Genomic DNA, 115,343 nt, shown 5'->3' on the forward strand with positions numbered 1-115,343 from the left:
AACACCCATGTCAATATTATCCATTGAACAATGTTGTTAGATTGGCTTTTAAAGATAGGCATTATGATTTATCGTCCTTTAAAATGGGCTTGATCTTTCATTAAAAAAGCACGGACTCCTTCTAAAAAATCTTCCGACTGACCCGCCCTTCTTTGTAAATCCTGTTCAACTTTAATTTGAGTATAAAAATCATTGTGCATGGTGACCCGCATCGCTTGTTTGATCAATGCAAAACTCAAACTGGCTTGCGTAGCAAAATACTCAGCTAAACGTACAACTTCTAAAGCCAACTGATCATCTGCCACGACTTTATAAATCATTCCGATTCGTTCAGCTTCTTCTGCACTGATCTTTTCTGCTGTCAACATCAATGCTTTGGCTTTAGCAAAGCCAATCAAGCGTGGAAGTAACCATGTTGCACCGCAATCAGGAATAAGACCAATTTTACTAAAGATTTGCGAGAAACTTGCTGATTTTGCTGCAAGTGTAATATCACATAACAATGGCAAACTCGCCCCCGCCCCAACAGCGATACCATTCACCGCGCAGATGATGACTTTAGGCATATCATTGATAATGTCTAAGAGTGGATTAAAGTATTTTTCCAACACCTCATCTAAGTCAATGACTCCACTATTGAGAACTTCTGGACTTATTGCTTGCCCTGCACAAAATGCTTTGCCAACTGCTGCAATGACAATCACACGAACTTCAACATCCTCTTTCCATTGCCTGAGTATCTCTATAATTTCTAGACTCATCTCAGGCGTTAAGCTATTCGATTGTTCTGGACGGTTAAGCTTTAAATAACCTACCCCATTTTTCTTTTCTATAATAACTGTTTGATATTCCATGATCATTTCCTCAATGTTTTTGTATAAATGATGTGGAGCAGTCTTATTCCCTTTGAGTTTGTTTCAAGTTCATTCTAAAGCATGTTTTTGATTTACAATTTACCAATTGTCTCAATTGATTTTTTATCCGTACTTTATTCTCTATATGTTTTATAAATCAAAGTAATTTAATCTTTAAAAACAATAAAATACATATTAATTATAGCGTGAATTAAATTCATTTTTGGCGGATTCCTGTCTCAGCACAGTATCACCAGGAGCCCTCGCATAACTAATGGGAGTTTATGCTAATGCATTGATTTAAATTTATGATATTTATATTAATTATCCCTATGCTTTTACTGGGTTTTATTCATTTCATATTCGCGTTATGATCATGTTGTAGACTGGTGATGCGTATAAATATTCAATTCAGCTTTTTGTTAAAATAAGGAAAATAGTCATGGCTTATCAAAACATTCTCGTGCCTGTAGATGGCTCAGAAACATCTTTATCTGTTGTTAAACATGCTGTGGAATTTGCAAAAGCATTTAAGAGTAAAATTACAGTTGTACAAGTCATGACATTGGATCCATATGTTGCATCAGAATATTTGGCAAACGGTCAAAGTAATATGCTCATTGAACGTGCCCGTGAATTTATTCAAGCCAATATCAACGAAGCCAAAGCACAATTCGCTGCAGAAGGCGTCCAAGTAGAAACTCGCTTACTTGAAGGTGAAAATATTGCGCATACATTAAATCAAGCCGTACAAGATTTAAAAACTGATTTAGTCATCCTTAGCTCACATGGGCGTACAGGATTGAAAAAAATTATCATGGGAAGTGTTGCACAAAATTTGTTAACTGAATTACAAATTCCTGTTTTAGTCATTAAATAAATTGACTCAATGTCTAAAAACCTCACGCTAGAATTATCGTGAGGTTTTTTAATTTTAAGGTGCCCATTGGTATTTTTTTAAATTAATTTTGCCATCAACAACGACCACATCTTCCTCGCGTAATTTTGCCGTCTGTATACACATACCATGTTCATCCAATTTATTCAGACTGATACGACCTTGTGAGTTGACGACCCGATACCACGGAATATCATGATCTTCTGGAAGTTGTCCCAGTACACGCCCGACAAGCCGTGCATGTTTTGGTAAGCCAGCATACTTTGCGACTTGACCATAACTTGCCACTTTGCCTTTTGGAATCTGCACGATGACATTTAAAATCATCTGCGCCAGTTCATGATTCTGCATTGGACCTTTACATTTAAATAATTAAAAAATGTTGAAAATAACTCAACAAAATTGACTTAGAAAATAAGCTTCCGACATTTTAGGCAAATGTAATTTAATAGTACATATTCTAATCTTAAACCCTACCTCAAATACAACAACAAGAGTATGCAAAAATGAAAGGAATCTTCAATAAACTGCTTTTATCTACCGCATTGGTCATGGGCACTGTGACATCACTCGGTTTGTCCAATACCTATGCTGCTCCAAGTATTGATATTCAAAGTGTTCTTCAACAAGAACGCGCTTGGGCGGGAATGGAAACCAAACGTGTCAAAGTTGGTGATATTGACTGGGCATACAGTGAAGGTGGACCCGCAGGAAAACCGACGCTTATGCTTGTACATGGGCTTGCAGGTAGCCGAGACAACTGGAACCGTGTGGCACGTTATTTAACACCATATTATCATGTCATTATTCCTGATTTACCGGGTCAAGGTGATAGTAAAGTTCCAAATGATTTTGATTACTCACTCCCGAATTTGACTGAAAAGTTACGTCGTTTTGCAGAAGCCATCAAAGTTGAGAATGGTCTAAATGTTGCAGGACATTCAATGGGCGGTTCGATTTCGTTACTATATGCTGCTCAGTATCCTGTCGATACCAAGTCACTGTTCTTAATCGACAGTGCAGGCGTATTTAAATCTGCCAATACGCCATATCTTAAAGATCCAACCACTTTACGCAATATGATCGTCAGTAAACCTGGCGACTTTGATCGCTTAATGAAGATAGCGACTAGCCTTCCACCATTTATTCCAAAAGAATTAAAAGACTCTCAAGAAAAACTGATGATCAGTCAATCTGCAAATACCACAAAATTGGTTGAACAATTGATTGTAATGTCTAAATTGTTTACCCCTGACTCATTTGCGATTGCAGCACGCTCTATTGATCAGCCTGTATTAATTGCATGGGGTGATAAGGATCAAATTATCAATGTTGAAGCTGCTGCTGAATTGAAGGGTTTATTAAAAAATGCTCAAGAACCTGTAATCTTAAAAGGTGTAGGACATTTACCACTTCTTGAACAAGAGCAATTGTTGATTAAGCCGTATTTGGATTTCTTGGCAAAAAATGCGAAATAATGATTCGCTAATCTATGAGACCTTAAAAAATACCCTTCATGTTGAAGGGTATTTTTTAAGCTGGTATGACATTAAAGTTCAACATTTGAATGTGACTTTTTGAATCAGAAATTTGCCGGATTTTCCAAGCGCTTCACTTCCTGTGCTTTTTCTGGATGATGAACGGTTGCAACGCCATCATCAGATTTTTTATCAACCAATGCTTCCGGATTATAAATCGTAATAGTTTCGTGACCTTCAGCATCCTCACCCACAATATATTTAAATCCTTTGCGATTCATTTTATTGCACATGCGTTGATACCAACCTTTGAAACCTTGAGTTTCTTCGTTGGGATTGTAATAAAAAGCATTCATTACCGCAGGTAAGCCTAGACCACAGACTACACCTGAAAGTAATACACTGATAAAAGTATAACCAATCAAAATACTGCTGTAATCACGTAACTCTGGTACGTTTGCCACAGCAAGAATCAATGCAAGTGAAATACCTCCTCGAACCCCTCCCCATGACAAAATGGCAAGACTACCGTTATAGCTCTTTTTTCGAAATGATGGGAAGAATGCAAAAGCAAGGAAATTTGCCGCAAAACGTGATAAATGCAGGGCAAAGAATGCAAAAATACCACCCAGAATAAGACTGGTACTAAGATCCAAAATAAAGATTTCCAGACCAATCAGAGTGAATAAGAATGAATTAATAATCCCTTCTACCGTGTGCCAGAAATGATTGACCTCACGAATTTCACGGTCTTGTAGAATTTCTTTCCATTTATTTCCGACGATCAAACCACCGATGACACAAGCAATTGGTGCAGATGCGTGCGCAAACAATGCCACAAGATACGAACCACACGCCAACAATGCCGTGGTTAAGATGAGAGATTCCATCTCATGTTTACCACGTAATAAACGTAAAATCCCTAAACCGAATGCCCAACCAATGATCACAGCCACTACAATTTCATATAATAGGGTTTGTAGGGTTGCAATCAGACTGAAATGTTCACCTTCAAGGACATTTAATAAGGTCATAAAGACGGCAATACACATTGCGTCATTAAATAAGGATTCACCTTCTAATTTGACCATCAAATGATGTGGTGCACGTACTGAACTCAGTACGCCTTTAATCCCAATTGGATCCGTTGCTCCAAGTGCTGAACCAAGTAATAACAACACTAAAATAGGCACAGGATTTCCAATCAAGAACTGGAAGCCAAATACCAATCCTGCAAAAAATACTGCACACAACAATAGTGCAATTGTGGCTAAGATACTGATCGGCTTCCAATAGACTTTTAAATCAGAAACTTTAAATTTCAATGCGGATGATGTAAGAATGAAACAAATCACACCATTGACTAAAAAATCATAAAAATCGACATGGCGCACTGCCTCTTCAATATTATGAATATTAATCGAGATAAATTGATTACCATTCAGTAAACTGGCGCCCCATTGCAAGATAAAGACAAAAATTGCAGAAACGATAGGTACACCAATCGCTTGAGGAAAACCGAGTATGCGTTTATTAAATATGGTCGTCGCAATAGAAAGCGCAAAAACTACTGTAAAAACTTGGAGAAAGAAATAATTACCCATTCGAACCCTATTTTCGATTTTTAATTTAAATGCACATCAAACACTCAATCATTTCTTTATTAAATATAGAATAAAAGACCATTTAACAATCAATATAATTTTACAAAAAAAAGTACAGTCTGACTTTTTTCGTTATATTTTTTAACATAAAAAATTGGCTTGGAAAATCTATTTAGAAAAAAAGAGCATATCTTGTGCTCTTTTTTAAACCATTGAACTTAAACAACTTATTTAAACGTATCACAACTATTGATATCGCCTGATTTCATACCAGTATTGAACCACTGCATACGTTGTTGACTGGTACCATGGGTAAAGCTATCTGGAACAGCATAACCACGTGCCTTTTTCTGCAAATAGTCATCACCAATTTTCTCTGCGGCATCCATTGCCTCTTCGATATCGCCTTGTTCAAGAAATTGTGTACGCTGTTGTGTACGATTCGCCCAAACACCTGCTAAACAGTCTGCCTGTAATTCCAAACGCACTGAGAGTTGGTTACCCTGAGCTTGATTGGCACGTTGACGAGCCTGTTGAACTTGCGAGGAAATACCCAATAAATTTTGAATATGATGACCAACTTCATGTGCAATTACATAAGCTTGTGCGAAATCACCTGCTTCATCTTGTGCAGATAACTCAGATTGGTTTTTTTCACCTGAAATACCCATTTGTTGGCGCATATCTTTGAAGAATTGAGTATCAATATAAACTTTTTGGTCTGCTGGACAATAAAACGGTCCCATCGCAGACTCAGCTGTTCCACAACCTGATTGCACAGCGCCACTGAACATCACCAGTTTTGGTGGTGTATATTGGGCACCTTGTTGAATAAACACTTGTTTCCAAGTATCTTCCGTATCTGCTAAGACTGTTTTAACAAAAGAAGCTGTTTCTTGCTGTTCAGGCGTCGCATTGGCAGGTGCAGTGTTCTGGCTCACATTACCTGAGGTGACTTGCTTGGTTGCTTGATATGCCTGCTGCGGATCAACACCAAAAAATTTCCAAGCAATAAAAGCAACAACCAATCCTAAAATGCTAATACCACCCGCTTTTACACCACCACCACGGCGATCTTCGACATTATCGCTTTCTCTACGTCCTTTCCAACGCATAGATTTGTCCTTTTATTTTTAAATTGGAAACAGTTTTACAATGATTGTTTTATAAAGCAGTTTTAGATTGACCACGTAATTTTTGAATCAGTCCAACCACCAATACCACAGCCAAACCAGCAACAATACCAATGACCAGATTGATCAGTGTCGGTGTGAGTGCACCAATGATATTTCCCACTGTTGGAATGTGTTCAATATGATCGACAGCTTCTTCAGTCAAGTGGTGCAAAGTAGATACCGCATGACTGATAATCCCTCCTCCCACAAGGAACATCGCAACTGTTCCAACAATAGTTAATGTTTTCATGAGTTTCGGTGCAAATGCCAATAAGCCGCGACCAATACTTTGTTTTACATTCGATGCTTGTTGCGTCAAGTACAAACCTAAATCATCAATTTTGACAATCATCGCAACAAAGCCATAGACCCCTACAGTCATAATCACAGCAATCACGGACAGCACCATGACTTTTGTACCAAAAGCAGCGGTTGCAACCGTACCTAAAGAAATCACCACAATTTCAGCAGAAAGAATAAAGTCAGTGCGTATCGCACCTTTAATTTTCTCTTTTTCAAAAGTTGCTAAATCAGTTTCAATCTGCTCAAGCTCTTCTTGAGCACCCTCTTCAGTTGTGGCTTTTTTATGCTTCAAACTGTGCAGTACTTTTTCTACACCTTCATAACATAGAAACAAACCACCAATCATTAATAAGGGATTAATCAGCCAAGGGGCAACCACACTAATCAATAGAGCTAATGGTACTAAAATGAGTTTATTGATAAATGAACCTTTCGCAACACCCCAAACGACGGGAAGTTCACGTTCAGCTCGAACACCACTGACTTGTTGTGCATTGAGTGCTAAGTCATCACCTAAAACGCCTGCTGTTTTTTTTGCTGCCATTTTACTCATGACCGCAACATCATCAAGCACTGCTGCAATATCATCTAATAATATTAATAAACTACTTGCCATTTTTTATCCAAAATTTTAGTTATCACACTATTTTAAAGTGAAATTTCATTTTTCTATATAAAATTTTGTAGATTTTCACATTTATCCATAAAAATTGGTTCTGGGCTATTTTTCGCTGACATTAAAATAAATTATCTCGTACAATAGTGCCCATTCACAAAACACGACTGTCTCTATAAAGACTTTGGAAGCGATAATGACGAATCAAGATAATCGTCCTGTGATTTTGACAGGCGACCGTCCTACTGGACAACTACATTTGGGACATTTTGTAGGTTCTTTGCGCTCACGAGTAGGCTTACAGGATTCTCATCATCAGCATCTACTTCTCGCTGATGCTCAGGCTTTAACTGATAATGCTGATAACTTTGAAAAAGTTCGCCGCAATATTATTGAAGTCGCGACAGACTATTTAGCTGTTGGTATTGACCCAACCAAAACCACGATCTGTGTTCAATCATGCTTGCCAGCATTAAATGAACTGACCATGTTATATTTAAACTTCGTCACTGTGTCACGTTTAGAGCGTAATCCAACAATTAAAGCTGAAATTCAATTGCGTGGCTTCGAACGAGATATTCCAGCAGGTTTCTTGTGCTACCCCGTTGCTCAAGCTGCTGACATTACTGCATTTAAAGCAACAGTCGTTCCTGTAGGTGAAGACCAGATTCCAATGATCGAACAAACCAACGAAATTGTTCGTCGTTTAAATCGTCAAATTGGTCAAGAGGTTTTACCTGAGTGTAAAGCACTTTTATCCAATATGAGTCGTTTACCTGGCTTTGATGGCAAAGCTAAAATGTCAAAATCTTTGGGCAATACCATTGTCTTAGATGCGACAGATAAAGACATCAAAAAAGCGGTCAATGCAATGTATACCGATCCAAATCACTTGCGTATCGAAGATCCAGGTCAAGTAGAAGGTAATATTGTATTTACCTACTTAGATGCTTTCGATCCAAATAAAGAAGAAGTTGAAGAACTGAAAGCACATTATCGTCGCGGTGGTTTAGGCGATGGCACAGTGAAAAAGCGCCTTGAAGGTGTTTTAAAAGAGTTGATCACACCAATTCGTGAACGTCGTATGGAACTTGCAAAAGACCCTGATTACATCATGGACATCTTAAAAACAGGCACTGAAAAATGCCGTGTTATTACCCAAGATACCTTAGATGAAATCAAAAATGGTTTAGGTGTATTCCATTTCTAATCTGCTTAAATCTATTTAAAAATAAAAAAAGCCACTGAATTCAGTGGCTTTTTTAATCGCATCAATTAATTTTTATGGCGCATATGTGGGAATAAAATCACATCACGAATACTTGGTGCATTAGCAAACAACATCACCAAACGGTCAATACCGATGCCTTCACCTGCTGTTGGAGGTAAGCCGTATTCTAATGCTTCAATAAAGTCTGCATCGAAGTGCATTGCTTCATCATCACCCGCATCTTTTTCAGCAACTTGTGCTTGAAAACGCTCAGCCTGATCAATTGGATCGTTTAACTCTGAGAAACCATTTGCAAGCTCACGACCACCAATAAAGAACTCGAAACGATCCGTAATATGTGGGTTGTCATCATTACGACGTGCCAAAGGTGAAGTTTCAGCAGGATATTCAGTAATGAATGTCGGCTGACGTAATTGAGTTTCAACAGTTTCTTCAAATACGATTGTTTGTAGTCGACCCAAACCAAAACCAGGCTTCACTTGCTCTTTAAGCTCTTCGCGTACAAATGTCGCCAAGAACTCACGATCAGATACATTTTCTGCAGTCAAACTTGGGTTATGCTCTAAAATTGCATCGAACATTGAGATTTTCTTAAATGGACCTTTGAAGCTATATACTTCATCCCCATAAGGCACATCCGTTGACCCTAAAATATCAATCGCCAGTTTTTCCAACATACCTTCAGTCAAAGCCATAAGATCTTTGTAGTCAGCATAAGCTTGGTAGAACTCAATCATGGTGAATTCTGGGTTATGACGTGTTGATACCCCTTCATTACGGAAGTTACGGTTAATCTCAAATACACGTTCAAAACCACCAACAACTAAACGTTTTAAATATAGTTCAGGTGCGATACGCAAGAATAATGGCATGTCCAATGCATTATGATGTGTTTCAAATGGACGCGCTGACGCCCCCCCTGGAATCACATGCATCATCGGAGTTTCAACTTCCATAAAACGTTCATTGGTTAAGTAATTACGAATACCAGAGACTACTTTTGCACGAATTTCAAAAGTTTTACGTGTTTCTTCATTCACAATTAAATCTAAATAACGTTTACGATACTTCACTTCAGTATCAGTTAAACCATGAAACTTATCAGGAAGTGGACGCAAAGATTTGGTCAATAATTCAAAATGTTCGATATGCACATATAAATCGCCCTTACCAGAACGACCAATATAGCCTTGAACAGCGATAATATCGCCTAGATCTAAACTTTTTACAGTTTCCAATACTTCAGGAGCAAGTTCTTTACGAGGAACATAGAGCTGAATACGACCTGTCATGTCTTGGATCACAATAAATGATCCACGGTTTAACATCACACGACCTGCGACAGAAACGTGGACTTGTTCACCAGCTTCAATTTGTTCTTTCGTTTGATCTGCAAATTGATCTTGTAAATCCTGTGCGTAATGCTCACGCTTAAAAGTATTTGGCCACGGGCTAACACCAGTTTCCTTGGCATGATCTTGAATTTGCTTTAACTTGGCATGACGCTGTGCGATTAAATCGTTTTCGGAAATGGGTTGTTCAGAAGTCGATTGAGCGTTTTGTTGCGTCATCTCTGCCTCGATTATATTAAAAAACGGAAGTTGCATAGCATAGCAGATTTACAACATAATGCGTATGAATATAACTCAATGAACCCTGTAAAAATTAAAAATCATGAATAAATACTGGCAAGGATTCGCCCAAAGTATCATTCTTTTCAATGTTTTGTTGTTTTCAGGCGAAATTGCCGCAGAGCAAATCATTGTCATGAGTAATACTCGCAAAGATCTCCCAATAAAAATTGAAACGACAAATATTGCAAATCAAGATTATATTTGGCAATTGGAAATCAGCCCAAATCAGCAGACTCAAAAGATTCAAATTAAATTGATGAATCCACACCCCACACAAAAAACACTCAACAAAAGAGCTTTAGAAATCGCCAACACAATAACATTGGCACAACTTCCTCAGGTCAGTAATGATTTTAAAAATAAACCCCTCAATCTTGATGAAGAAAATATTGCAAGAACAACATATTATTATGGAAAATACAGCTTATTTATCAAATTTCCCAAGACAATTGGCTATGCAATCAAGCCTCATTTTTCCCAATTACAAAGTGTGTTAGAACCGTTTTGCCAACCTGTAGATGCAAACTCGAACCCTAAAATACAATTTGATTCACAGGGAAATATCGCATTGAATGTCAAATTTCTCGTTGGCACAGAAGGACAAATTCGAAAAATGGAATATGTCCCTAAAATAAATTACGACATTAAAATGATATTAGAGCCCTTACTTAAAAAAATTCGCTTTTACCCACACAATATTTCAGGTGTATTAACATCCTTTTCTATCGAACAACCGATCATTATTCAATGTCATGCACCCAAAAACGAACCAACATCAATTCATCTTAAACCTACTAAATGAATAAAAAGGTCTGATTTAACTAAGGTTGTTCTGCCAATGATTTGACAACAGCAAAGCCTTGTTGAAACCCACGATCCATCATTTCTTGATATTCTTCCGCAGTTTCAACCTCAGCGTGTAAAGTGGTTATACCGTCTTGTTCATCTAGATGGTATTGCTCAAATGTGCCATTCCATTCTTGGGTTTCGGCACTTGTGGTATCCGCTATACCATTTCTTAATATGCCTAAATGTTTGAAAACCACTTTTTTAAATTGCTCTAACTCGACAATGGTAGCAACCATTCCATCACCATTGGCATCTTGAAATAATGTCTCACCACCAATTTTCCAATCCGATTGCATTTGTGACGTTTCACAAAAGGATTGTGTCCATTGAGAATAAGTGTGCGTATCCCAAAGAATATTCCATACTTTCTGTGCAGTTGCATGGATTTTGATATCGTATTTTAATGTGATCATCCCAATCTCTTTTTTAATTGTGTTGCATATAGCTTAGTATAATCACTGATAGAAATGATTAATTTTTGTTAACAAGGCATTTAAATAGAAATAATTTTAATATTTATTTTTCAATATATTACAAAAGAATCTAATTTATTTGATGGAAAAAATAAAAGTTCTTAGACCAAAAGCTAAGTTATAAAAAATATCTTGCTCAGTACACTAGCTTCATACCAAAAATAGTTGAAATGGAAAGTTTTTAAATCCATGAATTATTGTTTCTGTCTATAGATATAAAGACAATATGCAAGTGATAACAATGAGCAATACTAAAATTTTATTTTTACATGGCTTGGATTCATCTAAAGAATCAACCAAGTTCCATGCCATCAATGCAATTAAAAAATATTGCATTAATGTGGATTATCGCAATTTAAACTATCAAACTGTTGAACGTTTTTATCACGATATCATTGAAAAAATTAAGCCAGATTTATTGGTAGGACATAGTTTAGGTGGCTATTGGTCATTAAAAATGTCTCAGAAACATCGTATCCCGACTGTGATTGCCAATCCAAGTTTAAAACCTGACTTTCGCGACGATTATCCTGAGATCAATGAAGCTGATCTTGAGCATGATATTCCTCAAATTGCATATATTGAATTGGGTGATGAAGTCTTGGATATGTACAAAGTTTTTGAACAATTAGACCCATATATGCAGATTGAAACTGTTGAAGGGGGACATCATCGATTGGCTCAACCCGAAAATCTAAATCGCTTAATTCGCTATATGGAACAGACTTTTATTTATTGATTTCTATGAACAGACTAAACTTGTCGATGCATATATAAAAAAGCCTTGTTAAAACAAGGCTTTTAAACAGATTAAGCGACTGCTTTTTCTACGGGTTTTGAGCGTTCATCTAAGACAGACCAAATCTTTAAACCCAAGTCTTGATGTAAGTCAGGCAAATCAAGAAAAATACTCGCACCCAATACTGTATGATGACATTTGTGCATCAATTGGTTGACTGCTTTGAGTGTTCCACCTGTTGCCAATACATCATCCACAATAATCACTTTTTGTGGTGTAATGTTAGCAGACATTTCCAAACGATCTAAACCATATTCCAGACTATAGCCCACGCCAACAACCGGTGGTGGCAATTTTCCTGCTTTACGAACCAGTAATAACCCCTTGCCTGTACGTTGTGCCAATAAGCTCGCTAAAACAAAACCACGTGCTTCTACCGCAACAAAACTCTCCACCTCTGCCAATTGTTCAACAGGAATACTTTCAATCAATGCATCAGCCAATTCACCCAGATTGTTCATAAACAATGGGGTTAAATCATAAAAACAAATACCTGGTTTTGGAAAATCTTGGACAGTACGAATACTTGACCACAAAGCAGTAGACATGTTCATCATTAGGGAGAAATTTAAAAGAAAATTAATACGTGAATTTTAACGCTTTTTAAGCAAAATTGACAGCGACACCAAACCCAAAAAAATCTTACACTTATTTAAGTTATTGATTTTATTAAAGCCATTTTTATACAAAATATTGGCTATAGTTTAACCTTATTTTATTTTAACAATACTTTTATAATTTATCATTCAGACCTTTGTCTATATTCTATGATTTAAACAATTTAGGACCTCAGATTGACATTTACTAAAAATCAGTTTCTTTAAAAACTTTAACCAATCAGTTGGCATAATAAACATTGCTTTTGTCCTGACCTGCCATTCAGCTTTTACAAGAGTGAGATAAACTCCGATATTTACTTTACTTTAGACACAGAACTGCGTAAAAATTTAGAGGAATATGTACACACTTTATTTGCATATTATTTGAGTCAAGCAGCGGATGGAATTTTACTGGCAGAAAAGCAATCTACCTGTCAGTTATCGGAGAATCAGATGAAGAAATATCAATGCATCGTTTGTGGTTGGATTTATGACGAAGCAGAGGGTTGGCCACAAGACGGCATCGCAGCAGGTACCAAATGGGAAGATATCCCAGACGACTGGACTTGCCCAGACTGCGGTGTTTCTAAAGCAGACTTTGAAATGGTAGAAATCTAAAATATCGCGTAAAGACCATGTTTACATGGTCTTTTTTACGTATATTTGTCATAAAAATTATTCAATCCCCCACTCTTTTAGGCATGTATGGAGAAAGATATGCAACCAATCATCATCATCGGTTCTGGTATGGCAGGTTATACACTGGCAAGAGAATTCCGTAAGTTAAACACTGAACAAGCGTTAGTGATGATTTGCGCAGATGATGCGGTCAATTATGCGAAACCTACATTGTCGAATGCCTTAGTTGGCAAAAAAGCACCTGAGCAAATAGGTTTAGGCGATGCTGAAAAAATGAGTACGCAATTAAATATGCGCATCGAAAAAGAAACTTGGGTAAAAAACATTGATGCAGAAAAGCATGAGTTAACCCTTGAAAAAGATGGTCAGACTTCAACTCAAGCCTACTCGAAACTCATCCTTGCTGTTGGTGCAAACCCAATTCGCTTAGCCATTGCTGGTGATGGCAGTGACGACATCCATGTGGTGAACTCGCTGATTGACTATCGTGCATTTCGAGAAACATTGGAACATTGCACAACAGGTGAATGTGGAAATAAACGTGTCGTGATCTTGGGTGCGGGTCTGATCGGTTGCGAATTTGCCAATGATTTACAAAATACAGGTCATCAAGTCACAGTGATTGATTTGGCACCACAACCCTTAGGTCGTCTGCTTCCGCAGCATGTCGCACAAGCATTTAAAGAAAATCTTGAAGAATCGGGCATCAACTTTGTTTTAGGTACAACTGTAGAAAAAGTATCTAAAACCGAACGCGGTTATATCGTTTCATTGGCAAGTGGTCAGTCATTGGTCGCAGATGTGGTCCTTTCCGCGATTGGTCTACAACCGAATATCGCGTTAGCAAAGACAGCAGAAATCAACACCAGCCGCGGCGTGATTACCAATACTTTACTTGAAACCAATCAAGCGGATATTTTTGCAATTGGTGACTGTGCGGAAGTAAATGGAACACTGTTGCCATATGTAATGCCAATCATGCAACAAGCTCGCGCTTTAGCCAAAACATTAAGTGGTCAAACGACCACAGTACATTATCCAGCAATGCCTGTCGCGGTAAAAACGCCAGCTGCACCATTAACGGTCTTACCTGCGCCAATTGGTGTTGAAGTCACGTGGGAAAATGAAGAGTTTGACGATGGAATGTTATCTAAAGCCACTGATGCTGATGGAACATTACGTGGTTTCGTCTTACTAGGAGCAACGGCAGGTAAACAACGCCTTAGTTTAACAAAACTGGTTCCAGACTTGATTCCTGCATCAGTTTAAGGGTTTAATAGCAAGGATATTTTTTAATCAAAATATCCTTGCTTAGGAAAATAACAATGAATAGCGCACTTCAATTCCAAATTTCACCGTATGCTTCATTCATGAATGAAACCAAAGTCGATTTAGGTAATGGTATTCAACTTCATGTCGAAACAGGAGGAAACCCCGAACACCCTTCGATTCTTTTGATTATGGGTTTGGGAGCGCAAATGTTATTTTGGCCCGACTTTTTTTGTAAATCACTGATTGATCAAGGCTTTCATGTCATTCGTTTTGACAATCGTGATATTGGCTTATCGTCAAAAATTCGCCACAAAGGTCCACGTTTAAACTCGTATAAACTCATGGGGCGTTTTGCATTAGGCTTACCGAATGATGGTGCGCCCTACAATTTATTTGATATGGCTGATGATGTTGCCTTATTGATTGATCGTTTAGGGCTTGATAAGCCCCATATTCTTGGCGCTTCAATGGGTGGAATGATTTCTCAAATTTTAGCGGCAAAATATCCAGAAAAAATTGAGAAAGTTGGACTTTTGTTTACTAGCAACAATCAACCGCTCCTACCTCCGCCTTTTCCAAAGCAACTCTTTAGTCTAATAGGCAAGCCTGAATCTCGTGATGAAGAAGGTATAGTGAATCACTCATTGAAGGTATTTCAAATGATTGGTTCACCAGGTTATATTAATCAAGTTGAAGCAATTCAGACTGCACGTAAATTATATCGTCGTAGTTATCATCCAGCGGGTGTACTTCAACAGTTTTTAGCAATATTATGTACTGGTTCCTTACTTAAATTGGATAAACAGATCAATAAGCCAACGCTGGTGTTACATGGTTCTAAAGATCGTTTACTACCTCCAAGTCATGGTAAGGCAGTTGCGAAAGCAATTTCGGGCGCTAAATTTGAATTAATTGAAGGAATGGGGCATGATATCCCACCGCATTTTGTTCCTCAACTTAGCGGCTTATTTGCACATCATTTTAAATCATAAGCATTAGGACACTATGGCTGCATTACCATCCCTAAGACAGTTGTCATATTTAGTGACATTGTCTGAGACGTTGCACTTTACTGAAGCAGCGCGCCGTTCGTTTGTAACTCAATCCACATTATCGGGTGGAATTATGGAGTTAGAGCGTTTATTGGGTGGCGTACTCGTAGAACGTGATCGCCAAAACGTACGTTTAACTCCCTTAGGTGAACAAGTTGTTGCCCGAGCCCGTGTTCTACTCGCCGATGCACAAGACTTAATGCGTTTAAGTCGTGAAATGAGTGAGCCTTTGACTGGTGATTTACATTTAGGGATCATTCCCACCATTGCACCATTTATTTTGTCTCAACTTTTGGAAGAAGTGCATAAACAACTTCCTAAGATTCAACTACATTTACACGAAGCACAAAGTGAAAAAATTGTTGAAAAACTTGAGCATGGTAATTTAGATGTGATCATGCTGGCATTGCCGTTTGACACACGCGGTCTAAAAGTTGCTGAAATTGCAAAAGAAGATTTATTCTTGGTTTGCAATAAAGCAGATCAAAATGCCATGAATGCAAGAAGTTTAGACGACCTAGATTTGTCACATCTGATGTTGCTTGAAGAAGGACATTGCCTGCGTGATCATACGTTAAGTGTTTGCCCAATTGGTGAACGTAAAAATGATCATCGTTTAAAGGCAAGTTCTTTACCAACACTGGTTGAAATGGTGAGTTCAAACTTGGGCTATACTTTACTCCCTGAGATTGCGATTCATGCTCATATGTTGAAAAACAATGATCAAATTGTGGTAAAACCAATTGAAAATGCACCTTCTCGTACTTTAGCTTTGGTCACACGTAAAAGCACACCTCTGCAAAGCGAATTTGATGTCTTATTGCAAATTCTTCAAAAGATCACCACCAATTTACGTTAATCTAAGAAATTCTAAAAGGAGTCAAATATGACTCCTTTTTTAATCCTTAATTTTAATCAAATGATTCTTTGAATCATCAAATTGTATTTTTACCTGATTAAACTAAATTTTAAAGACGATGTTTTTTAGTAAACAAAGATGCTAATATTTGTTCAGTACAAAGTTAGCACTCTAATTTTGTATGTATTGTTACGATAAAAAAAATCGCGAAAAATCGACTTACTTTATTTTATTTTCAATCATTGAAAATGCTGTAAGCGACACATAGCCAATCTCTCTATTGGTCAGCGTTCCCAAGGGCTTGGATATTTCAAGCATCGTTAACAGGTTTCCACAGTTTTTCTGTGCCTGAATTTTCGATAGGACGCACCATGAATCGACCTTTATTTATTATTTTTTCAACAATTGTTTTAGATTCGATTGGAATCGGAATTGTATTCCCATTACTCCCCTCATTACTTAAAACGCTAAGCCAACAACAAAACGTAGCACTCTTGATGGGTTTTTTCATCAGTTGTTATGCAATGATGCAATTCATTTTCTCTCCGATTTTAGGCAGTTTAAGCGATAAAATAGGGAGAAGACCTGTACTGTTAATTTCTTTAGCTGGCTCAACGATCAGCTACCTATTATTGGCTTTCTCTTCGCATTTAAGTTGGTTGTTCATCGGAAGAATCATTGCTGGAATGACCAGTGCCAATATGGCTGTCGCTTCAGCCTATATCGTTGATATTTCATCAACAGAAAATCGCGCCAAGTACTTTGGTAGATTCAATGCCATGTTTGGTTTGGGCTTCATTATAGGTCCTATACTCGGTGGACTATTAGGACAATACGGACTCCAACTCCCCTTTCTGATCGCTGCATTGTTGACGGGCTTGAATTTTTTAATTGCTCTCTTTGCTTTGGCTGAATCTCACCCCCAGCATGTCGCTATTCAAAACCATGCCAGTTTAAATCCATTTAAAATATTTAAATGTGTATTTACTCAACGAAACCTACTCCCCCTGTTGTTAATATTTTTTATTTTTAGTGCCTGTGGTGAGGCTTATGGGGTTTGCTGGGCACTGTGGGGACATGACACCTTCCATTGGAACAGTTTTTGGGTCGGACTCTCTTTAGGTACTTTTGGATTATGCCAAGTTCTGGTTCAATCCTTGCTCCCTCAACATGCTGTCAAATTTTGGGGTGAACGAAATACGATACTCATTGGCCTAGGTTGTATCTTTGTCGCATTAAATATCATGGCATTTGCTCAACAAGGCTGGATCATTTTTGTCATCATGCCAATTTTTGCCTTAGGCAGTATTGGAACACCATCCTTACAAGCGTTAGCATCTGCAAAAGTTTCCGCAGATCTACAAGGACAATTTCAAGGCTTGATTGCATCTACCGTGAGTCTGGCTTCTGTCATTGCTCCCTTATTCTTTTCAAGTATTTATTTCCACTTTCATACTCAATGGTCGGGTGCAATCTGGTTAATCGTTGCAATTATTTATTTGCTTGTATTTCCTTTGATACTCTTTCAACTCAGAGCTAAACCGCTTTAACTTTCAGCTAACTATCTTGTTTTATAAACGGGTTTATCTCTAGCCATATTCTGAAGAAACAAAAAACCCGATTGAAATCAATCGGGTTTAAATCGTGAAATATTAAGTTTAGCCGTTAAAATGCTCTAATAAGGTTTTTTGTGCATTATGTATGGTTTCATCTTCTTTAGGTTGAGCACGAACCCATGTACCATCACCTTGTAACAACCAAGCTTGAGTATTATCTTTAAGATAATTCACCAAACCTTGCTGATAAATACGCTTTTTCAGTGCAGGATCTTCGATTGGGAAACATACTTCGACACGATTAAATAAGTTTCGATCCATCCAGTCCGCACTTGAGCAATAAATACGGGCATTTCCGTTATTACCAAAATAATAAACACGGGTATGTTCCAAGAAGCGTCCAACAATTGAACGCACACGAATATTTTCAGAGAGGTTTGCTAAACCTGGACGTAAACAGCAGATTGAACGAATAATCAAATCTACTTGTACACCTGCTTGCGAAGCCTCATACAACTTATTGATTAACTGAACCTCTGTTAAAGCATTCACCTTAACAATAATTTGAGCAGGTTTACCCGCTTTGGCATTGGCAATTTCATCATCAATATAAGCGATTAACTGTGCATGTAAGGTAAATGGCGCATGTAGAAGTTTTTTCAACTTCGCCATTTTCCCCATGCCCGTCAACTCTTGAAAAATACGATGCACATCTTCACAGAGTTCTTTGTCTGTGGTTAATAAACCATAATCGGTATATATGCGTGCATTGGTTGCATGATAGTTGCCTGTTCCTAAATGAACATAGCGAACAAGTTTATTATTCTCACGGCGAACCACCAAAATCATTTTAGCATGTGTCTTATAACCCACAATACCATATACCACCACGGCTCCTGCTTCTTGTAATACATTGGCAACAGCAATATTTGATTCTTCATCAAAACGAGCACGCAGTTCGATCACCGCAGTCACTTCTTTACCATTTCGTGCTGCTTCAGCTAAGACCTGTACGATTTCAGAGTCAGCACCACTACGATACAATGTTTGTTTAATCGCAAGAACTTGAGGATCTCGTGCTGCTTCACGCAACAAATTGATTACAGGTGCAAAAGATTCGAAGGGATGGTGCAAAAGAATATCTTGCTTCTGCATCGCTGAAAAAATATTTTCAGACTTTTTCAATACTTTTGGAATTGCAGGCACATGTGAATCATAGCGCATATGTGGACGTTTAAAATTTGATACTAAACGTGCAAGGTTTACTGGTCCATCGACTTTATAAAGTTGTTCTTCTTCTAAATCAAATTCATCCAACAAGTATTCATATATGTGTTTTGGACAGTTTTCAGTGACTTCTAAACGCACCGCACGACCAAAACGACGTGAACTCAATTCACCTTTAAGTGCTTTCGCCAAGTCTTCAACATCTTCGTTCAGCGCTAAATCTGCATTACGTGTCACACGGAACTGATAGCAACCTGTTGCAGTCATCCCTGGGAATAAATCAGAGACATGTTCATGAATAATCGCAGACAACATCACAAAGTGTTCTTTGCCACCTGTTAACTCATCAGGTAAACGTACCACACGTGGTAAAGAACGAGGTGCTGGAACAACAGCTAAATCAATTTGTCGACCAAAAGCATCTTTACCTTCTAAAGTGACAATAAAGTTTAAGCTTTTATTTACTAAGCGTGGGAATGGGTGTGCAGGATCAAGACTAATTGGCGTCAATACAGGCGCAACTTGTTCTTGAAAATATTTTTTAATCCACACCGATTGAGCAGGTGTCAGTTCTCCACGACGTAAGAAACAAATATCTTCTTCACGGAGTTTCGGGAAGATCTCTTCATTTAAGATACGGTATTGGCGTTCAATGGCTTCATGGGCTGTTTTAGAGATTTGATCTAGAACTTGCTTAGGTGTAAGCCCGTCAGGTGAACGACTTTCATTCCCCAGCGTTAATTGCTCCATCATTCCAGCGACACGAATCTCAAAAAACTCGTCCATGTTGCGAGAAAAAATCAGCAAAAAATTCATACGTTCTAGTAGCGGATGCAGAGGATCAACAGCTTGCTCTAAAACACGCAAATGGAAATCTAGGATAGAAAGTTCACGATTGATATATCGTTCATTATAAGAATATTCTGTCGGTGTTGTTGGAGTCACTGCGGTATTCATGCAATAAACCTGCATCAAGAAAATGTCATTATTCTAGTATGCTTCAAATTTATGACAATTTCATAAAAAAAGCATCACGATATAAAAAAAGCACATTTTTTTGTGCTTTTCTTAGGGGCTGTGGACATTTCATAAATGACTTGCGTTGTAGGTTAAAATTGAGCAGGCAAGGCATGAAATGAAGAGAATAGCGAGACTATTTTTAAGTTTCATAACGTAGCCTGAGATAATTTTAGCCACAACCCTTCGGGACTAGTGTGTTTTTTGTCGCTTCGTCGTTACGAACTACTCATTTAGAATGACTAAATTTCGTATTTCATGCCTAGAATCGTCTAAAAAACACACCTAGTCGCAAACATAGACGAATTATCCACAGACCCTAACATCATAATTTCACTTTTTAAATATTGCAGATTAATTTGGGATACGGGTATAACGCATATATTTTAATACCAGTTTTTTTCGATAGAGCAATTTAGGATCATTGCGATTTTCTTGATAGTATTTGGGATTGGTCAAAATCACCGCTAAAAAGGCTGCTTGCTCTCGATTTAAACTTTTTGCACTTTTGGCAAAATAATAACGTGAAGCAGCTTCTACACCATAGATATGATCGCCAAACTCAACAGAATTCATATACACTTCAAGAATACGCTGCTTGGTCCACATACGCTCCATCATGGTCGTTGCAATGGCTTCCTGCCCCTTACGAATCACTGAACGGCGGTTATAGAAAAATAAATTTTTAGCCAGTTGTTGCGAAATGGTTGATCCCCCAGCGACAACTTTGTCTTTCTTTAGATTACGTTGCAAAGCATCTTCGATCCCATCCCAATCGAAACCATGATGATCTAAAAACTTGGCATCTTCAGCCGCAACAATCGCATGCTTAATGTTGTCGCTAATATCATCATAATTTCGCCATTGATGTTCAATAGGCTTGAAATCAGAAAAATAGGTCCAGCGCATAAACATTGTGGTTTCTACATCATGGGTACGCCAATACACTAAACTGGAGAAAATCCATAGCTGAATCAAAATCAAAATACTGATTATGATTAACAAAGCACGAACAATAAAAGCTTTCATCTCAGCTGTTTACTCCGAAAATGCTGACATTTCATGTTAAGCTGAATCTATCAATAAAAAGCTAAGAAATAGCATGTCGAATTATCAAGACTCATCCATCTATAACTCACCCAACACGATTGGCAAAATCACCTTATTGTTAATTGCAATCAATGTAGGCTTATTCGCCATCCAAGTTTTGTCAGGCGTTAATATTACTGACCCTACCACATTGGACGCTTTGCGTTGGGGTGCTGATTATGCACCTTTAACCTTTCTAGAGGAACCTTATCGTTTATTCAGCAGTATGTTTTTTCATTTTGGCATTTTGCATCTGTTGATGAATATGTGGGCACTGTATATTTTTGGTGATGTGGCTGAAAAAACCTTTGGGAAATTTTATTTCTTAGGGCTGTATTTATTAGCGGGGTTGATGGGAAGTCTACTCAGTGGCTACTTGGATATTCGGAATAGTTATGAATTTTTACAGCACTTTGACCAAAAACTGATTCCTCATGTATCCGCTGGAGCATCTGGGGCAGTAATGGGCTTAGGGGGTGCTTTAACCCTACTTTCTTTGTTCCCACCTACTCCAAACCAGAGATTTGTTCTGGATAAAAGATCACTCTTAACTGTGCTTGCAATCAACTTAGCGTTCGGCTTCCTTGCTTCTGGAATCAACAATGCTGCGCATATTGGAGGCATGTTAATGGGAGCTGTGATGGCTTTAGCTTGGTATGTCATGCAACGTATGAAAGCACCGATTGCTGTAAATATGATCATTGTGATTTTAGGCATCGCTGTTACATATGCGACATATCTGTATTGCCAACATTTGGTGGGTCCAATTACGCCACTTTGGCAAGAAGCAGTTTCACAAATGCGAGCGCAATTACAATTTTGATCAGCAGTGTATCTGCAAAATTTAAATCATCCCTAAAAATTAAAGTATTTCAGTCGAGGATTTATAGTCAATCTGTTGAAAAATGCATACAGCAAAATATAAGTTTTCTTGATTCATAAAATTACTGCTATGGATTATTGTTTGGCGATATAAAGCATTCAATGTCTCACTTTACATCTAAAGTTTTAATTCAAAGAAGCTCACCAAAAAGTGAGCCTCTTTATGACCATCACTTCACAATATCCATAAACTGGAATAGTCAGAATAGCGCAATGATTGCTGTTCAATCATCTTGTTTTAATTCAGTTCTCTTAAGCTCTGTAAAGGTGGAATATCTGACAAATAGCTTAAACGGTACCTTCCGATTACTGCACATAAGACCGCCATCAAAATAGGCAGAATAAACCAAATTTCCCAGTGAAATTGTAAAGGCATCTCCATACGATAACTGGCAATCGCACTAATTACTTCAGCAAAGAAACACGACACAATCCCTGCCAACAGCCCAATAAAACCTATTTCCATGCTCATCATGTTTTTTAACTGTCGTTTTGAGCTGCCGAATGAACGTAATAGCGCGACTTCTCTTTTGCGCTCATCCATCAACAAATTAATACAAGCAATCAAAAATAGAAAACCCGACAAACTGACCAAGACAGCCAATACTGTAATAATTTTCACCAAGACAGAAACCAGTTGTCTAATTTCATCAAAAATTAAAGACACATCGATAAACACTGTATTTGAAAATTGTTGGATTAAATTGATCATTTTAGCTTTGTCCGCAGGTGACACATAAAAGCTTCCTAAATAGCTTCCTGCATTTTCATCCAAAGTCTTAGGCGTAAAAATAAAGAAGAAATTTGGGCTAAAACTTTGCCATTGAACGGTACGTAAATTTACCACCTGAGCTTGCAAATTTCCTTCTGGCAAACTAAAGGTTAAACGGTCCCCTATCTTAATCCCCAACTCTTCAGCCAATTTTGCTTCAACCGAAACTTGTCCAACATCTGTCAATTTAGACTGACCAGCAACAATGATATTGTCCTGTGGATAATGATCTGCTTGAGTTAAATTTAACTCACGGCGTAATGAATTATTACTTTTTACCAACGAATCAGGAAAAGCCTGACCATTTTTAGCCAGCAAACGCCCTTTAACATTGGGATATAGTGGTGTACTTTCCCAGTGATGTTGCGCCAACTGTTGTTTAAATGCTTCAAGTTCAAATGGAGGTAAACCATAAATAAATTGATTTGGAGTACCTTCAGGCAACTGTTGCTGCCAACGCTCCAATAAATCAGTACGTAATACAGCCAATACCGTAATTAAACTCAAACCTAGTGCCAAAGCTGTGATTTGCAAAGCTGTTTGGGAAGGTGTTCGAATATAAGCAGAGAAACGACTTTTCATTGCTTTCAGCGCCTTTAAGACTGAGCAAACCATCGCATACAATAATCCAGTCAGGACAATGACTGCACCCATGATCACTGCTGTCAGCGTTAGATTCTCAGTCAATACCAAGCTAAAAATAATCAGACTGATTAAACCTGTCGCCATCATCCATAATATAGAGCCTGCTGATTTTTCCTGTTGGCGAATAACACGTATCGGAGGTGTATTGAGCAATTGCCATAAACTCGGCAGAATAAATCCAATCAGTACAATTGCACTGGTGAAAATAGCGATCGGTAATGGACCTAAAAATATCTGCCATATTGAAAATTGTAATTCTAGGTTTGGAATCATTTGCAACATGAGTTGTAGCAATGAATAACCTAAAACCAGTCCCAACAAACTTCCAATCACGATCGCAATCAAAATTACCACAGTCAATAAACTCAAGTAAGCTTGAAAAATCTGTCTTCTGGTTGCGCCCATGCAACGCATCAAGGCAATATGATCTTGATTCTGTTGCACATAACGTTGGCTGGTTAAAGCAATCGCTAAACCACAGAGTAGAATCGTTAGAATATTTGCCAATTGTAAAAACGTATCAAGATTTTCAATCGGTTTTAGTAAACGTGAGTTTCCTTCATCCGCATTACGTAGTCTTAAGTTGCTCTGGGCATCTAAAGCTTGATCCGCTGTTTGCAAGTCTTGTGGAGATGGTTCAGATGGGGTATGAATGAGTTGCGTTTCAGACGCTGGCTGCCCTATTTCTGAAGTCGTAGAATTTTTCTGCTGACCCTGTGTAAATTGCTGGGCAAAATTTTCTTTTTCTTGCGCTTTGAAAGTTTTAAATAAGGCTTGATAAGCTTCAATCGACTGTTTTTCACCCGCCATTAACAGCCGATACTCAATGCGACTGCCGATCTGGATTGCCCCAGTTTTTGCAACATCAGCTTGAGCAATAATCACTGTCGGTGAAAATGCGGAAAAACCTAATTCTTGATTAGAATCATGTTCAATGATGCCCGTGACTTTAAATTGACCATTTGCAATTTGAACTTGATCACCGATATTGAGCTTTAATAATTCTTGGGCTCGTTTACTCAGCCAAATTCCGCCATTTTGTAAGGACTGTTGTTGGCGAATCCTTAACTCACCACGTAAAGGAAATGATGTGTCAATGGCTTTGACATTGACCATCACAAATTGATCACGAGTCGACGCCATAGAACTGAACATCGTGACATGTGACTGTTTTAACTTGAGTTGTTCAGCTTTTTTCAACCATTGAGGGTCAATTGGATTGGTATCACTCAGCACCAAATCAGCAGCTTGCATTTTAGCGGCTTGTAAAGTAACTGCTTGCTTAACCTGATCGTTACTGAACTTTAAAGCCGTGGTCGCACTAATAGCTAAACTCAAAGCAATGATCAGTAAATAAATGCCTGAGCTAGCAAAACTTTGCCGAAATAAAGGTTTAAAAAGATTCAACATTTAAACAACCTCACTTCTCTGTGGGTATCGTAAATGTTCAATCAAATGACCATCTTTTAACTCATAATGACGCTGACATTGCGCTGCCAATTGTGGGTTATGTGTGACTAAAACTAAGGTTGTACCTAATGCTTGATTCAAACTAAATAATAACTGCTCAATCTCATACGCAGTATGTTCATCTAAATTACCTGTTGGTTCATCAGCAAAAATAATCTGTGGATCTGAAATAAGCGCACGTGCGATCGCAACACGTTGTTGCTCTCCGCCAGATAATACTTTGGGTGTTTGTTGACTTTGGCGTGCTAAACCGACTTTTTCCAATAAATCGAGTGCTTTTTGCTCTGCGTGTGCATAATTAAAATCAGAATGTAAACGTAAAGGTAACATGACATTTTCTAAAGCCGACAAATGCGGCAACAATTGAAAAGACTGGAAAACAAAACCAATGTACTTAAGTCGTACCAAAGCCCGTTGCTCTTCATTTAAATGTTCAATATGCTCACCACATACATTGAGTTGACCTGCACTCGCCTGATCTAAAGTTGCCAGAATACCCAATAAGGTTGACTTACCCGAACCAGAGCGCCCTGTAACTGCAACCTGTTCGCCTGCATAAATGTCGAGATTTAAATTTTCAAAAATTGTAAGCGTTTGATGAGGTAATTCTATCTTTTGTGTAAGTTGCTGTGCAGAAATTATCACTTGTGGCATGATGGGAGGAGTTAAAGCATCCTGAACCTTAGACATTGTAAAGTACCTTAAATATGCAAATCAAAACGTTGTTAAATTTGAAAATAATGAAAAGCGCTTTTCATTGTTTATTTTTTAGCATGATCTGTCTGTTGCCCGTTAGTAGTTTTGCAAAAACGATCATGATTTTAGGCGACAGCTTAAGTGCGGGCTATGGTTTAAACCCACAACAGGGTTGGGTCGCATTACTTCAGCAACGCTTAAATCAGCAATTTCCCAAACAACACCAAGTGGTAAATGCCAGTGTCAGCGGAGAAACCACCAGTGGTGCTTTAGCGCGTTTACCTAAATTATTACAAACTCATAAACCTGATGTGGTTGTGATTGAGTTGGGTGGGAATGATGGTTTACGTGGTCAACCACCACAAATGATTCAAAAAAATCTTGCTCAATTGATTCAACAAAGTCAAAAAAGCCAAGCCAAAGTAGTATTGTTGGGTATGAAGATTCCTCCCAACTACGGCGCAGCATATAGCCAAGCTTTCGAAAAAAATTACCAAACCTTAAGCCAACAGTACAAAGTAAAACTGTACCCCTTTTTTATGAATGGCATTGCAGGCAATAAAAACCTCATGCAAAAAGACTTAATCCATCCTAATGCGGTGGCACAAAAAATCTTACTTGATAATGCCTATCCTTTGATTCAAGGCGCACTTTAACACCAATACATTCCAATTAGCTTTAGGCATGGAAGCCTTTGATATAAGCTGAAGAACCACATCCTTACAAGATTAAAATAATCATAATATTCATTATATTAAATATAACATATGGTCAATTATCACAAATAAAACCTTAATCACTTCTTGCCTTTCAACTGAAATCAGGTATAACAGAATCTATCCTTTCTTTTATATGCGTTTTAAATGATGAGTAATTCTAATAATCTCAATCATCAAATGACTTCATTTAAATTTAGCCCTCAAACTGCACTTTTTACACATACCTTTACTTTGATGGCATTTTTGGCGGCTTCAAGCGCACCTACCCCCTTGTATCGTCTCTACCAACAACAGTTTCACTTTTCACCCGTTTTATTGACCTTAATTTTTGCAACTTATGCCTTTGCTTTACTCGCAACATTATTGGTAATGGGTTCTTTGTCAGATTATATTGGGCGTAAACCAGTTATTTTTACCGCTCTCTTTTTACAGATCATTTCTATGGGGTTCTTTCTGTTTGCCTCAAATATTGAAATGTTATTTATTGCTCGAGCCTTACAAGGAATCGCCACAGCTTTGGCTGCATCAACCTTTGGTGCAGCTTTATTAGATTTAAGTAAAACTCATGGTTCATTAATCAACAGTATTTCTCCTATGTTGGGTATGGCAATCGGCATGCTCATGACCTGTATTGTATTGGCGACATCAACGCATGCACTAACTTTAATTTTTGAAATATTCATTTTTATTTTCTTTTGTACCTTGTGTATTGCATATTTTAGCCCTGAGACTGCTGAAAAACGTTCCGGAGCATTTTCATCACTTAAACCGCGTCTTACTGTTCCACCACAAGCACGTAAAGCACTTTGGATTGTTAGTCCAATCAATATTTCTTTATGGATGGTCAGTGGCTTTTTCTTATCCTTAATGCCTTCCCTATTAGCCCAAGCATTTAAAGTTCAATCAGCATGGCTCAATGGTATGATGTTTATTACTTTGACCATTTCGGGTGCAATCGGAATTTTAGCCCTCCGTAGCGCAAAAACACTTAAAATCTTAACTACTGGTTCGCTAAGTATTCTATTTGGTGCAGCAATAATTCTATCTGGCATTCACTTCTCTCTTACACTCTTACTATTTATTGGTTCGGTTGTCACTGGTGTCGGATTTGGTACAGGATTTATGGGCGCAATCCGTACTGTGATGCCCTTGGCTTTACCTGAACAACGTGCTGGGTTAATGGCAACATTTTATGTTGAAAGTTATTTAGCATTTAGTATACCTGCCATTATTGCGGGATATTTTGTCAGCCATATCGGTCTTACTTTTACTGCTGATATTTATATTCTCATGATTATTTTATTAGCTTCTTTGGCTCTTATGTTTGCATTTAAACATCGAAAAAATATCATTTAGTTCAGTATTTGATTTATTCAAACAAGCTTTTCGCAAATAAGATTTAGCAATAATTTGATCCTTTAAATGAAACTGTTCATCATACCTATTACCACTTGGTTTATTTTTTGCTATAGTCAAACCATCGATACGTAAAAATTATATTTATATATTAATCAACATCTTATAAACATTTATTTCCATACATAATCTGGAAATTTTTCTAGAACATATTTACAACTTGATTCTTTCCCGTCTTTATTGACATGTCGATCAAACTCTTTCATACCAGAATTAAGCACTTGTTTACCATATTCTTCACCAAGTTGATCTTTGACACACTGTGCAGAACTAGAAATTAGTTTATTGTTATTTTTACGGTACCCACATTCGATTTGTGCTTTTAATAATATGCCATGCGCATAAACAATCTGCTCACAGTAATTTGGTGCTTTTCCACTTTTCGGCGTTAATGCACTAACTTGTGTTAAACATGAAATTAAGACCAAAAATAATATTTTTTTCATAACAACATCCTTATCAATTTGCTACATCCATTTAAAAATAAAGATCTTATCAAAGAAAAGTTACATTCGGTCATCGCTTCTAATTCCTTCATTTTCTGAATTATTCGCTACTAGAACATCAAACACAAAACCCTTTCATCTAACTTATTATATGTTCATTGCTCTTTACCAAACGCAATTAATATCTCCAAATTCGACAATATTACTTTTAGAACCAACTCATTTGAACTTAACAAATTCGTGATTATTCATGTTAAAAACCCAACAAATTATTTATTTTTTATGGATGAAATTTACACCTGATTTCCGCATAGCAAGTCAGACAATACAGACTTTAGGCTCTCTGAATAACCACTAATTAGGTATTTCCTCCTAGCTTGTACGATCAATTCCAAATAGTAAAATGCATTGGTTTACCCAATTGATCAACCATTAAAATTACATTGACCATGACTTTTGACACACATTGATTTTTAATTAATATTTCATTTATTGTATTTTTTATTATATCCATCGCTTGGATTCTTTTATTCTGGTCAATCCCAGTCAAATCAAGCTCTCCTGAAAATACTTCTACACCCGTATATTTTACCCATGATGAAACTTTTATCTCAGCAATTTTTGATCTGATATCATCTGCTGATTTTTTAAATACTGACGTTTTTGGCAAAACAGTATAACTAAAAAGAAAATCATGAACTGCCACTTCCTAACCTACAAGAACTATCAAAAACGCGAAAGCATAGCATTTTAAAAAATTTAAAAATGAGCAATTCAATCGCCATAAGTTTGTAAATGGCGACAATCATTCATTTTCCTGTGCAAATTAAAAGGCGCATTAAGCGCCTTTTAATTTTAAGTAAAATTAAGCAGGAATATCGCGAATTGACGCATTACGAATCGCTTCTTTTAAAGCTTCATAACCGTGAATTGGTGGGAATTGAGGAAACTCACGAATCACATTTTCAGGTGCATCGAATAAGAAGCCATGATCCGCCTCACCCAACATCGTCGTATCATTATAAGAGTCACCTGCTGCAATCACACGGAAGTTTAAACCATGCAAAGCTTTTACAGCTTGACGCTTTTGATCTGGCTGGCGCAATTTATAAGCTGTAATCATGCCATTTTCATCAGTTTCTAATTTATGGCAGAAAATTGTTGGCCAACCTAATTGCTGCATCAACGGATGTGCAAACTCATAAAACGTGTCTGAAAGAATGATCAATTGGAAATGTGTACGAATCCACTCAACAAATTCTTTTGCACCCGGAAATGGCCCCATATCTGCGATCACAGCTTGAATGTCATTTAAACCTAAACCATGTTGCTTCAAGATGTTTAAACGCTGAGTCATCAACACATCGTAGTCAGGAATATCACGCGTTGTTGCTTCTAATTCTTTGATCCCTGTTTTCTTTGCAAAATTGATCCAGATTTCTGGAACCAATACACCCTCAAGATCAAGACATACGATTTCCATGGGTTCTCCCAATGTCGGTTAAAAATTTTGGGCTTATCATAGCACTAAAGTTTAAAAATAATGCTGAAAGTTTTTTAAACTCAATTCATTTTGAATAGTCATAGATCATCGTACCAGCACAATTCATCCTTAGTACAACAACTGCATGTAGAGACTCTCTCAGCTTTAACTGTTATTGTTACACTTATAAAAACGGGAACAAAAGCACCGCATCATTGAGTCATGTAAAAATTAATTTAGGCAAACAACACTATGAAAAAAATAGCACCGTTTCTCTTGAGTAGCATATGTACTTACGTATATGCGAATGATAGTTTTCTGGGCTATACAAATTGTAGTGCTTTAGATCTCGCCCATGCTCAAGTCAGTCTCTCATTAAAAGATATTCCAAAGGATTATATATATCGCACACAGCACTACTCCTTTCTCAGTCTACCTATAGCAAAAGGCAATGAAAATTACTGTCTAATTATCAATGATAAAAATCAGGTCATTGTTGACGCTATTCCTAAAATGCTTTCAAACACTTGCGGTGGAATGTGGGATAAGAAAGAAAGCACACCTGTTTGGGTTGATGATATTGCTGGGGGTAGAGGTTTAGTCACATATTTTCATTACAACACCTCAAATACTTTGAAAAATCTCAATAAAAACAACATATCCAATATAGAACAACAAATTACAACACTACAATGCCAACTTTCCTCCTATAACATTGATGATGTGGTTGAACTCAATGATGCTGCTTTCTATTTAAATCAATTGGGTCATCCTAAAGTATCTTTAGAAATTTTGAAAAAGGTTATACAGCTCGATCCAAATCGGACAGTCGCTTATCTAAATTTAGCTGATGCTTATTTGGCTTTAAAAAATCAAAGCCAAGCTCGGTCAAATTATTTGATTTATGCCAATAAAATGAAAAAATCTGGATTATCTGATCAGATTCCTAAAAGAATATTCAAATACTTATAAAATAAGACTGTGAAACAGCTTAACAAGGCACTGATTAATAAAAACCTTGCTGTAGAATGAGATAGCGAATCATTGATCAATGATAGCATGTGTTGGTGAGAGCATTATGCTGCTTTTATCCATATCCGATTAAGTATCTTTGGTATTTTACCCTTCAGATAAATCCATCGATTAAATCTTTTTTATTCATAAGTATTTTAATTAATCTGCTAAGCACGATATTTCATTTACTTTAAAATATCTGCACATCTCAAAGATAACATTCACACAAAGTTGAATTGCTTTAATTTTTGCTAAAATGCTTAAATTAAAATATCTTTTAAGAATGTTGATGAACAACATAGCTTCAAGCTAACTGCCAGGAGCAGATATGACCGCCATTCCCACCATAGATCTTGTTGACGCGCTAGCAACAGAGTATGCAGACAAATCCCCTTCTGAAATTTTAGAACTTGCACTTTCTCAAGAGGGTGAAATCGCAATTTCATTTTCTGGCGCAGAAGATGTTGTTCTGATTGATATGGCACATAATTTAGGCAAGCCATTTCGTGTATTTAGTTTAGATACTGGACGCTTGTATCCTGAAACTTATCAGTTTATCGATACTGTGCGTAAGCACTACGGTATTAAAATTGAGATTTGCTTTCCTGAATCAGAAGCTGTTCAGCAATTGGTCAATGAAAAAGGCTTATTCAGTTTTTACCAAGACGATCATAAAGAATGCTGTGGTATCCGAAAAGTACAGCCTTTACGTAAAAAACTGGCAACTTTAGATGGTTGGATTACAGGTCAACGTAAAGATCAAAGCCCAGGAACACGTACAGAGATTCCTGTCATTCAAGCTGATGCAGGTTTTTCAGGTGAAGGAAAACAGCTGATCAAATACAATCCTTTGGCGAACTGGTCCAGTGCAGATGTATGGAACTATATCCGCATGATGGAAATTCCTTATAATCCTTTACATGAAAAAGGTTTTATATCAATCGGTTGTGAGCCATGTACTCGCCCAGTGCTTCCAAATCAGCATGAACGTGAAGGTCGTTGGTGGTGGGAAGAAGCAACGCATAAAGAATGCGGTTTACATGCGGGTAACTTAAAAAAATAATGGTAAAAAAAAAGTCATTAAATTTAATGACTTTTTGTAAACTTTACATTCATCGAAATGCTTGGATTTTATCCCTGAAAAAGTTTTATACTATTTACTCGGTTCTATAATTCTAACAATCTAACACTCATAAATGAGTTGTTGTAGAAATTGCAGTGAGGCAATCCAAGACCATGCGCCCATTACACCCCATTGATTTCATTTTTTTAAATTTAGAAAAAAGACAACAACCGATGCATGTTGGTGGATTGTTCTTATTCCAAATACCTGAACATGCACCATCGACGTTTATACAAGACCTTGTCGCTGATATTCGCAATTCAAAGTCTATTCCGGTTCCACCATTTAACAATCGTCTCAATGGCTTATTTTGGGACGAAGATGAAGAATTTGATATCGACCACCATTTCCGTCATATCGCCTTACCTCATCCCGGGCGTATCCGTGAATTATTGGTTTATATTTCACAAGAACATAGCGCACTGATTGATCGTGCAAAACCGCTTTGGACCTGTCATATCATTGAAGGGATCGAAGGCAATCGTTTTGCCATGTACTTTAAGATCCACCATGCAATGATTGACGGTGTAGCAGGTATGCGTCTTTTAGAAAAGTCTTTCTCTAAAGATGAGCATTCCAAAACCATTGTTCCCCCTTGGTGTGTTGAAGGCAAACGTGCCAAACGTCTTAAAGAAACCAAACTTGGACGAGTCAAAAAAGTTTTTGCCGCGTTAAAGGGGCAAGTCGAAGCAGCACCAAAAGTAACTCAGGAATTATTTCAAACAGTCTTTAAAGAAATGGGGAAAAATCCTGATTATGTTTCAAGCTTTCAAGCCCCGAGCAGTTTATTTAATCAACGAGTAAGCTCTTCGCGTCGTTTTGCAGCCCAATCTTTTGAACTAGATCGTTTTAGAAATATTTCCAAAGCACTGGGTGTAACCATCAATGATGTCGTACTCGCAGTTTGCTCTGGCGCAATCCGTGATTATTTAATTACTCAAGACGCACTTCCTAAGAAACCGCTCATTGCGATGGTGCCTGCTTCTCTTCGTGATGATGATTCAGATATGAGTAATCGTATCACCATGATTTTAGCGAATTTAGGCACGCATAAAGAAGATCCATTAGAACGTTTAGACATCATTCGACGTAGTGTGCAAAATGCAAAGAATCGCTTTAAACGTATGAGTTCAGACCAAATTCTGAACTATAGTGCTTTTGTTTTTGGTGCTGCGGGAATCAACATTGCATCAGGGCTTATGCCTAAGCGTCAGGCGTTTAATGTGATTATTTCTAACGTACCCGGTCCAAGAGAACCACTATATTGGAATGGTGCTAAACTGGATGCCCTCTACCCAGCATCAATTGTGCTAGATGGTCAGGCATTAAATATTACTATGACCAGTTATCTAGATAAGTTGGAAGTGGGTTTAACTGGCTGCCGTAAATCTTTACCAAAGTTGCAAAATCTACTGACACATTTAGAGAATGAGATTCAAAAATTTGAACAGCTGATTACTCAGAAAAATATCACGCAAAAAGCTGCTGAAAAGGCAGTTGAAAAAAACGAAGATACACAAGTCTATGCACAAGATCTGATTGTTGAGTCCAACACAGTAGAAAAGCCTGCTTAGGCTTTTCTACTCAATCTTCTATTTAGATTTATTTTTTTGTTCTTAGATTCAATTCACGAAAATTTAATGCTAAAAAAATTAAGGGGCTTATTAATGCCCCTTAATCTTTTACGTTACGACACTTATTGAGTAATTGGTGACAGACATTTACAACCATGTCTTTGGTAATTTTCACTTCTTGACCATTGTCATCCAACATTACACATGTATTCTTTGGTTGGTTTTCTAATACATGTTTGATACCGCGACTTATTAATTGTTCACTTACGCTCATTTTATGACCTCACTTGCTAAGACTGGTAGGGAGAGAGTCTTTGGCTACCTTTGTAATCTAGTATTGTGAAATCAGCTCAAAAAGTAAAATTTCAGATGTAACAACTGTTTAACGACATCCTGTTACAATTTCAACTTAAAATGATATCGTATTGCTCTTGCGTGTATAAATTTTCAACTTGGAATTTAATCACACGATTAATAAAATGCTCCAAATCCGCGACAGCTGGGGCTTCTGCAGTTAACAGCCGATCAATCACAGATGGATGACCGATAACAGTAAAGCCACTCTGAGATTCATAAGCTCGTGTATATCTAAGGATTTCTCGAAAAATTTCGTAACACACTGTCTCTGCTGTTTTCACAAATCCACGCCCCTGACAGGTTGGACATGATTCACATAACAAATGTTCCAGTGATTCACGTGTACGTTTACGTGTCATTTCCACCAAACCAAGTTCAGACACTTGGGTAATTTTTGTCTTGGCATGATCACGCTCAAGCATCTTCTCAAACTGGTTCATGACTTCTTCACGATGTACAGCTTCCTGCATATCGATGAAATCAATAATGATAATGCCGCCTAAATTGCGTAAACGTAACTGTCGAGCGATGACTTGGGTGGCTTCCATGTTGGTTTTGAAGACAGTATCTTCAAGCGTACGACCACCCACATAAGAACCTGTGTTGACATCAATCGTGGTCATTGCCTCCGTCTGGTCAATCATCAAATAACCACCAGACTTTAATGCAACCCGAGTTTGTAATGCTTTTTGAATGTCTTCTTCAACATTGTACAAATCAAAAAGTGGGCGCTCTCCTGGATAATGTTGTAAACGACTACCCATACTCGGAACAAACTCAGCGACAAACTCTTGTAACTTGGCATGTATTTCACGAGAGTCAACATAGATCGTGGCAGTATCTTCATTTGCCAAATCACGAATCACACGTTGAGGTAATGGAAGTTCTTCAAAAATCAGTGAGGGAACCGCAATAATTTTTTGCTTTTTCTGAATAAATTCCCAAAGCTTCGCTAAATAAGCCATATCCTGCGCGATAGATGCTTCATCAATTCCATCAGCTGCAGTACGGACAATGACTGAACCAGGAAGCTTATGCTCTTCTTGAATCCTTTCAATCATTGAACGCAAACGGTCACGTTCTTCTTCAGATTCAATCCGTTGTGATACACCAATATGACTACCATAAGGCATCAAAACCAGATAACGTGAAGGAATAGAAAGATCCGTACTCAGTCGTGCACCTTTAGTGCCTAACATATCTTTCATCACTTGTACTGTTAGAATCTGACCGGGTTGTAAGAGTTCAAAAACATTCGGCGTGGGCTGATGACGTGGCCAAATCATATCATTGATATGTAAAAATGCAGTACGAGACAAGCCAATATCCACAAAAGCAGCTTGCATCCCAGGTAGGACACGCACAACCTTTCCTTTGTAAATATTACCGACCAACCCTCTTTTAACAGTTCGCTCAACAAACAGTTCATTGACCGTACCATTTTGAATTAACGCCACACGACACTCCATAGGTGTGACGTTAATCAGTAACTCGTCAGACATAACTCAACTCAAAACATTATAAAAATTCTTTTTTGCAGTTAATTTCGTGCCTCAACTGCATTGATCTAGACGATCAAGTAATTGTATCGTTTCATGTAATGGTAGCCCAACCACATTGCTATAACTACCATTTATCCGTGTCACATATTTCGCAGCAATGCCTTGAATTGCATATCCACCCGCTTTGCCTAGAGGTTCACCTGTTGCCCAATAGTCTTCCATATCTTTGAGACTTAACGCTTGAAACTCAACTTCTGTGCGAACCACGGTACTCAATAATTGATTGGCATTTGCAACACAAACTCCTGTCAGCACCTCATGTTTCCGCCCTGACAATACTCCCCAAATTTCGAAAGCATGCTGTTTGGATGCTGGCTTACCTATAATTTGATCAGCAACAATCAAACTGGTATCCGCAGCAACGATGGTCGCCTCAGGATGCAAGCTTAGAACGGCTTGCGCTTTACTTTTTGCCAAACGCGACACATAGTGATCAATCTGCTCATGTTCATTTACAGATTCATCAACATCCGGGCTATGCACGTCAAACGCCAAGCCCAGTTGTAACAACAGTTCTTGACGCCTTGGCGAGCTTGAAGCAAGAATTAAATGCGCCATCTTTTTAATAAATAATAAAGAATTGGCCAGCAAAAAATACTGGAAATCAAAGTTTGCCAATGACGTGTTATCGAAAAATGCGTTCCTGCCATCACTTGCGCCATAAAGGTAAAGGTTAAATGTGCAAGAATCGCCAACATAGTGATCACCCAAAGGTTACTAAATGTCAGCACGCGTCTCTCTCGAATAAAATAACGTGTTAAAAAAGCAATCAGCACATAACTTAATGCATTCATGCCCAAAGGTGCATCTAGCAAAAGATCAGTAAACAGACCCAGCGTAAATGCAAACCAGATACCACACCAAGTTGGCTGACACAGCACCCAAAATAGCATGATTAAAAACATATAAAGTGGACGCCATCCTGCTATTGCATAGGACATCGGATAGACCACCAAAATCGAAGCAATTACGATTGAAACAATGATAATCCATAGCGGATCTTTACGCTGTTTTTCTGATGGTAACTTTTTAGCGATCAACATTTGGCTGCTCCATCGCTAATGAATCCGAGAAAAGTACTACAACGTGATGCCCACCGGCTAACTGTGCAGCTGGAACAACATCAATTTGTGCAAACTCTCCAGTATTATGTCGCATCACTTTAGACACAGCACCGACCAAATAGCCCGCTGGAAAATGCTGACCTAAACCAGAACTATAAACCTTATCACCCACTTTGATGTTGGCACTCGTTGGAACATATTCCATTTTCAAATGCCCTAAATCACCTGTACCTGTCACGATGGCTCGCATACCTGAGCTTTCAAGTCGTACAGATAAAGAATGTTCTTTATCAGAAAGCAGCATTACACGACTACTATGAGGATAAACGTTGATGATCTGCCCCATGATCCCTTTATCATCTAAAACAGTTTGACCGACTTTAAGATGATTGGCTGAACCACGGTTGATGATAATAATATGACGTAATGGATCAGCATCTGTTCCAATCACTTCCGCAATCTCCATACGTCCATCAATAATTAACGGTGTATCGAGTAATCCTCGTAAACGGGTATTTTCAGCAGAAAGTTCTGAGAGTTTTTGCAGACGAACCTGAGCCTGAAGCAATTCAGCTTGCATCGCAGTGTTTTCGCGACGCAACTGAGCTTCAGATTTTGTTTGTTGATTCAGCCATTCTTTCGACAATACAGGATAACTTGCTAAGGCATAAATTGGATTATATGCCGCATACAAGACCTCTCTTGCAGGTTGAATCACTTGAGGCATGCGCCAGTTAAAGAACAACACTACCAAGCAAGTGATGACCGCAATGATAAAAGAGCGAAAAGATGGCGGTTGTCTTGAAAAGAGATTCGGTTGCACCGCCTCATCCTTAAACTTAATCGAGTATAGTTTAGCCTACAAAAAGCATATCATGGTTTGGATTGTCAAAGAATTCTAAGACTTTTCCACCGCCACGAGTCACACAAGTTAAAGGATCTTCAGCAACAACAACAGGTAAACCTGTCTCTTGGGCAAGTAATTTATCCAGATTACGCAATAATGCTCCACCACCTGTTAAAACTATTCCACGTTCAGCAATATCTGAAGATAATTCTGGTGGAGTTTGTTCAAGTGCAGATTTCACAGCAGATACAATACTTTGTAATGGATCAGCAATCGCTTGCGTGATTTCATCGGAAGTCACTGTAATCGCGCGTGGAACACCTTCAGCAAGGTTACGACCACGAACTTCAATTTCTAAAGTCTTGCCGTCTGCGACAGCCATTCCAACTTCTTTTTTGATGGTCTCAGCAGTCGTTTCACCAATTACACAACCATGTGCTTTACGTACATAATTAATAATTTGTTCATCAAACACATCACCGCCGATACGTAAAGAATCTGCGTATACACACCCTTGTAGAGAAATGATGGCAATTTCAGTTGTACCGCCACCAACATCAACGACCATAGAACCGCATGCTTGCTCTACAGGCATACCCGCACCGATCGCAGCAGCCATAGGCTCTTCAATCAAACGTACATCACGGGCACCAGCATTGAATACAGCTTCACGAATCGCACGGCGCTCTACCAAAGTTGATTTACACGGTACACAAACCACAACACGAGGCGCAGGTGGGAATAGGCGTTTTTCATGCACTTTACCAATAAATTGATTTAACATGGTTTCAGTGACTTCGAAATCAGCAATAACACCATCCTTCATCGGACGGATTGCAGAAATATTGGCTGGGGTACGACCAAGCATTTGCTTAGCATCTAAACCCACAGCTGCAACAATTTTCTGCGAACCACTGTGACGAATCGCCACAACTGTCGGTTCGTTTAATATAATGCCCCTTCCTGGTGCATAAATAAGTGTATTTGCAGTACCTAAATCAATGGCTAGATCTGGCGAAAACAAGCCAATTAGTCGTTTTAGAATCACGGGTCGTTCTCAGTTTAAACTTTATATGGACGCAAGATGGCAACTTTAACTAAATGTGATGATTTGAACAAGTCAATCGCTTATTATAACGCACGATATTTTGAATTTTTTTAAAACTGATTAGGTGAGACATCATGTCAAGTTCAGATGTTCAGCATTCTGCAGAATTAAATGCACAAACTGTATCGCAAATCGCCAATCTTGCTCGATTGTCGCTGAATGATACGCAATCTGCTGAATATGCTCAAAGTTTAAATAAAATCTTAGGGATGATGGAGACCTTAAAAGCGATCAATACCGATGGTGTTGAGCCACTTAAGAGCCCATTCGATCATCCACAACCACTTCGTCCAGATGTTGTATCGGAAAGCAACCATCGTGAAGAATATCAAGCCATTGCTCCTGCAGTTCAGGATGGTTTGTACCTTGTTCCGAGAGTGATTGAATAATATTTGATCAGTTAAACTTATTTTTAAAAATTAATCGTAAAGAATTGTACTCATGACTGATTTACACCGTTTATCGATTCGTGAAATGGCAGAAGGTTTAAAATCTGCACAATTTTCATCTCGCGAGTTGACTCAACATTATTTAGACCGTATTGCGAAACTTGATGATCGTGTTAATTCGTATGTAACGGTTACTCCCGAATATGCTTTGGCTCAGGCTGATGCTGCTGACAATTTATTAAAAAATGGCACGGCGGGTACTTTGGCTGGAGTTCCGCTGGCACATAAAGATATTTTCTGTACTCAAGGAATTAAAACTTCTGCGGGTTCAAAAATGTTGGATAACTTTATTTCACCTTATGATGCGACCGTTGTAGCCAAAGCAAAAGCCGCTGGTTTAGTGACGTTGGGTAAAGTGAACATGGACGAGTTTGCCATGGGCTCTACCTCTGAAAGTTCATTTTATGGTGCGACGAAAAACCCATGGAATTTAGAACATGTTCCGGGTGGTTCTTCTGGTGGTTCTGCTGCAGTTGTTGCCGCTGATCTTGCACCTTTTGCAACGGGCACAGATACAGGGGGATCTATTCGTCAACCTGCATCATTCTGTGGTTTGACAGGTCTAAAACCAACTTATGGTCGTGTCTCTCGTTTCGGGATGATTGCTTTCGCATCATCATTAGATCAAGGTGGACCTATGGCACGTTCTGCTGAAGACTGTGCCTTTCTCATGAACACCATCGCAGGTCATGATGCAAAAGATTCAACATCAATCAACAAAGAAGTAGATGACTATGTTGCAAACTTAAATGCAACAGCAGTGAAAGGCTTGCGTATCGGTATTCCAAAACAATACTTCAATGTTCAAGGTTTAGATGCTGAGGTCAAAGCACGTGTTGAAGAGTCGTTAAAAACATTGGAAAGCATGGGCGCCATTTTGGTTGAGATTGATCTCAACATGACTGAAGCTTATGTACCGACCTATTATCTGATTGCACCTGCTGAAGCATCTTCAAACTTGTCACGTTATGATGGTGTTCGTTATGGCTATCGTTGTGAAAATCCAAAAGATATTTTAGATTTACATAAACGCTCTCGCTCTGAAGCATTTGGTGCTGAAGTACAACGTCGTATTTTGATTGGGACTTATGCCCTTTCAGCAGGTTATTACGATGCTTATTATGTAAAAGCACAAAAAGTACGTCGTCTCATTCAACAAGACTTCTTAACTGCATTTGAAAATGTTGATGTGATTGCTGCACCCTCTGCACCAACCACAGCTTACAAAATTGGCGCAAACCTCAGCCCTACAGAAATGTATTTAGGCGATATTTATACGCTTGCTGTGAACTTGGCAGGTTTACCAGCCATCAATGCACCTGTTGGTTTTGACAAAGACAGCTTACCTGTAGGCTTACAGCTTATTGGTAACTACTGGTCAGAATCACAACTGTTGTCGATTGTTCATCAATATCAACAAAACACGGACTGGCATACCAAACGTGCGGCAATTGCTGAGGAGAATGCATAATGACTGAAGCTCAAAAATTAGCACCTTCAAAGTTGATTGACGGATGGGAAGTTGTTATCGGGATTGAGATTCACACTCAGCTTGCAACTCAGTCTAAAATTTTCTCAGGTTCTTCGACTGAATTTGGTCAAGATCCAAACACTCAAGCCAGCCTTGTTGATTTGGCGATGCCGGGTGTATTGCCAGTACTCAACCAAGCAGTGGTTGATCTTGCGATTCGTTTTGGTTTGGGTATTGATGCCTATATCGATCAAGCATCGGTATTTGCACGAAAGAACTACTTTTACCCAGACTCTCCAAAAGGCTACCAAATCAGCCAGATGGACAATCCTATCGTTGGGCTAGGTCATATCGACATCCAGCTTGAAGATGGCACAGTCAAGCGTATAGGCGTAACTCGTGCACATTTGGAAGAGGATGCTGGTAAATCAATCCACGATCAATTTGAAGGCATGTCTGGTATCGACTTAAACCGTGCTGGTACACCTTTACTTGAAATCGTGTCTGAACCTGATATGCGCTCTGTGGAAGAGGCTGTTGCCTATATCAAATCTATTCATACTTTGGTGCGTTGGTTAGGAATTTCTGACGGTAACATGGCTGAAGGTTCATTCCGTGCTGACTGTAACGTGTCATTACGTCGTCCAGGACAACCATTTGGTACACGTTGTGAGTTAAAAAACCTCAACTCATTCCGTTTTATCGAACAAGCCATCAATGTTGAAATCCAACGTCAAATGGACATCTTGGAAGAAGGTGGTTCAATTGATCAGGAAACGCGTTTGTTCGATCCAAATAAAATGGAAACACGTTCAATGCGTTCTAAGGAAGAAGCCAACGACTATCGTTACTTCCCTGACCCTGATTTGTTGCCTGTGATCATTGCGGATGAACAGATTGAAGCGGCACGTGCGGCTCTTCCTGAGTTACCGAAAGCACGTCGTGCACGTTTTATCGCAGATTTCGCTGTGACTGAATATGATGCACATGTATTAACACTTTCTCGTGAATTAGCAGACTTCTATGAAGCGGTTGTTGCAGCTTCTGGTGGCGCCGCTCAAGGTAAAGTTGCTGCAAACTGGGTGATGGGTGAGTTCTCAGGTGCTTTAAATAAAGCTGGCTTAGAGTTAGCTGACTCTCCTGTTTCTGCTGAACAGTTAGGCGGTATGATCGCACGTATTGTCGACAACACGATTAGCGGTAAGATTGCCAAGCAAGTCTTTGGCTTTATGTGGGAAGAAGGCAAAACTGCCGATGCCATTATTGCTGAAAAAGGCTTGAAACAGGAAACTGATACAGGTGCCATTGAAGCTATTATCAAAGAAGTACTTGCTGCCAATGAAAAAATGGTTGAAGAGTATAAATCTGGTAAAGAGAAAGCATTTAACGGTCTAGTCGGTCAAGTGATGAAAGCTTCTCGTGGTAAAGCCAACCCTGCTCAAGTCAATGAATTGATGAAGAAATTGATTGGTTGATTTATTCGATAATTAATTGATTTTATGTTATAAAAAACCTCACATTATGGACTGAACCCCAAATCTTGGACAGTTTAGTTAACGCTGGATTGAGTTCTGAATTGAACAGGGCTCAATCCTTTTAGTTTAATTTGTATTCTCTCATGATTATAGTAATGGATGTAGTCATGAATTTGTTGCTCTAAGACTTCAATGCTTTCTGGTTTCTCTAGATAAATCGTCTCTGATTTTAATGTACCAAAGAAACTCTCCATCAAAGCATTGTCCCAACAATTCCCTTTTCTACTCATACTTTGCTTAATCTTATTCGCTTTAAGCGTACTCCTAAATTGGCTCATTTGATAATGCCAGCCTTGATCTGAATGAAGCATAAGCTTGTGTTTTCGTGAGTTTGGTAAATGACTTATGGCTTGATCAAGCATATCTTTAACAAGTTGAAATACTGGGCGTCTTGAAAGTGTATAGCTCACAATCTCATTGTTATAGCAGTCTAAAATCGGAGATAAATATAACTTCGTATCAGCAACTTTAAATTCGGTTATATCTGTCAGCCAACGCTTATTGGGTCGCTTCGCTTCAAAGTTACGTTTGAGTTTATTTTTGACTATTTTATTGGATGTACCTTTGTAGGCATTGTACTTTTTACGCCGAATCAATGAAATTAAACCAAAGCCTCTCATCAACCTAGCAATCAATTTATGGTTATGATGAAGACCTTGTTGCTTCAAGGCTAAAGTGATTCGTCTATAACCATATCTACCTTTATGCTGATCATAAATTTGGCAAATTCGTTGCTTGAGCTCTGCATATTTATCTACGGCATTTAGCTTGGCTTTATGATAGTAGAAACTACTCCTCGATAACTCAGCAATATCTAAAAGCAATGGCAAAGCAAACTCAGTACTCATCTGATCAATCAACCTTGCTTGTTGTCCTTTTTGGGTGGATTCAGCAAGGCGTCGAGCTTTTTTAAGTAAGCATTCTCAGCGCGTAAATAGAGTAGTTCATGCTGAAGCTCAGCAGTTGTTTTTTCATGATCAGGTTTATCAACAATATATTTATGTTTATTTTTAGACATGGGTGCTCTTCCTTTAGACTTTGGTTCTAGTCCAAGCATACCATCGGTTTGATAGATTTTACGCCATACACTGATCAAACTCGGGGAAGAAATACCAAAACGAAGAGCTGTATCAGATAAACTTAATCGCTCATCCTGCATAGTTGTTAATACTTTATATTTAAATTCAGCTGTATAAATTGTCTTATTCTGTTTTGGTTTTATTGCATCAATTCCACCTAAGTTGAATTGAGCCAACCATTTAGAGACATCCTTATCACTAATCGAAAAATGCTTGGCTGTTGATAAACTAGAATGGCCTTGAGCATAATAAGCAATGACTGCTTGTTTAAACTTTAAATTGTATTTCATAAAAATACCCTATAAGTTGTGTCCAACTTATAGGGTTCAGTTCAATTAAGTGAGGTTTTTTATAAGAGGCATAGATGACAATAAAAAAATTTTCTTCAGAAATTATTGAACAACTAAAATGGTATGTTTATCGCTTAATTGATCCTCGTGATGGTCTAACCTTCTATGTTGGCAGAGGAAGAGGAAATCGTGTATTTGATCATATTAATGGATTAATAGAAGAACAATATGACGAATTTTTAAGTCTTAAAATGAAGCAAATTAGAGACATTAAATTAGCAAATCTTGACATAATTCATGTGATACATAGACATGGTTTAGAAAACCAAGATATCGCTGCTCAAATTGAAGCTGCATTAATTGATGCTTATCCTGGGTTAACTAATATTGTTAATGGCGAAGGAAGCAACGAATATGGTATAGCTCATGTTCAGGAAATTATAAATATGTATAAAACTGAAACTGTTGATATTAAGCATAAAGCTTTAATTATTTCAGTAAATAAAAGTTCTGCTGAGAGAGATGTTTATGATGCTGTTAGATTTGCATGGAGATTAAGTAAAACCGAAGCTGAAAATGCTGAAATTATTTTAGCAACTGTTCAGGGAATTATAAAAGGTGTTTTTACCGCTGAAAAATGGTTAGAAGCTACCGATGAAAATTTTCCAAATTTCAAGCTAATCGATGAAAACTCAGATGATAAATCCAAAAGAAATAATAGATATGGTTTCATTGGAAAAGAAGCTTCACTTGAATTACAACAATATTATTTAGGTAAAAGAATTCCTGAAATCTATCGCAAAAAAGGCGCAAGTAATCCAGTAAAATATTCTTGGAAAGCTAAAAACTAAACACTTTATTTATTAATTTTTTAATCATTATAAAAGTAAGATGTTGTCTTTTGGTAATCATTTATTCCTAAATAAACACCACCATTGCTGAACTGCACTCCAAAAGTTGAACACTTTTAGTCTAATTTTGGAGAGTGCTTTTAATGACCAAATATTGACAAAAAATTTAATTTGGGAAAATATGCTCAGCCAACAAAAACACTCGGTGAAACAACACTTATTTCAGCAAATTTATAATCTTTAATATTTCTCGTTACGATTTTGCGGCAACCAAAACTCAACGCAGAAAAATATTGAATTGCATCTTTAGAATCAGAAAACTTAGACACCAGCGCTTGAGAAATCCCAACATGATCAACAGGGATGATCACCAAAAATTTTAAAAGTTGTTGAATAAAAAGACGAGCTTTTTCATCACCCCCAACTTACGCAAAATATAGTAGATATTGGCAATACTTTTCGAAGAAACGCACCCTGTAAATTACCCTTTCTCACACAGCGTTAAAACAATTTGACTTGCATGAACAAAAGGCTGACGCGCTAAAGCCACATCCAAAATCACATCAGAATCAATAAATATCCGCTCGCTCATTTATGTTTTTCCATACAAGCTTCAGAAAGCAGTGTCTTATAATCCTGCCCTTGGTCTTGATCGGCAAACATACCGATTAAGCTTCCAGTAATAGGTGCTTGAATATTACTGGAAGTTTCAGTGTGTGCTGAAATACGATCTAAATAAGCTTCAACCAAACTCGAAACACTCTGCTCATGTTCCTGAGCATAAAGTTTCGCCCGTTCAATCACTTTTTATTTATAGATAAGGTCAATTTCGCTTGCATAAGATTTTACCTCATGCGTATCATTTAATTAATCATACGTATTGGTTGAATTTTGACAATTAAATCTTAACCAATCTATAAAACAATTGATACGATCATAGGACTTATTTTTTTATTTCAGAAAGCAAAAATCTCTTGTAGTCAATGCGTTGAAAAGCTCATTCATTAAATGTAATTTCTAGATCAATAAAATCAATGCGATAAATCTATTGTTTAATCTTATAAAGCTTTCAATGCCATGCCTATATCTACTGCTGATTATTTACTCTTAAACCAATAATCCCATTTCTCTTGATCAACGCCAAACTTTCCTTTCCACCATCTTGTAGGGTAATTCACATCATCATTTCTAATAGGGCGATGTACCCTTTCAGGATAAGTCACATATTGGTCTACATAGCCAAAATGTTCATCATCATGCAAAATTCCAATCACACCAAAAATTTCTAAAAGCCCCAAACGCTCTTCATCATTTGATTTAACAGCTTGAGCAATACTCTTCTTCAATTGCGCTATTCTGTCATTGGGTTGTGCATGCTCAATAATTGATTTGAGTTGGTTGAGAATACTGAAATCTACCTCACTTGGTTTAACAACAGGAAGTCTAGGAAACTGCTCTAAATCGAATAGAACTGAAATCAAATTCACTGTACAGCTTCCATGTTTGTATTTGAAATAATTCATCGTATTAAATTCAATCGGATCTTCAAATTCAAATCGATGTAGACCGCACACAGCACAGATTGTTGAATTCGGCTCTGGGCTAGATAGAAAATCATGTTCGATCAAACTTTTGCCAATACAAAAACTCGATAAAAAGGAGCGATATTCTAATTGTCGGGTGCTAAGGCTATAGATAAATGCATTTACGACATCGTGCTTTTCAATATGATCCACTGCTTTTTTGATTCTTTTACAAATCTCGTTGTGGCTTATTGTCTCTGGTTCAAACATGACTGAATGACTTTTTGCGTATTCAAATTCATCATCCTTAATAAATTTCATATAACTGTCCCAATAAAACCAATTTTCTAAACATTCATCCTGTGAGTGCTTCATGGTTTTAAGTAAAATCTTGACTGCTTTCTTATCCATAGGGCTGGGTCTATTGTTAAAAATTTTAATTTAATATTTGAAAAATGAAATGCTCTAGCCAGCTCTACGCTCAGGTTCATGTTGATGAATAAAAACTGTATATGTATCCGCTGGATGAATCACTTGAGCATGATGCAAAGCATGGGCAATATTCCCCCGATGGTATGTGCCATGATTGATGATATGAAAAAGAATTTCTTCTATTGAAAGAGAGCCTGTTTTTTTATAGATAAATTGAAAATACACAATTTCAGCAAGTTGATCTGATTGAATATTTTCTACAAATTCAATCCACCATGCATGAGAATGTTCAATCCGTTGTTGTAACTCATCAAATGCAGGTAAAACTTCAGTATTGGTCTGTGTATGTAACGCTTTTTTATGTTCTAGTCGGGCTCGAAATAACTCTTCGACAATGATCATATGATTGAATTGCTGCTTGGCAAATTGATAATCATCTAAATATTTTTCTTGATCGATCTGTGCAATGGCTTTGAATAAGCGTTGATCTGACCATTGTTTATAAAGAAACAGTTTTACAAAATCCATTCCATTGACCTAGCGCATTCTTACAATTCAATCATCAAGATAGCATGTAAATAGTTTAAAAAACTAATCTTTCAATAAGGTTCAAGCAACTATCATTTACGGGCATAAAATCAGTTTAAGTTTAATTTTTTTGTGGATACCCCTCTACCCCCTTAATCATAAATAAGAAAGAGTCAGGGGTAGCATTACAGTTTTTAATTTATATAGGTAACAAAACGTACTTTGCTAAAGATGCTTAGTTTGCTAAAGATGCTTAGAAAGATGATTTATTGACGAATCGTACCCAATTTATTCCAAATATCTGGAGTTAAAAATGTCATGACCAGTTTGTTTAAGTCGACATAGCGTAGTAAACCCTGTAACTGTTTCTTCACCTCAGGGTTTTTAACAATATCTTCTCCTGTACTACGCCCTAATTCTTGAAAACTATCACCAACAGCTTGTAAGCCTTCAGTTTGAATAACAGCTTTGGCTTGTGCAGAACACTGTTCAACAATAACACGTTGTAAAACCTGAGCGAATTTCTGATCAAGTTGGGTTCTTTGAGCATCACTGACATTACTTAATGCTTTTAAGTCAGGATGAGCTGATAAGGCGGCAAAAGTCCATTGCAATACAGTGGTCTTATCTGTAGCAGTTGTCGCTTTGACTAAACAATCGCTCAGTTGGTCGACTGTTGGTCCTGCAACAGCAAATTGTGTAGTTCCCATCAATGCGCTAGCGATCAACACAGTGCGTCCAAGTTTTGAGAACTGATTTGAAATAAGGGAAAGAGCTGGGCGTGACATGGGAAAATTTCCAATTGAAGACTGATCCAGTTTTAACATAAATGATGAATCAGCACTTTTGTGACTCTGTAACTTGACCGAGTTCTCATTTTCAAACAAGACACTAAAGTTTTTCCCAGTCTACTGGTTCTTCTGTTCGTTTGTTGCTGAGTATTTTTTCGATACATGCTTTTCAATGTCTTTTTTTAGAAATTGATCATTATCTAAAAAAAATTGACATGAATGTGATTAGAATACACTGCAAACATCATGTGAAAATTAAAAACAAAACTTTATGTCAATGTTGTACATCACACTCTCAGGTATAGGTATTATTTTCTCGATTTGGCTGTACATGCTGATTTTTTGTAAGCATCCTCCAAGAATCAGCATAAGCAAACTCCAACAGTGCTGGCTATTGCATAAACACAAACCTTTTATAAGGATATTTGATTATATCTTTAAAAAGATCAGTGCAATGTTCAAATGGGTCTTTCGCATCTTAAAAAAACTAGGAAGCTTTATAAAAGAATTTATTGTTGAGGTTATTTTTCAACTGATCATTCGCTCAATCTTCAATCTCATCAAAGCAATATTTCATTTGCTTGCAAGAATCTTAGACTAATTGAGGTTTGAATCAATGCCACTGAGCTACCAAGACCAAGTCATTATCACTTCATTTGTTTTAACATATGTTTCGCAACAGCATGATTTTGGTTGGTGGATAAATTCTGCAAAATCCGTTTAGCTCGATCTTGCGGATTAGAGAACCGTTGACTATAACTCGGTACATTGGTTAAACATCTTGCCACCAAAACACCTGATTCTGCATAGACATTGATTCCACTTGCTCCATGTAAACGCCCATAATTATAGGCGCGTTCAGCATTATTACAGGCATTAATCTGATTTTGTCCACGTCCTAAATCTTTACGTGCAGCGCTATATAATTGCATTTGCTGTGCTTGTGGTGTGGTCACTACTTTTTCAGTTTGCGGTTTTTCTTTCACTTCCTCCACAATCTGCGTAACTGGTTTCTTTTCCTCGATCGGTTTTATAGGAGAAGTTTTCACGGCAATATTTACAGGTGTATTTTTTGAATTATTGGCTTTTATTTCAGTACTTTTAGCAGGATGATTTTTTGCTTTCTTTTCTTGCTGGGTATTTGTGACATTGGATTTAGTGTTATACAGTTTTTTTAATTCATCCAGAGATATAATTTTGGTTTGCAAGATAACAGCACGGGTTTCACTCTGCTCTAGCTTTCGTTCAGATAACGGTTCAATTGAAACATACCACTGTTGACCATTCGTTTCGACACAGTGATATGCACCAATCCCTTGCTTTACACTGCTGTAGGTATTCAATAATTTCTTTGTCCATACATCTTTGACCAGATTCATCGTACTGGTTTGAACTTGGCTAAAACGCCCACCTTTAGCAACACAATAACTGTTTAAATAAGTTTTCGGTGTCAATGACTGCACCGTTTGATGACCTTGTTTAGGTCCCCAATCATAAACATATTCTTTAGATGACCTTTGATTATCATTGATATTTTTCTTATCAATCATTTCTTGCGGAGACGCATATTGTTTAAATGTATCAGATGTTGAAGTATTAATGCTTGTACAAGCCTGTAGTAAACAACCAGCCCCAGCAAACCACAAGAATGCTTTTAAATTCACCGAACATTTCTCAATTGTATTTTTTTAACAAAATAGCGTAATCAATCCAAAATAACAAACTTATTCTATTGAATTTATTCACTATTTATCTGAATAAAATGATAAAAAAATCACAAAAAAATGAATTAGGGATAATCAATTAATTTAAAGTCAGAAAAGCTCTACCTAAACAGCCATTTTCAAAAGCACTATTGAGTAAACGGTAGCGACAAGAATGAAAAACCTGCCAAACCATCAACAGACTTGGCAGGTTTTTTTGGTATCACCAAATAGTGACACGTTTATTTGCAGGCAAATACATTTTATCTCCCTGTTTAAGATGGAATGCATCATAAAATGGTGCTTGATTCAGCAAAGTTGCATTGCCACGCACTTTATCTGGCGAATGTGGATCTCTTTTTAGGAATTCCACTTGCATCGCATCAGTGATTTTCGAACGCCATGCTTGAGCCCAACCGATATAGAAACGCTGTTCACCGGTTAAATTGTCTAACACTGGTGCTGGCTGACCATTTAAGGACAATTGATAGGCTTTATAGGCGATCGCCAAACCAGAATTATCCGCAATGTTTTCACCCAAGGTTAGCTCGCCATTAACATGGTAGCCTTTGATCGGTTCATAGGCATTGTATTGAGCCACCAGTGCATTGGTTTTTTCTTTAAATTTTCGATGATCTTCGGCAGTCCACCAATTCTTCATATTGCCCAACTCATCAAATTGACTGCCTTGGTCATCGAAACCGTGACTGATTTCATGACCAATAATTGCACCAATCGCACCGTAGTTGACTGCATCATCAGCATTCATATCAAAAAATGGAGGTTGCAAAATAGCTGCAGGGAAAACAATTTCATTTAAAGAAGCATTGTAATACGCATTGATCGTTTGTGGTGTCATTCCCCATTCATCACGATCAACCGGTTTGCCCAATTTATTCAACGCATATTGATGTTCAAACTCACGTGAACGAATCACATTACCAATCAAATCATCATTTTTTATGTCCAAGGCTGAGTAATCACGCCATTTGTTTGGATACCCGATTTTCACCGCAAAACTTGCCAGCTTTTTCTGTGCTTGGACTTTGGTTGCTGGACTCATCCAATCCAATTGTTCAATACTTTGTGAATAGGCTTTCATCAGGTTTTGAACCAGTAATTCCATGCGTTGCTTTTTCTCAGCAGAAAAATATTTTTTCACATAGATCTGTCCGAGACTTTCACCCAAAGTACCTTCGACCAATTGCACACCACGCTTCCAACGCGGTTTTTGTTCTTTGATTTCTCGGAGTTGATTGCTATAGAAATCAAAACTGTTATCTACAAAAGCTTTACTGAGTAAAGGTGAAAAATCACTCACCAAATGGAACTTGAAATAAGCTTTCCAAGCATCCAACGAGGTATTGTCAACAATTGGGCTCAAACCTTTAAAATAACTCGGTTGAATCACTTGTATGGTTTTAATTTTATCTGCCAATTCTTGTTTTTCTAAATAGGTTTTCCAATCAATTTTTGGACTAAGTTTGGCTAAGTCTTCAACCTTATAAATATTGTAGAGTTTGGTTACATCACGATTTTGGACATTACTCCACTGTATTTTCGCGATCTGCGTTTCTAATTTTAAAATGGCTTGAGCATGTTGTGCAGCTTGAGTATCACCCGCCAATTTTAGCGTTTTCTCGATATAGCTTAAATATTGTGAACGTACCTTTTTAAATTTTGCATCATTTTTTAAGTAATAATCACGATCAGGCAAACCTAAACCACTTTGTCCCATCATTGCAATCATTTGTGTAGAGTTTTTCATGTCTTGATCAACACCAACATCAAACGGGCTGGTGACACCGATTCTTGAAAAATGTGCTGCTAATTGGGCAATATCTTTTTTATTTTTAAGGGCATCAACATTTTCGATTTCAGCTTGAATCGGTTGAATACCTAATGTTTCTATACGCTTTTCATCCATAAAATTAGCATATAGGGTCGCAACTTTTTGTTCAGAACTTCCATTAACCAACTGTTGCTTTGACAGTTCATCGACGATATCGTGCAGTTGTTTTAATGATTCTTCATGCAAAATATCAAATGTGCCCCAACGAGATTTATCCGCTGGAATTTCCGTATTTTTTATCCAGCCACCATTCACATGTTGATAAAAATCATCACTGCCTTTTACAGTTTGATCAAAATATTGATGGTCAATCCCCGATTTTTTCTGATCTTTTACAGTGGTAGGCGTCATTTGAACTGCTGTCGCTACTGTTTCTGCCCATAAAACTGTAGAGGACAACATCATTGCTGATACTAAAACATTTTTTACAAATTTGAGTTTCAAAAGCCTATCCTCAATTTTAATTTTAACGCTTGAATTTAAAAAGATAATACTAATCCCGAGCTCAACTTTTATGTGTAGCAAAAATGCAATGATTGCGTTAATTTTTTAATTTCGCTTAGCTTACCGATACATATGCTCGATAGAGTCATTGTCAGATAGCACTTACGAATATCTGTTCTAAAAACACCCTGCTTTAAATACAAAAAATGATGTCATTAATCCAGTAAATTTAAAATATGTTTTAAACGTACATTTTCAGCATCTTGTTGATACACCGCATAAATCGGTGCAATACAAGTGGTATCTGCTTGTAATGCTTTATAAACGATCTGTTTATTCCAAAAATTGCGAATCGCTTCTGGAACAATCGATAAACCAATTCCCGCAGCGATCAAATTTAAACTTGAGGTTAAGCGAGGTGCTTCTTGGACAATTCTTGGACTAAAACCCGCCTGATAGCAACATGCCAAAATATTGTCAAATAAGTCCTGACCCGCCAAACGACGATATAGTACAAAGTCATAGGGTTCTAAATCCAACAGATGAATCACATCACCCTGTAAAGTTAAAGGATGATTACTCGGCAAAGCGACAATCAATGGCTCATCCAAGACATGTAAGCTTTTTAACCCCAAGTTTATCGGCGCGGGTTTACGTAAAAATACGATGTCATTTTTTTCATTAATAATTGAATCAATCAATGAACTACTGGCATCTTCTTCTAAATGAATGGATACAGCAGGAAAATTCTCACGGAAATTCCGTAACAATGCAGGTAAAAATGAATGCAAACCGACTGAATTGGTGAAACCGATATTGATCTGCCCTTCCAATCCTTTCGAGATATTCTGCACACGTTTAGGAATCGCTTGGGCATGTGCAAGGATCGTGACTGCTTCTTGATAGAGTGCTTTACCTGCTTCAGTTGCCTCAACTCCACGAGGTAATCGCTTTAATAATTGGGTATCTAATTCATCTTCCAGACTTTTGATTATGCGTGTTAATGGCGGTTGTTGCATATTCAAACGTACGGCTGCACGAGAAATATTACTTTCCTCAACCACAGCAACAAAAGCATTGAGTTTATGAATATCAATCATGTGGCTCCCTCCATATAAAAATGTATCAAGCGAATAATGCGTCATGTTGTAGAAAACAATTCAATACAACCATACTTTTTAAGTATGAATAACAGCAAAAATAGCATTTTTAATTATAACTCAACAGGCAGATAATCACATTCAATCCACTCAGCACAGCAAATTGAAGAGGTCTAAATGAATAGTGAAGCAATGCAAATGGAGCAAGCCATTGAAACACCCAATTGCAAAGCATTATTTTTAGGCTTTATGAAGCTTGGCTTAATGGGGTTCGGTGGTGTACTTCCACTGGCCCATCGTTTAATTGTTGAAGATCAAAAATGGCTAACGGCTGAAAAATTTACAGACTTGCTTGGGGTCTGCCAAATTCTACCCGGCGGCAATATTGTCAATATGGCTGTCGCGATTGGTTATGATTTTGCTGGTGTTAAAGGTGCATTCAGTGCGGTATTCGGATTGATGTTGGCACCCACAGTGATTGTGATTTCACTGTATCAAATGTATGTCAATTTCCAAGATATTGTCCTCGTTCGCCACATGATCCAAGGTTTAGCGGCTGCAGCAGCAGGTTTACTGTTTGCCACAGGCTTTAAAATGTTGAAACCAATCATGAAAAGTAAACTGACTTATTTCACCATCTTGTTGACCATTATTTTCATGTTGCTGATCAAACTACCTTTGGCATTGACGTTGTTGATTTTAGTCACTGTGAATATGGCTGTTTTAGCCTTTAAACAACGTAGATTCACTCAGGAGTAAAGCAAAATGTCTGTCCTTATCGCACTCACTTTAGTTTTTACTCAATTGTCTTTACTGGCATTTGGCGGTGGTAATGCCATTTTGCCAGAAATGCAACACCAAGTTGTGGTGGTTCACCAATGGATGACCGCTGAACAATTCAGTTCTATGTTTGCTATGGCACAGGCTGCGCCTGGTCCAAATATGATGATTGTGCCGTTAGTCGGCTGGCATGTTGCAGGACCGATGGGATTGCTTGTTACATCTTTTGCCAAATTCGGACCTTCTTCAATTATCACTGTCTATGCACTGAAATTTTGGAATAATTTTAAAAGCCATCCATTACGTGCGAGATTTGAAAAAGCATTAAAGCCCATTACTGTAGGTTTAGTGCTCGTCAGTGCATGGATTATTGCTCAGGCATCTGCACAAAATATTTTACTGATAGCAATCGTTGTCCTGACTATAGTACTTAGTGTGTTTAAAAATGTTCATCCAGTTTGGTTAATGTTGATTGGTGCAGGAACAGGTGTACTGATTCTGTAGTCACGTTATTATTAGGTTTAACTGTCTTCAACTGAACTTGGAAATCTCGACCTCTATAAAATGCAACGTTTATAAAACATATCGCTAATAAAACCCAAATCCCCTTTAAAGGGGATTTGGCGAATGAATTGAATGCAAATTACTGCTGGTTTTCTAGATCTCGTTCACGACAAGAAAGTTCATAATATTGTGCTTTTGGCAGTTGTTTCAGCTTGTAATAATAGTAGTCTGTACTGCTTCGATCCATTTCAGTCAATGAACATTGATTGGCTTTTGCAAATTGAGTTAATTGTTTTAAATCTGTATTTTTTGCGACAAGTGCTCCCCAGCCCTCACTTACACAACACCCAGCGTATTGAGACATATACTCATCTGAAACCAAAACGACGCTTTGTCCCATAAAATTTAAGGGTTTCTTGAGTCGATAGACATCATTGTAATCATATCTAGAAACCTCTGCCTTTTTATTGATCAGTCCATCTTTGAACATTTTCTTAAAGCTTGGAAATTGTGAAGATGCCTCCCCCATTCCCCGATACACTGTTTGTTGCGCCGCAGCATGATTTACTGTTGCTGCAAGCACTAAACCAATACCCAAAAGATACTTTTTCATATTTTTCCTTTTTAATCCTGTATTCATCACTTTTAAAATAAGTCGGCGACTTCTTCCTGTTGTGGATTGAGCTTCAAGCGTTATTTTCTCAAGCTGAAAAGTCTTGCTTTAGAATAAGAAATTTACATATCTATTGATTACAACGTTCTGAATAAAATTAAGACTAAAGCCGCATAAATTCAACTTAAAACTGCAATCTGAGCATGTTATTTTACCTGAAAGGATAACTATTTTTTGAACAGCAGGTGAAAAAATGTCTAAACAAATTTTGATGTTAGTCGGTGATTATGCTGAAGATTATGAAACCATGGTTCCTTTCCAATTCCTTACAGGATTAGGTTATACCGTCCATGCAGTCTGCCCAGATAAGAAAAATGGAGACAGTATAGCCACGGCAATCCATGATTTTGAAGGTGAACAAACCTATAGTGAAAAACGTGGTCATAACTTTGCAATTAACTATGATTTTGACCAAGTTGATGTGCAAAATTATATCGGTTTGGTAATTCCTGGTGGTCGTGCGCCTGAGTATTTGCGAATGAATGCACGTGTTGTTGAAATTGTGCGTGAATTCGATACTGTAAAGAAACCGATCGCCGCAGTCTGTCATGGCGCACAACTACTGGCTGCTGCTGATGTATTAAAAGGTCGTATTTGTTCTGCCTACCCTGCTTGTGCTGCTGAAGTTAAACTCGCAGGTGGTCAATATGCAGATATAGCTGTTACTGAAGCCGTGACTGATGGTCATTTGGTGACTGCGCCTGCATGGCCTGCACATCCTGCTTGGTTAGCCCAATTTGTTAAAGTTCTTGGTGCTAACATCACTTTGTAAACATGAAAAGCTAGATTTTGCATACACATCAAAATCTAGCTTTAATCTTGATCAATATTCTTTAGATTACATATAAATACATTAAATTGAACCTTTTTAATTTAAATTTCAGCCTCAGGTCTTCATTTATGTCATGATGAATGAATGAATTTTTAGTCAAACAACAGGTTAATTTAAAAAATGGAAATCATTGAATTACTTCAACCCGTTACATTAACGAAAGAAAATTTACGCCCGATCACCATTGAGGTAGGAACCTTATTAAAAGTCCTCATGGTCAATCCATCTTCTTATCTGGTTGGTGATGAATCGGGAACATCTTTTTTAATCAATTTTGATGAAGAAAATCTGCAATGGAAAAAAATTTAAAGCATTGATCAATGGTTTAAAAATGAATTGCACTATTTCATCAAAACTTGAAGTGTTAAATGGAAGCGTTCTAAGCACATGTATTCCAAATCCAGAATACAAGAACGTTTTCATGCAATGGTTGCATAGATTGAGACCATTTACAGATTCATTTTTAAACTAATGTTTTCTTGTTCAAAAACCTCTTTTACACATGCAAGTATGTTCGGTACATAACTACTTTGATCCATATTTCGAACTGATAGCGAAATTGGACTATAGGCTTCCAAATCTAAAATAGGCACATAAACTAAATTCTTCATCCCAATATCACTGGCACTTTCAGGAATCAAACAAATCCCCTCGCCTGATGCGACCAAGCCTAAAGCCATATGAATTTCACGCACTTCAACCATATTTTTAGGTACCAATCCCAGTTCAGTAAAAATCGACTGAATTAAGGTAGAGAAATTGGGTTTTTGAGTTGCGGGATAAGAGAAAATCGTTTCATGAGTAATTTGTGATAAATAAACACCTTGGTCGATATATTCAGCGAGATGATCATTTTTATGTACAGCCAATTTCAGCTTTTCTTCACGGAGTACAATACGTTTAATAGCAGGGTCACTAATTCTTAAACGACCAAAACCTAAATCAATTTTACCTTGCTTTAATGCTTCAATTTGGTCTTTGGTCCCACATTCAATTAATTCCACTTCAATATCAGGATGACGTTGACGAAACAAGTAAATGATTTGGGGCAACAGCGCATATAAAAGTGAGCTAACATAACCGATACGTACAATTTTATTGACTGCACTAATCCGTTTTGCCATAGATGTCGCTTGAGCAGTATGGGTTAAAATTTGTACTGCATGTTGATAAAAAAACTGCCCTGCTTCAGTTGTTCTTACAGGTCTCGAACCACGTTCAAATAATAGGATGCCCAGTTCTTGTTCAAGATTTTGAATCTGTCGGCTCAGGGGCGGTTGCGCAATACATAATTTTTCAGCTGCTTTGGTAATACTTTGCTCTTCAACCACAGTCACAAAGTAACGAAGATGTCTTAATTCCATTTTATCTATCTCACACCAAAATATACCTTTTAAGTATCTAAAAATACCAAATCCAGCCTAGTTAAAGATATTACATTAATTTAGGGTATATAAATAGATTAATACTTAAGAAATTCGCAGTATGTATAAGTCCATAGAAACACTTTTAGTCGAGATCCCGACAATACGCCCTCATAAGATGGCGGTTGCGACGATGCAAACACAAACTTTGGTGCTGATTAAAATCACGACTGAAGATGGTTTTGTTGGCTGGGGGGAAGCAACCACAATAGGTGGTTTAGGTTATGGTGAAGAAAGCCCGGAAAGTGTTCAAACCAATATTGACACGTATTTTGCACCTTTGCTCAAGACTTTGTCTGGATTGAATATTGCACAGACCATGCAAATCATTCACCGCAATATCAATGGTAACCGTTTTGCAAAATGTGCCATTCAAACTGCTTTATTGGATATTCAATCTCAACGTTTAGGAATCCCGCTCAGTGAATTATTAGGGGGGCGTTTACGCGACAGTATTTCAGTATTGTGGGTATTGGCTTCTGGCGATACCGAAAAAGATATTGCTGAAGCCAAGAAAATGATTACCGCAAAACGTCATAACATTTTCAAATTAAAAATTGGGTCACGACCTTTAGAGCAAGATATTGAACATGTGTTGGCCATTAAACAAGCATTGGGCAGTGAGATTTCAATTCGAGTCGATGTCAACCGAGCATGGTCTGAATTAACCGCAATTAAAGGCATCAAAATGCTTCAAGATGGCGGGGTTGATTTGATCGAACAACCTTGTGCAATTCAAAATATTGATGCTATGCAACGCTTAACGCGAAAGTTTGATATTGCGATTATGGCAGATGAGTCCTTGATGGGACCACAAAGTGCTTATGAACTGGCGAAATGCAATGCAGCATCTGTTTTTGCAGTGAAAGTCGCTCAGTCAGGTGGCTTAATTGAAGCATGTGAAGTTGGAAAGTTAGCCAATCTAGCGGGAATCGATCTCTATGGCGGCACCATGCTGGAAGGACCTGTAGGTACGATCGCCTCAGCCCATGTTTTTTCAACATTCAGTAACTTGGCTTATGGCACTGAACTATTTGGTCCATTGCTGCTCACAGAACAAATTTTAAAAAAACCACTTCAATATGAAAATTTTGAGCTGAAAATTCCGACAGCTTCTGGGTTAGGTATTGAACTGGATGAAGACAAAATTGACAAGCTACGTCGTAAATAATTCAAGGAGTTCCCATGCTTTACCAAGTCAGAATGGATGTAAATATCCCACTGGATATGCCTGCTGAAAAAGCCAATGAAATTAAAGCTGTTGAAAAGGCATATTCACAAGATTTACAACGACAAGGCAAGTGGCGTCATATTTGGCGCATTACAGGACAGTATTCAAACATCAGTATTTTTGATGTTGAGAGCAACGAAGAACTGCATAGCATTTTACAAGGTCTTCCACTGTACCCTTACATGAATATTGAAGTGATGGCTTTAAATCGTCACCCATCATCTGTGCGTGAAGATGACAGTTAAACTGTATTGATCATTTTTTTATCAACGTAATTAACAAGGACTGTGGTGAGCAATGGAGCAAGCGAAGCTGTTGGTTTAAATATTTCATCAATCAACCATGAGTAAGCAAAGCAAGCCACGTAACACCTTTCATACTTCAGGAGAATCAGTATGAACCGCCAAGAAATAGATAAATTAGTTCAACAAATGAATGTAGACACTGCAACAGGTGAAGTAAATCCACGTGTTCAGCAAATTGTGGTTCGTCTACTCGGAGATTTATTCCAAGCTATTGAAGACTTGGATATATCTCAAACTGAACTTTGGAAAGGTTTAGAATACTTTACCGATGCTGGTCAAGCCAACGAACTTGGTCTGTTGGCAGCAGGATTAGGCTTAGAACACTATTTAGATCTGCGTGCTGATGAGGCCGATGCGAAAGCTGGTATTACAGGTGGAACACCACGCACGATCGAAGGTCCATTATATGTTGCAGGTGCACCTGAATCTGTCGGCTTTGCCCGTATGGATGATGGTTCTGAATCAGATCATGTTGATACCCTGTTTATCGAGGGGAAAGTCACAGATGCAGATGGCAACATTATTGAAGGTGCCAAAGTTGAAGTTTGGCATGCCAATAGTCTAGGCAACTATTCTTTCTTTGATAAATCTCAATCTGATTTTAATTTACGTCGCAGTATTTTAACTGATGCCAATGGTCAGTATGTTGCTCAAACCACCATGCCAGTGGGTTATGGCTGTCCACCTGAAGGAACAACACAAGCGCTACTCAATTTGCTGGGACGTCATGGAAATCGCCCATCGCATGTTCACTATTTTGTCTCTGCACCAGGTTATCGCAAACTCACCACTCAATTTAATATTGAAGGTGACAAGTACCTATGGGATGACTTTGCATTTGCTACACGTGAAGGTTTAGTTGCTACTGCTGAAGATGTCACTGATGAAGCTGAACTTGCTCGTCGTGGTGTTAACAAACCATTCAAACACATTACTTTCAATGTTGAATTAGTAAAAGAAAAAGTAGATGCACCAACGACTGAAGTAGATCGTCGCCGTGCAAGTGCTTAATTAGAAATTTTTTATGCGTGAGGTCGTGAGATAACAGCGTTTATCTCATGACCTGTTTTAGATCGCTATGCATAAATATGTTCTGACTCATTTATGCATAGCAATTTGGAAACATAGACAAAGGTTAAGTCTTATGATTGATAAAAGTTCTTTATCCATGGTGGAAGTCCTATCAAAAATCAAGGATGGTTCAACCATTATGATTGGCGGCTTTGGAACCGCAGGACAACCCGCAGAGCTGATTGATGGATTGATTGAGCTTGGCATCAAAGACTTGGTCATTGTCAACAACAATGCAGGCAATGGCGATTATGGTTTGGCAAAACTCCTCAAATCAGGGGCTGTACGTAAGATCATCTGTTCATTCCCGCGCCAGTCTGATTCATGGGTATTTGATGAACTCTATCATGCAGGCAAGATTGAATTAGAACTTGTTCCTCAAGGAAACTTGGCATGTCGTATTCAAGCAGCGGGGATGGGTTTAGGGGCAGTATTCACACCAACAGGTTTTGGTACATTGCTTGCCGAAGGAAAAGAAACCCGTCAGATCGACGGAAAAGACTATGTGCTTGAGTATCCGATCAAAGCTGATTTTGCCTTGATCAAAGCCCATCAAGGCGATCGTTGGGGCAATCTGGTCTACCGCAAATCTGCACGAAACTTTGGACCGATTATGGCGATGGCGGCGGATGTCACCATTGCACAGGTTTCTGAAATCGCAGAACTCGGTCAACTTGATCCTGAACATATCATTACACCCGGGATTTTTGTACAGCATGTGGTTGCTGTCAATGCAGGACAGGGAGAAGCACAATGAGTTACCAAAAACTAAGCCGTGACCAAATTGCAGAACGTGTTGCACAAGACATTCCCGATGGCGCTTATGTGAATTTAGGTATTGGTTTACCGACCAAAATCTCGAAATATTTACCTTCAGACAAAGATGTATTCCTACATTCTGAAAATGGTTTACTGGCTTTTGGTCCACCCCCTGCCAAAGGCGAAGAAGACCCTGAACTGATTAATGCAGGCAAAGAATTTGTCACCATGCTCACAGGCGGAAGCTTTTTCCATCACGGCGATTCTTTTGCCATGATGCGTGGTGGGCACTTGGATATCGCAGTATTGGGTGCATTCCAAATTGCTGAAAATGGTGATCTTGCCAACTGGCATACGGGCGCACCTGATGCGATTCCTGCGGTAGGTGGTGCAATGGATTTGGCAGTCGGTGCCAAAAAAGTCTTTATCACCACTGACCATGTCACCAAACAAGGCGAACCCAAAATCGTGGCTGAGCTGACCTATCCTGTGACTGGCAAAAAATGTGTCGACCGTATCTATACCGATCTATGTGTGATTGATGTGACTCCAGACGGTTTAAAAGTGATTGAAAAAGTAGCGGGTCTCAGCTTTGAAGAATTGCAGTCGATGACGGGTGCTGAATTGGTTGATGCGACACAGCAGAATTAATGGATGAAATCCCCCTAAATCCCCCTTTGTTAAAGGGGGACTTCACCTAAATAAATAATGGGCTGAAGTCTCTCTCCTTTTTAAAGGATGAGAAGCACTGCTTCGCAAGGGGGAGATTATTTAAGGAAAAACACATGAAAAATGCTTATATCATTGATGCCATTCGAACTCCATTTGGTCGTTATGCGGGTGGACTTGCAGCTGTAAGAGCGGATGATTTAGGTGCAGTGCCAATTCAAGCCTTGATGCAACGCAACCCTAGCGTGGATTGGCAAAAAGTCGACGATGTGATTTATGGTTGTGCCAATCAGGCAGGTGAAGACAACCGAAATGTGGGTCGTATGTCTGCATTATTGGCAGGGCTGCCTGTTGAAGTGCCTGCAACTACAGTCAATCGTTTATGTGGTTCGTCACTGGATGCGATTGCGATGGCAGCACGGGCGATTAAAGCCAATGAAGCCGATCTGATCATTGCTGGTGGTGTGGAAAGCATGAGTCGAGCACCCTATGTAATGGGCAAATCCGAGAGTGCTTTTGGGCGTAGCCAAAAAATTGAAGACACCACCATGGGTTGGCGCTTTATCAATCCAAAGCTAAAAGACATCTATGGTGTAGAAACCATGCCACAAACCGCTGAAAATGTGGCTGAGCAATTTAACATCAACCGTGCTGATCAAGATCAGTTTGCATTGAACAGCCAGCAACGTACAGCAGCAGCACAGGCACAGGGATTCTTTAAACAAGAAATTGTTGCTGTGACCATTCCTCAGCGTAAAGGTGATGCTTTGTTGGTGGATCAAGATGAGCATCCACGAGCGTCAACCACATTGCAAGCCTTACAAAAATTAAAAGGTGTGGTGAAAGCAGAAGGTACGGTAACTGCGGGCAATGCTTCAGGAATTAATGATGGTGCAGCCGCTTTACTGATCGCATCAGATCAAGCCGTTACACAGTATCAATTAAAACCACGTGCCAAAATCATTGCAGCGACAACCGTGGGTATAGAACCTCGAATCATGGGTTTTGCACCTGCACCAGCGATCAAGAAATTACTTCAACAGGCAAATCTGAGTTTGGCGCAGATGGATGTGATTGAGCTGAATGAAGCCTTTGCTGCCCAAGCTTTAGCGGTGACTCGTGATTTAGGCTTGGCAGATGATGATGCACGGGTCAATCCGAATGGTGGTGCGATTGCTTTGGGGCATCCATTGGGTGCATCAGGCGCTCGCTTGGTGACAACCGCCCTCAACCAACTTGAACAGATTCAAGGGCAATATGCTTTGTGTTCAATGTGCATCGGTGTGGGTCAGGGCATCGCCATGATTATTCAACGCGTTTAATTTTAATTTAAAACAAGATTTTGTAGCCAACCATTAAAGTTGTTGGTCTTTCAATATCATCAAACAGGCAAAAGGATCAGTTTCTATGCCAACATTTCAGTCAGATGATGCTGTCATTCATTATCAAACATGGGGTAAGCCGACTCAGCCTGCCCTTGTATTTTCCAATTCGTTGGGTACTCAACTGAGTATGTGGCAGGCACAAATTGAATATTTTCAAAAAGATCATTTTGTCATAGCCTATGACACCCGTGGTCATGGGCAATCGACAGCACCCCAAGGACCCTATTCTATCGAACAGTTGGGTCAAGATGTGATTCATTTATTGGATCAGCTCAATATTCAAAAAGCAGATTTTTGCGGAATTTCAATGGGTGGCTTAACAGGTCAATGGTTAGCCATTCATCATCCGCAACGATTTAACCATGTTGTGATCTGCAATACTGCTGCAAAAATTGGTCAGGAATCTGCTTGGTTAGCACGTGCCGAATTGGTACGTGAGCAAGGCTTAACCCCGATTGCAGAAACAGCAGCACTTCGTTGGTTTACCGAGCCCTTTATCCAAAGTCAAACAGCGATTGTAAAATCCATGAGTAACGACCTCGCAGCTAGCAGCACAGAGGGTTATGCAAGTTGTTGTGAGGCTTTGGCTAAAGCGGATTTAACCACTCGAATCAATAGCATCACGGTACCTGTCTTGGTGATTGCTGGTGCACAGGATCCAGTGACGACTGTTGTAGATGGGCAATTTATGCAGGAGCAAATCCCTGAGTCTGAACTCTTTGTGATTGAAGCATCTCATATTTCCAATGTAGAAAAACCGCAACAATTTAATCAAGCCTTGGCAGATTTTCTAGTCTCTTGATGATTTTAAATCTTCTTTGAATCTGTAGTTTTAAATAAAAACTCACACTGGTGAGTTTTTACTGTTCAATTCATTGGTTTTTAGAATATTAATTTACATGCGAAGTCTCATTCTTTCCACTCAACATCTTAGCTTCGCCATAAAGTAGACAAACTGCACCAAGATGTTTTGAATATGATTCAAACCTTTGATTTATTAAATAAATTCATATGGCGATATAGCTATGGATTGAATCTGTTGTCATCTCGATGCATGCTGATCTCTTTATAGTAGATCAATTTTCTTTAATCGATAATCCAAGGTCGCCCGACTAATTCCCAAAATTCGAGCAGCTTCTGAAACATTTTGGCGACTTTTGTCCATAGCAGTGCGAATAATGTCTTGTTCAAATTGTTCCAAGGAAAAATGTTCAGTCAATAATTCATCAATATTGATATTCATGTTTGTCGAATGAGATGTACTTTCCACATCTTTCTGCTGTGGAAATAAACTGTCTAATTTTATTTCCTGTTGATGATCCGTCAATAACGTTGCACGTTCTAACAAATTTTCTAATTCACGAATATTGCCCGGCCAATCATATTTCATCACGAAACTTTTGGCTTTATCACTTAAGCCTTTTAATGTTTTGTCGTACATATTTTCAAACCGTGCCAAAAAGTGATTGATCAATAAAGGAATATCTTCTTTACGCTCACGTAAAGGTGGAATCAAAACAGGAAAAATATTAAGGCGATAATATAAATCTGCTCGAAACTTGCCATCTTTCACAGCTTGTTCCAAATCCTCATTGGTTGCTGCAACAATTCTGACATCAACTTGACGTGTACGAGTATCTCCTACCCGTTCAAACTCACCCTCTTGTAACATTCTTAACAATGCAGCTTGCGCACGTGGTGAAAGCTCAATAACTTCATCAAGAAAAATCGTTCCACCGTGAGCACGTTCAAATTTTCCCATTCGAGATTGAGTCGCCCCTGTAAATGCACCTTTTTCAACACCAAAAAGTTCTGACTCAATCAAATCTGGAGGAATACAAGCACAATTGACCGCAACAAAAGGTTGGAGTTTACGCTGACTGGCATTATGGATACCACGAGCAAATGCTTCCTTACCTACACCTGTTTCACCTTGCAATAAAACAGCCACTTTACTGCCTGCTGCTTTTTTCAGTAAATCACATACTTGACGGTAAGCCACTGATTCACCCACCGCATTGAACATGGTGTAATCACTTTCTGCGTCTGTGTAAATATTCTTTTTCAACGCATTGAGTTCAGCCTGTAAGGCAATGATTTCATCTGAAACAGGATCTGGTGACATAAAACGAATAAGCTCATCAGCATTTTCCCATTCACTTAAAGGTTTGCCAATAATTCGACAATGGTCATCCCCTTGAGCGACACAATGTGTTTCCTGATAGATAATGGTCTGTCCCATCACAAAACTACTGTAACCACAAGCATAACCCAAGAGCATCCAACAAGCTGGTTCATCGGAAGAACCAAACTCACTCAAATGAACTTCAGCTTCAAATGAGTTCAGCCAATTAAAATCCGCATAAAACTGCTTTAGATCATGGCTGAGGTGCAACTCATTGACTTCTACCTGCACCATGCCACGAATACCGTGCATTTGTGGTCCCGCCATAAATGCTTCAGCTTCATTTAAATTGGGGCGAAGTTTAGAGGTCACTTCTGCGTCACGCATGCCAGCCTGATAACCACAACGAATAAAAAAACGTTTGGTTCTTTCAAGCCCTAACATCTGAAACAAATCTTTTCTTAAAAACCCCATGATACTGGTATGCATCAACAACATACGATTTTCATCAAACCAGATTTGACCATGTCGGGTATCAAAAACGATTTTATCTAATAGATCTTGAATATCTTTGTTTTGTTCAAGTATCTGCTTATATACCTTCACATTTTTGGCTTGGGGCATGATATCCATCCTTGGCTATATGTCTTTTGTGAATGCAACCTTGATATTACCTAATTCCGACTAAAAAGCTTTACTACCTTATTCTTATATTTTTATACCTTAGAGGTATATTATCTTAATTTTGAGCTATATCAGTCGCTTAAAAAAATCTTATTTCATAAATAAAAAATGAACGAATGGATCAATCAATAAGGTGTTTATTGTTTTGATGAAATCTGATTCAAACAGTATTCATCATTTGATGAATATCTCAATCAACCTCACCTCTTTCAATCGGCAAAAAAACCTTAAACAATTGTATTTAAATATAAAAATAAAGTTGGCACGACTTTTGAAATATCTACAGGGAATTATCCGAAGAGCATGACGCTCTGCATCAAAGCTGTTGTTGATGTTGACCAAAAGGATTCCACTTATGGTAGATGCCACATCCCCTCACCCACTGGTGAAATACATTCGAATTACTGGTGATCGTTATGCCAAATTCGTTGAGTTTGATTTTGCAATTCATGATCCAACCCTATTTGTTGAATTGGTTTTACCCCAACAGGCATTTCAGCACTTTTGTGAAATTAACCAAGTAATTGAAATGACCGCAGAACAACAGGCTTGGAATGACGCGCAGGAAGATAAATGGCGCTACGGCATTGAACCCACTGTTCTCAATCATACGCGCCAATATGCTGATCAAGAAGATCAGGCTTAAGTCGAAAAGGAGAATGAAATGACTTTAGAAATTAAAACATCCAATTTAGAGCCGATTCGCCAAAGCTATGCCTATATCGAACGTCGCTTTGGTAGCAAACCTGCCACCCGTTATCAGGAAGTCAGTTTTGATGTACAGGCATCCACCAACTTTCACTATCGTCCATTGTGGAAGCCTGAAAAAACGTTAAATGATCAAACCCATACAGCTTTGAAAATGCAAGACTGGTATGCATTTAAGGATCCTCGTCAGTTCTACTATGGTGCTTATGTGCAACATCGCGCACGTATGCAAGATACTGCTGAAAGTAATTATTCATTTTTTGAAAAACGTCAATTGGTTGACAACCTCAGTGATGCAGTCAAACAAAAAATCATCACTTGTTTATTACCATTTCGCTATGTCGAACAGACTGCCAACTTACACATGATGTCAGGGAGTGCTTATGGCTATGGAACCGTGATCACCCAAGCCTGTATTTTTGCAGCAATGGATCGTTTAGGGATGGCGCAATATATTTCCCGTATCGGTCTGATGCTCGACGGTCATACAGGTGAATCCTTAGCGCAGGCGAAACAAGCTTGGATGAATGATGAGAGGTGGCAACCTCTACGCAAACTTTGCGAACACAGCCTGACAGAGCAAGATTGGTTCAAACTCTACATCCTGCAAAATCTGCTGATCGACACCTTCTTACAAGAACTGGTCTTTGGACAACTCGATCAATGGCTTGTTGAACATGGTGGGCGTGATATCGCCATCCTCACCGAACTTGTTAAAGACTGCTTAACTGATTTACGAAAGTGGTCTGACAGTGTTTTAAAAACTGCTATTTCAGAATCAGAAGAAAACAAAACTTTAATTCAATCATGGATAACCGAAATGCTTCCAAACGTTCAACTGGCATTTCAAAGTTGGGCACAAAACGCACTACCTGACAGCAATATTGATACTGCACTGAATGCTCTTTCAGAACGCAGTAAAAAGGCAGGTTTGGTTTTACTTGATTCAGCAGCATAAGGAATTGCCATCATGAGTTCTAAAGTTTATTTAGCCTTACAAGACAATGACACCTCACGTTACATCATTGAAGCCATTGAACAGGACAATCCTGAAGCAAACATCCAATATCTCCCAGCCATGATACGTGTAGAAAGTACAAGCATTTTGGTGATTCGAGCTGAAACAGTATCAGAAAAGCTCGGACAGGATTGGGACATTCAAGAACTGCAACTCAACATGATCACATTGGGTGGCAATGTAGAGGAAGATGATGACAGTTTTACCCTGAAGTGGAATTAAACCCGTCGCCCTACATCAAAGCAAAACATCAGAAGCAGGCAGCTTCAAGCCATTGAAAGGATAATCAAAATGAATAGCCAAGCTAAAGTCAGCAATAAAAAACTCAATGCCAAAGAGCGTTATCGAATATTGACCCGTGATCTGGACTGGGAGTTTTCCTATGCAGATCGAAAAGATGCCTTTCCTTATGAAGAATTCGAAGGCATCAAAATCACTGACTGGTCAAAATGGGAAGACCCGTTCCGTTTAACCATGGATGCCTATTGGAAATACCAAGCTGAAAAAGAAAAGAAACTGTATGCCATTTTTGATGCATTTGCGCAAAACAATGGACAAATGAATGTTTCGAATGAACGTTATGTCAATGCCATCAAACTGTTTTTAACCGCAGTGACTCCGTTGGAATATCAAGCTTATCAGGGTTATGCACATGTTGGACGCCAATTTGGTGGAATCGGCGCTCGGATTGCTTCACAGATGCAATCCATTGATGAATTACGTCATGTACAAACCCAGATTCACGCGATGAGTCATTACAACAAGTTCTTTGACGGTTTCCAAGATTGGGCACATATGCATGATCGTGTTTGGTATTTATCCGTTCCGAAATCATTCTTTGAAGATGCCCGTTCAGCTGGACCGTTTGAGTTTTTATTGGCGATCAGTTTTGCTTTTGAATATGTACTGACCAATCTGTTATTCGTACCATTTATGTCAGGCGCCGCCTATAACGGTGATATGGCAACTGTCACCTTTGGCTTTAGTGCCCAATCAGATGAAGCACGCCACATGACACTCGGTTTAGAAATCGTAAAATTCTTACTTGAACAGCATGAAGATAATGTGCCAATCGTTCAAGAATGGATTGATAAATGGTTCTGGCGTGGCACCCGTTTGCTCTCCATCGTCGGCATGATGATGGACTATATGTTGCCAAATAAAGTCATGTCATGGAAAGAAGCTTGGGAAACCTACTTTGAAGAAGCAGGTGGTGCATTATTCAAAGACCTTAGTCGCTATGGCATTCGTATGCCGAAATACAGTGAGGTCATCACCAAAGAAAAAGAGCATGTATCACACCAAGCATGGTGGATTTTCTATAACTTTGGTCATGCGGCTGGCTTCCATACTTGGATTCCAACAGATGAAGAAATGGATTGGTTATCTGCAAAATACCCTGACACTTTTGACCAATACTATCGCCCACGCTGGGAACTGGCACGCAAAATGGAAGCCGAAGGTAAACGCTTCTATAGCGCAGGCTTACCACAACTTTGCCAAGTCTGCCAAATTCCAATGACATTTACAGAGATGGATGGCGACCAAACCATGTTCAGTTATCGTGAGTCAATTTACCAAGACGAACGCTACCATACCTGTTCAGATGGCTGCCATGACATTTTTGAAAGAGAGCCTGAAAAATACATCCAAGCTTGGTTGCCTGTTCATCAGATTTTACAAGGCAATTGCGGTGGTCCTGACTTAGAAAGCATTTTAAGGGACTACTACAATTTCAATGTGGGTGCAGACAATCTTGACATAGAAGGTTCCCCAGACCAAAAACGCTGGAAAAAATGGAAAGGTAACGCGGCTTAATCCACCACTCAAAACAACAGCAACAAGGAACGGATGTCGTCGCTAACGACTGCATCCTCTCAAGGATTTATTCAAAAAATTTGAGGAATTACCCCATGACCGTAAAAGCGATTGTAGAAAATTATCAATTTGAACCTTTAGATCTCCAGCAAAAATACGGCGACAATATGCTGCTATTTATTGGTTGGGACCATCATACACTTTTTTGTTCTGCCCATACTTTTGTCGTTTCAGCTCATCAAACTTTTCAAGAGTTGCTTGATGGACAGATTCAAGTAGGTTTCGAGCAACATCCTGACTTTGCAAATATTGATTGGTCAAAAGTTGAGTTTTACCTTAACCAGCAACGGTTAAACGTGGACTTCTCTAAATCATTAGCGGATTTGGGTTTTGATCACAAATCACTCCTACGCTTTGTTACGCCTGAATTACAGGGTTACAACGGCACACACGTTTAAGGAGAATGAAGATGAGCTATCAAGTTACCATCGAACCCATCGGTACCACGATTGAAGTAGAGCAAGATCAAACTATTTTGGATGCGGCATTACGCCAAGGGGTTTGGCTACCCTTTGCCTGTGGGCATGGCACATGCGGGACTTGCAAAGTCCAAGTCACAGACGGTTTCTACGATGTTGGTGAGGCTTCACCGTTTGCATTGATGGATATTGAACGAGAAGAAAATAAAGTTTTGGCCTGCTGTTGTAAACCTGAATCTGACATGATCATCGAGGCAGATGTGGATGAAGATGAGGATTTCTTAGGTTACTTGGTTCAAGACTACCAAGCAAAAGTGGTCGAAATAACCGACTTATCACCGACGATTAAGGGCATCCGTTTTGAAATTGATCGTGAGATGGCATTTCAAGCTGGACAATATATCAATCTCCATATCCCCAATGTCGAAGGGACTCGTGCATTTTCAATTGCAAACTCACCCAGTGAAACCAATATCATCGAATTGCACATTCGTAAAGTCGAGGGCGGTCAGGGGACACAGTATATCCATGAACAGTTAAAGCTGGGAGATAAACTCGTACTTTCAGGTCCATATGGGCAATTCTTTGTACGTAAGTCTGACCCACAAAATGTCATCTTTATCGCAGGCGGTTCGGGGTTGTCTAGTCCGCAATCCATGATCATGGATCTGCTTGAACAAGGTGATCAACGCATCATATATCTTTTCCAAGGCGCACGTGATCTGGCTGAATTGTATAACCGAGAAAAATTTGAACAGCTTGTTAAAGAATATTCAAATTTCAGATACATCCCAGCGCTTAATGCACCCAAATCAGCAGACGATTGGACAGGTTTTACAGGCTTTGTTCATGAAGCTGTAGCCAATTATTTCGAGCACAAATGTGGTGGACACAAAGCCTATTTATGTGGACCGCCTCCGATGATTGATGCAGCTATTTCTACACTGATGCAAAGCCGTTTGTTTGAAAAAGATATTCATACTGAACGTTTCTTGAGTGCTGCGGATGGTGCAAAGGAACAATCACGTTCAGCACTTTTCAGACACATTTAGACCTAACGCATGTCTTTATACAATTTTAGTCAAAGATACAGTTGAGTGATCTCGACAAAACAAGATCACTCCCGACAGTCATATCAATCAAAGGAAGATGATGATGAACCGCCAAGAAATAGATAAATTAGTTCAACAAATGAATGTAGACACTGCAACAGGTGAAGTAAATCCACGTGTTCAGCAAATTGTGGTTCGCCTACTTGGAGACTTGTTCCAAGCTATTGAAGACTTGGATATATCTCAAACTGAACTTTGGAAAGGGTTAGAATATTTTACCGATGCTGGTCAAGCCAACGAGCTTGGTCTGTTGGCAGCAGGATTAGGCTTAGAACACTATTTAGATCTGCGTGCTGATGAGGCCGATGCAAAAGCTGGTATTACAGGCGGAACACCACGCACGATCGAAGGTCCATTATATGTTGCAGGTGTACCTGAATCTGTCGGCTTTGCACGTATGGATGATGGTTCTGAATCGGATCATGTTGATGCGTTGATTATTGAAGGTATTGTCACAGATACGGCTGGAAATAAAATTCCCAATGCCAAAGTAGAAATTTGGCATGCCAATAGTCTAGGCAATTATTCTTTCTTTGATAAATCTCAGTCTGAGTTTAATTTGCGCCGTAGTATTTTCACAGATACCAATGGTCAATATGTCGCGCAAACCACTATGCCAGTGGGTTATGGCTGTCCACCCGAAGGTACGACACAAGCGCTACTCAATTTGCTGGGACGTCATGGAAATCGCCCATCTCATGTTCACTACTTTGTCTCTGCGCCGGGTTATCGCAAACTCACCACCCAATTCAATATTGAGGGTGACAAATACCTGTGGGATGACTTTGCCTTTGCCACACGTGAAGGCTTAATTGCCACGGCAAGTGAAGTTACAGCTGTTGAGGAGATTAAAAAATATAATTTAGATCAGCCTTTTAAGCACATTAACTTTCATTTTCAATTGGTCAAAGACACTCAACAAGTTCCCTCAACAGAAGTTAATCGCCGTCGAGCAGCAGCTTAACCTCAAACATCACGATTTCATCTAACACAATGTACCTATACAGAAGCTTATAGGTACAGCTCGATGTCATAAAAATATCATTGAAAAGGATTTTCTATGAAACAACTCATCTTAAAACTTTCACTTACATTAATGCTCGGTTTAAGCACGCACATCGCTCATGCTACGGAAAATGGTGCAGACTCATTTGCCTTAGGTGCAGAAGGTATGATGGCAGGTGCCTTACCTCCACCAGGTGTTTACTTATTGACTTATTATCAAAATTATCATGCAGGACATTTTGATCAAGGTCCTCCCAATTTCCATTTAGACGTCAATGCTTTTATTCCTCGACTGGTTTGGATGACAGAGCAAAACTATTGGGGAGGTCAACTTGGATTCTATGCGATTCAACCGATGGTCGATTTGCGCCTTTCAGCAGCAGGTATGTCAGACCATAACACCGCCTTGGGTGACCTAATGCTCGGTTCAATGCTTGGTTGGCACCGTGGTAATCATCACTGGATTGGCGCAATTGAAACAGTGCTTGCTACTGGAAAATATGACAAAGCAAGCATCACTCAACCTTTGGTTGCCAATATAGGAAAAAACTACAATACCGTACGACCAATTTTTGCCTATAGCTATGCACCTGAAAATGGTTTAGACCTTTCTACGAAAATCTCTTATAGCTTTAATACAGAAAACGATGATACACATTATCGATCTGGAGATTATTTTGCAGGAGATTACAGTATAGGCTATAAGCTTTCAGATCATGTTAAAGTTGCTATTGAAGGTTATGCGTTTAAGCAAACCAAGTCAGATCGTCAACATGGTGACAATATTGGTATGCGTGGTCAGGTCTTGGCTGTTGGTCCTGCCGTACAATATCAAGATAAAAACTGGTCGATCGAAGCGAAATATTTAACCGAGACTCAAGTTGAAAATCGCCCAGAAGGTCATACCGGATTATTAAAATTTGTTTGGGCATTCTAATTTTAAACGGGTCTGTTTTGATCATAGGGTATTCACCAATCTTGTATTTTCATGACGCTACTGCTGAAAATACAAGATCCTTTCCCTGACCCACTGTTCTTGCCCTTACACTCAATGAAATTCAGATTGATCTTTTCATCTTGCTTTTGATGATGTGAAAGCCTAAAGTAAACTTTAGTGTTAAAAAGAAATTAGTAAAATGAATATCAGTCAATTATCTAAACAAAGCGGACTAAGTACGCCGACGATTCGTTATTATGAGCAAATCAAGCTACTCCCCAAAGCAAAAAGAAAATCAAATGGTTATAGAGAATATAGTGAAGATGATCTTAAACAGCTTTTTTTGATTCAACAGGCACAACAAGTCGGTTTTTCATTGAATGAAATTAAGTCTTTCTTACCCTCTCAAGTTGGACAATGGAATCACGACATATTGATCGGAATTTTGGAAAGTAAAATCAAAGATATTGAAGAATTAGAGCAAAAGTTAAGTCTCAGCAAACTGAATCTACGCACCATGATTCACGCAATCAATAACAAACCTGATGAAATTACTTGTGCGGAAAATGCACAACGCTTGCTGAATCTTTACTATGCAAAGGAACAAATATAGTTCAGTTATCTATAAATCATAAAAGTGCTTGACCTTAAACCTCACTTTAAGCATAGCATTGAATACAGGTGGACGATTAGGAAGCTGTTATGTTTAAACGTTGGAATCTTTTTTATCGGTGGATGGGCATTTTTATGGTGATATTCGCAAGTGGTCAAAGCACTGCATCTGAATCTACTCAACAAACTAACCCATTAAAATCAAAAGGAAAAATTTTGGTGGTTATGACCAATCATGCAACGTATCCCTCACGTTCCGATACGACAGGATTGTGGCTGACTGAGCTTACTCATTTTTATGATGTTGCTCAAGCGGCAGGATACGACATGGATTTTGTCAGCCCTCAAGGTGGTACTGTTCCACTGGATGAACGGAGTTTAAAATCTATCTACATGGATGCATCAGCTAAAGCACATCTAGCAGACCCAAATTTTGTACAACGGCTGAATACCACACTGGCACCTAATGCAATTGATTCAGCACATTATCAAGCCGTTTACTATACTGGTGGGCATGGGACGATGTGGGATTTCCCCAACAATCAAGCCCTACAAAAGATCAGTGAAAAAATTTATCAACAAGGTGGGATTGTTTCAGCAGTATGTCATGGGGTCGGTGGATTATTGCCTTTAAAAAAACAAAATGGACAACCACTGATTGCAGGAAGAACTGTGACCGGTTTTGCAAATATTGAGGAAACGCTGTCAGGAATTAAATCTCAAGTTCCCTTTTCTTTACAAAACAATTTAATACAACACGGCGCTCAATATAAACGAGGGTTTTTCCCTTTCACCTCTTATGTGATTTCTGATGACAGGATCATCACGGGACAAAATCCTCAATCCAGTAAAGAAGTTGCTGAGGCTGTGATAAAACGATTAAAAAGTCTAAAGTAATGTGAGTTCGACGTAACCACATCCTTAACTAGAAGAAAAAAATAAATCTCTGCGGAATCTTACTGAGTTTTCATTCAATTTTAGGATGAGGAGCGGTGCTCCGCAAGCGCAACCATCAATAGCGTTTCATTTCTCTTGATCAATAAAATGAAAGCGATCAATAGATTGTTTGATGATCTAAGGCTTGCACAGCCACGCTTTATTTCTAAAGTTTAAATTGTTTTGCGTAGGCGATGGCTCACTTTTCAGAGATGAAAAGTGACAAAAATCTTTCGTTGAGCGAGGGGTACATCCTATATACCCCCGCTCAACATGGCGACATCCATGTCGCTTCACGATAGCAAGACCATCTATAGATTCAAAAGGGCGAAATAAATGAATCATCCAAATCACTTGTATGAATAATCAGGAGGTTTGGCTGTATCATCTTTCATCAATGATTTTTATCGAACTCAGGTTAAATTAATTTCTTAAAAAAATTGCTCGATGTTATAAAAAACCAGATCACTTGATCTGGTTTTTCTTTATTCATACATTTTAAGTCAATTAAGAGTGAATAAGAAGTACAACTCAATCGATATCTCACTTCTCTCAACTTTTGAACATTAGCAAATCACCAATTCGCCTGAACCTTGAAGCTGAGTAACAAGCTGATAACCCATCAATTTGGCAGGCGTATATGTTCCACCATTAACACGCTGATCAAGTAGATAACTCACCACAGCCAATGAACCATTCACCGTCAAACTATAAGCATTTTCAGTTTGGATTCTTGCTGTTTTGGTCTGCCCCTGTGCATTACGTACCTCCCCCCAAACATAAGTGGGCATCTTGGCACGTCCTTCTGCATCAGGACCAGTAATCGATTTACCAATCAGTAATTTCATTATTTTCTGTACCCACTGCAACTTAAATACTGGGCGAATGTGATTCAACATTTTCGCTCCCCTAATCAGCTTAGGTGCTGCAGGTACAAACACTTCAATATTGGGAATTCCTGTGGTGTAAAATGCAGTCGCTACATCTCCCCACGGCACACTCATTGCGCTTTTTTGCCCATGTCCAAAATCAATCTGACGAACATGATGAGCCAAAGGAACATTGATAATTTGACCATTTTTACGGACCTTACCACCTTCAGCCATTCCTTCTGTACTGGTTTTTGCAGTTCCGGGGGAAAGCCCTGTTTTTGAATCAAAGCCTAATGCCAGATGTGTCGCATCGGGTAAAGCGTCCTTTAAAGCAGCTGCAATACAATCCGTTGGAATAACATCAAAACCAACTCCAGGACATAGTACGACATTTGCCTTTTGTGCTTGTGCATTTAGAGATTGTGCCCACTCAAAAACGGCAATCTCGCCTGTAATATCTAAATAGTGCGCACCTGCTTGAATACAGGCTTGCATCATGGGTTTCGATGTCAAAGAAAAGGGACCAGCACAATGTAGCACTAAATGCAGTCCCCTTAACTGTGCACTGATAAGGTCAATATCATCTAATCCAAAAGCTCGGAACTCAAGTGCAAGTTCTTGTGCCAAAGCCTCCACCTTGCTTTGATTACGCCCTGCCAATATCGGTCTAAGTCCTTGTCGAACAGCTTCACGGGCAATCAATTCACCGGTATAGCCATTTGCACCATAAATCATCCAATTCAAATCATGATTTTGTCCCATCTTACCCCCTCGCTTTTAAGATATTTGCCATCGCATGCTTATACTGACGAGTACGACTTGCCATCGCAGTTTGCTGTAAAATCAATGCCCATAAGGGGGACACTTGAGGATTGGGCTTTTTACCTAAACTGAGTTTACGTAGCTGAAATTTAACTGTTGCCATATTGGCAAGTGATGCAAGCGTTTTATTCTTCCATGAAATTGGCTTCAAAGTTGGTGTTATATTTTGTCCTTGCTTCCATGCATTAGGTAAGTTTGGATCAATGGCTAAAGCCGTAGCAATTCCAACCATATCGACACCACTTTCTATGACCTGTTCAGCAACTTGTTTACGGCGAATACCTCCTGTAACCATCACGGGCATTTTGGCAATCTTGCGAATCTCTTGCGCAAATTCTAAAAAATAGGCTTCACGTGCCAATGTTCGACCATCTCGCGCTTGTCCTTGCATCGCAGGGGCTTCATAACTGCCACCTGAAAGTTCAACCAAGTCGACCGCCAATTCATTCAACATTTCGACTACAAGTTGAGCATCTTCAGCACTAAAACCTCCACACTGAAAGTCTGCTGAATTAAGTTTCACTGCCACCGTAAACTGATCTGAGACCACGGCTCGAACCGCTTTGACAATTTCAATTAAAAGACGTGCACGATTTTCAAGTGAACCGCCCCATTGATCTTGGCGTTTATTACTCAGTGGTGATAAGAACTGGCTCAATAGATAGCCATGCGCTGCATGGATTTCGACTCCCGTAAAACCTGCTTTTTCACCTAATCGAGCCGTGTTAGCGAAACGTTGAATCACTTCATTGATCATGGTTTGAGTCATTTCAATTGGTAAACTAAAACGATCTGACATTTTGCCTAAATCTAATCCCACAGCAGATGGTGCCCAAGTTGCTTGACCCAGATTGGACTGCATTTGGCGACCAGGATGGTTGATTTGCAACCAGACTTGTGCCCCTTGAGAACGTGCTATCTGAGCCCAACGTTTAAAAATATCCAAGTGTTTATCATCTTCAAGTACCACACCGCCAGGTCCAGTCATTGCACGACGATCCACCATGACATTACCGGTAATAATCAGTCCTGCACCACCATCAGCCCAAGCTTGATATAAACGCATCAATGCTTCAGAAGGTGCATGGTTTAAATCTGCCATATTTTCTTCCATCGCAGCTTTCGCTATACGGTTGGCAATCTCAGAGCCATTTGGAAATATCAATTTTTCGAAGACTTTCATTTTTATCGCCTCATTGGGTATAGCTCTACTTTAAGTTTAAAGTTAACTTTAATGTCAATCTTTTTTTGGAACAATTTTGCTTCCAATCAATTTACTTTCTGATACATTTAATCATTATGAGTTTAATGAAATGAACAATAAATTTTCATGTATTTAATTTTAAAAAATTACATATAAAATAATATATTACATAAATTTAAATCTTCTTTTCTCTTTAAATATCAAAATAATTATTCATAAATTATGACATTTGCGTAGCTTTTTGCAATCTTATTGATAATAATAACAATTCTTATTTACACAATTTAATCATTATGGACAAGCAACTTAGACAAACGGCATTAAATATTGCAATCAAGTCATTCTTGATATGTGGTGCAATTTCCCATACTGCTTTTGCACAAGAACAACCATCCAATACTGATCTATCTGTTCTCCCAACCATTACCGTCAAAGCAGATACCCAAGATGAAAAAACTGAAGGAAGTGGCAGTTATAAAGCCAATTCATCACGATCATCTTCGAAACTCAAGTTATCTTTAAAAGAAACACCACAATCTGTCAGTGTAGTCACACGTGAACAAATTGAGCAACGTGGTCTCACTATTTTGGATGATGTACTTGCTGCCACTCCTGGTGTAACAGCAACAAAGAATGACAGTGAGCGTTCTAACTACTATTCCCGTGGCTTTGCAATCAGCAACCGACAAATTGATGGCATGCCTGTAGGTGACAACGCTCCTCGCTTCGATAGCTTTTTCTTTGACCGTATTGAAGTCGTCAAAGGTGCATCAGGTCTAACAGGTTCAACAGGAAGCCCTTCTGCAACCATCAATATGGTTCGTAAACGTCCTGAAAAAGAGTTTAAGGGCAATGTCAGCTCCACCTATGGCTCATGGGACAACACCCGTGTTGAAGCCGATGTTTCTATTCCACTCACTCAAGATGGCAGTGTTAGAAGCCGATTCATGGCAGCTTATACTGACAAAGAATCTTATATGGATCGTTATAAACTAAAGTCAACAGCCGCGATGGGGATTATCAGTGCAGATTTAACGGCAAACACAACTGCCTCTGTTGGGTTCCAATATCAAGACAATGACCCTAAAGGCTCAACGTGGGGAACAGTGCCCTATTTCAATGCTGATGGAAGTAAAGCGAATTTTTCGCGAAACTTTAGCTTGTCTGCGGACTGGAGCTCAATTGCCAATACAGATAAAACAGTTTTTGCAGATATAGAACATACTTTTGCCAATGATTGGTTGGTAAAAGCTGCAATTGCACACAGCACTTCGGATAACAGTTGGATCGTGGCTTATGGCGGAAGTGGCTTTCCAGACCCTAGTACTGGTAAAGGCTTGAGTCTATGGAGTATGGTTAGCCCATATGCTGAAAGTAAAAAACTCAATATTGATTTTTATGCAACTGGTCCATTTCAATTGTTAAACCGCCAACATGATTTAATCATTGGTTATAGTGGATTCAAAAGTGAAAATACTTCATTAAGTGTTAACAGCAAAATAGCATATCCTGCTGCGATACCAGATTATCGAGAGTGGACAGGAAATATTCCCAAACCGACATATGAAAAAAATGGTGCAGGTAGTACCAATACCACAGAACTTTACGGCGTATATTCAACTTTACGTTTAAATCTGACTGACCCGCTTAAGTTAATTTTAGGCGCACGTTATAGTTCCTATGATTACAAAGTCGATAAATGGGATCCTAACGCTGCTGTTTCTCCTACAAAGCCACGTAATTTTGACCAGCTCATCCCCTATGCAGGGATTTTATATGACCTCAATGATACTTATACTGCTTATACCAGCTATACCAAAGTATTCAATCCATCTACACGACGAGATCGCTTTGGTGACTATTTAGATCCCGAAATGGGCAGTACCAGTGAGCTTGGTTTAAAAGCGGATTTATTGGACGGTAAGTTACTGACCAGTGCGGCTTTATTTTGGTCAGATGTCAAAGACCTTGCTGTAGAAGATGTTGAATACCGTGAAGGAGTAAAAAACGGCACCATTGCTAAAGTTGATGAGATGGATACTGCCTATATGTCAACGGGCAAAGGGCTTAAAGTCAATGGTTTTGAATTAGAAGCCATTGGTAAATTACAGGAAAACTGGAATCTAAGTTTTGGTTATACTTATGTCAATAGTGTCAGTTCTGCAAATGCTAATGCTTTAAGCAATATTCCTCAAAACCAAGTGAAATTATTTAGCAGTTATACCCTGCCTGAAAATCTTTGGTCAGGTTCAGAAAAACTGACGATAGGTGGTGGCGTCAACTGGCAAAGTGAAATCTCACAAAGATGGGGAGGAGCACCTGCAAATGCCTACAACGGTGGTGTAGTCACTCAGAAGGCTTATTACTTGGCAAATGCTTTTGCCAGTTATAAATTGAGTGATGAGCTGACTGCAAGTCTAAATATCAATAATTTATTTGATGAAAAATACTACTTAAATGTCGGTTTTTATAACGGCGTTTATTGGGGTGAACCGCGTAATGTTACCCTTACATTAAGAGCAAAGTTTTAATTTAATCTAAGGTTTTCATTGATCAAAAGAATAAAGGAGTGCTTGACTAAAAGCACTCTTTTTAAACCACACTCACAACTAGACTGTGACTGAGCTATACATCATGGATTAATGGGTTGTGATAGAATCCGCCCAACCACTAAATGGATTATCAAAAGTTTGCCATTTTTCTGCACCCAATGCCATTTCTGTATCCGTCAACAAACATGCATCCAATTGATTAATTAATTCAGATTGATTCATATCCAGTCCGATTAAAACAATTTCTTGGCGAGCATCACCTGTTTGTTCATCCCAGTTTCCCTGAATGACATCCAGACTGTGTTGATCTTCTGGCCAATGTTCATCAGACACGGCTGCCCACCAATATCCAGCCACCCCATGTCTTGCCAACGCACCTGCTTGTGACCAAGATCCTGCCAACTCAGGATTTGATGCCAACCAAAAGTAACCTTTAGAACGAATGACACCTTGCCATTCAGTTTGAATAAAATCAAAGAACCTTTGCGGATGAAATGGTCGTCTGGCACGATAAACGAAACTTTGAATACCGTACTCTTCTGTTTCTGGGGTATGTTCACCGCGTAACTCTTTGAGCCAACCTGGGGCTTGTGCCGCTTCATAAAAATCAAATAAATGAGTATTTAAAATTCGATCCAAATTCACTTGACCAAATTGAGAAATTTCAATTTTTGCGCGAGGGTTCAACGATTGTAAAATTTTAAAGAGCTTTTCTTGCTCTGCTGGCTGAATCAAATCAATTTTATTCAGCACAATCACATCACAAAACTCAATTTGATCAATCAATAAATCCACCACATTACGACTATCAAGTTCCCCTAATGACTCGCCTCTCGCTTGTAAACTATCCAAAGAGCTATAGTCTTTTAAAAAATTATAGGCATCAACCACCGTCACCATCGTATCAAGACGGGCAAATTCATTCAGTGAAATGCCATTTTCATCTTCAAAAGTAAAGGTCTCTGCAACTGGTAAAGGTTCAGAAATACCTGTAGATTCAATCACCAATTGATCAAAGCGCTGCTCCTCTGCCAAACGTCGGACTTCAACCAATAAGTCTTCTCTTAAGGTACAACAAATACAACCATTACTCATTTCAACCAACTTTTCATCGGTCCGTGAAAGTTCTGCACCGCCCTCTCGAACTAAAGCAGCATCAATATTGACCTCAGACATATCATTGACGATCACTGCGATCTTACGATCCTCACGATTATTCAAGATATGATTCAGTAAAGTCGTTTTTCCAGCACCTAAGAAACCTGATAAAACAGTGACAGGAAGCTTTTTGGGAGTGGCTAATAAGTTATTCATTGGCATTCTCACTTTAAAATTGTATGGCTTTCATGCGCCGATACACACGAAAAACACTGACCGAGGACTTCTAAATATTCACATTTGGCGTTAAATTTTTTTGCGTTTAAGGATTGTTTGACACATCTGTCAAAATGGGGAATGACAATACTTTGCACCTGTTGACAATGGGTACAGACCGTTAAGATTTGATAAGGCGTTTCCAAATTTGCAACTGTGGCGATATATAGATTTAAACTATTCAGTTTAATAATAAGTTTCTGCTCACACAGTTGTTTAAGTACTCTATAAATCTGCATAGGGGCTTGAAAACCATAAGGCTTGGCTTTTTCCAAAAGTTGATATGCGCTCATTGCCTTATGTTCTGCCTGTAAAATTTGCAAAAGCTTTTGCTGCGCCTGAGCTTGTTTCATTTTTATTGATCCTGCTTTTTATGATTGTTTAGAAAAGTATTCATACATGGAGATGAGTGATAACGATGATCTGCTCCCCAAGTGCGATAACCTGCACTATCAATATGGATTTGCCCCGATGGATAGACGCCTAAACCCATATTGAGTTGTTGACCATAGTCATGCCAAAACTTGCAAAGTTTTATTTTTGTGCCTTGAATAACAACCAATTCTTTTTCATCTGGCATTTCAGAACCAATTCGAAAGTCTAAAGCCGCATTAAAAATATGTTTTGAAGCGCTTGCACCATTGGCGCATCGGTTAAGATTTAAATTTCGATAAACTGAAGTCACTGTGAAATCATTCAAAATCTGCTGATCAATCAGCTGGTCCAGAATGTTGAGTGTAGGCACGATATTGCGCCACAACGCTTGAGGAGGAATTTCAAATTCAGTTGCATTGCATCTTTGCCAATCTCTCGCAGTTTGGAAAAACTCAAAATTAGGCACATAAGTATGTATACCTTGTTGTTTTAAAAATTTTTTATAATGTTCAATCGCTTGTTGGTTAACTGCATCTTGCTCCCACACCAAAAAGGAAGCCGGCACGTTTTTGATAGGCTGTTTATCTACTTGATGATTTGTCCTAACGAGCTTGGATAAAGACTGGTTGATCGTCATGAGCTGTTGTTTTGAGTCTAATCCGTTTTGGCTACATGCCGAAACGCATCCAATCAATCCAATAAAGTAGCATCGTTTCATTTCACTGATATCCAAACTCAAAAGACAATCTTCAATCACCAACAATTTAAAGTTATGTTATAACATAACAATTAATGAATGCAAATATACCTAAAGCATCAACATACAAGCAACTCATATAATCGTTAATTTTTTTTAAACAAATGAGGCATCAAGTCATCCAAAGAATGCGGCTAAAATTATTTTTTTAACGGATTAAAAGTATTTTCATTTAAGCCTTGTAAATATGTATTATTCAAAAACCACAATCTCAAATAAATAAATTCTCAGCCACCAGTTTCTATTTAAAAAACCACAATAATAAATTTTAATTTAAATTAAAAATACTAAACAAATGCATACCTTTTTATAAAATTACAACACCGTAATAAATTAATATTTCAAAACTATTTTAAATATAATATTTTTCACATATAATTTTCATTATCTACATAATATTCAATAATAATTTTAATTTTAAATTATGATTTTAAACATTAAAAATAAACAAAATTAGAGACTTAATTCACAATAATAATAATTAATAAAAATAAAGTCACAAAAATAATAATCGTCGTTAAATACAATCTAATCGCGTTCAAAATACAAAGTTTTCCCTTGCGGTAAATATCAATATGTTCGTGTGTTTATTACATCTGTCACTATTTTTAAAAACAGTACGAATAAACAGAGTTTATTGATGCCATAACAAATGAAGTCAATAAACAAAAAGAAAGTGTTGGATATCAATTTTTTTAACGAATAGGTTTTACTATGAAATTTAGTACATTAGGTTTAATCGCAATCTCTACATTAGGTGTTTCTGCATCTGCTTTAGCTGCTGCTGTTGAAGTAAAAGGTGGAACAGTCAACTTTAAAGGCGATCTTGTCAATGCTGCATGTGCAGTAAGTACAAGCTCTACAAATCAAACTGTAACACTGGGTCAAATTCGTACAGCAAGCTTTACCAAAGCTGGTGATAAAACAACTGCTGTACCTTTTGAAATCAAACTTGTCGACTGTGACACTGCAGTTCAAGCAACTGCAGCGGTTGCCTTCCAAGGTAATGCTGTAGGTGGTACAGCTGGCGCTAAGCTATTAGCAGTGTCTGCTGCTGATGCAAACGGCACCGCAGCAAAAAATGTCGGTATTGAAATTGCGGACCACACTGCAAAAGTATTGGGCTTAACAGGTGCGGATTACTCAACAGCAAAAACACTTATTACTGGTGATAACACGCTTCAGTTCAGTGCACGTTATGTAGCTACAGATGCTGCCACTACACCTGGTCAAGCAAATGCAAATGCAACCTTTACAGTGAAATATGAGTAATTATTCTTTCGAGAATAATTTCTAAGCAATTGACTAAATGAGCTTATTTTACCCATGAAAAAATATATAGCCCTGATTGCTGGGATATTGGTTAGCACTCATATTTATGCTGAAAGTTATGTATTTGGTGGAAAAGCTCAATTTCTGGGGGCTTTACTCAATCAAAGTTGCTCAATTTCGATTGAGAGTATTGTTGATACTTCGACTAGAGCTCCCCAATCCCCTATTCAAATTAACTTTTCAACCTGTTCTGTTGACTACTATAGCAATCTCATTATCAGTTTATCTGAACCCAATCAGTTAAAAAAAGAGATGTTTACCACCACAGCACAAACAAAAAGTGAGTTTGATAAAGAAATTAATATTCAAAGTGCTGAACATAAACGTTTAGGTGAAAGATTTATCCAACATATTGATCTACCTAAACATTATGACGATGAATCACCAAAAAGTGTACGTGTTTACTTAAACAAGCCATTTGAAGATTCACCTACTCAAGCACCACATTTTTTAATTTCTATTTTTTATCCATAAGTAAATTCTAAAGGTTTATATGAACTTGAACTTATTTAAACAAGGTCTTCTTGGTATAACCTTAGCCTGTATGACTGCAACAAGTTTTGCAAACACGAATGGTTCTGGTGGTATTTCACTGGGCGCAACCCGTGTGATTTATCCTACGGATGCAAAACAAGTTTCACTGCCAATTATCAACAGCAATAGCAAAGAGCGCTTCTTGATCAATGCATGGGTAGAAGATTCTTCAGAGAATAAATCTAAAGATTTTCTGATTACGCCACCGTTATTTGTTGCAGAAGCGAGTGCTGAAAATACCTTGCGTATTATCAATGTTGCACCAAATCTCCCTCAAGATCGTGAATCTGTGTTTTGGATCAATGTCAAAGCGATTCCCTCGATTGATAAGTCAACATTGACCGATAAGAATGTTTTACAGCTTGCGGTTTTATCTCGCATCAAACTTTTTATTCGACCTACAGGTTTAACCACTAAAGCTGAAGACTCATTGAATACACTCAAGTTTTCTAAAACTGCTGACGGTATTACAGTCAATAACCCATCTCCCTATCATGTGTCTTTTGTCAATCTTTATTTAGATGACAAAAAATTACCCAATGTGATGGCCCCTCCATTAACGCAGACAAAAATCGCAGACAGCTCTGGCGGTAGCTTGAGCTATCAAACAGTCAATGATTATGGTGGTTTAACGTCTAAAGTGAATTTAGAACTGAAGTAAGCATATGAATACTCTACATTTAACATCATCCAATACGTTACGTATAAGGAAAATTATTAAGCGATACCCGATGGGTATGGCGATAACGATGCTTATATCCGCAGTGATGGTGAGAGAGAGTCATGCTGAACAAGTGTTTAACCCTGAATTCCTGTCAGATGGGTTGCCTGACACACAAATCTCCGACTTAAGCAGATTTGATAAGTCCACCCATCAGTTACCTGGTGTGTATCGTGTCGATGTATATGTCAATGATCAATATGCATTTACACGTGATATTAATTTTATTGAGAGTGCTGACGCTCAGGATTCTACAGGCTTATTGCCTTGTTTAGACATCAAAACCTTAAAGGGTTTTGGTGTCAATATTGCCCAATATGAAGGCTTTGCAGATACCACTCAACAATGTGTAGATTTCACCTCGATTATTGAAGGTGCAACAACCCAATTCCACTTTGACAAACAAAAACTCAATATTAGTCTGCCACAAATATCGCTCATGAATCAGGTCAGAGGTTATATCTCACCAGATCAATGGGATGAAGGCATCAATGGTTTATTTCTCAATTATAATATCTCAGGTTATAACAACTCTAAAACAGATTCCAATAGCGCATTTTTACGTCTGGACAATGGACTCAATATTGGTGCATGGCAATTTAGACACTCTGGAAGTTGGAGCTATAACACTCACCAAGGCAAATCGTCAAACCAATGGAATGATTTAAGCACTTATGCGCAAACCATCGTAGCTCCTATCAAAAGTCAACTGATCATCGGGGATAGCACAACTTCAGGTGAGATTTTTGATAGCTTTGGTTACCGAGGTGTACATTTATCTACATCTGAAGCCATGTATCCAGATAGCCAGCAAGGCTATGCGCCCTCGATCCGTGGTGTTGCGAAAACCAATGCCAAAGTGGTCATTAAGCAAAATGGTTATGTGGTTCATCAAATCAACGTTGCGCCCGGTCCTTTTAAGATTGAAGACATCAGTACAGCATCTTTAAATGGTGACTTGGTCGTGACCATTGAAGAAAATGATGGCTCTCTACAAACCTTTAAAGTTCCATTCTCAACACTACCTATTTTACAACGTGAAGATCGCACCAAATATAGTGTTGCACTTGGTGAGTACCGCAGTGGGTTAAGAAACCAAGACAATCCATTTATTGCTCAAGCAACAGCAATCCATGGATTGAACAGTGGTATGACGGTTTACTCTGGTACTCAACTTTCCCAAAAATATAAAAGTTTTTTATTGGGTTTAGGCGCCAATCTTGGACACTATGGTGCTTTCTCGTTTGATATTACCCATGCAAACAGTGAGTTAGCAGATAAAAGTTCATCTAGTGGTCAATCATTACGCTTTTTATATTCAAAATCACTACTTGGTTCGGGTACCACGTTCCAGCTTTTAGGCTATCGTTATTCGACCAAAGGTTTCTATACCTTAAATGATGTCACCAATAAAAACATGAGTGGCTATAACACAGGTAAAGATCAAACTGATCTTCCTAATATTGAAGACTACTACAATTTAAATAATGCCAAAAAGGGTCGCTTCCAAGTCAATATTACCCATTCTCTAGGGGACTATGGCGCACTGTTTCTTTCAGGAAATCAACAAACTTACTGGAACACGGATAAAAAAGATGAGTGGTTACAGGCGGGTTATTCCAATGCATGGAAATCATTGAATTATTCTTTTGCTGTCAGCCGTAACAAATACTCTGCGCGTGACATTACTGACACCATGTATACCATGAACCTTTCTTTTCCTTTGGACAAAGTATTGGCAAAAGCCAAGTTTACTGACAATCCAATCCAGAATAGTTATGCCTCTGTTTCAAGTACCCGAAATTCGAATGGTGATGAAACCTATATGGCAGGCGTCAGTGGCACTTTGCTAAAAGACCGTAATTTAAGCTACAGCTTTAACCAAGGCAAAATCAGCCAACAAGGTGACATTGGTTCATTGAGTGTGACCTATAACGGCAGCTACGGAAATGTTGGTGCAGGTTATAGCTATGAAAAAGACTCTAATCAATTTACCTATAACGCATCAGGTGGCGTGCTTGCACATCGTGATGGGATTACCTTTGGTCAACCTTTAGGTTCAAGCTCTATCTTAGTCAAAGCATCTGGGGCAAAAGGTGTCAATATTGAAAATCATATTGGGGTCAAAACCGACTGGCGTGGTTATGCGATTGTGCCTTATGCCAATGAATATCGCTCTAACCGTGTCGCACTAAACGCGGACAGCTTTAGTAATAATCTGGAAATTCGTAACAACGTTGAACATGTCGTTCCAATTAAAGGCGCCATTGTTCGAGCAACCTTTGATACCAGTATCGGTGTCAGAGCTTTGGTGACCTTATCACGAGCAGGAAAACCTGTACCTTATGCCAGCAGTGTGATCGAAACAGACAGTTCTACCCGTAGCATGGTTGCCGATGACGGTCGAGTTTACTTAACAGGTTTACCACTTAAAGGCACCTTAGAAGCCTATTGGGGTGGAAACACAGGTGAAAAATGCAGCACGGCTTATGACATTTCTCAAATGGATCTGAGCAAACCTGTTATTCAATTTGATCTTGAATGTCAATAAGGAGTTGCACACAATGAAATTCAAAACTTTATTAATGATCTTCTTGTTGCTCAGCTCCACCCAATCCTTTGCACGACAATGTTGGAATGTAAAAGGATACTATGTAACCGCCAAAGTTCACTATGACTTATCAAACACATTCTCTCAAACGAATAATGTCTTGGGACAAACAAAAGATCTACGTTTCAATTTTAACTCTGGTGTGAAAGCCGTATGTTCATCCGCTCCATTTCCAGGCAGCGCCAGTACAACCGTTCGTTCCTATGAAACAGATCAAGCGATTGCTCAAAGAGATGGTAATTTTCAATATATGTGGATTAATGAGTATTTACTAGGCGCTATGCAAATTTATGATAGTGCTGCTAGGTACTTTTATCCTCCTGTTCAAAAAACTATGGGGTGGGATCCTAATGTTGCTGACGGTAATCCCTTTGAAGTACGAGATTCAGATTTAACATTACGCCTTAAAGTGATCAAGCCCTTTGTTGGCAATATTTCGATTCCATCTAAAACCATGTTTACAGTTTATGTCACAACAGCAGCGAATGACCCACTCGTTTACCCTGTCTATACCATTAGTTATGGTGGACGAATCACTGCACCTCAATCTTGTACTGTTAACTCAGGAACTGTTTTAGATATTAAATTTGGTGACATTCTTGCCTCTGAATTTAACCAAGCAGGTGCAGGCAATAAACCCGCTTCTGTCGACCCACAAACCAGAAGTGTTTCAGTACAGTGTTCCAATATGAATGCTGCGGCAACACTGACTTTCCGTATTGAATCAGACAAGTCTCAAGGGGACATGTTGGTCTCTAACAATGATAATGTCGGCTTTAAAATTTCCGATTTTAACGACAAAATATTGATTCCAAACAATTTATCCAGTTTTTCTGAATTTCAGTTGAACCAAAACCAAACTGCGACAATTTCTTTTAAAGCATGGCCAGTCAGTGTAACAGGAAAAAAACCAGCCGTTGGACCATTTAGTTCCAGAGCATATATCCGGATTGACTTCCCCTAGGATTGGAATATGAAAAATCACACCACATACCTATCCAGTCCAATACAAGCGCTAAATGTAGCGCTTCAACAGCTTTCTTATACATCAGCGTTCAGTTCAAAACTTAATGTTTTAGCTCTTTATTCCTCAAAAATACTTAGACAAAGTATTTGTAATTTTTTTAGCAATTTAAGTGTCAAGCCATATACGATGAAATTCAAGTTTTTATTACTCACCCTGTTAGTACTCGGTTCAACCCAATCTTTTGCACGACAATGCTGGAATTCGAAAGGATATACTGTAGTCGATTCAATTAATTATGATTTATCCACCGCATTTGACCAAAACAATAATGCTGTGGGTCAAAGCAAAGACATTACTTTAAATTTCAATAAACCCATTCAAGCAATATGTGAAACGGCGTCCTTTCCTTATGGTTTGACAGTTCGTTCCTATATAACCAATGAGCCGATCGTTGAAAATACAAGTACTTTTAAATATCTACGTATCAACGACTATTTATTGGGTGCAATGAAAATTAATGACAGTGCAGTAAATACTTTTTATCCTCCTATAAAAAAAACTATGGGTTACGATCCAAACTCAGACAATGGCAACGCATTTTCAATCAGAGACTCTGACTTATTGCTACGCATCAAAGTGGTTAAACCTTTTGTAGGAAATGTTTCCATTCCATCAAAAACTATGTTTACAGTTTATGTAACCACTAGTGATACAGATCCACTTAGATACCCTGTGTATACCATTAGTTATAGTGGGCGAATTGTTGCACCGCAGTCTTGTACGATCGACTCAGGCAAGGTTTTAGACATTCAATTTGGTGACATTCTTGCTTCTGAATTTAACCAAGCAGGTGCAGGCAATAAACCTCATTCAATCAATCCTGAAACAAGAAGTGTATCAGTACAGTGTTCCAACATGAATGCTGCGGCAACACTCACCTTCCGTATTGAATCTGAAAAGTCTCAAGGAGATATGTTGGTCTCTAACAATGATGATGTCGGCTTTAAGATTTCAGACATGAGCGATAATATATTGATTCCAAACAATTTATTAAGCTTCTCCGAATTTAAACTCAATCAAAGTCAACAGGCGACACTATCTTTCAAAGCATGGCCAGTCAGCGTAACAGGGAAAAAACCTGCAGTTGGACCATTTAGTTCCAGAGCCTATATCCGAATTGACTTCCCTTAGGAGAAAAAAATGCAAACCATAAGCAAATATATGATATCTGTGCTAAGTATTTTTTACTTAGGTTGCGCTCAAACAACCTATGCACAAGACCTGAAATTAGATGCAATCAACCTTACCCTTTCAGGCAAGGTTACAGAAAAGACTTGTGGTGTATTAAGTACAGCACAAGATAAGAAAATAGAACTGGGAACCATCAGACTAGGCAAAGGCATGAATAAAGATGATCGTTCCCCACGTGTTCAGATTCCTTTTGATGTCAGCAGTTGTCCTGCAAATGGTCTTGTCACCATCACCTTTACAGGGACCAATGATACTGTCGATACTCAGTTACTTGCCATAGATAATGTGCCGAAAAAAGCCAAAAATGTTGCCATTGAAATTAGCGACAAAGATAAGAACAGGGTTGTATTGGGGACAAAAAGTAAGCCAATCACAGCCGATGCCAATGGAAATGCATCATTGATGTTTTATGCCAATTATATTGTGACTAAGGACACAGCAGAGCCTGGTATTGGCAATGCAAAGATGCAATTTTCTGTTCAATATGAATGAAAAAACATCATGCTTAAATTTTACCAACAAGTATATAATAACCACCCTTCAATTTTAGGAGCATGTATATGATTTAGAACAAATGAATAAATAATTTTAAATTTTAATCATATTTTATTTTTTGGTAAATCTAGTTGATTTTGCCAACAGAGCTACTTGTCAATTTTTTAGGCGATTATATTCAGTTTGTCTAAATTTGATGAGTCGCCTATCCCTACAAATTTTTCAGCATATTAAGCCCAATTTACGATCAAGTCAATTGGAAACTTGGAGAAATTATGAAGTCTTTTTTAAAAATTAAAAGCGTTCGTAATAGTTTAACACTTTTATTAGATGATTTTTGTAAAAAACATGGCTTAGATTCACCTAAAAGCTATAACAGTACATTTAATGATCATATTCCGTTTGGAGAATGGCTCAATAAAATCAAAGACATCAATGAACAATATTCCAAAGAAGGCTTAGGTTTAGAGATTGGCGCCATGGTTCAAGCCAAACACATTGGTATCGTGGCATACATTGCCCAGTCGTGCAATACATTCGCTGACTATATCGAAATACTCTCGAAGTATGAACGCTTATGGTTTAACTACATTCCTAAAAAAATTAATTTCGATGACGATTTTTTTTCAATTTCTTGGGAAAAACCAGCCTATGTTCAAGCAGGCTTATTTATAGAAGAAACGTCAATTGTTGAAGAGATGCAAGTTTCGATTATCTATCATCACTTACAACAATTGATGGATTCAGCAAAAAATGCATTCTATCGTCTCGAACTCGCAATTCCTGAACCTGAAAATATTGAAAAATATACTCAACTTTTTAACTGCCCTGTTTACTTCAATACAGAACAAACCAAAATTGTTTTTTCAAATACTTTATTAGACAGCAAACTTAAATGTTATGACCCGACACTGTTTGAAATTTTGTCAGATCATGCCAATATTTTACTTAAAAAAATGCCGAAACAAGATTCATTAATTGAATTGGTGAACTTGAGTGTGATCCAAGCGCTTGAGCATAACAATGTTCAGATTAATTTTGTTGCGCGATCATTAAATCTCAGCCCAAGGATGTTACAACGAGATTTAAGAGACCGAGGCTCATCTTTTAAATTAATCCTTGCCAATGCACGCAAAAATCTTGCGAAAAAGCACTTAAAAAATGAGAGGTTAGCGATCACTGAAATTGCTTTTTTATTGGCATATAAAGATCAAACCTCATTCAATCGTGCTTTTCGCGGATGGACAGGTTTCTCTCCTTCCGAATGGCGCAAGCGACATCTCGATAAGCGAATGTAATCTATAGTGAGTTGAAATTTAAATGAGGAAAATATCAGTTACTACGAAATGCTTGTCGTGGTTGATATTCATTTTTCGATTGAAGTAAATTTAAGTGCCTATTTTTAATCAAAATCATATTTCACCTCTATCTCTATAGTGCTCCCTCAACAAACTATCCCCCCAATAAACACGGTAATGAATAGATCTCTGAGATAAGCCAAAGCAAAACTCTTGCTCAATCGCTTATGTTGGTGAAAATTCAAACAATAATCATCTATGATTTACGTGTATGTACTTTATGTCATCATATTTAATACATGGTTTCTAAAAGCATTAAATCTAAATGCTGTAAACATATGCCAAGTGTTGACTTAGAACTGAACAACAAATTCAGTGATTAAATCATAGGCTTTAAAATCTGTATCCAACTCAGTAAGTGTAATAATTTTTATGCTTTAAATGCCAAGCAATCGTGCATAAGAGGGAAAGTTTCAGACTGATTTCTGCAATACATTAGAAAAAAATCTTGAGGATATTAAAGTGCTAAATGTATCAGCAGAAAAGCGTAAACTTAAACGAACGTATTTAAGAAAAGGCGACCCAAGTTTGGTGTTAATTTCAAGCTTCGTCACCCATGTAAAATATTTGGGTTGGAGCAATGAACGTATTAAAAAAATATTGGCTGATGCAAGAAGTCAAAACTACAACTATTTGTACTCAACATTAAAAAGAGCCATTGAATAATGGTAAATCCATCTACATATAAAAAATATTTAAATTACAATTGCTTCACTATAAAAAATAGTTTTCCAAATTTTAGTTTTTATTATCCTGTATTTTATTACCTTTTTCACATATCTGTATTTTGTTTACTTTTAGATCAATAGGAATATAAATAATTATATTATTTTTTATTTTTCAGTCATTAACATCGTATTAAAAATATTACACTTTCAAAAAAAATGTGACAGTATTCAAACAAAATTTCTACTTAATAGAAATTCTATTTTTAAAAATAATTAAAAAATAAACAAAATAAAATCACAAGATATTGATTTTTAATAATAAATATTAAATTACATTAAAGTAATATTTTTCGTCAAATACAAATAATCATCCAGAAACTACAAAGATATTTCACATAATTCAAACTACCATGAACCTACATTTATTTAACTGTGTCACTTTTTTTTAAAACAGTGAGACTAAATGTAGTTTATTGAAGTCAGTCAACCGAACTCAATAGATTAAAAAAATTGAAAATCAACCTTTCTAAAATAAATAGGTTTTACTATGAAATTGAGTCTATTAAAAATTGCAACTTTATCTGCTTTGGCTATTTCTGGATCAGCTTTTGCTGCCGATGCTGTAACAGTGAATGGCGGTACAGTTCACTTTACGGGTGAATTGGTAAATGCTGCATGCGCTGTGAGTACAGAATCTGCAAATCAAACTGTAGATTTAGGTCAATATCGTATTGCACGTTTAGAAGCAGCTGGTGACAAGACCACGCCAGTACCATTTCAAATCAAACTTGTAGACTGTGATCCGACAGTGCAAGCAACTGCTGCTGTCGCATTCTATGGTCAAGCTGAAACATCAAATCCAAACTTACTTACAGTTTCTGCTGGTTCAAATGCTACTAGTGCAACAAATGTCGGAATTGAAATTTCGGATGATACTTCAAAAATCTTAGGTGTGAGTGGCTCAAGCTTCTCTACACCAAAAAACCTTATTGCAGGTGATAACACTCTTCAATTTAGTGCACGTTATGTTGCAACAGGTAAATCTACACCTGGTCAAGCCAATGCTGATGCAACATTTGTTGTGAAATATGAGTAATTATTTACTTAAAAATTAATTATTTCCCAAGAGTAATTATAACGTACTAAACATAATGGGCTTATTCATCATGAAAAAATATATAACGCTGTTCGCTGGAATATTGGTTTGTTCTCATATTTATGCTGATAGTTATGTATTTGGTGGACGGGCTCATTTTCGTGGGGTTCTAGTCCATGAAAGTTGTGCTATTTCTGTAGAAAAAAATAGACTGACGACGAAAACTCCACACATCCCTGTTCAAATTCATTTTTCGTTTTGTCCCATGAGCATCTACGATAATCTTGCGATCGGTTTATCTGAACCAAACAAACATACACAAGAAATTTTCTTTACAACGCCTCAAGCAAAAAATGATTTTGATAAAGAAATTAATATTCAAGGCTACGAGTATATCAGCATAGGGCAACGGCTTATTCAATATATTACTTTGCCTAAAGATGATCAAAATATTAAAGAAAAGAGCATAAATCTTTTTATTAATCATAACTTTGAAAATACTCTCGCACAATCACAGCATATTTTAATTTCTGTATTTTATCCATAAATGAATTCTAAGGGTCTATATGAACTTCAACTTATTAAAAAAAGGTATTCTGAATATAACCTTAGTCTGCTTGTCTTCTACAGGTTTTGCCAATACTGATGGTTTAGGCGGAATATCTCTTGGATCGACACGCGTAATTTATCCAGTGGATTCAAAACAAGTTTCACTTCCTATTCTCAATAGTAATGATAAAGGGCGCTTTTTAATTAATGCATGGGTTGAAGATCATAATGACAAGAAATCTAAAGATTTTCTTATTACTCCACCTTTATTTGTAGCAGAAGCAAAAACTGAAAACACACTCAGAATTATTAATATAGAGACTTCAGATTTGCCTCAAGATCGCGAGTCTGTATTTTGGATCAATGTGAAGGCAATACCATCGATTGATAAGTCGACATTAGCAGATAAGAACATTTTACAGCTTGCTGTATTATCTCGAATCAAGCTTTTTGTTCGTCCAACAAATTTAAAAACAAAACCTGAAGCCAGCTTAGAAACACTTAAATTCTCAAAAACTGCAGAGAGCATAATCGTCAATAATCCTTCGCCCTACCATGTCTCTTTTGTCAACCTTTATTTAGATGGTGAGAAGCTCCCTAATATTATGGCGATGCCATTTGCAGAAACAAAAATTTCGAGCACTTCGGGAATCAACTTAAGTTATCAAACCGTTAATGATTATGGTGGTTTAACACCTAAAGTCGATTTAACACTGAAGTAATCGCCATGAATAATTTATTTTCAATACCATACAACAGTGTATGTATAAGCAAAAATATTTCACGCTATCCATTTGGGATTGTTGTGACAATGCTTATTTCAATCATTACAATCAGAGCTAATCATGCTGAGGAAGTATTTAACTCCGCATTTTTAACAGATAATTTATCCAATACTCAAATTTCTGATTTAACCCGATTTGAAAAATCATCGCATCAACTACCTGGTCTTTATCGAGTCGACGTATATGTCAATGATCAATATATGTTTACTCGTGATATCAACTTTATTGAAAAGCCAAACACTCAGGACACTACGGGACTATTTCCTTGTTTAGACACGAAAACTTTACAAGGTTTTGGCGTAAATATAGCTCAATATGAGCAATTGTCTACAAATAAACAGTGTACTGACTTTAGCACGATCATTGAGGGTGCAAATAGCCAATTTCAGTTTGATAAACAAAAATTGATGATTAGCATACCTCAAGCAGCATTAAGCAATCAGATTCGTGGTTATATTCCTCCAGATCAATGGGATGAAGGAATCAATGGCTTATTTACCAACTACAGTCTTTCTGGTTATGACAACTCAAAAACGGATACCAACAGTCTTTTTTTACGTTTAGACAGTGGCATAAATCTTGGATCATGGCAATTGAGGCACTCAAGTAGCTGGAACTATAACACCTACAAAGAAAAAACATACAATCAATGGAATAATTTAAATACCTATCTACAAAAAACGATTATTCCATTAAAAAGCCAATTAATTATTGGAGATGGTTCAACAAATGGTGAGATTTTTGACAGCTTTGGTTACCGTGGCGTGCATTTATCAACATCGAGTGCGATGTATCCAGACAGCCAACAAGGCTATGCTCCAACTATACGTGGTGTAGCCAAAACCAATGCTAAAGTGGTGATCAAGCAAAATGGCTATGTGATCCATCAAATTAATGTGGCGCCTGGACCCTTTCATATCCAAGATTTAAATCCTACCTCGATGAGTGGCGACCTTCTGGTCACTATTGAAGAAAACGATGGCTCAATTCAAAGCTTTGTTGTTCCCTATTCCACACTCCCAGTCCTACAACGTGAAGGTCGAACCAAATACAGTGTTGTTTTTGGTGAATACCGCAGTGGTAGAGATTCTCAAGATAATCCTTCCGTGGTGCAGGCAACTGCGATTCACGGACTGAAAAATGGAATCTCTGTGTATGCAGGAACACAATTTTCTCAAAAATATAAGAGCGCACTTATAGGTTTAGGCGCAAATCTTGGAAATTATGGTGCATTATCTTTTGATGTGACTCATGCAGATAGTGAATTAGCGGATCAGTCTACACACAGTGGGCAATCATTACGCTTTTTATATTCAAAATCGCTTTTAAGTTCTGGTACGACTTTTCAACTTCTTGGTTATCGCTACTCAACTAAGGGCTTTTATACCTTGAATGATGTTAGCTATAACAATATGAGCGGTTATGAACTTTCTGAAACGCACGATGGCAATCAAGCCAATACACCAATCATTACAGATTATTACAACTTATATAATCCGCAAAAAGGGCGGCTAGAAGTCAATATTTCTCATTCTTTAGGTAACTATGGCTCACTGTTTGTCTCAGGAAATCAACAAACCTATTGGAATACCAATAAGAAGAATGAATGGGCGCAAGCAGGCTATGCTAACTCGTGGAAAGGATTAAATTATTCATTTTCAATCAGTCGTAACAAATATTCAGAAATTAATCAAACTGACACCATGTATGCCATGAATATTTCCTTCCCTCTGGACAAATTATGGCCTAAAGCAAACTTCCAAAATAGTCCTGTGAATAATGCTTATAGTACTTTTTCAACTACTCAAAACTCGAATGGTCATGAATCTTACTTAACGGGTTTAAGTGGAACGTTACTCAAAGACCGAAATTTAAGTTATAGCATCAACCAAGGTCATGTCAGTAACCAAGGAAGTATCGGTTCAGTCAGTTTAAATTATGAGGGTCGGTACGGCAGCATTGGTGCTGGCTATAACTATGATCAAAACTCAAATCAATTTACCTATAACGCTTCAGGTGGTGTGCTTGCCCATCGTGATGGTATTACTTTTGGTCAACCCTTAGGTGCTACCTCAATTTTGGTCAAAGCACCGGGCGCAAAAGGGGTCAACATCGAAAATTATATTGGTGTGAAAACAGATTGGCGTGGCTATGCGATTGTTCCTTATGCCACTGAATACCGTGCCAATCGTGTTGCACTCAACTCAAATAGCTTCAGCAATAATCTTGAAATCAGTAATAACGTCGAAAATGTAGTACCTATTCAAGGTGCTATTGTCCGAGCAACCTTCGACACCAGTATTGGGATGAGAGCACTGATTACGTTAACTCATAATGGCAAGTTTTTACCTTACGCAAGTAGCGTAGCTGAAATAGAAAGTTCAGCTCGAAGCATGGTCGGAGATGATGGTCGGGTCTATTTAACTGGGCTCCCGCTTAAAGGCACATTAGAAGTGAATTGGAATGAAACTGATGGAGGAAAGTGTGTGGCTAATTACGATATTTCAGAAATGGACTTAACCAAACCCGTTATTCAATTTGACCTTGAATGTAAATAAGGAGAGTGTATATGAAAGTTAAGCTTTTAATCTCTTCCCTATTATTACTTGGTTCTACCCAGTGTTTTGCAATTTCATGCTGGAATAGTAAAGGGCAAGGCGTTGTGGATGAAGTTTTCTATGATCTTTCCAATAGCTTCAGTAGTTCCAATAATGCTGTTGGACAAATTGTAGAAATCAGAAAAAACTTCTCGGCACAAGTATATGCAGTATGTGAACCCCATAGTTCAGGTATCAGTGGTAATCGAACTAAGCGTAGTTATGTTACAGATTTGCCAATTGTTGAAACAATCGGACGTTATCAATATCTACCTATTAATGATTATTTGGTCGGTGCAATGAAAATTACTGATAGTATCGCTGGTGATTTTTATCCGCCAGCAAATTATGTACAGATGGGCTATGACGCCAATGTCAGTACAGGCAGACCTTTTGGAGTTAGGGATTCAAACTTTACCTTTAGGCTTAAAGTGATCAAGCCATTTATTGACTTTGTCCCTATTCCTAAAAAGACCATGTTTACCGTATATGTCTCAATAGGCACAGGCGATCCATTAACTTTTCCTGTTTATACAGTGAGTTACAGCGGTTCTGTCAATGTACCTCAAAGTTGTAAAATTGGGACAAGTGAAATTGTAGAAATTCCTTTTGGCGATATCCCAGCAGTTGCATTTAGTAATGCAGGACCTGGAAATAAACCAAGCAATGTCAAGGTAGAAACACGGACACTAGGAATTCAATGCACCAATATCAATGCACAAGCCATGCTGACACTTCGAATTGAAGCAGAAAGAGCGAACGGAAATATAATGATTTCAGATAATCCAGATATTGGATTTCAGATGGCAGATCAAAACAATAACATTTTGACTCCCAATAATATTAACAGTGTCATTCCCTTTAATCTGCAGCAACAACCTGCCAACGTAACCATTAAAGCTTGGCCTATCAGTTTAACAGGCAAAACACCTCAAGTTGGACCTTTTAAATCAAGAGGTTATCTCCGAGTAGATTTTGAGTAGAAAAAATGAAAAATATAGTAGCGTTTATGGTGATTTTTTGTTCCAGCATTCATCAACACTCTAATGCTCAAGATTCCAGCGTTGAATTAGGGCGTGTAAACATTGAACTTTCTGGCAATGTAACGACTGTAACTTGCGGTGTCTTAAATTCTGAGCAAGATAAATATATTCATCTTGGCACAATTGCAACCAAAGATTTACCGTCTGTTGGCAGTCAATCCAAAGCCATCCCAATTCCTTTTGAAATGAGTAATTGCCCTCCAAATGGAAGCGTGACGATTACTTTTGAGGGGGTGCGTGATTCTGATAATGCTGAACTGCTTGCCATCGATGATTTGGTAAATAAAGCCGAGAATATTGCAATAGAAATTAGAGATCAAAACAAGAAACGCTTAGCTTTGGGCAAAAAAAGTGAAGAATTCATCGTAGACAGTAACGGTAAGGTTTCTACACTATTTTATGCTAATTATATCGTAACCAAAGCGCAAGCAAAAGCAGGGCTAGCGAATGCAAACGCTCAATTTTCTATAGAGTATCAATGAGAGAACATTATGATGAATCTACGTAAATTAATATTATAGTAAATCAGTAAAAACCAGAATAAACCCAGTTAAAACAAAAACTTAGGATTTATTCTAAACTTAAAAACTTAACACACTAAATGGACTGATTTTCTTAAAAAGCAATTTGTCTTTATATTTGTTTTGCCTCTGTAATCAAAAAACAAAAGTTAAAATTTACCCCTAATGATTTTAAATCAAATTAACAAGTATGTCAAATTAAAGTAATTGGAGGAGTGATGAAATCATTTTTAAAAACCAAAAGTGTAACAACAAGTTTAGCGGGCTTATTAGATGAATTTTGCAAAAAAAATCATCTAATATCACCTAAAAAGACTCAAAGTAGTTTGAATGATCACATTACTTTTGGAGAATGGTTGAAGAAAATCAAAACCATTGATAAGCAGTATCCTCATGAAGGTTTAGGGTTGGATATGGGTAGATTATTTCAACCTAATCATATCGGTGTCGTTGCTTATATTGCACAATCCAGCAATACGCTATCAGACTACATTCAAATCTTACCTAAATATGAAAAACTTTGGTTCAATTATCTTCCCAAAAAAATTCGTGTTGAAACCGATACTTTTTCAATATCGTGGGAAAAACCCTCCTACTTACAAGCAGGTATTTATATTCAAGAAAGCAAGGTTGTTGAAGAAATGCATGTAGCAATCATCTATCAACAATTCAAACAACTTCTGGACGATGAAGAAAATATTTTCCTGAGCTTAGAACTAGCGATACCCGAGCCGAAAGATTTGGAAAAATATATGCGATATTTTAAGTGCCCCATCCAATTTAATACTGAACAAACTAAAATTATTTTGTCCAGTTCTCTTCTGCATATTCCATTTAAAAGTCATGACCCCAATCTTTTGACAATTCTGACTAACCATGCCAATACATTACTCAAAAAAATGCCGAAACAAGATTCATTAAGAGAACTTGTCAATTTGAGTATTTTACGAGCTTTAGAAAGTAGTGATGTTAAAATTCAAACAATTGCTAAGTCTTTAAATACCTCACCTAGACTATTGCAAATTGATTTAAAGAAGAATGGATTATCCTTTAGAAATATTTTAAACAGTATCCGTCAAAGTTTGGCAAAGAAATATCTGAAAAATTGTAGCCTACTGATTGTCGACATCGCATTTTTACTCGGCTATAAAGATCAAACCTCTTTTAATCGAGCCTTTAAGGCTTGGACTGGAATATCACCTTCAGAATGGAGAAAACGTCATATCGATAAAAATATGAATGCAATAAATCCTAAATTTTGTTCTTATACGGAATGATCAAAGTATATGATTTATAACTAGTTTAATTTAATCTTGAAAGCGCTTTCACTAGATCAAATCACAATTTCACAACTACTGAATATCTTGAATATAGATCCATACAAAAAGTGTATGAGGCAATTTTTCATACAAGATAATGAGACTAACTATGTTTGTTTAAAAACATAATTTTCCGCTAAGTATTATATTTTCTTGATAATATTAGGAATCATTAAGCTTATTATTTGAATTATTTTTACTTCTCTCCAAAAATCACCTTTGGATTTCATATTTGCAAATATTTTTACCATATTAAACAATATATTGATATAAATTCTCCTCCAACTCATAAATGCTAAACATCTCTATAAAAAAACTCATTTTGTTAAAAATGACAAGAAATCATGTGCAATATGGAAAGTCTATTGCTCTTTTTTTAAATAAAATTATTAAAAAATGGAGGTATAAAGTTTTGCTAAAAAAAGTAACCAAACAAAAACTGAAACGTACCTATCTACGAAAAGGTGATCATAGTCTAGTCTTGATTGCAAGCTTTCTGACGCATGTTAAATATTTAGGTTGGAGTGATGAGCAAATTAAGGAAACATTACAAGATGCAAGAAGTAAAGACTATGAATATTTATATGAAACATTAAAAAGAGCTGTAGAAGTACAATAAGGACTAAGCTACAGCTCTTAGATTTTTATACTATTATTAAAATAAATAGCTACATTAAATTAAAAGTAAAATCATCATTCAACTTATAAATCCAGTACTAATCTCCGACCTTTGGCACGAGAAACGCAGATCATCATCGACTGTTGAGAAGACTTTTCATCATCGCTCAAATACTGATCAAAATGTTCTGCTTCACCCTCAATAATTGTAGTTTCACAAGTCCCACAAACCCCTTCACGGCAGAGACATTCCACATCAATATTTAATGCTTCAATGGCTTGTAGAATCGTTTGATTGCCTTGTACTTCAACTTCCTGATTAGATTTCGCCAGTACCACCGTAAAAGCTTCACCCTCTTCAGGCACAGTTGAAGCAAATTGTTCCCAATGAATATATTCATCACGATAACGATGAAAATTACAACGATCAATCACAGCATCAATCATCGGCTTAGGTCCACATACATATATATGTGTTGCTTTAGGTTGTGATGCGATCAGTTGATCGAGGTCAAGGCTTTTGCCTTCTGAGTCGACATAGCTAAAAATATGTGCTGAATGTTTTTGTTTAAGTTCTTCTAATAATGCTGCATGTTCTGGTGAACGAAAAGCATAATGCAACTCGTAGTCTGCGCCACGCGCCGCCAGCTCCTCCATTTGAGGTACAAACGGCGTAATACCGATCCCACCAGCAATTAAAATATGCTTGCTACCATTTTCAGCCAGAGGAAATAGATTTTTAGGCTCAGAAATGACGATTTCACACCCTTCTAGACACTGATCATGCATATACACTGATCCGCCTTTGCCTTCGACATCCTTACGCACACAGACCTGATAAGTCGAGAGATCTTCAGCACAACTCATCAGTGAATAAGCATTGGAAAGCTGATCATTCATTTTCACAATGATATGGCTACCGCCATTGAATTGAGGGAAATTTTGTCCATCCTGACGTTTAAATGTAAATCGTTTGATCAATGGGGTGAGTTGTTCTACTCGAGTAACCACTGATGGAAACATTTCATAATGACTTGCCATGTCTAAATCCTCTTTACCACATGCTGCTTCATACAAGCATTTCTTAATTTTAAGCGCAGATTTCAGGCTGGCTAATCTTCACTGATCGACCAACCTGTGTTGTTGCTATAAGCCTAAACACATATATTTAATGGTCATGAATTCTTCTAAACCATATTTTGAACCTTCGCGCCCCACACCCGATTGTTTAACACCACCAAACGGAACGACTTCATTGGAAATTGCGGTGGAGTTCATTCCCACCATGCCATATTCGAGTTGTTCAGCTACGCGCCAAATTCTCGAAATATTTTCACTGTAGACATAAGCCGCTAAACCAAAAATCGTATCATTGGCTTGTGCAACGACATCTGCTTCTTCACTGAAGCGAATCAGTGGTGCAACAGGTCCAAAGATTTCCTCTTGTACGATTTCCATCTGCTGATTTACACCAGTTAAAACCGTGGGTTCAAAGAATGTTTGCCCCAATGCATGCGGTTTACCGCCACAAGCCACTTGCGCCCCTTTTTCACAGGCATCATCAATCAATTGCTGGGCTTTTACGACCGCTTTTTCATTGATTAAAGGACCAATCTGTACGTTTGCTTCAAGACCATTGCCAATTTTGAATTTTTGCACTTCTTGCACAAACTTTTCAGTAAATGCCTGATAAATCTTGTCATGCACATAAATACGATTGGCACAAACACACGTTTGTCCAGCATTACGGAATTTAGCAAAAATCGCACCTTGAACAGCTTTATCGAGGTCAGCATCATCAAAAATGATTAACGGTGCATTTCCACCCAATTCCAATGCCAGTTTTTTAATGGTGCTTGAACATTGCTGCATCAATAAACGACCGACAGGCGTAGACCCTGTAAATGTTAATTTTTTAACTTTTTCATGACTGGTAAATACCGCACCTATTTCTTGTGATTTACCGGTTACAACATTGATTACACCAGCAGGAATACCTACCATTTCAGCTAACTTCGCCAAGGCTAAAGCACTGTATGGTGTTTCATTGGCGGGTTTAATCACAATGCTACAGCCTGCTGCTAAAGCAGGAGCTGCTTTACGGGTAATCATCGCAATCGGAAAGTTCCAAGGTGTAATTGCAGCAACAACACCGACAGGCTCTTTACTGATGATAAAACGTTGTTGATTGTTGGTGGTTGGAATTACATCACCATAAACACGTTTTCCCTCTTCAGCAAACCATTGGATAAATGAAGCCGCATATTTCACTTCACCCAATGCTTCAGCCAAAGGTTTACCCTGTTCAACCGTCATGATATATGCCAGCTCATCTGCATTCGCCAACACCAACTGATACCAAGCAAGCAATAAATCCGCACGTTGCTGTGCAGTTAACGCTTTCCATGAAGCCAATGCTTGATAAGCAACTTCAATGGCTTGTGTTGCTTCAGCTGTTCCCATATTCGGAATCACACCAATTTCTTCACCTGTTGCTGGATTGGTTACAGGTACAGTGTCATGAGATTGAGCATCGATCCATTGACCATTGACCAATCCACGTTGTTGAAATAACTGACGACCTTGCAAACTTGTCATGTCATGATCCTATAAAGTGACAAGAAGGTACGGCTAGATTTGCCGCACCTCTAAATTGATGAATTACTGATGGTATTGCGCAACCAGATTTTGGAAATATGCAATACCATGTTCGCTGATACCTGAACGTTGTCTATCAGTCATAATACGACCTTGACCACGATATCCCCGTGATTTCAACCCACGTTGCACACTTTCAACCAGATTTAAATCTTCAGGACGGAATACATTACGATACCATTCAATCAAATCTTTCTGATCTTGAGTGAGTTCTTCATTGGTAAAGTAAATGTCATAATGTTGTAAGGTCGTTTCAGCATCAACAGGAAATTCATAAATCACTGTCATAAAATTGCTACCTGGTGGAACATTAAACATGGTGCATGGCCACGTCCAAAAACCACTGAAGGTTGGGTCTTGAACAGATGGATCTAATTTGAATGATTTTTCTGAAGAACGTGCATAACCGTATTGTAAAGTCCAGTTTTGATGTGTGGTGTGCCAATATTTATCGACTTGCACTGAATCTGCAAAACCAGGATGCGCAGGACCACAGTGATAACATTCCATATAGTTATCAACGATCACTTTCCAGTTTGCTGGTGTTTCAGTGACAAAACGTGCTGCAAGTTTTAAATCTTTGATGACTGCACAGCTTTCATTGAGCTTTTGGGCAAATTCAGGTAACTGATCTTCTACACAAGTTGCATTTTCATCCATATTGATAAAAATAAAACCTGCATATTCTTCCACCTTTAACGGCACCATACTTGAGTTTTGTTTATCAAATGACTCAACATGGTCACAGTTACGTGCCAAAGCCAAGCTACCATCTAACTTAAATGTCCATGCATGGTATGGACAGGTAATCACGTTTTTTGCTTTACCACTGCCACTGAGCAACTCATGACCACGATGTGGGCATACATTATAGAAAGCGCGTAAAATATTATCTTTACCACGGATCACAATGATGTTTTCACCAATCACCTTGCGGGTAATATAATCATTGGCTTGTGCAACTTCACTGCCATGTGCCACACAAATCCAGCTTTTTGCAAAAATTTCTTCTTTCTCACGTTCAAAAACTTGTGAAGATGTATAGAACACTTTTGGGAAGGTCCATGCTACATCTGGGTTTGAGCAGAAATCTTCGGGTAATTTTTCAACTGCATTCATGGTTTTACTCCATTAAACTCTTTTGTCCTAACGACCGTTTCATTAAAAATTGGCTGATGCCCAAATCAATTGAGCATTTGCTTTATTGAACTCAGCATCTGCTGATATAAATCCTGTACGACTGGGCAATCACGAACTAAGCGTAGACTGCCATGTAGCAATCCCTTTCCAAGATAAAATTCCGTTTCGATATTGGCTTGTTTTAAGCTGTCAGCAAAAATACGTCCTTCATCACTTAAAGGGTCATACTCTGCTACAGCAATAAAACTCGCTGGCATACCAGAAAAATCCTGAGCGAACAACGGCGATAAACGTAAGTCTTGCCAATCATTTTCATTGGGTGCATAAGCTGTTAAGTAATAACGCATGTCTACTACGCTCAGTAACGGTGCTTGTCGATGCCGCAGGCAAGATTCGCTATCAAACTGGGTGGTTAGACTTGGATAAATCAGTACAAGACCACATGCTTGATTTGCCGTATGTTGTAACTGAACTGCCAGTGACGCCGCTAAATTACCACCTGCACTATCTCCTGCTAATACGATTTGATCTGGATTAATACTCCATTCAATCGCATGTTGTTTAAGCCAGAGGTAAACCGTTTCACAGTCTTCATAAGCTGCTGGAAAGTGATATTCAGGCGCTAATCGGTAATCGATACTCAGTACCACAACATTGAGATCACGACACAGATAACGGGTGATAAATTCATGTGAATCTAAATTTCCCACCATCCAACCACCGCCATGAATATAAACAACGCATGACCACCCTTTTTCTGGTGCTTCACCAAGTGGGTAATACAATCGAACATTCACTGGATGCGTGATATGCGGTACGACTCTATCTTCAATATTGACTGTGCCATCTCTTGGCAAAGTGTAGTGTAAACACATCGCATCATAGGCAGCACGTATTGAATCAATATCCTGATCCGCAGGTGAATAAATACTGCTCCAATATACTAAGCTTTGCATTTCTTCACTTAATTCATAGTTCATGTTCGATTGTGCTGTCATGACAATTCCTTTTGACTTGCCTTATCTGCAATCGGCTCAATGGCAACATCAATATGCATATGCTTATTGGCTTCTGTATGATCCAATGATTGCAATTCATTAAAGCTACTTTGCTCAATCAGATGTGATGGAATCTTTGAATAATCCTCAATCAACCATTTCACTAAGCCATACGTCTGTATCAGAATAATCACGATAAAAGGCAAGGCGGTCACAATCGTTGCCGTTTTCATAGTGTCTAAAGGTGCTTTAGAAAAAATCATCGCAATGGGTACCAAGGTCAGCATCAAGCACCAGAATAACCGAGCATTTGGTGATGGATCTTGTCCTTCACTTAAGCCACGTGTACAGGTTGCCGAGACGGCATAACCAACCGCATCCATATGCGCTGCAAGGAAAATCACCATAATGCCGAGGAAGATCCACATCATCAGCTTGCCTGCTGGTAAAAGACCCAACAGTTGACTGATCGCAACTTCACCGCCTTGCTGACTCAAGACTTGGGGAACATTCACCATGCCATGAATAAAGTTATATACACTGTAGTTTTCAAATACACCGAAGATGAACCATAAACCAACGCTACCACCTATCACCATGGCAAGAATCACTTCTTTAATGGTGCGTCCTTTTGAAACTCGGGTAACAAAAAGTGCGACACCCGGTGCATAAGAAATCCACCACAACCAATAGAAAACCGTCCATTCACGGGTGAACTTTCCATCGCCCATCGGGTCTGTAAATAAACTCATATCAACAAAGTTGGTTGCCATAAGACCAAAACTCATCAATGAATTATTCATAATGAATTGGGTCGGTCCAAAGCACAGGACATAGATTGCGAACAGTACCACACCCAGACAAACCATATGGCTGAGACGCTGCATCCCTTTGTCCATACCGACATAAGAACTCAAGGCAAATAAAATCGATACCGCAAAAATGATGACGACCTTGGTCATAAAGGTATTTGGAATACCGGTTAGCTGCGACAAAATATTGGTAAAGGTCACTGCGGTCAGTACCAATGAAATGGTTAAGGCACCAAACATACACAGCAAGAACATTAAATCAACCAAACGTCCAACGGGTCCTGTTGACTTAAACCCTGTGACCGCCTCTATCATCGAAGCCAAGCTCAAGCCTTTATTCTTTCTCACATGATAGCTATAGCACAGTGAAATAGACGCAAGTGCATAGATCGACCATGCGCTTAAACCAGAGTGAAAGAATGAATATGCCACACTGTATTTGAGTGCTTCGGCAGATTCGGGTGCTAAATTTAAGCCCGGGGTTTGGTAATAATATGCCCAGTCCAAAAAGCCCCAATACAATGTCGAAGAACCAATGCCCGATAAAATGAACATAAAAATCCACGACATGGTGCTGTATTCAGGTTTTCCCTCTCCCAACTTGATTTTGCCGTATTTACTAAATGCCAAACCAAAGGTAAAAATAATTGATAAAAAAGCAAATAAAAGCACCGGTGTGGTAAATACCGAAGTCGTCCAGTGCATCCATTTAGAAGCCAATTCTATTGATTCAGATGAGTAGATCGCTAAACCAGCCACCGAAATAAATACAACGGCAAGACTGGTTATAGCTAAGGTCTTATCTGTATAGAGTTTTGTATTTTGATTATCCATATCTATTCAATCCATCTTGGATTTTGATCATTCCATATGGTGGTTATTCCATAGCGAATAAATCCATTTTCTCGTGAGTTACAAATGATGCAATGGCATCTCCAACTTGATAAGTTTTTGCAGTTCCGCCAACATCCGGCGTTTTAGGTCCATGAACCAAGATATGTTCAATCGCCTGCATAATGTCTTGCCCTGCCTGAATCACCTGTTCATCCCCATCTGCCAAGAAATCCAACATCATGGCACCTGACCAAATTGCAGCGATCGGGTTGGCAATTTGCTGACCAAAAATATCTGGAGCAGAACCATGTACAGGCTCAAACAATGACGGGAACTTACGTTCAGGATTGAGATTTGCAGATGCTGCTAAACCAATCGTTCCTGTACAAGCAGGTCCCAAATCAGACAAAATATCGCCAAACAAATTCGATGCAACCACTACATCAAAACGTTCAGGCTGTAGTACAAATCGGGCAGCTAAAATATCAACATGTTGTTTATCTGCTTTGATTTGCGGATATTGTTTTGCCATTTCATCCACACGTTCGTCCCAATATGGCATGCTGACAGCAATTCCATTGGACTTGGTTGCAGCTGTGATCTTTTGAGCATCACGTTGACTGGCAAATTCAAATGCATATTTCAAAATGCGATCTACCCCATGACGAGTAAATACCGCTTCCTGTAATACGAACTCTCGATCAGTGCCTTCAAAAGCTTTGCCACCTATTGCGGAATATTCGCCTTCACTGTTTTCACGCACCACATAAAAATCAATATCACCTGGCTGTTTACCTGCAAGTGGGCATTTCACCCCTGGCATTAATCGAACTGGGCGTAAATTCACATATTGATCAAAACGACGGCGGAACTGCAGCAATGAGCCCCAAAGTGAAATATGATCGGGTACTTTTTCAGGCCAACCTACAGCACCAAAGAAGATTGCATCATATTGCTGTAAAACCTCAAACCAGTTATCCGGCATCATTTTGCCGTGTTCAAGGTAATAATCGCAGCTTGCCCAATCAAAGGTATCCATTTGAAGTTCAATACCATATTTATCAGCTGCTGCCTTTACAACCTTGATTCCTTCTGGTAGAACTTCTAAACCAATCCCATCACCTGCAATCGTGGCAACTTTATACTTTTTTGCCATAACGCTCCCTTACACCTTTGGTTAATATCCTTAGATGTAAACATGCTGTTTTCAGCAAAAATGATCAATAAGAAAACTATCACCCCAATGGACACGGATCGTGAATAATCTACCTAACCTATCGGATTTAAAGGTTTTTTGCACAGTCGCAAAACGTAAGAGTTTTGTCGATTCTGCGGATGAGCTTGGCGTTTCGCCTGCTTTTATTAGTAAGCGGATCAACATTTTAGAGACCAATTTAAATTGTAAATTGTTTCATAGAAGTACACGCCATGTCAGTTTGACGGAAGATGGCAAACTTATACTCGATCGTGTTGCGCATATTTTGGACGAGTTTGATGAGATTAGTGAACTGGTCAATAACCCATTAAGTACGCCAACAGGACATCTGGATATTGTCAGCAGCTTTGGGTTTGGTCGAAAACATGTGGCGCCCATCTTGTCAAAACTGATGACCATGTATCCAAAACTGGAGATACAGTTTGATACCATTGATAATACTAAGGATCTGATTCAACACAGTATTGATTTGGATATTCGTATTGGTAACGAAATTGCACCCAATATGATTGCAAAAAAACTGGTGCCTAATTTTCGAATTTTTTGTGCTGCACCCAGTTATATCCTTAAAAATGGTGCGCCTGAAAATTTAGAAGATTTACGGCATCATGACTGCTTAACCATTAGTGAGCGTGATCAATCCTCTGTATTATGGAAATTACGTCACGCATCAGAAGATATGTCGGTACATGTTACACCGCGCTTTATTTCAAACAATGGGGAAATTATTCATCAGCTTGCTGTAGAAGGTCACGGGATTATTTTACGTTCAATTTGGGATGTTGCCGATGAATTGATTAGTGGACAGTTACAACACATTCTTCCAGAATATTGGCAAGATGCAGATGTATGGGCAGTCTATCCATCACGTTTGAAAAGTTCATCCAAATTACAAACCTGTATTTTGTTTATTCAAAATGAATTATTGAATCGTTTGCAACATATCCAAAACCTATCACGAGGACAGTTGATTCAACCTGTAGAATCTGTTCAACACAGCGCTGAGAAGGTATTTTTATAGGTATGCTTAGATTTTTGTTTTTTTAAATATCATCAATCATCAGCTTGATAAAACTGATGATCTACTGACGCTTAAACTATGAGCACAACGATATTTGGTCTAATTTTACTGGCAGCAGTATTTCATGCAACATGGAATGCGATTGTCAAAGCGGGCTCAAATAAGTTCTTAACCACCGTACTGGTTACTACATCAGCAGCAGTTTTAGCCATGCTATTGCTGCCCTTTTTTCCGATGCCCAACAGTGCAAGCTGGGTTTATATTTTAGCATCTACAGTGATACAAATTGTCTATTTTGGTATGGTCGCAAAAATCTATCATATCGCAGACATGGGACTGACCTACCCGTTAATGCGAGGTACTGCACCGCTTATCGTTGCTGTTTTAGGGACATTGTTGCTGGATGAAAAGCTCGAATTCTATGCATGGCTTGGTATCATCACGATTTCCATCGGCATTTTATCCATGATCTTCGCTGCACCTAAAAAGGGACGAAAAGGGATTGGTTTAGCCTTGTTAAATACAATCTTGATTGCGAGTTATACCTTGGTGGATGGACATGGGATTCGCCTTTCTGGATCAGCTATTTCTTATATCTTATGGAGTTTTGTACTTTCTGGACTGATTTTTTTTATTTTTGCCTTAAAAATGCAGTATCGACAGATGGGGAATTATTTCCGTTTAAATTGGCATCTTGGTTTAATCGGTGGAATCGGTTCATTTTTCTCTTATGGTCTCGCCTTGTGGGCAATGACACTCGCACCTGTTGCCATCGTTGCCGCATTGCGTGAAACTTCAATTTTATTTGCGACTTTAATTGCGATTTTCATTTTAAAAGAACGTGCTACGATCACCCGAATTCTATCATCCTGTATTATTTTAATCGGTGCACTAATTTTGAGAGTTAGCTAACGCTTGATCACCAACAGCTCATTCCCAAATAGGCATCAATTAAACATCACTCTCTTTAAACCTCAGTTCAATTAAAAAGCCAGCTTATTTGGATAAAGCTGGCCCAATGGTCATGCTTTGTTTAGAAATAATAGCCTAGTGATAAATAAAACAATTTATTCCACTGATTACTTTCTCCCTGTGCAAGACCGTTTGCACCGCCTCCAGTCATCGGATCATTGCGACTCCAAATATATTCGCCCTGAATGCCAATTGCTTTGTAGTTAAAATACACCCCAGCGGTGAGTCGATCTGAATCTTGGTAACCTGTTTGATCTTTAAAGTAGCGACTATAAGCCAAATAAGGTTTTATATTCTCCAACTGATGAAAAGGCTGTGCCAATGTATAATTAATTTCATTAGACATAAACTTGCCTTTATTTGCCACTTGGTATGGATAATCGAAGGCTCCCATAGTCGAACTATTTGGTAGCAAATTGTCCGCATTGTTAATATTTTGCTCACCTGCCAAAAATAGCCATTGCCATGCTTGGTAGTTCAAGGTGTTAAATACAGCCCATGTACGACGATGTCCATCTTGTTGAGTTCGGTTGTTTTCCAATTCTGAATACCAATATGAACCACCGATTTCAGTCGAAAAGTTTTGTGATTTGTCCAAATCAAACTTTCTAGACAAACGTGTGATCCACATATTTTTTTCTTCAATATCTGTACCCTGACTTAAATCATCTGCTTGAACAAAATTGCCACTGTATCGACTTGCATCTTTGGATGTGCCTGTATAATTTCCACCATCAGTAGGATAGAAACCTAAATTAAAATTGTATTGATCATTTTTAAATTGATATTTTAGCCCTAGATTTTGTATGTCTTCAAAACCCACAGTGTTCAGCAATGTTTCATAATAACTATTGCCCCATAATCGACCAAAACCAAAATCTACAGATTGAAACCCGACAGACAAACGCTGCTGATCTGAAAACTTATAGCCTGCCCATGCATCTTTTAAAAACCAAGCATCACATAAACGACTGTATTGATAACAGCGAACATCCATCGAAGCGATCCAATTGGGGTTTTCATAACTCAAAACAGCTTTAATATCTGCAAGTTGCCAATCCTGATTTTTAGAGCCCTCATTTGCCTCGACAACATAATCTTTGTACATATAGCGTGTTCGAATTGCGCCTGTGAGTTTCAGTTCCCCTGATTCTGTTTTAGGATCGCCTATACTTAAATCAGCTGCTAAAACAGGCATATTCGCTAACATACCCATTGATCCCAAAATTAAGAGTGCCTTCTTCATTATTCTACTTCCTTGTTTATCCTGCTAAGAAAATGAACAAATTCAACAAGACAAACAATGCTGAAACTATGTCGTCAGCATTTACAAAGTGTGTTTAATTTATGCTAATTATATTTAAATCATGCAAAATACTTTATTTTTTTAAATGAATATTCAAGTTATAAGTCGATATTTAAACAAAAATTACAATATTGAAAGATGTGTACCAAGGATGATCATCTTGTTTATCAACCCAGATCATATTTTAAGGTTTTATAATTTTAATAGAAAAATACTGTATAAGCTGACAATGCACATAAGATTCTAAAAATACTGATTTTGAACTTTTTGATCAGTTTTCAGTTTTTATATTTCTGGCTTTGTCAGTCTCTTTAAAAAAAAATACATTTTAGTATTACATGATGCCGCTACAGCGCTCGTAAACGACCTCACATTGATCTTTTCTAAAACCGTCACGTTGGCATTGTGATAACACACTCTCACGTCCAAATTTCTTTCTAAATGTATGATCTCTACCCGTGACTTGTCCATATAATTTGGTTGTGCCCTTCGCTTGACCGACGGTAGCGCATTGGGTTTCTTGGTAAGTAAACCAAACCTCACAGTGCGTTCCACCCTTTTCCTGACAGTCTTTTACAGCTTTTGCACGGAGATCTCCACGGAATACTTTAGCGAAAGAATGTCCAACTACCCCATTACTGCCTGAAGCAATTGCTCCGACAACAGCATAAGTGTAATAAGTTGGCGCTTGATAGCCACCCCCTCCACCACCGTAATTAGGAATTGGTGCGCATCCCATGACACCCTGCCCACCCACTGGATACATACCCTGAGGACAATTACCTTCAGCCCACGCCAAATGGCTTAAACTGCTGAACATTAATAGGCTGCATATCGACAGTAAATACTTTATTTTTTGATTCAAGAATATCCACATAAGCTTCCCTCTTTTTTCATTTTAAGCATGAGCATTTTCACCCAAGATTATTTTTTGTTCAATAAATATCATGATTATTTACTTGAAATATTGACTTAAAATAATTTAAAAATTCATATTAATTTTTGATAATTAATGTCTTTTAATCATATTTAAAAAAATAATTTCATAAAAATTTTAGCTTTTTTATTTAAAATTTATTTAATTTTAAATTCATAATTATGGAAATATACGCACAATTTCTCTCATATTTTATCTCAATCTGATGAATCAAATCTCACTTAACCATTTAAGTCATTTTGCTTTTTACACCATTCATCACTTTTATAAACTGGTTTCAAAGCATCATTCAACAAATAAAAGCCCATCATCCTTTATCTTCTCCCAAAGGGAGAAGACCGTTTTAATATCTATAGGATTGATAGCTGATCATTACAGTTTGATTGTTCAAAGACGCTGTTGTCTATTCAAGTGCTTTTACCCCTTTAAGGATGTACAATAATTTTTACCGCAGATTCATTGTTATGAATCAAAGTTTCAAATCCTTGCGATACCAAATCATCTAAAGCAATGCGTTGAGTGATAAATGGTTCTAGATTAATTTTACCTTGCTCAACCAAACGTATGGTTTCTTGATGATCGTTGACATAAGCAATCGTGCCACGAATATCCAATTCTTTCATCACCACACTATGCACATTAATAGTGGCAGGATGACTCCAAATTGACACGATCACCACCACACCTGTAGGCTTCATGGCTGCAACCAAAGTATCCATGACTTTATTGACGCTACTACATTCAAATGCAACATCTACGCCTTTATCTTGAGTCAGTTTCATCACTTCTGCCACCACATCCACTTGTGATGGATCAAGCACATAGTCCACAACACCTGCTTCTAAAGCTTTTTCTTTACGTTTAGCGCTCAGTTCAGTGATGATGACTGTTAAACCTTTGGCTTTTAAAATTGCAGAAAGTAATAATCCTATGGGACCAGCACCACCGACCAAAGCAATATCACCAGCCTTTGCCCCACTTCGCACAAAAGCATGATGCCCTACAGATAAAGGTTCTATCAGTGCAGCTTGATCCAATGGAATTTTGTCAGAAATCGGATGAACCCAGCGTCGTTGTACAGCGATCTTTTCCGATAAACCACCACCCCGTCCACCTAAACCAATAAAGTTCATATTTTTTGACAAGTGATAATGATCATTGGGGCCCGTGGGTACATCATCTGCAATGATATAAGGTTCGACCACAACATGCTGCCCCACCTGAATATCCTCTACTCCCTCACCGACCGCATAGACCACACCTGAAAATTCATGCCCCATGGTCACAGGTGCAGATTCGCCAGAAATTGGATGCGGATGCCCACAAGGTGGGATAAAGATCGGACCTTCCATAAACTCATGTAAATCTGTACCACAAATGCCGCACCATGCGACTTGTATCCCCACAGTTCCGGGAAGGACTTGAGGTTCTGGAATATCCTCAATACGAATATCCCCTTTGTCATAAAAACGTGCCGCTTTCATAGAACTATTCCTTATAAAGATAATAGAAAACTTAACCAAGACATCGCCACTATCTGCATCTCATGCTTTGTTTATGTCGTTCTAACCGATCACCCAATACATCATTGAAATGTCCTCAGACTCTAACGATAAACCATGCCACCGTCAGTCAAAATTGATTGACCAGTAATATAATTTGCATCCTCACTTGCCAAAAAGGCAACCAAAGCAGCCACATCATCTGGGGTTTCAGCTCGACCTAAAGCAATGCCATCAACATATTTCTTATAAGTTTCACCTACAGATGCGCCTGTGATTTCAGCAAAGCGTTGGTCAATTTCGACCCACATATCAGTTCCCACGACTCCCGGACAATAACTGTTGACCGTAATACCTGCACTGGCATACTCCTTGGCAGCAGCTTGTGTCAATGCTCTAACAGCAAACTTCGTTGCAGAATAGACACCCAACAAAGCAAAACCTTCATGCCCTGCAATCGAGCAGGCATTGATAATTTTTCCCTGCTGTTGTCGTTGTTTAAATTTATTCGCTGCGGCTTGAATTCCCCAAAGTACACCACCCACATTGACATTCATGATTTGGTTAAACTCGCTGGGTGTAACTTCAGCTAAAGCTTTAACCTGCGCAATGCCAGCATTATTGATCATGATATCAAAACCATTTAAAGATGATTCTGTATGCGCAATAGCTTCACTAATCTGTATTGGATCAGCAATATCGGCAATAAATGTGGTGGCCTTTACACCCAATGCTTCAATTTCTTGTTGCACAGCATTTAACTTTTCTTGATGAAGATCCACCAGTGCAATATGTACGCCTTCTTGTGCCAAACGTAAGGCAATGCCTCGTCCTATTCCTTGTCCTGCACCTGTAATCAGTGCAACTTTGTTGTTTAAACCTTTAGGCATATTGTGACTCCTTAGATATGGATTGCACGTTGCATTGCCGATAAGACCGACTCATGCATCGCCTCAGATAAAGTAGGATGTGGGAAAATTACTTGCGCTAGACTTTCATCTGTAGCTTCTAAATATTTGGCAATAGCAAAGCCTTGAATATGTTCAGTAACTTCGTGCCCAACCATGTGTGCGCCCAACAACTCACCCGTTTCTTGATTAAAAATGGTTTTAACAAAGCCTGCCGTTTTACCCAACGCCAATGCCTTACCATTGGCTTGCAATGGAAACTTACCGACATGGATATTCAATCCTGTTGCTTTGGCTTTCTGTTCAGTCAAACCGATACTCGCCACTTGCGGATGGGTAAAGATACAACCAGGGATTTGAGTACGATCTAGTGCATGTACATGTTCAAGACCTGCAATTTTTTCCACACATAAAATAGCTTCATGACTAGCTTTATGTGCCAAACACGGTGCACCAGCAACATCACCGATTGCATAAACACCAGCAACATTGGTTTTGCACCATGGATCGACTTTGATAAAACCATGTTCAAACTCCATCCCCAGTGCTTCTAAACCTAAATGCTGTGTATTCGGTTGAACACCTATTGCTGAAAGCACCTTTTCGACAGTCACAACTTGCACCCCTTGTACAGTTTCAATATGGCAATGTACCAAGTCATGATCCCGTTCGATTTTTTGTACAGCAGCTTCTGTTAAAACCCTCATTCCTTGCTGTTCAAATTGCTTTTGTACATATTGAGCAACCTCAAGGTCTTCGCTGGGTAAAATCTGTTTGGCTATATCCACCAAAGTCACTTGACAGCCCAAGTCTTGATATAAGCTTGCAAACTCACTTCCAATTGCCCCAGAACCAATCACCAATAAGGATTGAGGTAATTGTGTAGGAACTAAGGCTTCTCGATAACTCCACACCTGCTCACCATCTACAGGGATATGCGCTAAGTTGGCGGCTTTAGCACCTGTTGCGACAATAATATGTGGTGCTGAAATCTGTTGTTTTTGTCCCTGCGTATCAGTCAGCTCTAACTGTTGTTTGGCAGTGAATCGTGCAGTTGCATTAAAAACTGTCACTTGATTTTTCTTCAACAACTGTCCAATA

Annotated in this window: 112 protein-coding genes (2 of these 112 running past the window's edge); 61 read left to right on the plus strand and 51 right to left on the minus strand. The window is 38.2% G+C overall.

Annotated elements, in window-relative coordinates; genetic code table 11:
• Together F938_RS14895 and F938_RS14900 are read right to left on the minus strand one after the other, a co-directional pair.
• Positions 1-62: the start of a hypothetical protein gene (locus tag F938_RS14895; RefSeq protein WP_005033000.1), read on the minus strand. It extends 706 nt beyond the left edge of the window; only the first 62 of its 768 coding nucleotides appear in the window; the start codon lies at positions 60-62; the stop codon falls past the left edge of the window.
• Positions 63-68: 6 nt separating this feature from the next.
• On the minus strand, positions 69-854 hold the full coding sequence (locus F938_RS14900) for an enoyl-CoA hydratase-related protein (RefSeq protein ID WP_005033003.1): 786 nt from the start codon (positions 852-854) through the stop codon (positions 69-71).
• Positions 855-1,296: 442 nt separating this feature from the next.
• Here F938_RS14900 and F938_RS14905 point away from each other — a divergent pair, with 442 nt between their 5' ends.
• Entirely contained in the window at positions 1,297-1,734 is a 438-nt protein-coding gene (locus F938_RS14905; RefSeq protein ID WP_005033005.1) for a universal stress protein, read from the plus strand.
• Between the two features lie 54 nt (positions 1,735-1,788).
• Here F938_RS14905 and F938_RS14910 read toward each other — a convergent pair whose 3' ends face one another.
• A complete protein-coding gene (locus tag F938_RS14910) occupies positions 1,789-2,103 on the minus strand; it encodes an MGMT family protein (protein ID WP_004829480.1) in 315 nt (104 codons plus the stop codon).
• A gap of 155 nt (positions 2,104-2,258) precedes the next feature.
• Between F938_RS14910 and F938_RS14915 the strand changes: the two genes are divergently transcribed.
• Entirely contained in the window at positions 2,259-3,230 is a 972-nt protein-coding gene (locus F938_RS14915; protein ID WP_005033008.1) for an alpha/beta fold hydrolase, read from the plus strand.
• A 104-nt stretch (positions 3,231-3,334) separates the two neighbouring features.
• On the opposite strand, the gene F938_RS14920 is transcribed toward F938_RS14915, so the two are convergent.
• The 3 genes from F938_RS14920 to F938_RS14930 form a co-directional block, all read right to left on the minus strand.
• The gene (locus tag F938_RS14920; protein WP_005033010.1) at positions 3,335-4,834 is read right to left on the minus strand and encodes a cation:proton antiporter; all 1,500 of its coding nucleotides are present in this window, start codon (positions 4,832-4,834) and stop codon (positions 3,335-3,337) included.
• 227 nt (positions 4,835-5,061) lie between these two features.
• Positions 5,062-5,949 carry a KPN_02809 family neutral zinc metallopeptidase gene (gene ypfJ, locus F938_RS14925; RefSeq protein WP_005033012.1) on the minus strand — a complete coding sequence of 296 codons (888 nt, stop codon included), beginning with the start codon at positions 5,947-5,949 and terminating at the stop codon, positions 5,062-5,064.
• Positions 5,950-5,998: 49 nt separating this feature from the next.
• Positions 5,999-6,928 carry a DUF808 domain-containing protein gene (locus F938_RS14930; RefSeq protein ID WP_005033014.1) on the minus strand — a complete coding sequence of 310 codons (930 nt, stop codon included), beginning with the start codon at positions 6,926-6,928 and terminating at the stop codon, positions 5,999-6,001.
• 196 nt (positions 6,929-7,124) lie between these two features.
• On the opposite strand from F938_RS14930, the gene trpS reads away from it, so the two are divergent.
• Positions 7,125-8,138: a tryptophan--tRNA ligase gene (gene trpS / locus F938_RS14935; RefSeq protein WP_005033016.1), complete on the plus strand. Its 1,014-nt coding sequence runs from the start codon at positions 7,125-7,127 to the stop codon at positions 8,136-8,138.
• A 65-nt stretch (positions 8,139-8,203) separates the two neighbouring features.
• Here trpS and lysS read toward each other — a convergent pair whose 3' ends face one another.
• Complete coding sequence (lysS, locus tag F938_RS14940; protein WP_005033018.1) at positions 8,204-9,730, minus strand: lysine--tRNA ligase; 1,527 nt, start codon at positions 9,728-9,730, stop codon at positions 8,204-8,206.
• A gap of 103 nt (positions 9,731-9,833) precedes the next feature.
• On the opposite strand from lysS, the gene F938_RS14945 reads away from it, so the two are divergent.
• Positions 9,834-10,595: a hypothetical protein gene (locus F938_RS14945; RefSeq protein WP_005033021.1), complete on the plus strand. Its 762-nt coding sequence runs from the start codon at positions 9,834-9,836 to the stop codon at positions 10,593-10,595.
• Positions 10,596-10,614: 19 nt separating this feature from the next.
• Here the strand turns inward: F938_RS14945 and F938_RS14950 are convergent, their stop codons facing one another.
• Complete coding sequence (locus F938_RS14950; RefSeq protein WP_005033023.1) at positions 10,615-11,055, minus strand: SRPBCC family protein; 441 nt, start codon at positions 11,053-11,055, stop codon at positions 10,615-10,617.
• Positions 11,056-11,356: 301 nt separating this feature from the next.
• Between F938_RS14950 and F938_RS14955 the strand changes: the two genes are divergently transcribed.
• The gene (locus F938_RS14955) at positions 11,357-11,854 is read left to right on the plus strand and encodes a YqiA/YcfP family alpha/beta fold hydrolase (RefSeq protein ID WP_004829489.1); all 498 of its coding nucleotides are present in this window, start codon (positions 11,357-11,359) and stop codon (positions 11,852-11,854) included.
• Positions 11,855-11,925: 71 nt separating this feature from the next.
• On the opposite strand, the gene F938_RS14960 is transcribed toward F938_RS14955, so the two are convergent.
• Positions 11,926-12,471 (minus strand): adenine phosphoribosyltransferase, encoded by a 546-nt coding sequence (locus F938_RS14960; protein ID WP_026040276.1) that lies wholly within the window; start codon positions 12,469-12,471, stop codon positions 11,926-11,928.
• 495 nt (positions 12,472-12,966) lie between these two features.
• On the opposite strand from F938_RS14960, the gene rubA reads away from it, so the two are divergent.
• The 5 genes from rubA (at position 12,967) to F938_RS14985 (ending at position 17,885) form a co-directional block, all read left to right on the plus strand.
• Entirely contained in the window at positions 12,967-13,131 is a 165-nt protein-coding gene (gene rubA, locus F938_RS14965; protein ID WP_004678010.1) for a rubredoxin RubA, read from the plus strand.
• 99 nt (positions 13,132-13,230) lie between these two features.
• A complete protein-coding gene (locus tag F938_RS14970) occupies positions 13,231-14,421 on the plus strand; it encodes an NAD(P)/FAD-dependent oxidoreductase (protein ID WP_005033028.1) in 1,191 nt (396 codons plus the stop codon).
• A 56-nt stretch (positions 14,422-14,477) separates the two neighbouring features.
• Positions 14,478-15,416, plus strand: coding sequence for an esterase EstB (estB, locus tag F938_RS14975; protein ID WP_004829492.1), 939 nt, complete (start codon positions 14,478-14,480; stop codon positions 15,414-15,416).
• A gap of 13 nt (positions 15,417-15,429) precedes the next feature.
• A complete protein-coding gene (gene oxyR, locus F938_RS14980; protein ID WP_004829493.1) occupies positions 15,430-16,335 on the plus strand; it encodes a LysR family transcriptional regulator OxyR in 906 nt (301 codons plus the stop codon).
• 371 nt (positions 16,336-16,706) lie between these two features.
• Positions 16,707-17,885, plus strand: coding sequence for a TCR/Tet family MFS transporter (locus tag F938_RS14985; protein ID WP_005033030.1), 1,179 nt, complete (start codon positions 16,707-16,709; stop codon positions 17,883-17,885).
• A 108-nt stretch (positions 17,886-17,993) separates the two neighbouring features.
• Here the strand turns inward: F938_RS14985 and ppk1 are convergent, their stop codons facing one another.
• Positions 17,994-20,075, minus strand: a complete 2,082-nt coding sequence (gene ppk1, locus F938_RS14990) for a polyphosphate kinase 1 (RefSeq protein WP_004829495.1) — start codon at positions 20,073-20,075, stop codon at positions 17,994-17,996.
• 414 nt (positions 20,076-20,489) lie between these two features.
• A complete protein-coding gene (gene mtgA, locus F938_RS14995) occupies positions 20,490-21,164 on the minus strand; it encodes a monofunctional biosynthetic peptidoglycan transglycosylase (RefSeq protein WP_005033033.1) in 675 nt (224 codons plus the stop codon).
• A gap of 73 nt (positions 21,165-21,237) precedes the next feature.
• Here mtgA and F938_RS15000 point away from each other — a divergent pair, with 73 nt between their 5' ends.
• Entirely contained in the window at positions 21,238-22,047 is an 810-nt protein-coding gene (locus F938_RS15000) for a rhomboid family intramembrane serine protease (RefSeq protein ID WP_005033035.1), read from the plus strand.
• 297 nt (positions 22,048-22,344) lie between these two features.
• On the opposite strand, the gene F938_RS15005 is transcribed toward F938_RS15000, so the two are convergent.
• Positions 22,345-24,933, minus strand: coding sequence for an ABC transporter permease (locus tag F938_RS15005; protein ID WP_005033037.1), 2,589 nt, complete (start codon positions 24,931-24,933; stop codon positions 22,345-22,347).
• The gene (locus tag F938_RS15010; protein ID WP_005033039.1) at positions 24,934-25,683 is read right to left on the minus strand and encodes an ABC transporter ATP-binding protein; all 750 of its coding nucleotides are present in this window, start codon (positions 25,681-25,683) and stop codon (positions 24,934-24,936) included. It abuts the gene before it with no gap.
• Between the two features lie 50 nt (positions 25,684-25,733).
• Here F938_RS15010 and F938_RS15015 point away from each other — a divergent pair, with 50 nt between their 5' ends.
• Positions 25,734-26,345 (plus strand): arylesterase, encoded by a 612-nt coding sequence (locus tag F938_RS15015; RefSeq protein WP_042066420.1) that lies wholly within the window; start codon positions 25,734-25,736, stop codon positions 26,343-26,345.
• 207 nt (positions 26,346-26,552) lie between these two features.
• The gene (locus F938_RS15020; RefSeq protein WP_005033043.1) at positions 26,553-27,764 is read left to right on the plus strand and encodes an MFS transporter; all 1,212 of its coding nucleotides are present in this window, start codon (positions 26,553-26,555) and stop codon (positions 27,762-27,764) included.
• Between the two features lie 173 nt (positions 27,765-27,937).
• Here the strand turns inward: F938_RS15020 and F938_RS15025 are convergent, their stop codons facing one another.
• From F938_RS15025 to thrH, 3 genes are all read right to left on the minus strand, one after another.
• Entirely contained in the window at positions 27,938-28,270 is a 333-nt protein-coding gene (locus F938_RS15025; protein WP_005033044.1) for a hypothetical protein, read from the minus strand.
• Positions 28,271-28,655: 385 nt separating this feature from the next.
• A complete protein-coding gene (locus F938_RS15030) occupies positions 28,656-28,976 on the minus strand; it encodes a hypothetical protein (protein WP_005033046.1) in 321 nt (106 codons plus the stop codon).
• A gap of 159 nt (positions 28,977-29,135) precedes the next feature.
• Positions 29,136-29,753 (minus strand): bifunctional phosphoserine phosphatase/homoserine phosphotransferase ThrH, encoded by a 618-nt coding sequence (gene thrH, locus F938_RS15035; RefSeq protein WP_004829504.1) that lies wholly within the window; start codon positions 29,751-29,753, stop codon positions 29,136-29,138.
• A 252-nt stretch (positions 29,754-30,005) separates the two neighbouring features.
• Here thrH and F938_RS15040 point away from each other — a divergent pair, with 252 nt between their 5' ends.
• The 3 genes from F938_RS15040 to F938_RS15050 all read left to right on the plus strand — a co-directional run bounded on the left by F938_RS15040 (position 30,006) and on the right by F938_RS15050 (position 33,464).
• Entirely contained in the window at positions 30,006-30,725 is a 720-nt protein-coding gene (locus F938_RS15040) for a tetratricopeptide repeat protein (RefSeq protein ID WP_005033048.1), read from the plus strand.
• A 370-nt stretch (positions 30,726-31,095) separates the two neighbouring features.
• Positions 31,096-31,830 carry a phosphoadenylyl-sulfate reductase gene (locus tag F938_RS15045; protein ID WP_005033049.1) on the plus strand — a complete coding sequence of 245 codons (735 nt, stop codon included), beginning with the start codon at positions 31,096-31,098 and terminating at the stop codon, positions 31,828-31,830.
• 173 nt (positions 31,831-32,003) lie between these two features.
• Entirely contained in the window at positions 32,004-33,464 is a 1,461-nt protein-coding gene (locus tag F938_RS15050; RefSeq protein WP_005033050.1) for a WS/DGAT/MGAT family O-acyltransferase, read from the plus strand.
• A 100-nt stretch (positions 33,465-33,564) separates the two neighbouring features.
• Here F938_RS15050 and F938_RS24520 read toward each other — a convergent pair whose 3' ends face one another.
• The 6 genes from F938_RS24520 to F938_RS15075 all read right to left on the minus strand — a co-directional run bounded on the left by F938_RS24520 (position 33,565) and on the right by F938_RS15075 (position 38,342).
• Positions 33,565-33,738, minus strand: a complete 174-nt coding sequence (locus F938_RS24520) for a PA1571 family protein (protein ID WP_004829508.1) — start codon at positions 33,736-33,738, stop codon at positions 33,565-33,567.
• 130 nt (positions 33,739-33,868) lie between these two features.
• On the minus strand, positions 33,869-35,323 hold the full coding sequence (rng, locus tag F938_RS15055; RefSeq protein ID WP_004829509.1) for a ribonuclease G: 1,455 nt from the start codon (positions 35,321-35,323) through the stop codon (positions 33,869-33,871).
• 51 nt (positions 35,324-35,374) lie between these two features.
• Positions 35,375-35,941, minus strand: a complete 567-nt coding sequence (locus F938_RS15060) for a Maf family nucleotide pyrophosphatase (protein WP_005033051.1) — start codon at positions 35,939-35,941, stop codon at positions 35,375-35,377.
• On the minus strand, positions 35,929-36,426 hold the full coding sequence (gene mreD, locus F938_RS15065; RefSeq protein ID WP_004829511.1) for a rod shape-determining protein MreD: 498 nt from the start codon (positions 36,424-36,426) through the stop codon (positions 35,929-35,931). Before mreD ends, F938_RS15060 begins: the two co-directional genes overlap by 13 nt.
• Positions 36,413-37,270, minus strand: a complete 858-nt coding sequence (gene mreC, locus F938_RS15070) for a rod shape-determining protein MreC (protein WP_004829512.1) — start codon at positions 37,268-37,270, stop codon at positions 36,413-36,415. The genes mreD and mreC overlap by 14 nt, the downstream gene beginning before the upstream one ends.
• 31 nt (positions 37,271-37,301) lie before the next feature.
• On the minus strand, positions 37,302-38,342 hold the full coding sequence (locus F938_RS15075; protein WP_005033052.1) for a rod shape-determining protein: 1,041 nt from the start codon (positions 38,340-38,342) through the stop codon (positions 37,302-37,304).
• Between the two features lie 134 nt (positions 38,343-38,476).
• On the opposite strand from F938_RS15075, the gene gatC reads away from it, so the two are divergent.
• Genes gatC through gatB form a run of 3 tightly spaced genes read left to right on the plus strand, consistent with a single transcriptional unit; the run spans position 38,477 to position 41,797 of the window.
• Positions 38,477-38,791: an Asp-tRNA(Asn)/Glu-tRNA(Gln) amidotransferase subunit GatC gene (gene gatC / locus F938_RS15080; protein ID WP_004829513.1), complete on the plus strand. Its 315-nt coding sequence runs from the start codon at positions 38,477-38,479 to the stop codon at positions 38,789-38,791.
• Between the two features lie 52 nt (positions 38,792-38,843).
• Positions 38,844-40,322 (plus strand): Asp-tRNA(Asn)/Glu-tRNA(Gln) amidotransferase subunit GatA, encoded by a 1,479-nt coding sequence (gene gatA, locus F938_RS15085; RefSeq protein ID WP_005033053.1) that lies wholly within the window; start codon positions 38,844-38,846, stop codon positions 40,320-40,322.
• Positions 40,322-41,797, plus strand: a complete 1,476-nt coding sequence (gene gatB, locus F938_RS15090; RefSeq protein WP_005033054.1) for an Asp-tRNA(Asn)/Glu-tRNA(Gln) amidotransferase subunit GatB — start codon at positions 40,322-40,324, stop codon at positions 41,795-41,797. The genes gatA and gatB overlap by 1 nt, the downstream gene beginning before the upstream one ends.
• A gap of 74 nt (positions 41,798-41,871) precedes the next feature.
• On the opposite strand, the gene F938_RS15095 is transcribed toward gatB, so the two are convergent.
• Both F938_RS15095 and F938_RS15100 read right to left on the minus strand, forming a co-directional pair.
• Positions 41,872-42,717 carry an IS3 family transposase gene (locus tag F938_RS15095; protein WP_010591792.1) on the minus strand — a complete coding sequence of 282 codons (846 nt, stop codon included), beginning with the start codon at positions 42,715-42,717 and terminating at the stop codon, positions 41,872-41,874.
• Entirely contained in the window at positions 42,714-43,226 is a 513-nt protein-coding gene (locus F938_RS15100) for a helix-turn-helix domain-containing protein (RefSeq protein WP_005029281.1), read from the minus strand. Before F938_RS15100 ends, F938_RS15095 begins: the two co-directional genes overlap by 4 nt.
• 74 nt (positions 43,227-43,300) lie before the next feature.
• Between F938_RS15100 and F938_RS15105 the strand changes: the two genes are divergently transcribed.
• Positions 43,301-44,077 (plus strand): LEM-3-like GIY-YIG domain-containing protein, encoded by a 777-nt coding sequence (locus F938_RS15105; protein WP_005033056.1) that lies wholly within the window; start codon positions 43,301-43,303, stop codon positions 44,075-44,077.
• A gap of 185 nt (positions 44,078-44,262) precedes the next feature.
• On the opposite strand, the gene F938_RS25025 is transcribed toward F938_RS15105, so the two are convergent.
• From F938_RS25025 to F938_RS15150, 8 genes are all read right to left on the minus strand, one after another.
• Positions 44,263-44,448, minus strand: coding sequence for a hypothetical protein (locus F938_RS25025; protein ID WP_010591352.1), 186 nt, complete (start codon positions 44,446-44,448; stop codon positions 44,263-44,265).
• Positions 44,449-44,665: 217 nt separating this feature from the next.
• Positions 44,666-44,881 carry a DUF6364 family protein gene (locus F938_RS15115; RefSeq protein ID WP_005033061.1) on the minus strand — a complete coding sequence of 72 codons (216 nt, stop codon included), beginning with the start codon at positions 44,879-44,881 and terminating at the stop codon, positions 44,666-44,668.
• 293 nt (positions 44,882-45,174) lie between these two features.
• Complete coding sequence (locus tag F938_RS15120) at positions 45,175-46,011, minus strand: hypothetical protein (protein ID WP_005033064.1); 837 nt, start codon at positions 46,009-46,011, stop codon at positions 45,175-45,177.
• Between the two features lie 54 nt (positions 46,012-46,065).
• Entirely contained in the window at positions 46,066-46,560 is a 495-nt protein-coding gene (locus tag F938_RS15125) for a DinB family protein (protein ID WP_005033067.1), read from the minus strand.
• 266 nt (positions 46,561-46,826) lie between these two features.
• Positions 46,827-47,348 carry a hypothetical protein gene (locus F938_RS15130; protein ID WP_005033069.1) on the minus strand — a complete coding sequence of 174 codons (522 nt, stop codon included), beginning with the start codon at positions 47,346-47,348 and terminating at the stop codon, positions 46,827-46,829.
• A gap of 650 nt (positions 47,349-47,998) precedes the next feature.
• Positions 47,999-49,015 carry a hypothetical protein gene (locus F938_RS15140; RefSeq protein WP_005033071.1) on the minus strand — a complete coding sequence of 339 codons (1,017 nt, stop codon included), beginning with the start codon at positions 49,013-49,015 and terminating at the stop codon, positions 47,999-48,001.
• Positions 49,016-49,277: 262 nt separating this feature from the next.
• Positions 49,278-51,350, minus strand: coding sequence for a M13 family metallopeptidase (locus tag F938_RS15145; protein WP_005033073.1), 2,073 nt, complete (start codon positions 51,348-51,350; stop codon positions 49,278-49,280).
• A 215-nt stretch (positions 51,351-51,565) separates the two neighbouring features.
• On the minus strand, positions 51,566-52,450 hold the full coding sequence (locus tag F938_RS15150; RefSeq protein WP_005033076.1) for a LysR family transcriptional regulator: 885 nt from the start codon (positions 52,448-52,450) through the stop codon (positions 51,566-51,568).
• A gap of 177 nt (positions 52,451-52,627) precedes the next feature.
• Between F938_RS15150 and F938_RS15155 the strand changes: the two genes are divergently transcribed.
• Together F938_RS15155 and F938_RS15160 are read left to right on the plus strand one after the other, a co-directional pair.
• The gene (locus F938_RS15155) at positions 52,628-53,209 is read left to right on the plus strand and encodes a chromate transporter (RefSeq protein ID WP_005033078.1); all 582 of its coding nucleotides are present in this window, start codon (positions 52,628-52,630) and stop codon (positions 53,207-53,209) included.
• A gap of 6 nt (positions 53,210-53,215) precedes the next feature.
• Positions 53,216-53,734, plus strand: coding sequence for a chromate transporter (locus F938_RS15160; RefSeq protein WP_005033082.1), 519 nt, complete (start codon positions 53,216-53,218; stop codon positions 53,732-53,734).
• A 139-nt stretch (positions 53,735-53,873) separates the two neighbouring features.
• Here F938_RS15160 and F938_RS15165 read toward each other — a convergent pair whose 3' ends face one another.
• Entirely contained in the window at positions 53,874-54,347 is a 474-nt protein-coding gene (locus F938_RS15165; protein WP_005033084.1) for a hypothetical protein, read from the minus strand.
• Between the two features lie 253 nt (positions 54,348-54,600).
• On the opposite strand from F938_RS15165, the gene F938_RS15170 reads away from it, so the two are divergent.
• Together F938_RS15170 and F938_RS15175 are read left to right on the plus strand one after the other, a co-directional pair.
• Positions 54,601-55,179 (plus strand): DJ-1/PfpI family protein, encoded by a 579-nt coding sequence (locus tag F938_RS15170; RefSeq protein ID WP_005033086.1) that lies wholly within the window; start codon positions 54,601-54,603, stop codon positions 55,177-55,179.
• A gap of 180 nt (positions 55,180-55,359) precedes the next feature.
• Complete coding sequence (locus F938_RS15175) at positions 55,360-55,548, plus strand: hypothetical protein (RefSeq protein ID WP_005033088.1); 189 nt, start codon at positions 55,360-55,362, stop codon at positions 55,546-55,548.
• A gap of 140 nt (positions 55,549-55,688) precedes the next feature.
• Here F938_RS15175 and catM read toward each other — a convergent pair whose 3' ends face one another.
• Positions 55,689-56,603: a cis,cis-muconate-binding transcription regulator CatM gene (catM, locus tag F938_RS15180; RefSeq protein ID WP_005033091.1), complete on the minus strand. Its 915-nt coding sequence runs from the start codon at positions 56,601-56,603 to the stop codon at positions 55,689-55,691.
• A gap of 121 nt (positions 56,604-56,724) precedes the next feature.
• On the opposite strand from catM, the gene F938_RS15185 reads away from it, so the two are divergent.
• From F938_RS15185 to pcaD, 7 genes are all read left to right on the plus strand, one after another.
• Complete coding sequence (locus tag F938_RS15185) at positions 56,725-57,834, plus strand: muconate/chloromuconate family cycloisomerase (protein WP_005033093.1); 1,110 nt, start codon at positions 56,725-56,727, stop codon at positions 57,832-57,834.
• 14 nt (positions 57,835-57,848) lie between these two features.
• The gene (gene catC, locus F938_RS15190; protein ID WP_005033095.1) at positions 57,849-58,139 is read left to right on the plus strand and encodes a muconolactone Delta-isomerase; all 291 of its coding nucleotides are present in this window, start codon (positions 57,849-57,851) and stop codon (positions 58,137-58,139) included.
• A 150-nt stretch (positions 58,140-58,289) separates the two neighbouring features.
• Entirely contained in the window at positions 58,290-59,210 is a 921-nt protein-coding gene (gene catA, locus F938_RS15195; protein ID WP_005033098.1) for a catechol 1,2-dioxygenase, read from the plus strand.
• Positions 59,211-59,343: 133 nt separating this feature from the next.
• Positions 59,344-60,027: a 3-oxoacid CoA-transferase subunit A gene (locus tag F938_RS15200; protein ID WP_005033100.1), complete on the plus strand. Its 684-nt coding sequence runs from the start codon at positions 59,344-59,346 to the stop codon at positions 60,025-60,027.
• On the plus strand, positions 60,024-60,680 hold the full coding sequence (locus F938_RS15205) for a 3-oxoacid CoA-transferase subunit B (protein ID WP_004829536.1): 657 nt from the start codon (positions 60,024-60,026) through the stop codon (positions 60,678-60,680). The genes F938_RS15200 and F938_RS15205 overlap by 4 nt, the downstream gene beginning before the upstream one ends.
• A 134-nt stretch (positions 60,681-60,814) precedes the next feature.
• Positions 60,815-62,020 (plus strand): 3-oxoadipyl-CoA thiolase, encoded by a 1,206-nt coding sequence (gene pcaF / locus F938_RS15210; protein ID WP_005033103.1) that lies wholly within the window; start codon positions 60,815-60,817, stop codon positions 62,018-62,020.
• A gap of 85 nt (positions 62,021-62,105) precedes the next feature.
• Positions 62,106-62,885 carry a 3-oxoadipate enol-lactonase gene (pcaD, locus tag F938_RS15215; protein ID WP_005033106.1) on the plus strand — a complete coding sequence of 260 codons (780 nt, stop codon included), beginning with the start codon at positions 62,106-62,108 and terminating at the stop codon, positions 62,883-62,885.
• 264 nt (positions 62,886-63,149) lie between these two features.
• Here pcaD and mobR read toward each other — a convergent pair whose 3' ends face one another.
• Positions 63,150-64,832, minus strand: coding sequence for a phenol degradation transcriptional regulator MobR (gene mobR / locus F938_RS15220; protein WP_005033109.1), 1,683 nt, complete (start codon positions 64,830-64,832; stop codon positions 63,150-63,152).
• A 415-nt stretch (positions 64,833-65,247) separates the two neighbouring features.
• Here mobR and F938_RS15225 point away from each other — a divergent pair, with 415 nt between their 5' ends.
• The 10 genes from F938_RS15225 to F938_RS15270 all read left to right on the plus strand — a co-directional run bounded on the left by F938_RS15225 (position 65,248) and on the right by F938_RS15270 (position 73,478).
• Positions 65,248-65,538 carry a phenol hydroxylase subunit gene (locus F938_RS15225; protein WP_005033111.1) on the plus strand — a complete coding sequence of 97 codons (291 nt, stop codon included), beginning with the start codon at positions 65,248-65,250 and terminating at the stop codon, positions 65,536-65,538.
• An 18-nt stretch (positions 65,539-65,556) separates the two neighbouring features.
• Positions 65,557-66,558, plus strand: a complete 1,002-nt coding sequence (locus tag F938_RS15230; protein ID WP_005033113.1) for an aromatic/alkene monooxygenase hydroxylase subunit beta — start codon at positions 65,557-65,559, stop codon at positions 66,556-66,558.
• 12 nt (positions 66,559-66,570) lie between these two features.
• Positions 66,571-66,840 carry an MmoB/DmpM family protein gene (locus tag F938_RS15235; RefSeq protein WP_005033116.1) on the plus strand — a complete coding sequence of 90 codons (270 nt, stop codon included), beginning with the start codon at positions 66,571-66,573 and terminating at the stop codon, positions 66,838-66,840.
• Between the two features lie 69 nt (positions 66,841-66,909).
• Positions 66,910-68,436, plus strand: a complete 1,527-nt coding sequence (locus F938_RS15240) for an aromatic/alkene/methane monooxygenase hydroxylase/oxygenase subunit alpha (protein ID WP_004829543.1) — start codon at positions 66,910-66,912, stop codon at positions 68,434-68,436.
• Positions 68,437-68,531: 95 nt separating this feature from the next.
• Positions 68,532-68,894 (plus strand): phenol hydroxylase subunit P4, encoded by a 363-nt coding sequence (locus tag F938_RS15245; RefSeq protein ID WP_005033119.1) that lies wholly within the window; start codon positions 68,532-68,534, stop codon positions 68,892-68,894.
• A gap of 11 nt (positions 68,895-68,905) precedes the next feature.
• On the plus strand, positions 68,906-69,967 hold the full coding sequence (locus F938_RS15250; RefSeq protein WP_005033121.1) for an NADH:ubiquinone reductase (Na(+)-transporting) subunit F: 1,062 nt from the start codon (positions 68,906-68,908) through the stop codon (positions 69,965-69,967).
• Positions 69,968-70,070: 103 nt separating this feature from the next.
• The gene (gene catA / locus F938_RS15255; protein ID WP_010590966.1) at positions 70,071-70,991 is read left to right on the plus strand and encodes a catechol 1,2-dioxygenase; all 921 of its coding nucleotides are present in this window, start codon (positions 70,071-70,073) and stop codon (positions 70,989-70,991) included.
• 96 nt (positions 70,992-71,087) lie between these two features.
• Positions 71,088-71,969 carry a SphA family protein gene (locus F938_RS15260; protein WP_004829547.1) on the plus strand — a complete coding sequence of 294 codons (882 nt, stop codon included), beginning with the start codon at positions 71,088-71,090 and terminating at the stop codon, positions 71,967-71,969.
• 199 nt (positions 71,970-72,168) lie between these two features.
• On the plus strand, positions 72,169-72,582 hold the full coding sequence (locus F938_RS15265; protein WP_005033127.1) for a MerR family transcriptional regulator: 414 nt from the start codon (positions 72,169-72,171) through the stop codon (positions 72,580-72,582).
• A gap of 89 nt (positions 72,583-72,671) precedes the next feature.
• Positions 72,672-73,478, plus strand: a complete 807-nt coding sequence (locus F938_RS15270; protein ID WP_005033129.1) for a type 1 glutamine amidotransferase domain-containing protein — start codon at positions 72,672-72,674, stop codon at positions 73,476-73,478.
• 605 nt (positions 73,479-74,083) lie between these two features.
• Here F938_RS15270 and F938_RS15275 read toward each other — a convergent pair.
• Complete coding sequence (locus F938_RS15275) at positions 74,084-75,151, minus strand: saccharopine dehydrogenase family protein (protein ID WP_005033131.1); 1,068 nt, start codon at positions 75,149-75,151, stop codon at positions 74,084-74,086.
• A gap of 1 nt (position 75,152) precedes the next feature.
• Positions 75,153-76,394 (minus strand): NADH:flavin oxidoreductase/NADH oxidase family protein, encoded by a 1,242-nt coding sequence (locus F938_RS15280; protein WP_005033132.1) that lies wholly within the window; start codon positions 76,392-76,394, stop codon positions 75,153-75,155.
• Positions 76,395-76,708: 314 nt separating this feature from the next.
• Here F938_RS15280 and F938_RS15285 point away from each other — a divergent pair, with 314 nt between their 5' ends.
• On the plus strand, positions 76,709-78,946 hold the full coding sequence (locus F938_RS15285; RefSeq protein ID WP_005033134.1) for a TonB-dependent siderophore receptor: 2,238 nt from the start codon (positions 76,709-76,711) through the stop codon (positions 78,944-78,946).
• 108 nt (positions 78,947-79,054) lie between these two features.
• Here F938_RS15285 and zigA read toward each other — a convergent pair whose 3' ends face one another.
• From zigA to F938_RS15300, 3 genes are read right to left on the minus strand one after another with little or no spacing between them, the layout of a single operon-like run.
• A complete protein-coding gene (gene zigA, locus F938_RS15290) occupies positions 79,055-80,281 on the minus strand; it encodes a zinc metallochaperone GTPase ZigA (RefSeq protein WP_005033137.1) in 1,227 nt (408 codons plus the stop codon).
• 8 nt (positions 80,282-80,289) lie between these two features.
• Positions 80,290-80,694 (minus strand): hypothetical protein, encoded by a 405-nt coding sequence (locus tag F938_RS15295; RefSeq protein WP_005033139.1) that lies wholly within the window; start codon positions 80,692-80,694, stop codon positions 80,290-80,292.
• A gap of 2 nt (positions 80,695-80,696) precedes the next feature.
• Complete coding sequence (locus F938_RS15300; protein ID WP_005033141.1) at positions 80,697-81,434, minus strand: D-Ala-D-Ala carboxypeptidase family metallohydrolase; 738 nt, start codon at positions 81,432-81,434, stop codon at positions 80,697-80,699.
• Positions 81,435-82,187: 753 nt separating this feature from the next.
• Between F938_RS15300 and fimA (F938_RS15305) the strand changes: the two genes are divergently transcribed.
• The 17 genes from fimA (F938_RS15305) to F938_RS15385 all read left to right on the plus strand — a co-directional run bounded on the left by fimA (F938_RS15305) (position 82,188) and on the right by F938_RS15385 (position 99,939).
• Positions 82,188-82,745 carry a type 1 fimbrial major subunit FimA gene (gene fimA / locus F938_RS15305; RefSeq protein WP_005033142.1) on the plus strand — a complete coding sequence of 186 codons (558 nt, stop codon included), beginning with the start codon at positions 82,188-82,190 and terminating at the stop codon, positions 82,743-82,745.
• Between the two features lie 54 nt (positions 82,746-82,799).
• A complete protein-coding gene (locus tag F938_RS15310) occupies positions 82,800-83,279 on the plus strand; it encodes a hypothetical protein (protein ID WP_005033145.1) in 480 nt (159 codons plus the stop codon).
• A gap of 19 nt (positions 83,280-83,298) precedes the next feature.
• Positions 83,299-84,000 (plus strand): fimbria/pilus periplasmic chaperone, encoded by a 702-nt coding sequence (locus F938_RS15315; protein ID WP_005033147.1) that lies wholly within the window; start codon positions 83,299-83,301, stop codon positions 83,998-84,000.
• Positions 84,001-84,004: 4 nt separating this feature from the next.
• On the plus strand, positions 84,005-86,611 hold the full coding sequence (fimD, locus tag F938_RS15320; protein ID WP_005033149.1) for an outer membrane usher protein FimD: 2,607 nt from the start codon (positions 84,005-84,007) through the stop codon (positions 86,609-86,611).
• A 13-nt stretch (positions 86,612-86,624) separates the two neighbouring features.
• Positions 86,625-87,635, plus strand: a complete 1,011-nt coding sequence (locus F938_RS15325) for a fimbrial protein (protein WP_005033151.1) — start codon at positions 86,625-86,627, stop codon at positions 87,633-87,635.
• Positions 87,636-87,824: 189 nt separating this feature from the next.
• Complete coding sequence (locus F938_RS15330; protein ID WP_026040303.1) at positions 87,825-88,829, plus strand: fimbrial protein; 1,005 nt, start codon at positions 87,825-87,827, stop codon at positions 88,827-88,829.
• 9 nt (positions 88,830-88,838) lie between these two features.
• The gene (locus tag F938_RS15335; RefSeq protein ID WP_005033155.1) at positions 88,839-89,381 is read left to right on the plus strand and encodes a fimbrial protein; all 543 of its coding nucleotides are present in this window, start codon (positions 88,839-88,841) and stop codon (positions 89,379-89,381) included.
• Between the two features lie 278 nt (positions 89,382-89,659).
• The gene (locus F938_RS15340; protein WP_005033158.1) at positions 89,660-90,682 is read left to right on the plus strand and encodes a helix-turn-helix domain-containing protein; all 1,023 of its coding nucleotides are present in this window, start codon (positions 89,660-89,662) and stop codon (positions 90,680-90,682) included.
• 522 nt (positions 90,683-91,204) lie between these two features.
• Positions 91,205-91,408 (plus strand): hypothetical protein, encoded by a 204-nt coding sequence (locus F938_RS15345; protein ID WP_005033160.1) that lies wholly within the window; start codon positions 91,205-91,207, stop codon positions 91,406-91,408.
• Positions 91,409-91,957: 549 nt separating this feature from the next.
• Positions 91,958-92,506: a type 1 fimbrial major subunit FimA gene (gene fimA / locus F938_RS15350; protein ID WP_005033162.1), complete on the plus strand. Its 549-nt coding sequence runs from the start codon at positions 91,958-91,960 to the stop codon at positions 92,504-92,506.
• A gap of 55 nt (positions 92,507-92,561) precedes the next feature.
• Positions 92,562-93,053, plus strand: coding sequence for a hypothetical protein (locus F938_RS15355; RefSeq protein WP_005033165.1), 492 nt, complete (start codon positions 92,562-92,564; stop codon positions 93,051-93,053).
• A 19-nt stretch (positions 93,054-93,072) separates the two neighbouring features.
• Positions 93,073-93,777: a fimbria/pilus periplasmic chaperone gene (locus F938_RS15360; RefSeq protein WP_005033167.1), complete on the plus strand. Its 705-nt coding sequence runs from the start codon at positions 93,073-93,075 to the stop codon at positions 93,775-93,777.
• A gap of 5 nt (positions 93,778-93,782) precedes the next feature.
• Entirely contained in the window at positions 93,783-96,398 is a 2,616-nt protein-coding gene (gene fimD / locus F938_RS15365) for an outer membrane usher protein FimD (RefSeq protein WP_034715370.1), read from the plus strand.
• Between the two features lie 11 nt (positions 96,399-96,409).
• Complete coding sequence (locus F938_RS15370; RefSeq protein WP_005033170.1) at positions 96,410-97,420, plus strand: fimbrial adhesin FimH; 1,011 nt, start codon at positions 96,410-96,412, stop codon at positions 97,418-97,420.
• Between the two features lie 5 nt (positions 97,421-97,425).
• Positions 97,426-97,962, plus strand: a complete 537-nt coding sequence (locus F938_RS15375) for a fimbrial protein (protein ID WP_005033173.1) — start codon at positions 97,426-97,428, stop codon at positions 97,960-97,962.
• A gap of 257 nt (positions 97,963-98,219) precedes the next feature.
• Positions 98,220-99,278, plus strand: a complete 1,059-nt coding sequence (locus F938_RS15380) for a helix-turn-helix domain-containing protein (RefSeq protein ID WP_005033175.1) — start codon at positions 98,220-98,222, stop codon at positions 99,276-99,278.
• Between the two features lie 373 nt (positions 99,279-99,651).
• Positions 99,652-99,939 carry a hypothetical protein gene (locus F938_RS15385; protein WP_228129518.1) on the plus strand — a complete coding sequence of 96 codons (288 nt, stop codon included), beginning with the start codon at positions 99,652-99,654 and terminating at the stop codon, positions 99,937-99,939.
• Positions 99,940-100,022: 83 nt separating this feature from the next.
• Here F938_RS15385 and cntB read toward each other — a convergent pair whose 3' ends face one another.
• From cntB to F938_RS15415, 6 genes are all read right to left on the minus strand, one after another.
• Positions 100,023-100,979 (minus strand): carnitine monooxygenase, reductase subunit CntB, encoded by a 957-nt coding sequence (gene cntB / locus F938_RS15390; RefSeq protein ID WP_005033180.1) that lies wholly within the window; start codon positions 100,977-100,979, stop codon positions 100,023-100,025.
• 105 nt (positions 100,980-101,084) lie between these two features.
• Positions 101,085-102,536: an NAD-dependent succinate-semialdehyde dehydrogenase gene (locus F938_RS15395; protein WP_005033183.1), complete on the minus strand. Its 1,452-nt coding sequence runs from the start codon at positions 102,534-102,536 to the stop codon at positions 101,085-101,087.
• Positions 102,537-102,599: 63 nt separating this feature from the next.
• Positions 102,600-103,715 (minus strand): carnitine monooxygenase subunit alpha, encoded by a 1,116-nt coding sequence (cntA, locus tag F938_RS15400; protein ID WP_005033186.1) that lies wholly within the window; start codon positions 103,713-103,715, stop codon positions 102,600-102,602.
• Between the two features lie 65 nt (positions 103,716-103,780).
• Entirely contained in the window at positions 103,781-104,734 is a 954-nt protein-coding gene (locus tag F938_RS15405; protein ID WP_005033189.1) for an alpha/beta hydrolase, read from the minus strand.
• On the minus strand, positions 104,731-106,386 hold the full coding sequence (locus F938_RS15410; protein WP_142952384.1) for a BCCT family transporter: 1,656 nt from the start codon (positions 106,384-106,386) through the stop codon (positions 104,731-104,733). Before F938_RS15410 ends, F938_RS15405 begins: the two co-directional genes overlap by 4 nt.
• Positions 106,387-106,423: 37 nt before the next feature.
• Positions 106,424-107,536 (minus strand): tartrate dehydrogenase, encoded by a 1,113-nt coding sequence (locus F938_RS15415; protein ID WP_005033195.1) that lies wholly within the window; start codon positions 107,534-107,536, stop codon positions 106,424-106,426.
• A 100-nt stretch (positions 107,537-107,636) separates the two neighbouring features.
• Here F938_RS15415 and F938_RS15420 point away from each other — a divergent pair, with 100 nt between their 5' ends.
• Both F938_RS15420 and F938_RS15425 read left to right on the plus strand, forming a co-directional pair.
• Complete coding sequence (locus F938_RS15420; protein ID WP_004829585.1) at positions 107,637-108,617, plus strand: LysR family transcriptional regulator; 981 nt, start codon at positions 107,637-107,639, stop codon at positions 108,615-108,617.
• A gap of 78 nt (positions 108,618-108,695) precedes the next feature.
• Positions 108,696-109,529: a DMT family transporter gene (locus tag F938_RS15425; RefSeq protein WP_005033197.1), complete on the plus strand. Its 834-nt coding sequence runs from the start codon at positions 108,696-108,698 to the stop codon at positions 109,527-109,529.
• Between the two features lie 121 nt (positions 109,530-109,650).
• On the opposite strand, the gene F938_RS15430 is transcribed toward F938_RS15425, so the two are convergent.
• The 5 genes from F938_RS15430 to lpdA all read right to left on the minus strand — a co-directional run.
• Positions 109,651-110,835: a TonB-dependent receptor gene (locus F938_RS15430; RefSeq protein ID WP_005033200.1), complete on the minus strand. Its 1,185-nt coding sequence runs from the start codon at positions 110,833-110,835 to the stop codon at positions 109,651-109,653.
• 394 nt (positions 110,836-111,229) lie between these two features.
• Positions 111,230-111,715 carry a DUF4189 domain-containing protein gene (locus F938_RS15435; protein ID WP_010590958.1) on the minus strand — a complete coding sequence of 162 codons (486 nt, stop codon included), beginning with the start codon at positions 111,713-111,715 and terminating at the stop codon, positions 111,230-111,232.
• Positions 111,716-112,257: 542 nt separating this feature from the next.
• A complete protein-coding gene (locus tag F938_RS15440) occupies positions 112,258-113,316 on the minus strand; it encodes a 2,3-butanediol dehydrogenase (RefSeq protein ID WP_005033205.1) in 1,059 nt (352 codons plus the stop codon).
• Between the two features lie 122 nt (positions 113,317-113,438).
• A complete protein-coding gene (locus F938_RS15445) occupies positions 113,439-114,224 on the minus strand; it encodes an acetoin reductase (RefSeq protein WP_005033207.1) in 786 nt (261 codons plus the stop codon).
• An 11-nt stretch (positions 114,225-114,235) separates the two neighbouring features.
• Positions 114,236-115,343, minus strand: partial view of a dihydrolipoyl dehydrogenase gene (lpdA, locus tag F938_RS15450; RefSeq protein WP_005033210.1) — the 3' portion only. 293 nt of this gene lie beyond the right edge of the window; 1,108 of the gene's 1,401 nt are visible here — the last part of the coding sequence; its start codon lies off the right edge, out of view; its stop codon occupies positions 114,236-114,238.

Origin of the sequence: Acinetobacter bereziniae LMG 1003 = CIP 70.12 (assembly GCF_000368925.1) — a bacterium.
Lineage (GTDB): Bacteria > Pseudomonadota > Gammaproteobacteria > Pseudomonadales > Moraxellaceae > Acinetobacter > Acinetobacter bereziniae.

What these genes read in the sequence shown, in the direction of transcription:
- F938_RS15025 (WP_005033044.1), bottom strand. Translation starts at nt 28,270, where the DNA reads ATGAAAAAAATATTATTTTTGGTCTTAATTTCATGTTTAACACAAGTT.
- F938_RS15435 (WP_010590958.1), bottom strand. Translation starts at nt 111,715, where the DNA reads ATGTTCAGCAGTTTAAGCCATTTGGCGTGGGCTGAAGGTAATTGTCCT.
- fimD (WP_034715370.1), top strand. Translation starts at nt 93,783, where the DNA reads ATGAATAATTTATTTTCAATACCATACAACAGTGTATGTATAAGCAAA.
- F938_RS15405 (WP_005033189.1), bottom strand. Translation starts at nt 104,734, where the DNA reads ATGACAGCACAATCGAACATGAACTATGAATTAAGTGAAGAAATGCAA.
- F938_RS15130 (WP_005033069.1), bottom strand. Translation starts at nt 47,348, where the DNA reads ATGTCACGCCCAGCTCTTTCCCTTATTTCAAATCAGTTCTCAAAACTT.
- F938_RS14970 (WP_005033028.1), top strand. Translation starts at nt 13,231, where the DNA reads ATGCAACCAATCATCATCATCGGTTCTGGTATGGCAGGTTATACACTG.
- F938_RS14900 (WP_005033003.1), bottom strand. Translation starts at nt 854, where the DNA reads ATGGAATATCAAACAGTTATTATAGAAAAGAAAAATGGGGTAGGTTAT.
- lysS (WP_005033018.1), bottom strand. Translation starts at nt 9,730, where the DNA reads ATGACGCAACAAAACGCTCAATCGACTTCTGAACAACCCATTTCCGAA.
- F938_RS15160 (WP_005033082.1), top strand. Translation starts at nt 53,216, where the DNA reads ATGTCTGTCCTTATCGCACTCACTTTAGTTTTTACTCAATTGTCTTTA.
- F938_RS15005 (WP_005033037.1), bottom strand. Translation starts at nt 24,933, where the DNA reads ATGTTGAATCTTTTTAAACCTTTATTTCGGCAAAGTTTTGCTAGCTCA.
- fimA (WP_005033162.1), top strand. Translation starts at nt 91,958, where the DNA reads ATGAAATTGAGTCTATTAAAAATTGCAACTTTATCTGCTTTGGCTATT.
- F938_RS14920 (WP_005033010.1), bottom strand. Translation starts at nt 4,834, where the DNA reads ATGGGTAATTATTTCTTTCTCCAAGTTTTTACAGTAGTTTTTGCGCTT.
- catC (WP_005033095.1), top strand. Translation starts at nt 57,849, where the DNA reads ATGCTTTACCAAGTCAGAATGGATGTAAATATCCCACTGGATATGCCT.
- F938_RS15280 (WP_005033132.1), bottom strand. Translation starts at nt 76,394, where the DNA reads ATGAAAGTCTTCGAAAAATTGATATTTCCAAATGGCTCTGAGATTGCC.
- mobR (WP_005033109.1), bottom strand. Translation starts at nt 64,832, where the DNA reads ATGCCCCAAGCCAAAAATGTGAAGGTATATAAGCAGATACTTGAACAA.
- F938_RS15300 (WP_005033141.1), bottom strand. Translation starts at nt 81,434, where the DNA reads ATGAAACGATGCTACTTTATTGGATTGATTGGATGCGTTTCGGCATGT.
- F938_RS15015 (WP_042066420.1), top strand. Translation starts at nt 25,734, where the DNA reads ATGAAAAGCGCTTTTCATTGTTTATTTTTTAGCATGATCTGTCTGTTG.
- estB (WP_004829492.1), top strand. Translation starts at nt 14,478, where the DNA reads ATGAATAGCGCACTTCAATTCCAAATTTCACCGTATGCTTCATTCATG.
- thrH (WP_004829504.1), bottom strand. Translation starts at nt 29,753, where the DNA reads ATGGAAATCGTATGTCTTGATCTTGAGGGTGTATTGGTTCCAGAAATC.
- F938_RS15200 (WP_005033100.1), top strand. Translation starts at nt 59,344, where the DNA reads ATGATTGATAAAAGTTCTTTATCCATGGTGGAAGTCCTATCAAAAATC.
- F938_RS14905 (WP_005033005.1), top strand. Translation starts at nt 1,297, where the DNA reads ATGGCTTATCAAAACATTCTCGTGCCTGTAGATGGCTCAGAAACATCT.
- F938_RS15275 (WP_005033131.1), bottom strand. Translation starts at nt 75,151, where the DNA reads ATGGGACAAAATCATGATTTGAATTGGATGATTTATGGTGCAAATGGC.
- F938_RS24520 (WP_004829508.1), bottom strand. Translation starts at nt 33,738, where the DNA reads ATGAGCGTAAGTGAACAATTAATAAGTCGCGGTATCAAACATGTATTA.
- F938_RS15240 (WP_004829543.1), top strand. Translation starts at nt 66,910, where the DNA reads ATGAATAGCCAAGCTAAAGTCAGCAATAAAAAACTCAATGCCAAAGAG.
- trpS (WP_005033016.1), top strand. Translation starts at nt 7,125, where the DNA reads ATGACGAATCAAGATAATCGTCCTGTGATTTTGACAGGCGACCGTCCT.
- F938_RS15185 (WP_005033093.1), top strand. Translation starts at nt 56,725, where the DNA reads ATGTATAAGTCCATAGAAACACTTTTAGTCGAGATCCCGACAATACGC.
- gatC (WP_004829513.1), top strand. Translation starts at nt 38,477, where the DNA reads ATGTCAAGTTCAGATGTTCAGCATTCTGCAGAATTAAATGCACAAACT.
- rng (WP_004829509.1), bottom strand. Translation starts at nt 35,323, where the DNA reads ATGTCTGACGAGTTACTGATTAACGTCACACCTATGGAGTGTCGTGTG.
- zigA (WP_005033137.1), bottom strand. Translation starts at nt 80,281, where the DNA reads ATGAATAACTTATTAGCCACTCCCAAAAAGCTTCCTGTCACTGTTTTA.
- F938_RS15230 (WP_005033113.1), top strand. Translation starts at nt 65,557, where the DNA reads ATGACTTTAGAAATTAAAACATCCAATTTAGAGCCGATTCGCCAAAGC.
- F938_RS15250 (WP_005033121.1), top strand. Translation starts at nt 68,906, where the DNA reads ATGAGCTATCAAGTTACCATCGAACCCATCGGTACCACGATTGAAGTA.
- cntB (WP_005033180.1), bottom strand. Translation starts at nt 100,979, where the DNA reads ATGGCAAGTCATTATGAAATGTTTCCATCAGTGGTTACTCGAGTAGAA.
- F938_RS15205 (WP_004829536.1), top strand. Translation starts at nt 60,024, where the DNA reads ATGAGTTACCAAAAACTAAGCCGTGACCAAATTGCAGAACGTGTTGCA.
- F938_RS15335 (WP_005033155.1), top strand. Translation starts at nt 88,839, where the DNA reads ATGCAAACCATAAGCAAATATATGATATCTGTGCTAAGTATTTTTTAC.
- F938_RS15360 (WP_005033167.1), top strand. Translation starts at nt 93,073, where the DNA reads ATGAACTTCAACTTATTAAAAAAAGGTATTCTGAATATAACCTTAGTC.
- F938_RS15355 (WP_005033165.1), top strand. Translation starts at nt 92,562, where the DNA reads ATGGGCTTATTCATCATGAAAAAATATATAACGCTGTTCGCTGGAATA.
- ypfJ (WP_005033012.1), bottom strand. Translation starts at nt 5,949, where the DNA reads ATGCGTTGGAAAGGACGTAGAGAAAGCGATAATGTCGAAGATCGCCGT.
- F938_RS15430 (WP_005033200.1), bottom strand. Translation starts at nt 110,835, where the DNA reads ATGAAGAAGGCACTCTTAATTTTGGGATCAATGGGTATGTTAGCGAAT.
- F938_RS15385 (WP_228129518.1), top strand. Translation starts at nt 99,652, where the DNA reads ATGACAAGAAATCATGTGCAATATGGAAAGTCTATTGCTCTTTTTTTA.
- F938_RS15100 (WP_005029281.1), bottom strand. Translation starts at nt 43,226, where the DNA reads ATGAAATACAATTTAAAGTTTAAACAAGCAGTCATTGCTTATTATGCT.
- F938_RS14915 (WP_005033008.1), top strand. Translation starts at nt 2,259, where the DNA reads ATGAAAGGAATCTTCAATAAACTGCTTTTATCTACCGCATTGGTCATG.
- F938_RS15170 (WP_005033086.1), top strand. Translation starts at nt 54,601, where the DNA reads ATGTCTAAACAAATTTTGATGTTAGTCGGTGATTATGCTGAAGATTAT.
- gatA (WP_005033053.1), top strand. Translation starts at nt 38,844, where the DNA reads ATGACTGATTTACACCGTTTATCGATTCGTGAAATGGCAGAAGGTTTA.
- F938_RS15000 (WP_005033035.1), top strand. Translation starts at nt 21,238, where the DNA reads ATGTCGAATTATCAAGACTCATCCATCTATAACTCACCCAACACGATT.
- F938_RS15330 (WP_026040303.1), top strand. Translation starts at nt 87,825, where the DNA reads ATGAAATTCAAGTTTTTATTACTCACCCTGTTAGTACTCGGTTCAACC.
- pcaF (WP_005033103.1), top strand. Translation starts at nt 60,815, where the DNA reads ATGAAAAATGCTTATATCATTGATGCCATTCGAACTCCATTTGGTCGT.
- fimD (WP_005033149.1), top strand. Translation starts at nt 84,005, where the DNA reads ATGAATACTCTACATTTAACATCATCCAATACGTTACGTATAAGGAAA.
- mreD (WP_004829511.1), bottom strand. Translation starts at nt 36,426, where the DNA reads ATGTTGATCGCTAAAAAGTTACCATCAGAAAAACAGCGTAAAGATCCG.
- catA (WP_005033098.1), top strand. Translation starts at nt 58,290, where the DNA reads ATGAACCGCCAAGAAATAGATAAATTAGTTCAACAAATGAATGTAGAC.
- F938_RS15295 (WP_005033139.1), bottom strand. Translation starts at nt 80,694, where the DNA reads ATGAAACAAGCTCAGGCGCAGCAAAAGCTTTTGCAAATTTTACAGGCA.
- mtgA (WP_005033033.1), bottom strand. Translation starts at nt 21,164, where the DNA reads ATGAAAGCTTTTATTGTTCGTGCTTTGTTAATCATAATCAGTATTTTG.
- F938_RS15155 (WP_005033078.1), top strand. Translation starts at nt 52,628, where the DNA reads ATGAATAGTGAAGCAATGCAAATGGAGCAAGCCATTGAAACACCCAAT.
- F938_RS15440 (WP_005033205.1), bottom strand. Translation starts at nt 113,316, where the DNA reads ATGAAAGCGGCACGTTTTTATGACAAAGGGGATATTCGTATTGAGGAT.
- F938_RS15165 (WP_005033084.1), bottom strand. Translation starts at nt 54,347, where the DNA reads ATGAAAAAGTATCTTTTGGGTATTGGTTTAGTGCTTGCAGCAACAGTA.
- catA (WP_010590966.1), top strand. Translation starts at nt 70,071, where the DNA reads ATGAACCGCCAAGAAATAGATAAATTAGTTCAACAAATGAATGTAGAC.
- cntA (WP_005033186.1), bottom strand. Translation starts at nt 103,715, where the DNA reads ATGAATGCAGTTGAAAAATTACCCGAAGATTTCTGCTCAAACCCAGAT.
- F938_RS15175 (WP_005033088.1), top strand. Translation starts at nt 55,360, where the DNA reads ATGGAAATCATTGAATTACTTCAACCCGTTACATTAACGAAAGAAAAT.
- F938_RS15375 (WP_005033173.1), top strand. Translation starts at nt 97,426, where the DNA reads ATGAAAAATATAGTAGCGTTTATGGTGATTTTTTGTTCCAGCATTCAT.
- oxyR (WP_004829493.1), top strand. Translation starts at nt 15,430, where the DNA reads ATGGCTGCATTACCATCCCTAAGACAGTTGTCATATTTAGTGACATTG.
- F938_RS15120 (WP_005033064.1), bottom strand. Translation starts at nt 46,011, where the DNA reads ATGGATAAGAAAGCAGTCAAGATTTTACTTAAAACCATGAAGCACTCA.
- F938_RS15285 (WP_005033134.1), top strand. Translation starts at nt 76,709, where the DNA reads ATGGACAAGCAACTTAGACAAACGGCATTAAATATTGCAATCAAGTCA.
- F938_RS15310 (WP_005033145.1), top strand. Translation starts at nt 82,800, where the DNA reads ATGAAAAAATATATAGCCCTGATTGCTGGGATATTGGTTAGCACTCAT.
- F938_RS14945 (WP_005033021.1), top strand. Translation starts at nt 9,834, where the DNA reads ATGAATAAATACTGGCAAGGATTCGCCCAAAGTATCATTCTTTTCAAT.
- F938_RS15340 (WP_005033158.1), top strand. Translation starts at nt 89,660, where the DNA reads ATGAAGTCTTTTTTAAAAATTAAAAGCGTTCGTAATAGTTTAACACTT.
- F938_RS15225 (WP_005033111.1), top strand. Translation starts at nt 65,248, where the DNA reads ATGGTAGATGCCACATCCCCTCACCCACTGGTGAAATACATTCGAATT.
- F938_RS15315 (WP_005033147.1), top strand. Translation starts at nt 83,299, where the DNA reads ATGAACTTGAACTTATTTAAACAAGGTCTTCTTGGTATAACCTTAGCC.
- F938_RS15150 (WP_005033076.1), bottom strand. Translation starts at nt 52,450, where the DNA reads ATGATTGATATTCATAAACTCAATGCTTTTGTTGCTGTGGTTGAGGAA.
- F938_RS15395 (WP_005033183.1), bottom strand. Translation starts at nt 102,536, where the DNA reads ATGACAAGTTTGCAAGGTCGTCAGTTATTTCAACAACGTGGATTGGTC.
- F938_RS15125 (WP_005033067.1), bottom strand. Translation starts at nt 46,560, where the DNA reads ATGGATTTTGTAAAACTGTTTCTTTATAAACAATGGTCAGATCAACGC.
- F938_RS15105 (WP_005033056.1), top strand. Translation starts at nt 43,301, where the DNA reads ATGACAATAAAAAAATTTTCTTCAGAAATTATTGAACAACTAAAATGG.
- F938_RS15425 (WP_005033197.1), top strand. Translation starts at nt 108,696, where the DNA reads ATGAGCACAACGATATTTGGTCTAATTTTACTGGCAGCAGTATTTCAT.
- F938_RS14930 (WP_005033014.1), bottom strand. Translation starts at nt 6,928, where the DNA reads ATGGCAAGTAGTTTATTAATATTATTAGATGATATTGCAGCAGTGCTT.
- F938_RS15260 (WP_004829547.1), top strand. Translation starts at nt 71,088, where the DNA reads ATGAAACAACTCATCTTAAAACTTTCACTTACATTAATGCTCGGTTTA.
- F938_RS14955 (WP_004829489.1), top strand. Translation starts at nt 11,357, where the DNA reads ATGAGCAATACTAAAATTTTATTTTTACATGGCTTGGATTCATCTAAA.
- F938_RS15245 (WP_005033119.1), top strand. Translation starts at nt 68,532, where the DNA reads ATGACCGTAAAAGCGATTGTAGAAAATTATCAATTTGAACCTTTAGAT.
- F938_RS15325 (WP_005033151.1), top strand. Translation starts at nt 86,625, where the DNA reads ATGAAATTCAAAACTTTATTAATGATCTTCTTGTTGCTCAGCTCCACC.
- F938_RS15445 (WP_005033207.1), bottom strand. Translation starts at nt 114,224, where the DNA reads ATGCCTAAAGGTTTAAACAACAAAGTTGCACTGATTACAGGTGCAGGA.
- F938_RS14950 (WP_005033023.1), bottom strand. Translation starts at nt 11,055, where the DNA reads ATGATCACATTAAAATACGATATCAAAATCCATGCAACTGCACAGAAA.
- gatB (WP_005033054.1), top strand. Translation starts at nt 40,322, where the DNA reads ATGACTGAAGCTCAAAAATTAGCACCTTCAAAGTTGATTGACGGATGG.
- F938_RS15235 (WP_005033116.1), top strand. Translation starts at nt 66,571, where the DNA reads ATGAGTTCTAAAGTTTATTTAGCCTTACAAGACAATGACACCTCACGT.
- F938_RS15265 (WP_005033127.1), top strand. Translation starts at nt 72,169, where the DNA reads ATGAATATCAGTCAATTATCTAAACAAAGCGGACTAAGTACGCCGACG.
- F938_RS14985 (WP_005033030.1), top strand. Translation starts at nt 16,707, where the DNA reads ATGAATCGACCTTTATTTATTATTTTTTCAACAATTGTTTTAGATTCG.
- ppk1 (WP_004829495.1), bottom strand. Translation starts at nt 20,075, where the DNA reads ATGAATACCGCAGTGACTCCAACAACACCGACAGAATATTCTTATAAT.
- F938_RS14910 (WP_004829480.1), bottom strand. Translation starts at nt 2,103, where the DNA reads ATGCAGAATCATGAACTGGCGCAGATGATTTTAAATGTCATCGTGCAG.
- F938_RS15415 (WP_005033195.1), bottom strand. Translation starts at nt 107,536, where the DNA reads ATGGCAAAAAAGTATAAAGTTGCCACGATTGCAGGTGATGGGATTGGT.
- catM (WP_005033091.1), bottom strand. Translation starts at nt 56,603, where the DNA reads ATGGAATTAAGACATCTTCGTTACTTTGTGACTGTGGTTGAAGAGCAA.
- F938_RS15050 (WP_005033050.1), top strand. Translation starts at nt 32,004, where the DNA reads ATGCGCCCATTACACCCCATTGATTTCATTTTTTTAAATTTAGAAAAA.
- F938_RS15270 (WP_005033129.1), top strand. Translation starts at nt 72,672, where the DNA reads ATGTTTAAACGTTGGAATCTTTTTTATCGGTGGATGGGCATTTTTATG.
- fimA (WP_005033142.1), top strand. Translation starts at nt 82,188, where the DNA reads ATGAAATTTAGTACATTAGGTTTAATCGCAATCTCTACATTAGGTGTT.
- F938_RS15010 (WP_005033039.1), bottom strand. Translation starts at nt 25,683, where the DNA reads ATGTCTAAGGTTCAGGATGCTTTAACTCCTCCCATCATGCCACAAGTG.
- rubA (WP_004678010.1), top strand. Translation starts at nt 12,967, where the DNA reads ATGAAGAAATATCAATGCATCGTTTGTGGTTGGATTTATGACGAAGCA.
- F938_RS15060 (WP_005033051.1), bottom strand. Translation starts at nt 35,941, where the DNA reads ATGGCGCATTTAATTCTTGCTTCAAGCTCGCCAAGGCGTCAAGAACTG.
- pcaD (WP_005033106.1), top strand. Translation starts at nt 62,106, where the DNA reads ATGCCAACATTTCAGTCAGATGATGCTGTCATTCATTATCAAACATGG.
- F938_RS14960 (WP_026040276.1), bottom strand. Translation starts at nt 12,471, where the DNA reads ATGATGAACATGTCTACTGCTTTGTGGTCAAGTATTCGTACTGTCCAA.
- F938_RS15380 (WP_005033175.1), top strand. Translation starts at nt 98,220, where the DNA reads ATGAAATCATTTTTAAAAACCAAAAGTGTAACAACAAGTTTAGCGGGC.
- F938_RS15370 (WP_005033170.1), top strand. Translation starts at nt 96,410, where the DNA reads ATGAAAGTTAAGCTTTTAATCTCTTCCCTATTATTACTTGGTTCTACC.
- F938_RS15040 (WP_005033048.1), top strand. Translation starts at nt 30,006, where the DNA reads ATGAAAAAAATAGCACCGTTTCTCTTGAGTAGCATATGTACTTACGTA.
- F938_RS15020 (WP_005033043.1), top strand. Translation starts at nt 26,553, where the DNA reads ATGATGAGTAATTCTAATAATCTCAATCATCAAATGACTTCATTTAAA.
- F938_RS15045 (WP_005033049.1), top strand. Translation starts at nt 31,096, where the DNA reads ATGACCGCCATTCCCACCATAGATCTTGTTGACGCGCTAGCAACAGAG.